This window comes from Amycolatopsis sp. cmx-4-54, from assembly GCF_046548895.1.
GTDB lineage: Bacteria > Actinomycetota > Actinomycetes > Mycobacteriales > Pseudonocardiaceae > Amycolatopsis.
In genome coordinates, this window is the sequence record NZ_JAEBEJ010000008.1 from 287,321 (window position 1) to 398,781 (window position 111,461).

Below are 111,461 nucleotides of genomic sequence, written 5' to 3' on the forward strand. Positions count from 1 at the left end.
TCGGAACTGCGCGCGCTCGTCCACGACAACCTGGCGTTGCTGCGGACCGAGCTGTCCTCGTTCAGCAGGCGGGTGTCCGGGTACGGACTGGAGCACCTGTTGCCGGAGAACGGTTTCGACGTCGCCAAGGCGCTGGTCGGCAGTGAGGGCACCTGCGTCACCGTGCTGGAGGCGACGGTGTCCCTCGCCGAGGTGCCGCGACGCAAGGTGCTCGCGGTGCTCGGCTTCGAGTCCGACATCGCCGCGGCCGACGCCGTCCCGGAGATCCTGCCGTGGTCGCCGCTGACCGTCGAGGGCGTCGACGCGGACCTCGTCGCGCTGCTGGAGCCGGGCCGAGCCGACGGGCTCCCGCCGGGCGGCGCGTGGCTGTTCGTCGAGATGGCCGATCCGGACAAGGCGCGCGGGCTGATCGACGGGTTGCGCGGCGCGTTGACCGGATCCGCGCTGCTGGACGACGTGGTCGCGCAGAAGCGGCTGTGGCGGATCCGGGAGGAGGGCGCCGGCCTCGCGACGCGGTTGGCCGGGGGTGAGGAAGCCTGGCCCGGCTGGGAGGACGCGGCCGTCCCGCCCGCGCGTTTGGGCGCCTACCTGCGGGAATTCAAGCAGCTCATGCGCGAGCACGGCCGCAAGAGCGTCGTCTACGGTCACTACGGCGAGGGCTGCCTGCACCTGAGGCTGGACTTCGATCTCCTTTCAGCGCAAGGGATCGCCGGGTTCCGGTCGTTCCTCGAAGAAGCGGCGGACCTGGTCGCCGCGCACGGCGGGTCGCTGTCCGGGGAACACGGCGACGGGCAGGCCCGCTCGGAACTGCTGACCCGGATGTACAGCCCCGAAATCCTCGCGCTTTTCGCGCGGTTCAAGGGAATCTTCGATCCGGCGGGCATGATGAACCCGGGCATCCTGGTGAATCCCAGGCCGGTCGACGCCGATCTCCGCGTCCGGCGCGCGCCGCTGGAACTCGAAGACGTCACCGCGCTCGCGTACCCGGAAGACAGGGGGAGCTTCGGGCAGGCGATGCGGCGCTGCGTCGGCGTCGGGAAATGCCGCAACACCACCGGCGCGGGGGTGATGTGCCCGAGCTACCGCGCCACGCGCGAGGAGAAGCACTCGACGCGGGGACGCGCGCATCTGCTTGCCGAAATGGTGAACGGTGAACTGATCACCGACGGCTGGCGCTCGGAAGAAGTCGCCGAGGCGCTGGATCTCTGTCTGTCGTGCAAGGGATGCCTGTCCGATTGCCCGGTCGACGTCGACATGGCGACGTACAAGGCGGAATTCCTGCACCAGCACCACAAGGGACGGCTGCGCCCGGCGTCGCACTACTCGATGGGCTGGCTGCCGCTGTGGTTGCGCGCGGCGTCGCTGGCGCCCCGGCTCGCGAACACGATGTCGCGGCGGTTCTCCGGGCTGCTGAAGAAGTTCGGCGGGATCGCGCCCGAGCGGGACCTGCCGACGTTCGCCGCGGCGCCGTTCACGCGACGTCGCGCCGACCTGAAGCGCTGGGCGACTGGCTCCCGGCCCGTGGTGCTGTGGCCCGACTCCTTCAACAACTACCTCACGCCGGACGTCCTCGACGCCGCGGCCGAGGTGCTCACCGCCGCCGGCTACGACGTCGTGCTGCCCGATCGCGGCGTCTGCTGTGGCCTGACGTGGGTGTCCACCGGACAGCTGGATGTGGCGAAGAACGTGTTGCGCCGCACGCTTTCCGTGCTCGAGCCGTACCTGCGTGCGGGATATCGGGTGGCCGGGCTGGAGCCGAGCTGCACCGCTCTGTTCCGCAGTGATCTCCCGGAGCTCCTACCCGGCGACCCGGTGGCGGAACTGCTCGCCGAACGGACCAGGACCTTCGCTGAACTCGTCGAGGACTCGCCGCTCGAATTCCGGTCGCTGGATGTCGAAGCGCTCAGCCAGGTGCACTGTCACCAGCACGCCGTGCTCGGCTTCGACGCCGACGAGGCCGCGATGCGCGCCGCCGGTGTCCACAATTCCACAATGGACTCCGGCTGCTGTGGACTGGCGGGCAACTTCGGCTTCGAACGCGGACACTACGACGTTTCCGTCGCCTGCGCCGAAGACCGCATGCTGCCCGCGATCCGTGCCGCGGCCGAGGGCACCGAAGTGGTCGCGGACGGCTTCAGCTGCCGGACGCAGATCGAGCAGCTGGACGGACGGCGGGCGCTGCATCTGGCCGAGCTGTTGAGGCGCGCGCTGCCTTGAGCGCCGCGGTGTTCGCGCTGCCTGTGGCGGACGGCGTGGGAGGTGTTGCGAAAGCCACTTTCGCAACCTTCAACGTTGTGAAAGTGGCTTTCGCAACGTCGGTCTGGAAGAGCGGTCGGCTTTCTTGCCGCTCACGAGATGTGACCGGGGTGTGCGCTGCCTTGAGTGTCGCGGTGTTCGCCTGTCTCGTGGCGGGTGGCGTGGGAGGTGTTGCGAAAGCCACTTTCGCAACCTTCAACGTTGTGAAAGTGGCTTTCGCAACACCCTCCGGAAGAGCGATCGGCCTCCTTGCCGCTCACCGGACGTAACCGAGGCGCGCGTCCCGTTCGGCGTACTTCTTCAACGTCAGCAGCTGTTTCCGCATCATGACCAGGTCGCCCCAGCCGAGCACGAACTCCTTGAGGCGACCGCGGAACCCCTTCGACGTGACGACGATGCGGCACAGCATGCGGCACGACTGCTCGTCGATCGGCTCGACCGAGTACGTGGCGGCCACCGGCCCGAACAGCTTCTCGGACTTGGCGAAGGTCCGTCCGGTGAGGCTGTGCCCGCGGTCGACCTCGGACAGCTCGAACACGATCAGCGTGTCGCCGGGAGCGAGTTCGTCGGCGCCGGGGGTGAGGCTGTCCGGGCTGCGGCGTCCCAGGTTGTCGAGCAGGTCGTAGCTGTAGGGCGCGACCGAGAGCTGGCAAAGCCAGCGGTAGGCGAGCGCGGCGGGCGCGCGCACGGTGACCGCGCGGTCGAAGCGGGCGACCGGGCCGTCGAGCAGAGTGTCCGCCGGCTGCGCGCGGCGGCGTTCTTCCGGGGTCGCGCCCCAGTTCGCGGGTGATCCGAAGGGCATGGCCGCCTCCGTACGGTGCCGTATGTTTTTCCATACGGTAGCGTACGGGGCGTGAAACGGAAGCTCGCGCGGGAAGATTGGGCCGACGCCGCGCTCGAAGCGTTGTGCGACGGCGGGGTCGCCGCGATCGCCGTCGAGCCCCTCGCGGCGAAGCTCGGGACCACGAAAGGCAGCTTCTACTGGCATTTCGCGAATCGCGGCGCGCTGGTCGAAGCCGCCGTGCGCCGATGGGCGGAGCAGGACACCGAGGCGTTGATCACGCTGCTGGACGGGATCTCGGATCCCGAACGAAGGCTGGGCGAACTCTTCACCCTCGTCTTCGGGGGCAAGGACGACGAGCGGGCCGAGCTGGCGCTGCTCGCCCACGCCGGCGACCCGGTGATCGGCCCGCTGCTCGCCGACGTCACCGCGCGGCGCGTCGATTTCATCGTCCGGTGCTTCCGGGAAATGGGCCGCCCGGAGACCGAAGCCCGGCATCGGGGCTTGCTGGCGTACACGGCCTTCATCGGTTTGATCCAGGCGCAGCAGGCGAGCGGCGGAACACTCCTGCCCGCGACGGAACGGCAGGGCTACCTCGAGTTCCTGCGCGGCATTATCACCCCGTGATAAGGATCTTCGGCTCTTCGGGCGGGTGACCGGCCGGATCCTTCCGGCCGCGACGGCCGCCGCCCATCATCATGCTCCATGACAGCCACGTATCCCGCGGCGAAGGACGACCCCGCGACCCCGATGGGCGCGATCTACGCCGACCATCCGCCGATGTCCAGGGTCGTCTTCCCCAGCGGTTGCGAAGGCTGGCTGGTGACCCGGTACGAAGACGTCCGCCTGATCTTCTCGGACACGCGGTTCTCCCGGAACCTGCTCGCGCCGGGCGCGCCGTGCCTCGTCGAACCCGGCGACTTCTCCACCGGCGAGCACAGCATCCTGAACATGGACCCGCCGGACCACACACGGCTGCGGAAGCTGACGGCGCAGGCCTTCACCGTCCGCCGGATCGCCGGGCTGCGGCCGCGGATCCAGGAGATCGCGGACACGCTGCTGTGGGCGATGGCCGAACACGGTCCGCCGGTGGATCTGGTGGAGCTGTTCGCCTTCCCGCTGCCCACCGCGGTCATGTGCGAGATCCTCGGCGTCCCTTTCGAAGGCAGGGAACGATTTCGCCAGTGGTCACGCGTGATCGTCACCCCCATGGCGTACGGCCCCGCGGAAGTGGCGCAGGCCCGGCGTGACGGAGCGGACGACATGGCGGCACTCGTCGCCGTCAAGCGGACGACGCCGGGGGAGGACCTGCTGAGCGTCCTCGTGCACGCTCGCGACGAGGACGGCGATCGGCTCACCGAGGCCGAGCTGATCGATCTGGCCACCCAGCTCCTGCTCGCCGGGCACGAGACCACGGTCAGCCTCATCGCGACCGGGATCGTGCTGCTGGCGGGACACCCCGATCAGCTCGCCGCGCTGCGCTCGGATCCGAGTCTGACCGAGGGGGCCGTCGAAGAGATCATGCGGTTCGACGGGCCCGCCGACGCGTCGCTGCTCCGGGTCGCGCTGGAGGACGTCGAGCTGAGCACCGGGGTCGTCCGGCGCGGTGAGGCGGTACTGGCGCACACCGGCGCGGCGAATCGCGACGAGGCCGCCTTTCCCGGCGCGTCGCGGTTCGACATCCGGCGCCGGAACGCGCCGCAGCTCGGTTTCGGGCACGGCCTCCACTTCTGCCTCGGCGCGGCACTCGCCCGGCTCGAAGGGGCGATCGCGTTCCGGACACTGCTCGACGGCCTGCCGGGGCTGGATCTCGCGGTTCCCGCTTCGGCCATCGCCTGGCGTCCGCCGCTTTCGATCCGCGGCCCGGAAGCCGTGCCGGTGACGTGGGCTACCACCAAGCGCGGCTGAGGCTCTCCAGTGTCGGTTCCTCCGGTGCCGGAAGAACCCTGAAGTACCAGGTGAAATTGCTGTAGACGTGCAAAAGGGCGTAGGCCAGGCAACGCCGGGAGAATTCCTCGTCCGGCTCGGCGCCGTATCCGGCCAGCAGCCGCCGCAGGAAGTCCTTGTCCCCGCCCGAAACGAACAGGCCGACCGCGACGAAGTCGTACTCGGCCGCGCCTCGCATCGCCGGTTCGAAATCGAAGAGCCCGGTCAGCCGCGGGCGTCCGCCGTCGTGGGCGACCATGAGGTGGTCGCGCATGAATTCGGTGTGCAGCGGGACGATCGGCGGGCTGCCCAGGTCGACGGAGTCGAGGAACGCAGGGATCTGCGCGATCCAGCTTTCGTCGAGCCCGGTCCGGCGATGGTGCTCGACGACCTTTTCGCGCTGCCCGGCGACGAACGCGGCCCAATCCGGCGGGCCGAGGACGTCGAGCCGCGGGTCGTGCAGCGAATGCAGGGCGGCCAGCGTCTCGCCGAGTTCGGGGGCGAGGCGGTGTTTGTCCTCTGTGGACAGTTTCGGCCAGGCGTCCTTCAGCGTTTCGCCGCGCAGGCGCTCCATGAGCACGTAGCCCCAGCCGTCCCGTTCGCCGGCGTCGTGCACGGCCGGGGTCGGGATCGGCAGCTTCCCGTGCAGGACCTCGAGCATCGTCCGCTCGATCGGGAGTTCGTCGCGATGCACCGGCGGGAACAGCTTGAGCACCAGATCTTCGCCGACGGCGTACACCGGCAGCGACCCTTCGGTGAACGGGACGGCTTCGCCAAAGCCAAGCGACGTCACCGCCGGAAAAAGGTCTTGCCTGGTCAGGGCGTCGAACTCGGCTTCGGTGCCGGCGGGCGGAAAGGGGGTCACGGCACGACCGTAGAGCAGCGCGCCGCGGACGGCGACGGAATTACCCGCTGCGCTCCAGCAACGTCCGCGCGGCGCCGAGCACCAGACGGCAGACGTCGTCGGGATCCGCGCTGGCCAGCGGTTCCTTGCCGGTGATGTCGCGGACCAGGCCGATCCCGAGCAGCCAGGCGAGGATCAGGTCGGCCCGCAGGTCCGCGTCTTCGGCGTCGGTCAGCGTGGCGAGCACCTTGGCGTACTCCTCGCCGAGCTGCCGCCGGACCGCGGCGGCGGCACTGTCGTGCCCCGTCGAGCGCAGGTAGGCGTCGAGGGTGCGGTCGCGGCCGGTGTCGGCCTCCAGCATGCTGCGCAACGCCGTCCCGAGCAGTTCGTCCGGTGAGGTGGTGGCGATCTGCTCGCGTCCGCCGCGCGCCAGGACCTCCTCGAACAGCGCGTCCTTCGAACCGAAGTAGCGGAACAGCAGGGCCTGATTGACCCCGGCGTGTTTCGCGATGTCGCGCACGGTCGTCCGGTCGAAACCGCGTTCGGCGAAGAGAGCCGCCGCCGCGTCGAGCAGGGCCGCCCTGGTCGCGGCCGCGTCCCGCTTGCGGACCTGCGGTTCTTCCGTCATCGCCAAAGGCTAGCCGGGCGTCGCACGGTAGGCGCATTGACGCTCACCGTGATCATGGCTAGCGTTGTAAGCAGTTGCTTACAAACCGCCGAGCGGGGGGTTTCCGGATATATGACCACCACAGACACCGAATTCGTCGCCTATCCCTTCAACGAAGACGCCGGACTGGAACTCAACGAGGCGTACGCGGCGGCCCGCGCGACCAAGGGCATGCTCCGGGTCCGTCTTCCGCATGGCGAGCCGGCGTGGCTCGCCACCCGGTACGCCGACGCTCGCTTCGTGCTGGGCGACCGGCGCTTCTCCCGCGCGATGGCGGAGGAGAAGGACGAGCCGCGGATGGCGCCGGGCAGGCGGCCCGGCGGGATCCTGAGCATGGACCCGCCGGATCACACCCGGCTGCGCACGCTGGTCGCGAAGGCGTTCACCATGCGCCGCGTCGAACTGCTGCGGCCGCGCGTCGCCGAGCTGGCGGCGGGCCTGATCCAGGACATGAAGGCCAAGGGACAGCCCGCCGACCTGGTCGAGGACTACGCGCTGCCGATCCCGGTCGCGGTGATCTGCGAGCTGCTCGGTGTTCCGGTCGAGGACCGGCCGAAGTTCCGCGTGTGGAGCGACGCCGCGCTGTCGACCAGCCCGCTGACCACCGAAGAGATGATGGCCAACCAGGACGAGCTGCGGGCGTACATGCACGTGCTCGTCGAGCAGCATCGCGCCGAGCCCCAGGACGACCTGATGACCGCGCTGATCGAGGCGCGCGACGTCCGCGACCGGCTGAGCGAGCTGGAACTGGTCGACATGTGCATCGGCATCCTGATCGCCGGGCACGAGACCACCGCCAGCCAGATCCCCAACTTCGTCTACGCCCTGCTCGACCAGCCGGACCAGCTCGCCCGCCTCCGCGCGGACCCGGACCTGATCCCGGCCGCGGTCGAGGAACTGCTGCGGTTCATCCCGCTGGGTGCCGGAGCCGGGTTCGCCCGCTACGCCACTGAAGACATCCAGGTGGGTGACGTGCTCGTGAAGGAAGGCGAGCCGGTGATGGTCGCGATCGGCGCCGCCAACCGGGACGGGCTCCAGTTCACGTCGGCGGAAACCCTCGAATTCGGCCGGGAGTCCAACCCTCACCTCGGTTTCGGGCACGGCGTGCACCATTGTCTCGGCGCCCCGCTGGCCAGGCTGGAACTGCAGGAGGCCTTGCGGGCGCTGCTGCGGGATCTCCCCGGGTTGCACCTCGACGGCGATATCGTGTGGAAGACGCAAATGCTGGTGCGGGGGCCCCGCTCCATGCCGATCGGATGGTGAGCATGAGCTGGAAAGTCGACGTCGATGGCGATACGTGCATCGGCTCGGGGATGTGCGCCGCGCTGAAACCGGAGGTCTTCGTCCTCGACGGTGCCACGGCGACGGTGGTCACGGGAGAGGTCGAACCGGACGAGACGGTGCTGGACGCCGCGGATTCGTGCCCCGCGATGGCCATCGAGGTGCTGGAAAAGGGTGCGGTGATCGGGCCGCGGCCCTGATGACCGCTCTTTAATGCGTGGCGGTCGTCGGTGAGGAGGCGTAGGACGACAAGGTGAGCGATGACGGCTTGACCCTCCGCACTCTGACCACCGACGACCTGCCCGCGTTCGCGGAACTGCTCGCGAGCGCCTTCCTGAGCGACCCGACGGAAGGCCTGAAACACCGCGAAGGGCTGGTGTTCGAGCCGGACCGCACGCACGGTGTCTTCGACGGCGACGATCTCATCGGGACCGGGGAGCTGCTCACCCGCGCGATCACCGTTCCCGGGGCCGGGCAGACGCCGCTCGCCGCGGTGACGTCGGTCGCCGTCGCGCCGGGGCATCGCAGGCGGGGTGCGCTCACGCGGGTCATGCGGGCGCAATTGCACGGCTTGCACGAAGACGGCGGCGAACCGATCGCCGCGCTGTGGGCGTCCGAAGCGGTCATCTATCCCCGTTTCGGTTATGGCCTCGCGGCGCAGTTCCACCGCGCGAAGGTGCGTGCCAAGTCCGGGTTCCGGCCCGGCGTCGAGCTCGAAGCCGAACGAGTACGCGAAATCGGGCGGAAACAGGCGATTCCGCTGATCAAGGCGATCTACGAAAAGGAAGCGCCGCGACGGGCCGGCGCACTCGACAGGCCCGATTCGACCTGGGAATTCATTCTCGACGACCCGGAGTACCGCCGTCACGGCGCGACCGCCCTGAAGTTCGCCGTCCTCCCGGACGGCTACGTGATCTACCGGCTGAAGAACGACTGGAACGAAGAAGGCCCGCGCGGAATTCTGACCGTGCAGGAACTGGTCGCGACCACGCCGGAGGCGTACGCGACGCTGTATCGCTTCCTGCTCGACTACGACCTGGTCTTCACGGTGGAGGGGTTCACCGCCCTCGACGAGCCGCTCGTCCATCTGCTCGCCAATCCCCGAGCCATGACCCGGTCCGCCGGCGACTCCTTGTGGCTCCGGCTCGTCGACGTCGACCGTGGCCTCGTCACCCGGCGCTATGGCGCTCCGGTGGATCTGGTTTTCGGCGTCCGTGACGCCTTCTGCCCGTGGAACACCGGGAACTGGCGGCTCGTCACCGATGACGGCGGGAACGCCGAGGTGACGCGCGTGGAGGACGCGCCGGATCTCGAACTGGACGTGGACGACCTCGGCGCGATCTTCCTCGGCGGCACCAGGCCCAGCACGCTGGCCGCCGCGGGCCGGATCAAGGAGCGGACCGCCGGCGCGGTTTCCCGGGCGACGGCCGCGTTCGCCACCGACCGCGAGCCGTCCTGTCTCGAATCCTTCTAGGCCGCGGCCTGTGAGTCTGTTCGATGGAGCTTCGTGATCCAGGTGGTTCCTGGCGGTGCGGGCGGATCGGCCTCGTACCGGGTTGTACTCGGCTGAGCCGCCCGTGCCGTCAGGGACCGCCTGGGCGCGAAGACCGCGAACAAGACTTGCAGGACACGGCCTAACCCGGCATTACCTGCCGGGTAATCGACTTCGCGTGGTCGCTCTTGCGAGGGTGACCTGGTGCGAGAGAGCAAGAGATTCCTTGATGCGGCGGTGGCTGAGACGGCTGTGGGCTGCTCGATGCCGAAGCATCTCGGAGACCTGGTCGAAGGCGTGGTATCCCCGTCCGCCTGCGCCTTCATCACCAAACAGACCGAATTCGGGGCGATGCGCTCGGACACCCCCGAAACGCGGGAAGCCCGCGTTCGCTTGTACGGCACCATTTTCGCCGCGGACGGGACCCTCGCGGAATCGGGCAGCTCCGCGCCGATCGGAGGCAGGGCGAATATCGAGAACAACCTGTGCACCCTGCTGGGCGCGTTCCCGACGTTCCGGTTCACGCCGGTGAAGATCGTCGTGAACGGCGACGTGGTCTTCTACGAGGCGGCCAACGAAGCGGTGATCCACGGCCGCATGGTGCGGTATCCGGCCGTCTACCGGGTGGTGCTCGAGAACGGCGAGGTCACCCAAGGCCGTCGCTACCACGATCGTACGGAATGGTTCCGGCCACTGGAAAACGTCGGCCTTCGCGAGCTTTTCGCCGGTATCGGCGACGACTGCCCTCGACCGGGCCCGGCCTTCACTGGCCCGGGGCTGACCGCGCCCGTGACCGATCCGATGGGTCATCTCGCCTACCTCGGCCGGCTTTCGGGCGCGATGACCGAGGTCCGGCTGGCACCCGATCAGGCGGCGGGGAAGTTCCAGGAGTATCGCGGGACCGTGCGGGCGAAAGGGCGGACGATCGACTTCGGCATGGTCGTGGGCACCGGACCGGGCGTTCTCCGCTACTACTTCGACACGCTCCCGCTGAGTTACGACGACGCGGAAACGGCCGCGCTGTTCACCAAGCTGATCACGGGCGCAGCACCCCCTGCTCGGTGACGACCGCGGTGACCAGCTCGAACGGCGTCACGTCGAAGGCCGGGTTGAACACCTCCGCGCCTTCGGGCGCGACGTTCGTGCCACCGAAACTGAGGACCTCGCCGGGATCGCGTTCCTCGATCACGATCCCGGTGCCGTCCGGCATCGCGGTGTCCACAGTGGACGAAGGAGCGACGACCACGAACGGGACTCCGTGGTGCTTCGCCGCGATCGCCAGGCCGTAGGTGCCGATCTTGTTGGCGACGTCGCCGTTGGCGGCGATCCGGTCCGCGCCGACGAGCACGCAGTCGACCAGGCCGCGGCTCATCGCGGCGGCGGCCGCGCCGTCGGGCTGGATCCGGTACGGGACACCGGCTTCGGCCAGTTCCCACGCGGTCAGGCGAGCGCCCTGCAGCAGCGGACGGGTCTCGTCGACCAGCACGGACTCGACCAGGCCACGGGCCTGAAGATGCCAGACGACACCGAGCGCGCTGCCCCAGGCGACCGTGGCGAGGTGGCCGGCGTTGCAGTGACTGAGCAGCCGCAACGGCCGCCGCGCACAGTGTTCGAGGACCACTGCGGCCGCCAGCCGGGAGGCTTCGTGGTTGATCCGCTCGTCCTCGTCGAGGATCGCGAGCGCTTCGGCGAGGACGGCTTCCGGCCCCTCCGGGAGCTTCGCGAGGGCGCGGGAGACACCCCAGCTCAGGTTGACCGCCGTCGGCCGGGCCTTGGCGACGCGGTGCGCCTCGGCCTCGACGTCACCACCCGCCCGGGCCGCGAGCACGACACCGAGCGCCCCCGCCGCGCCGAGCGCCGGCGCCCCGCGGACCGCCAGCCGCTGGACGGCGTCGACGAGTTCGCCGACCGTGCGTAGTTCGAGCACGCGATACTCGGCGGGAAGGACGGTCTGGTCGATGATCGTGACCGCGTCACCGGTCCAGTCGATCGTCCTGCGCATGGCTCTCCCGTGAAATCCGGTTGTCCCGTCGCGACCGCCTCGGTGAGGATGCGGCCCGTGACCATTCAACGCCACCATCCGCCCGGTCTGCACCCCACGCCCACCTACCACCACGTGACCATCGTCGAAGGACGGCGGGACGTCCACCTCGCCGGCCAGTGCCCGCTCGCCGAAGACGGCAAGGTCGTCGAGGGCGACGTGCTCGCCCAGGTCGACCAGGTCGTCGCGAACACCGCCGCCGCGCTCGCCTTCGCCAAGGCGACCCCGGCCGACGTGGTGCGCACGGTGATCTACGTGGTCACGCCGGACGCCGATGTGCTCTCGGCGGTGTGGGACCGATTCGTCGAGTCGGAGATCGGAAAGGCCTTCACCACCGCGAGCACCCTGCTCGGCGTCGCGCAGCTCGGGTATCCGGGGCAGCTCGTGGAACTCGACGTCACCGCCGCCACGGCCTGACCCCATTCCGTGAAGGCCTCCTTGAGGGACCCAGAGTCCCTCAAGGAGGCCTTCACGGACCGCCGCGACGCCCGCGCTCGGTCAGGCGACGATCGTGACGACCGGCTCCCCGGCCTTCGCGGCCCCGGCGAAGAAGGTCACCAGCGCCTCGTAGTAGCCACGCACGTAAGCCAGCGCGTCGGGATCGTCCCAGATCGACGGGTAGACCCCCTCGGCCTCAAGATCCGACAGCGCGACGCCGCGCGAGAGCCGATCGAACCCGGTCCGCTCCATCTCCGCCGAGATCGTCCGCACCTCGTCCGCGGTGAAATGCCGCGGCGGCGCGTCACTGTCGGCTTCCCCCAGCAGTGTCCCGCCCAGCACGAAGTCGACCTCGAACCCGGCGCGCCCCGCGAGGAACCACAGCGCGTTCCACGCCTTGTCGATGTCCACCGCCCGCTCGGTTCCGACGGCCTTTTCCGCATACGCCCAGTACCGCTCGGGCTCCTCGGTCAGCTCACGTAACTCGTCCGGCGTGACCCGCAGATACGCCCCGCATACGCCCATCGATCAGAGACCGGCCATGAGGTCGGTCTCGGTGATGCCCGGCCCCTGCCCGGCACGGATGAACCACTCGACACCGAAAGCCTGCGCGAAGCCCTCGTCGGGCATCGCGAGGAAGAACGAGTCCTCACTGATCTGGCTGGCGTGCGCGCGCATCGCGGCCCGCTTGGCCGGCAGGTACGCGGTGACGTCGACCCTCGCCGTCAGGACCGCTTCCGGCTTGCCGAACTCGGAACCGTCTTCGAAATCGGGGAGATCCTCCGCCTTCAGCTGCCCTGTCCGTACGGCTTCCTCCATACCGCGGCGCATCTCGTCACTGTTGCTCGTCGCCTCGTAGACCCGCGGCGTGCCCGCCAGCTCGGCCGCGCGCATCCCGACGCGATGCACCTGGATGTGATCCGGATGCCCGTAGCCGCCGTTGTCGTCGTAGACGGTCAGGACGTCGGCCTGCTCCTCGCGCAGGATCGCGGCGAGGCGCTGCGCGGCCTCCTCGACGTCGGCCTGCCAGAACGTGCCGGGCTCGTCGTTGCGCGGCTCGCCCATCATGCCGGAATCGGTGTACCCCAGGAACTCCACCCGCTTGGCCCCCAGGACCTCGGCGGAAGCGTGCGTCTCCTGCACGCGGCGCTGCCACAGCTCCTCTCCGTCGTCGAGGAAACCGTCCGGCACCTCGCCGACCTCCCCCCTGGTCGCGACGACGAGCACGACACGGTGACCTTCTTCGAAGGCCTTGCGCATGACGCCACCCGCGACGATGCACTCGTCGTCGGGGTGGGCGTGAAAACTCACCAATGTGGCCATGCTGGGGAAACTACCGGGAGGCACCGACATATTCCGGCGGACGCCGAAAGACCGCCGGCCATCTGTGTCGCGGATTTCCCTGTCTGGCGCGACTCATGACCTACGAACGACAGGAGAGAAGGGCGGTCGGCGGTGGCGGGGTCGGCTCAGAGGTGGACGATCCAGGCGAGCGGGCAACGGTCCGCGCGCAGGTTGAGCAACCCCAGGAACCTTCCCCGCGCCACCTCCGCTTCACGCCGGAAAGGTCCGCCCGAGGAACTCCAGCGTCAGCGCCCAAGCCGCCGCGGCGGGCTCCGGCTGGTGGAACATCGGCGCCACATGATTGTGGAACGCGTGCCCCGCGCCCTCGTGGATGTGGATCTCCGCCCCGTCGTGAGCGGCGACCGCGTCGGCCAGCTTCCGCACGCCCTCGACGGGGATGTAGGGATCCGCGCCCCCGAACTGGAACTGGATCGGGCAGGTGATCTTGTCCAGCAACGGAAGTTGCTCCGGAACGCGCGAGCCGTAGTACGAAACCGCGACATCGGGGTCGCCTTCGGCCGCGGCCGCGTAGGCCATCGAGCCGCCGAGGCAGAAACCGAAGACACCCGCGCGGCCATGGGTTTCGGGCAGCTCTCGCAACGTCGCGAGAGTCGCGAGCACGTCGGTGACGGCGCGTGCCGGATCGAGCCGGCCGGCGACGGCCATCGAGGCCGAGACCCCGGCCTCGTCGTGGGTGGCCGACCAGCCGGGGGAGATCCGCCAGAACAGTTCGGGCACGGCGACGACGTAACCGAGGGCCGCCAGGTCGGCGGCGACCGACTTGAGGTAGTCGTCGAGACCGAAGATTTCCTGGATCAGCACCAGACCCGGGCCGGAGCCGGATTCGGGCAGCCAGAGCGGGGCATCGAACGAGCCGTCGGTGACGGTCACCTTGGTCATCGGGTTCCTTCCAGCGCGCGCACGAGACAGTCCGCCACCAGGGCGGCCTGCGTGCCGTCGGGATCGAGGTCGGGATCGAAGATGGTGAGCTCCAGCCCGGCGGCGCCGGGGATGGCGAGCAGGCCGCGGAGCAGTTCGACGAGCTTGTCCGGGCTGAGCCCGCCGGGATCGGGACTGTCCACAGCGGACACGAATTCCGGGTCGAGCGTGTCGATGTCGATGTGGATCCAGAAACCGTCCAGCGGCGCGAAGATCTCGCGGGCGGCGGCGAGCGCGCCGCCGGTGCCGGCCGCCATGATCTCCTGGCTGGTCACGACGCGAAGCCCGGCTTCCCGCGCCTCGGTGGATTCCTCCGCGCGCACGCCGAGCACGAGGACGTCCTCGTCGCGGACGTAGGGATTCAGGCCGTCCACATCGGCCAGTTCCGGCCGGCCGCGGCCGGTGACGATGGCGAGGGCCTCGCCGCCCGCGTTGGCGACCCAATCCGAATTGCCGAGGTGCCGGAAGTCGTCGTGCCCGTCGAAGTAGACGATGCCGAAGCGGCCTTCGCGGCGAAGAGTGAGCATGGCGGCGAGCGCGATCGAGCAGTCACCGCCGAGTACCACCGGGAAGCCGCCGTCCGCGCGGATCTTCGCCAGCCGTCCGGCGAGGGCCGCGGTGTAGCTCGTGATCCCGGCGGCGTTGCGCACATCGCCGCCGGGCGACCAAGTCGGCAGATACCGCGGCGGGGTGACGACGCCGCCGTCGGTCGCCCCCAAACGAGTGAGCAGGCCGTGGTCACGCAGCGCGCCCGGCGCCTTGTAGCAGCCGGGGACCACACCTTCGGCGGGCGGGCGCAGTCCGAGATTGGAAGGCGCGTCGAGCAGTACGAAATTCCCCATGCCCCCACCGTAGTCGTGACGCCTGGTGTCACACCGTCCATCCCTTTAGGTTGAAGGGGACGGACAGAGGAGGCTCAATGGCGGAGCGGACGAAGTAGGTTCTCGACGAAGCGGGTTGCGCGTACCTGGCGGGCGACATCTCCGACCACGCGCTGTCCGACGAGGTCCTCGAGAAGTCCCTCGCCGGCCTTCCCTGACCGCGTTTCGTCCTCTGGATGCGGTACTTGCACACGCAAGGACCGCATTCAGAGGACGAAACGCGAGGGGTCAGCCGGTCACCTGGTAGCCCGACGTCCGGTTCCGCCCGGTGTTCTTCGCCTCGTAGAGCGCCCGGTCCGCGACGGCGATCACCGCGTCCAGATCGGCGACGCCCGGCCGGTCGGCGAGGCCGATCGACACGGTGACGTGCTCGGGCAGGTCACCGGCGCGCGAAGCCACGCTCGATCGGATCCGTTCCGCGATCGCGTGGGCGTGGACGGCGGGCGTGCCGGGCAGCAGGACGACGAACTCCTCGCCGCCGAACCGCCCGACGAGATCCGTGCCGCGCACCTCCGTGCGCAGCGTTTCCGCGATCGCCGCCAGATACCGGTCGCCGACCAGATGCCCGTGCCGGTCGTTGATCAGCTTGAACCGGTCGACGTCGACCATCAGCAGGCTGGTGTGCCGCCCCGCGCGCCGCGCGCGGTCGAGTTCGTCGGCCGCCGCTTCGCGCCACGCCTTGGCGTTGAGCAGCCCGGTCTTGGCGTCGCTGCGCGCCTGCCGTTTCAGTTGCCGCAGCAGGACGCCGCGGTGCAGCACCAGCGTGATCCCGACGACCAGCAGCAGGACCACCGGCCAGTCCCGCAACGCCCACGCGACGATGACGCCGAGCGCGATCGTGGCCGCTTCGAGCGCGTACTCGAACGGTTTCGCCAGCGCGTCGCGCAGCCGCTCGTGCGGCGTGCCGTAGTACACCGCGATGGTCATGAGCACGGTGTTGACCAGCAGGAAGACCCCGCCCGCCGCGACGATCGACCCGAACGCGGAGGTGTCGCGGGGGAGTACGTCGAACGGGGCCGCGTACCGGGCGAGGAAGGCGGCGGCCGCGAAACCCGAGAGCACGGTCGCCGAGGTGGAGAACACCCGCCGGAACAGCGGGTTCGGCTGCCCGCGGAACCAGCGGTAGAAGAACGACACGGCGATGACCAGCGCGGCGAGCCCCGGGTGCACCAGCAGCACGGCGGCGAAGGTCCACACGCTGTCGAGCGAGATGTGCGGCGTGCCCGCGAACCGTTCCCGCACCCGTTCGACCGGACGAGACAACTCCGTGTACGCCACGGCGCTGACGATCAGGATCGCGAAGGGGAGGGCGTCGCCCGGAGTGAACGGTATCCGGAGAAGTGACCAGGCGGATCCGGCGATCGCCGCGACGTCCACCAGGAGGACGAAGCCGATCAAACCGCGGTGGGGTAGCCGCCACAGCGCCCAATTCGTTAGCGCCACGGAGACGAACGTAACCGGTTGGATACTAGGTGTCACTACGCTGTATGGGTAGGCGTGGGTGCACCACGCGTGACCGGATCGGGGAAGTGGAGGGGGTGAGCTCCATGCGCGGGCAGAACTGGTGAATACCCGGTTCCGGTCAAAGGGGGTGAAGCGGGGCCACGTGGCGCCAAGCCCGGGTGGCCGGAACAGCCACTACGAGACCGGCGAGTGCGATGACCGAGACCGTCGTCGCGGGTGAACCGAGCACGCCGACGAGCAGGCCGCCGGCGATCAGCCCGATTCCCTGCACGGCGATGAGTCCCGACCCGGCGAGGCCGAAGGCCTGGCCTCGTTCGGTGTCGGGGACCAGCCGCATGAACGTGGTGCTCGCGGTGACCTGGTAGGCCGCGCACATCCCGGACAGCAGGAGCAGTCCGGCGGCGTAGGGGAGCGAGGGCCGGAACCAGAACGCCGCGAGCGGCACGATCGCGCCGAGCGCCAGCCCGCCGACCATGCGCAACCGGACTTCGGGCCGCACCAGACGGCCCAGTACGAACACCCCGAGCACGATCCCGGCGGGATGTGCCGCGAGCAGCAGTCCCGCCGTCACCGCGCCGCCGCCGATCTCGGCGGCGTAGGGCACGGCGAGCCCTTCCGGCACGATCACGAAACCCGCCAGCCACGCCAGCCCGACCAGCGCGCGCAGCCGTCGATCGTGCCAGATCGTGCGGGCGCCCGCACGAAGCCGCCGCAGGGTCGACGTCGCCGGTCCGCTCGCTCCCGAAGCGGCCCGGGCACGGACACCCAGCCGCAGGACGATCGCCGAGACGGCGAACGTCACCGCGTCGATCGCCAGCCCGGGCCCCGTCCCGATCGCGGCGATCACCGCGCCGCCCAGGGCGAAGCCGGCGAGCTGGCCGATCTGGTTGGTGATCTTCATGAGGGACTGGCCGAGGACGTAGGAATCCCCGCTGAGCACGGACGGCAGGACCGCGGCCTGCGCGGCGGTGAACGGCGCGTTGGCGAGTTGCACCACCACCAGGACGGCGGCGAGCACGGGCAACGGGATGCCGGGCACGGCGAGCACCGCGACCAGGAGCGCGCGGACGACGTCGGAGCAGACCATCACCGCGCGGCGCGGGAACCGGTCGGCCAGTCCGCCGAGCAGCGGCCCGCCGATCAGGTCGGGCAGGTAGGTGAGCGCGTAGGTCAGCGCGGGCCACGTCGCCGAACCGGTCCGCTCGAACACCAGCACCGACAGGGCGACCCTGGCCACCTGGTCACCGAGGATCGACTGGAGTTCCGCGAACCAGATCGCCCGCAGTTCGCCGACCGCGAGGATCTGCCGGAAGGTCGCCTTGGAGTCCACGAGCCGACCACCCCCGCCGCCCGGTCGAGTGAGTCACTCAGCGTACCGCTCCGGGCGCACGTGGTGAACCCTTGAAGCGCGTGAAGGCCCCCTTCCCTCGGCTCAGCCGAGGGAAGGGGGCCTTCACGCGCTAGGGACTATTCCGTGCCGCAGGTGATCTTCGGCTGCGGGTTGTAGTGCACGTTCCTGGTGTGACGCCGGATCTCGCGGCCGGTCGCGGAATCCTTGATGACCCGGGTGTCCGACGTGGTGAAGCCGGGCGCGCCGTTGCTGGGCTTGCAGTTCTCGGCGGGTCCGGGCTTCGTCGGTGGCTCCGACGGGTTGGTGCGGCCGCCGGGGATCGACTCGACGGTGTACTTCTTGGTGCCCCACAGCCGGATCGTGATGTCCGACGGTGACCAGATGGTCTGGATCGCGACGCCGGTGTCCGTGTCGTTGGTGAACTTCAGGTCGATCACGCTGCCGCCGTTGTGGTTCTGGAACACGGTCGCCTCGCGCGCGGCGGGGTAGCGGCTGATGTAGTAGCTGTGTTCCTTGTGCTCGGTGTCCTTCATGCCGGCGAAGTACGAGGCGTTGTACAGCGTGGTCGCGAACTGCGAGATCCCGCCGCCGACCTCGCGGCCGGGCGCGCCGTCCTTGATGACACCGGCCTCGACGTAACCCTGCGCCGCGCCGCGCGGCCCGGTGAACCCGTTGAGGCTGAACGTCTCGCCCGGCTTCACGATGGCGCCGTTGACCTTCTGCGCCACGACGCGGATGTTCGTCCCCGAGTCCGGCGCGAACCCGCCGGTCTTGAACTCGCTGACGACCTCCTTGATACCGAGCTGGTTCGCCTGCTCGGTGGTCACCTTGGCCGGGGTCTTCTTGTAGGTCACGGGCAGCTCGCGGGGCGCGGCGCGCTTGAGCACGTCGAGCACCGGCTTGAGGCTCGGCTCCCAGTCGACGACGTTGGCGTCCTCGGAGGGCTGCACGGTCGGCTTGCCGCCTTCGAAGACGATCTGCGCGTCCTTGCCCTCCTTCTCGGTGGACTTCAGCTGCGGACCGGCGGCCTCGATGATCTTGTTGTTGTCCACCTTCGGGTTCAGCACGCCACCGTCGGCGGCTTCGAAGGTCAGCGCGGCCGCGATCTGCTCGGGTTTGACGACCGCGTCCTTGCCTTCGCCCTTGACGACCATCGGCGACGCCACGGCGGGCTTCGCGATCTGTTCGAGAGCGGCGTGGACGGCCTCCGCCGAGACCTTGACCGGGGTCTGGGTGACCGCGAGCGTCAGCGGCTCGCCGCTGGCCCAGCGCTCCAGGATGGTCTTCTTGGCGGCATCGAGGTCGAGCTTCTGCCCGGTCTTCGGCTCGACGGCGACCGGCTTGGCCTCCTCGAAGCGCACGGTGCCCTCGATGGGGTCGCGGTCGACCTTGTCGCGCAGGTTCTCCAGCGCGGCGGTGAGCTTGGTGTCGTCGGTCTGCGTGACGACGCCGACCTCGGTGGTCGAGAAGAACGACGCGATCCGCGTGAACGGGTTCAGCGGCTGGTCACCCGCCTGGTCGAGGGTGGCGGGCCAGTCGAGGCGCAGCCCCGCGTTGTTCGGCGCCAGGGACTCCTCGGCGTCGCCCGCGGCGACCTTCACCGGCCGGGTCAGCCTCGGCTCTATGCCACCCCGGAGCTCCTTCTCGGCCGCCGCGCGGTCCATCCCGCCGACGTCGACCCCGGCGACGGTGACGCCGCGGGGGACGCTGCCCTGGGAGACCAGCACGTCGAGGGCGTACGCGACGACCAGCAGGCCGAACACGCCGCCGCCGATGAAGGCGGCCTTGCGGTAGCTGCGACGGCGTTTCGGTGGCGCGGGCTCCTCCGGCGTGGCAGACTCCGCGAACCCGGGCGTGACGACCGGGAGAATGTCCGTCTGCTCAGCGTGGGACTCGGGCCAGCGCGGTTCCTGCGGCAACTCTCCACCCTCCACGGTCCGGCGAGGCCGGACGTCGTGATCGAACATCCGGGCCTTCCACAACGTTCCGGACGTAGGTTCAAGATACGGGGCGCGTTTTGTGGTCGTGCAACTCGCCCGGTTGGGTGAGCGGGTCACTCCGTCGGGTGGTCACTGGGCGTCAGGTTCGGGATTTTCACCCTCTCTGGCGAGAAAATCGAAGGCAAAGCCCTCGTCGGCTTGCGTGATGTGTTCGGCGTACAACGCGCCGTAACCTCTTTCGTGTCGCGGCGCGGGCGGATTCCACCGTGCCCGGCGACGTTGCAATTCCGCATCATCGACGTCGAGGCTCAGCCGTCGCGAAGGGACGTCCAAAGTGATCGGATCGCCGCCGCGGACCAGCGCGAGCGGCCCGCCCACCGGGGATTCCGGCGCGACGTGCAGCACGCACGCGCCGTAACCGGTGCCGCTCATCCTGGCGTCGGACACGCGGACCCTGTCCCGGACGCCCTTGGCCGGCAGGTGATCCGGCAGCGGCGGCATCCCGTACTCGGGCATGCCGGGGCCGCCGAGCGGGCCGGACTTGCGCAGGACGAGGACCGAATCCTCGGTGATGCCGAGCGAGGGATCGTTGATGCGGTTCTTCAAATCCTTGTGGTCGTCGAAGACCACCGCGGGTCCGGTGTGGGATGACGTCTTCGTCGTGCACCCGAGCCGAAGCCAGGTTTTCGCCGAGAGTCCGGCCGGTGACGGTGATCCGAGCCCACGCTCCAATTCGGACAGTTCCTCGTCGCCGACCAGCCCGGCCCGCTTGTCGTCCCAGTACTTCCACCTGTCGGTGCCGCTGCCCAGCACTTCGTTCCGCCAGTGCCCGCGCAACATCGGGCTGGCGGGGACGAAGATCCCGCGCTCGTCGCGCCCATCAGCAACGCCGGTGTCGTCTTGTCGCAGCCATCCATGAGGACCGCTCCGTCGACGGGGCAGGACCGCAGGATCTCTACGGTCTCCAGGGAAAGCAGGTTGCGGTGTCGGCTTCTGGAAGGTCTCCGACAGGGTCACGACCGGGAAATCCAGCGGGAAATCAACCAGCGGGGCTCTTCATGAAGCGAGTATGGCATCTCATATATGATCGGCCCATGCCTTCGACCTTCAGCCTGCCCGCTTCACGGACCGAAGTGGTGCTCGAAGAGATCCGCCGCGGCATCCTCACCAGGGAGCTGAAGCCCGGCCAGCCGCTGGTCGAAGCCGAACTCGCGGCCCGGCTCGGGGTGTCGAAGACGCCGGTCCGCGAGGCGCTCAAGGTGCTGTCGAACACGGGACTGGTGACGTTCAGCCCGTACAGGGGCGCCTCGGTGTGCGTGGTCGACGCGGAGCTGGCGAAGTCCGTTTACGACGTTCGCATGGTGCTGGAGCCCGAGGCCGTGCGCCGGTCGGTCGAACGCCGCTCGCCGGACCTGCTCGAAGACGCCGCGGAGGCGTTGAAGGAGGCATCGGCGGCGATCTCGGACAAGGACCAGGCGGCGCTCAGCCTGCTCAACCGCCGGTTCCACCGCGCGCTCTACAGCGGCTGCGGCAACCCGCTGATGGTCTCGATGCTGGACGACCTCAAGGACCGCGCGGCGCTGATCAGCGTGGTCGGCTGGGCGGCGAATCCCAGCTGGCGCAGGGAATGGGCCGAGCACAAGGCGGTGCTGGCGGCGGCGAAGAAGGGGGACGCCGACGGTGCGGCCGGGCTGCTGCGCGCCCATATCGGCGACTTCCTGGACCGGATCCTCGAGACCATCGGAGACGCATGATGCGGCTGCTGCTCATCGCCGACACGCATCTGCCGCAGCGCGCGAAGCGACTGCCCGATCAAGTCTGGCGCGAGGTCGAGACGGCGGACGTCGTCATCCACGCCGGTGACTGGGTCGAGGTCGCCCTGCTCGACGAACTCGAGGCCAGGAGCAAGCGGCTCATCGGGGTCTACGGCAACAACGACGGCGCGGACCTGCGGGCGCGGCTCCCCGAGATCGCGCGGGCGGACCTCGGCGGCGTCCGACTGGCGGTCATCCACGAAACCGGCGGCAAGCAGGGGCGCGAGCCCGCTGCGACGACCAGTTCCCGGACACCGACGTCCTCGTGTTCGGGCACAGCCACATCCCCTGGGACACGGTCACGCCGAAGGGGCTGCGGCTGCTGAACCCCGGTTCGCCGACCGACCGGCGGCGCCAGCCGTTCTGCACGTATCAGACCGCCGAGATCCGCGACGGCGAGCTGCGCGACGTAGCTCTTCATGAGCTGCCACTTCGCCGCTGACCGGGTAGACAGGTAGCCATGGAACCGGCGCAGGCGTTGAGGGAGATCGCGTTCCGGCTGGAGCGTGCGGGCGAGCCGACCTACCGGGTGCGGGCGTTCCGGCAGGCGGCTTCGGTGATCGCCAAGGTCAAACCCGACGACCTGCGCAAACGCGCCAAGGCGGGCACGCTGACCGCGTTGCCGAATATCGGCAAGGCGACCGCGGCCGTCGTCGAAGACGTCCTCGCCGGCCGCCGTCCCGCGTACTTCGAGAAGCTCGGCGAGCCGAAGCTGCCCGACGGCGGCCCGATGCGGGCGGCGTTGCGCGGCGACTGCCACACCCATTCGGACTGGTCCGACGGCGGGAGCCCGATCGAGGAGATGGCCGAGGCCGCCCGCGCGCTCGGCCACGAATGGATGGTGCTGACGGACCACTCGCCGCGGCTCACCGTCGCCAACGGCCTTTCCCCCGAACGGCTGAGGCGGCAGATGGACGTCGTCGCGGAACTGAACGAGACGATGGCGCCGTTCCGGATCCTGCACGGCATCGAGGTCGACATCCATCTCGACGGCACGCTGGACCAGGAGGAAGAACTGCTGGAGCAGCTGGACTTCGTCGTCGCGAGCGTGCACTCGAAACTGCGGATGCCCGCGAAGGAGATGACGCCGAGGATGCTCGCCGCGGTGCAGCATCCGCGGGTCCGCGTGCTCGGCCACTGCACCGGGCGGCTGGTGATGGGAGGGCGCGGGAAACGGCCGGAGTCGGAGTTCGACGCGGAGGCGGTGTTCACCGCGTGCCGGGAAAACGGGGTCGCCGTCGAGATCAACTCGCGTCCCGAGCGCCGAGACCCGCCGACGCGCTTGCTGAACCTGGCCGTGGACCTGGGTTGCGACTTCGCGATCGACAGCGACGCGCACGCGCCCGGCCAGCTGGACTGGCTGGTCTACGGCTGCGCGCGGGCCACCGAGCTGGGGATCGAGCCGGACCGGGTGATCAACACGAAAACCGCGGAGGACCTGCTGGCCTCGTGAGTGGTGCGGACGAGTGTCTTGGGCCTTCAGGTACTGGCTCGGGAGCGGCCGCCGGTCATCGCCTGTCGCCGGTGTAGACGACGGCGGCGCTCACCGCGTCCACCCCCGAGATCAGTTCGGCGAGCGCCTTCGGGAGTTCCCGGTGCGTGGACCCGGCCCAGGTCCGCAGGCCGGCGCGGTCGAGTTCCGGTTCGCAGAAATCGTCGAGACCGATGGTCCAGGCCAGCAGGGCCAGGCAGACCGAATGCGGATCCGGCTGTTCGGTGCCGAGGACGGCCGTCCTCACCTTGCTGCGCGCGGCCGTCGACATCAGCAGATCCCGTGGCGGATAGCGGTGATTCTTCCGCATGAGCATCCGGTCGGGTTCGCGGTCGATCACTCCCGCGGCGAGCAGGTTGTCCGCGACCGTTCCGTCGAGATCGTGGCGGAGATGGCCGACCCATTCCCGGACGGTGTGCCGCTCGGGTTCGCGAAGGATTTCCGAAAACACCCGATCCAGCGGGGGATGGGCGAGGCCGCGGCGCGACAACGGCCGGATTCGTTTGTGTTCCACGGTGATCCGCTCGGCGAGGAGGAGATCGCAGAGCGCGGAACCGGCCATTCCGATGCCGAGTCCCGTGCGGCGCAGCGCGGGTTTTCCGGTGAACTCGTCGTGGGCGAGGAAGAACAGGGAATCGACCAAGGTCAGCCGACGCATGAATGGCACGCCCCCCGGCGTTGAAGTGCGGACGGCCAAAGTAGCGGTAGCGCGCGGATCACTGCGACCCGAGGTCCGTTTTTAGCCTGAACGGACGTACCTCGCCGGGGTGGCCGGCCCTAGGGTGGGATGGCTCTCGCAAGATCAAGAACTTCAGCGCCAGACCGACGTCCGGGGGGACGGGTTCATGGGTACGCAAAGACCGCGGCGCGGTCTCGGCCATCGACGGCTCGGAGCCGCGCAGATCGTGTTCTTCGTGGTGGCCGCGGCGGGTCCGCTCTTCGCCATCGGAGGCGGGGTCCCGACCAACTACGCGGTCACCGGCAGCATCGGGGTGCCGCTGTCGTTCCTTCTGCTGGCCCCGATCCTGGGGCTGTTCGCGGTCGGATACGCCGCGATGAGCCGCTACATCACCAACGCGGGCGCGTTCTATCCTTACGTCGCCAACGGGATCGGCAAATCCACCGGCGCCGGGATCGCGTTCGTCACGCTGGTCTCCTACAACGCCATCCAGATCAGCATCTACGGTCTGTTCGGCTGGTCGGTGTCCACCTGGCTGGGCACGCTCACCGGATCCCCGCCGCCGTGGTGGCTGTGCGCGCTGGTGATGGTGCTGATCATCGGCGCGCTCGGCGTCCTGCGGGTCGATCTCAACGCCAAGGTGCTCGGGGTGGCGCTGTGCCTCGAAGTCGCCGTCGTCGCGATCGTCGACATCGCGTTGTTCGCGAATCCCGCCGGTGGCAGCGTTTCCTGGGTCCCGTTGGAGCCGTCGAGCCTGTTCACCACCGGTGTGGGCGCGGTGTTCGCGTTCTCCGCCGCCGCGTTCATCGGTTTTGAGGGTGCCGCGACCTACGGCGAGGAGACCCGCGAACCCAGCCGCACGGTCGGGCGCGCGACGTACGCGGCGATCGGGCTCACCGCGGTGCTCTACGTCGTCTCGTCGCTCGCGCTGGCCGTCGGGACCGGGCCGGACGTCATCGTCACCACCGCGGCCGCGCAGGGCCCGGACCTGCTGTTCAACCTGGCGGGCGAACACCTCGGCGAGACGTTCTCCGATGTCGCGTACACGCTGTTCGTGACCGGCCAGTGCGCGGCGCTGCTGAGTTTCCACAACGCCGTCGCGCGGTACTTCTTCGCGCTGGGCAGGGAAGGGCTGCTGCCTCGCTCGCTGGCCAAGACCAGCAAACGCACCGGGGCGCCGGTGGCCGGTTCGCTCACGCAGACCGCGCTGGCGCTGGTGGTCGTGGCGTTGTTCGCGATCGCGGGCCGCGATCCGGTGACCGAACTGTTCACCTGGCTCGGCACGACGGCGTCCACCGGGGTCGTGGTGATCATGATCGCCGTCTCCCTTTCGGTGATCGGCTTTTTCAAACGGCGCCGCGACGCCGAAAACGCCTGGCGCCGCTGGATCGCGCCGGGCGCGGCGATGTTCGCGCTTTCGGCCGTCCTCGCGCTGATCCTGCTCAACTTCGATCTGCTGCTCGGCCCGGCCGGGACGTTCCTGTTGCGCTGGGGGCTGCCCGGGCTCGTGCTCGTCGCCGCGCTTGCCGGTTTCCTGCGCGCGGAAGTGTTGCGGACGAAGGAGCCCGAGACCTACGCCGCCATCGGCGGCCCGCTCGAAGACGACGAACCCGTCGCGCCGAGGGTGGGACGATGATCATTCGCGCCGCTGAACAGTCCGAAATGGACATTGTGGTCGATGTACTGTCCGAGGCCTTCCATGAAGACCCGGTGAGTATGTGGGTCTTTCCCGATGACGAGCGCCGCGCGGTGGCGCTGCCGATCTTCCATCGGGCGGTCGTGCTGGGGATGCTCGCCGCGGGCGGCCACGTCGACGTCACCGACGACCTGTCCGCCGTCGCGGTTTGGGCGCCCGGTGGCGACGAGGACATCGACGATGAAGCGTTCGCCGGGCTCACCGGGGAAGAAATCGGCAGGCTCGCGGCGTTGTTCGAGTTGATCACGGAGCACGCCCCCGGCGGCGAGTACCACCACGCGCAGTTCATCGGCGTGCGCAAGAAGGCGCAACGGCAAGGGATCGGCGCACGGCTGCTGAAGCACGGGCTCGACCGGTACGGCGCGGTGCCCGCGTACCTGGAGGCCAGCAGCGCGGAGAGCGCAAAACTGTATCAGCGGCTGGGTTTCCGCGATCACGGACCGGCTTTCGCGGTCGAGGGCGGGCCGCCGATGCGGCCCATGTGGCGCGAGCCGTGACAGACCTCTCGTCGATATGTCTATAAAGGACTGGTAAAGTCGGGGGCAGATGACGACGAACCGTGCCCCCGCGACACGGCACCGTTCCGTCTTCTTCCTCCTGATCTTGCTCGTCTTCGCCTTCGTCACGCCGACCGTTCCCCATGGGCACGGGCGGACGGCGGAGGAAGACCCCGTCGCCGTCTTCGCGACCCATCCGCTGCCCGCCTTCCATGGCGGGCAAGCCGTTCCCCTCGCCGACGCTCCCGCCGAAGCGGAGACCGTCGACCTCCCCGACACCGGCCACGCCCCCGAGCAGGGCGAACCCGTCGTCATCACCCGAGCGGTGCCCCAGGCGCCCGCACGGGCACCTCCGCGCTGACCCGGTCCCAAGCCGCATCAGCCATCCATCGGAGGTCTCCATGAGTTCCGGTCATGCCCTGCTGGCCGTCGGCGGGGCGTTCCTCGCCGCCGGCGTCATCGCCAGAGCGGGCGCCCGTATCGGGCTGCCGACCATCCCCCTGTTCATGCTGGCCGGTTTCGTCTTCGGCCCCAACACCCCCGGACTGTCCCTTGTGGACGATCCGGCCGAACTCGGCGTGCTCGCCGGGCTCGGCCTCGTCTTCCTCCTGTTCTACCTCGGCCTCGAATTCTCTCTCGACGACCTGGCCAAGGGCGGGCGCAAACTCGTCTGGTCCGGGCTGATCTACCTGATCCTCAACATCGGCGGCGGCGTCGCGTTCGGCTTCCTGCTGGGCTGGGGCACCAGGGAAGCGCTGGTCATCGCCGGCGCCATCGGGATCTCGTCGTCCGCGATCGTCACCAAACTCCTGCTCGAATCCCGCCGGATGAACAACCCCGAATCCCGGCTGATCATGGGCATCATCGTGATCGAGGACCTGTTCCTCGCGCTGTACCTGGCGTTGCTGCAGCCGGTGCTGTCCGGCGCCGGGAGTTTCGGTTCGGCGCTCGCCGACTTCGGCAAGGCCTTCGCGTTCCTGATCGTGATGGCCGCGCTCGCCCGGTGGGGTGGCCGGGTGGTGTCGAAACTGTTCGGTTCGGCCGACGACGAGCTGCTCACCGTCTGCTTCGTCGGTGTGGCGGTGATGGGTGCCGCCGTCGCCGAAGAGGTCGGGGTGTCCGACGCGATCGGCGCGTTCATGGTCGGCATGATGCTCGGCGGTTCGAAGGTCGCGCCGCGTATCCACAAGCTGGTGCTGCCGCTGCGGGACGCGTTCGGCGCGTTGTTCTTCTTCATCTTCGGGCTCAGCATCGATCCGAACGCGGTCGGGTCCGTGGTCGTGCCGGTGCTGATCGCGGTGGCGCTGACGATCGTGCTGAACCTCGGCGCGGGCGCGCTGGCCGCGCGAGTGAACGGCTTCGGTCGCCAGGCCGGGGTGAACGTCGGGCTCACCGTGCTCACCCGCGGCGAGTTCTCGCTCGTGCTCGCGGCGATGGCGACCGCGGCCGGGCTGGACTCGCGGGTCGCGCCGTTCGTCGCGGGCTACGTCCTGCTGCTGGCCGTGATCGGTCCAGTCGCGGTCATCCGCTCGGAGAAACTCACCTGGTTGCTACCGGCGGGTATCGTCCGAGGCTCGACCCGCCGCGACGAGCCGGCCAGGGCGACGTGACGAGGAGGCCTGGGTGACCGAACGGTTCGGCGGCTACCAGAACGAGATCTACCTGCAGGGGCTCGGCGGGATCTTCCCGCCGTGCTCCACCGACGCCACGAAGCTGGAGGAGTCCGCGCGGGAGATCCTCGAGCCCGGGCCGTTCTGGTACGTCGCGGGCTCGGCCGGATCGGGCGCCACCGCGCGGGCCAACCGGGAGGCGTTCGACCGCTGGCGGCTCGTGCCCCGGATGCTCACCGGCGCCACCGAACGCGATCTGTCGACGACCGTGCTGGGGACTCCGGTGCCGGCCCCGGTGCTGCTGGCACCGGTCGGCGTCCAGTCGATCGTGCACGAGGGCGCCGAACCGGCGGCCGCGCGGGCCGCGGCGTCGGTCGGCCTGCCGTATGTCATGTCGACGGCGTCGTCCACGAGCATCGAGGACGTCGCCGAGGCCAGTGGCGAGGGGCCGCGCTGGTTCCAGCTGTACTGGCCGACCGACAACGAGGTCTGCGCGAGCATCCTGGCGCGGGCGAAGGCCGCGGGTTTCACCACGCTCGTGGTCACGCTCGACACCTGGACCCTCGCGTGGCGCCCGAACGACCTCGACCACGCGTACCTGCCGTTCATCAAGGGCGTCGGGCTCGGTGTCCCGCTGAGCGACCCGGTGTTCCGCGGTCTGCTGGAGAAGACGCCGGAAGAGGACCCGCCCACCGCGATCCTGCGCTGGATCTCGATGATCACCGGCACCGACAGCACCTGGGACCGGCTGCCGTTCCTGCGCGAGCACTGGGACGGGCCGATCGTGCTCAAGGGCATCCAGCACCCCGACGACGCGCGCCGCGCCGTCGAGGCCGGGATGGACGGGATCGTGGTGTCCAACCACGGCGGCCGTCAGGTCGACGGCGCGGTCGCCTCGCTCGACGTGCTCCCGGAGATCGTGGCCGCGGTCGGCGACCGGCTGGAGATCCTGTTCGACTCCGGTATTCGCACCGGCGCCGACATCGCGAAGGCGCTCGCGCTCGGGGCGAAGGCCGTGCTGGTGGGGCGGCCGTGGGTGTACGGCCTGGCGCACGCGGGGGAGGACGGCGTCCGGCACGTGCTGCGGAGCCTGCTCGCCGACCTCGACCTGACCATGGGCCTGTCCGGGCACCGGACCCCGGCCGACCTCACCCCCGCCTCCCTGCGGCACTCCTGACCCCCGCGTTTCGTCCTCTGAATGCGGTAGTTGGCATCGCGAACTACCGCATCCAGAGGACGAAACGCGTGGGGTGGTGGTGACGTGGGGGATATTCGGAGGCCCGGATCGTCACGCATGGCTATCCTGGTGCCGGTCATGGCTTCTCAACCTTCCCCGCTCGGCGCCCTGCGCGCTCGCTTGCCCGAACTGATGTCGCGCGACGAGCACCGCCTCCGGCGCCGGCTCGACGGTGCCCGGAAAGCGCGGAACGCCGAGTCGGTCGCCGCCCAGCTCGAGGCCGACATCGAGGCCGCCGAACGGCGGGTCACCCGCAGGCGCGACGCCGTCCCGAAGATCTCGTTCCCCGAAGAGCTGCCCGTCAGCCAGCGGAAGGACGAGATCGCCGCGGCCATCCGAGACCACCAGGTGGTGATCGTCGCGGGCGAGACCGGGTCCGGGAAGACGACCCAGCTGCCGAAGATCTGTCTCGAACTCGGCCGCGGCATCCGGGGCCAGATCGGGCACACGCAGCCGAGGCGGCTGGCCGCCCGCACGGTCGCCGACCGTATCGCCTCCGAGCTGAACACCGAACTCGGCGAGGCCGTCGGCTACAAGGTCCGGTTCACCGACCACTCCGGCCAGGACACGCTGGTCAAGCTGATGACCGACGGCATCCTGCTCGCCGAGATCCAGACCGACCGGATGCTGCGCCAGTACGACACGCTGATCATCGACGAGGCGCACGAGCGCAGCCTCAACATCGACTTCATCCTCGGCTACGTCAAACAGCTCCTGCCGCGCCGCCCCGATCTCAAGGTGATCATCACCTCGGCGACGATCGACCCGGAGCGGTTCTCCAAGCATTTCGACGACGCGCCGATCGTGGAGGTCTCCGGCCGGACGTATCCGGTGGAGGTCCGCTACCGGCCGATCATCGACCCCGACGACCCGGACGCCGATCAGGACCGCGACCAGACGCAGGCCATCTGCGACGCCGTCGACGAACTCCAGCACGAGGGACCGGGCGACATCCTGGTGTTCCTCTCCGGCGAGCGGGAGATCCGCGACGCGGCGGACGCGCTGTCCAAACAGGACCTGAGGAACACCGAGATCCTCCCGCTGTACGCCCGGCTTTCGTCGTCGGACCAGCATCGGGTGTTCCAGCGCCACACCGGACGCCGCGTCGTGCTCGCGACGAACGTCGCCGAGACCTCGCTGACCGTGCCCGGCATCAAGTACGTCGTCGACCCCGGTACCGCGCGGATCTCGCGCTACAGCCACCGCACCAAGGTGCAGCGGCTGCCGATCGAGCCGGTGTCGCAGGCGTCGGCGAACCAGCGCAAGGGCCGTTGCGGCCGGACCTCCGACGGTATCTGCGTCCGGCTGTACTCCGAGGACGACTTCGACGCGCGGCCCGAGTTCACCGATCCGGAGATCCTGCGGACCAACCTCGCGTCGGTCATCCTGCAGATGACCTCGCTCGGCCTCGGCGACATCGCGGCGTTCCCGTTCGTGGAGCCGCCGGACCGCCGTCAGGTGACCGACGGTGTCCAGCTGCTGCAGGAACTCGGCGCGTTCGAGATGTCCGACGGCAAGAAGCTCACCGAGACCGGCCGCAAGCTCGCGCAGCTCCCGGTCGATCCGCGGATGGCGCGGATGGTGCTGGAGGCCTCCCGCAACGGCTGCGTCCGCGAGGTGATGATCATCGCCGCCGCACTGTCCATTCAGGACCCGCGCGAGCGGCCGGCGGAGAAGCAGCAGGCGGCGGACGAGCAGCACGCTCGGTTCGCGGACAAGACCTCCGATTTCCTGGCGTACCTGAACCTGTGGGAGTACGTCACCGAGCAGCAGAAAGCGTTGTCCACCAACCAGTTCCGCCGGATGTGCCGCAACGAGTACCTGAACTACCTGCGCATCCGCGAATGGCAGGACATCTTCAGTCAGCTGCGTCAGCTGGCCAAACCGCTCGGCATCACCCTCGACACCTCCGGCCCGGTCGATCCGCAACGTGTGCACACGTCGCTGATCGCCGGGCTGTTGTCGCACGTGGGCCTCAAGGATCCGGCCAAGGGCGATTATCTCGGCGCGCGCGGCGCACGGTTCTCGGTGTTCCCGGGTTCGGCGCTGTTCAAGAAGCAGCCGCGGTTCGTCATGTCGGCCGAACTCGTCGAGACCTCACGCCTGTGGGGCCGGGTCAACGCGCGGATCGAGCCGGAATGGGTCGAACCGCTCGCCGGGCACGTGGTCAAGCGGAACTACTCCGAGCCGCACTGGGAGCGCAAGCAGGGCGCGGTGATGGCCCTGGAAAAGGTGACCCTGTACGGCGTCCCGCTCGTCGCCGACCGCCGCGTCAACTACGGCCGGATCGACCCGGAGACGAGCCGCGAGCTGTTCATCCGGCACGCGCTGGTCGAGGGCGACTGGGAGACCAGGCACCACTTCTTCCGCGAGAACCGCGCGCTGCTCGACGAGGTCGAGGACCTGGAGAACCGGGCCCGCCGCCGCGACATCCTGGTCGACGACGAGACGCTGTTCGAGTTCTACGACCAGCGTGTCCCGCCCGACGTCGTCTCCGCGCGGCATTTCGACAGCTGGTGGAAGAAGGCGCGGCACACCGAGCCCGATCTGCTGAGCTTCGAGAAGACGATGCTCATCAACGAGACCGCGGGCGGCGTGCGCGAGGCCGACTACCCCGACTTCTGGACCCAGGGCAGCCAGACCTTCAAGCTCACGTACCAATTCGAGCCGGGCGCGGACGCCGACGGTGTCACCGTGCACATCCCGCTGCCGGTGCTGAACCAGGTCACCCCGGACGGCTTCGACTGGCAGGTCCCCGGCCTGCGCGAAGAGCTGGTGACGCAGCTGATCAAGTCGCTGCCCAAGGCGATCCGGCGCAACTTCGTGCCGGCACCCGACCACGCGAAGCTGGTGCTCTCGCGGGTCGGCCCGGCCGACGGGCCGCTGCTGCACGCCGTCGCCGACGAGCTGGAAGCGCTGCGCGGCGTGGTGATCCCCGACGACGCCTGGCAACTGTCGGCGGTCCCCGAACATCTGAAGATGACCTTTCGCGTGGTCGACGTCCGCGGCAAGAAGGTGTCCGAGGGCAAGGACATCGAAGGGCTCAAACGGGATCTGAGCGGCCAGGTGCGCGCGACGATCTCCAAGGCCGCCGACAGCATCGAACGTGAGGGCCTGACGACGCCCGCGTTCGGCGAGCTGCCCAAGGTGTTCGCGAGCAAGCAACGCGGGCACGACGTCAAGGCGTATCCGGCGCTGGTCGACGAAGGCGGTTCAGTGGCGGTGCGGCTGCTGGACACGCCTGGCCAGCAGGAACAGTCGATGTGGGCGGGTACGCGGCGGATGCTGCGGCTGAATCTGCCGTCGCCGATGAAGTTCATCAGCCGCAACCTCGGCAACTCGTCGAAACTCGTGCTGAACCGGAATCCGCACGGCTCCGTGGCGGCGTTGCTCGAGGACTGCGTGGATTGCGCGGTCGACAAACTCGTGGCCGACAACGGCGGCCCGCGGTGGGACGAGGCCGGATTCGTCGTCCTGCTGGAAAAGGTGTGGGCCGGGCTGAACGCCGGAGTGCTCGACGTGCTGGCCAACGTCGAGAAGATCCTGCGCGCGGCCAACGACGTCGAAACCCGGCTCGCCGACACGCGTGGCCCGAAGGATTCGCTCGCGGATATCCGCGCGCAGCTGGACGGCTTGGTGCACAAGGGTTTCGTCACCGAAACCGGGCAGGACAGGTTGAAGCACGTCGTCCGGTACCTGCGGGGGATCGAACGGCGGCTGGAGAAACTCCCGACCGAGCCGACGCGCGACATCCAGCGCACCGGCGACATCGCGTGGCTCCGCAACGAGTACCAGGCGGCGCTGGACGCCCTGCCGCCCGGCACGTCCTCGCCCGCGCTGCGGGAGATCCGGTGGATGATCGAGGAACTTCGGGTGAGCTTCTTCGCCCAGACGCTCGGTACCGCCCACCCCGTCTCGCTGAAGCGCGTCATCAAGGCCCTGGACGACGCCGCCTCCTCCTGATCCCGCGAGTCACGCCCCCAATCACGCGAGTTCGCCGCCTGATCACGCGTGTCGTCCGTTCAATCACGCGTGTCGTCCCTCTGATCACGCGAGCTCGCCATCTGGTCACAGGTGATCCGTGGCTTGGAAACGGGACTTGCGTGATTGGGGGCGGAGCTCGCGTGATCCGATGGACGACACGCGTGATCCGATGGACGACACGCGTGATTGAACGGCGAACTCGCGTGATTGGGGGCGGAACTCACTTCGCGTCGGCGTAGGTGTCCACGGCGGCGATGTGCAGCGGGAACCGGACCGGGCAGGCGGGACCGAAGAGCATCCGCGCCGCCTCGGTCATACTGTCCACAATGGACTGCGAGACCTCGTCGGCGAACTCGGCCGGGGTGTGCACCAGGACCTCATCGTGCTGGAAGAACACCAGGTGCGCGGGGGCGGGGAGCCTGCTCCGCAGGGTCGCCAGCAGGACCGCGGTCATGTCCGCCGCGCTCGCCTGCACGACGAAGTTCCGGGTGAAGCGCCCCCAGTTGCGGGACGCCTGGCGCGCCTTCAGCTCGCCGGCCTCGTCTTCCGCGACGCCGCCGGTCAGCGCGCGCCAGGCTTCCGACGGCGCCGGCGACGTCCGGCCGAGCCGCGAGCGGACGCGCTCACCGCGTTCCCCGGCCTGCGCGGCACGCTCCACATAGGACACCGCGTCGGGGAACCTGGTACGCAGCAACGCCAGCAGCGGCCCCGCCTCGCCGGACGTGCCCCCGTACATCGCCGACAGCATCGCGATCTTCGCGCGGTCCCGGTCGTTCCGGTCGTCCCAGGCCGGCACCGGCACGCGACGTAGTCCGGAGAACATCGCCTCCGCGAGGCTCGCGTACAGATCCGTGGCCGCGGCGACCTCGGCGAGTTTCCGGTCTCCGGACAACGCCGTCAGCACCCGCGGTTCGAGCTGGGCGGCGTCGGCGACCACCAGCTTCCAGCCCGGATCGGCCCGGACGCAGGTCCGCAGGATCTTCGGGATCTGCAGCGCGCCGCCGCCCCGGCTCGCCCAGCGGCCGGAAACGACCCCGCCGACGACGTAGTGCGGGCGGAACCGGCCGTCGTGCACCCACTCGTCGAGCCACGTCCAGCCGTTGGCCGAATGCAGCCGCGCGAGCTCCTTGTACTCCAGCAGCGGCGGGACGGCGGGGTGGTCGATGTCACGCAGCAGGTACTTCCTGGCCGACGAGACCTCGATGCCCTCCCGGCCGAGCGCCCGGACGACGCTGGCCGGGGCATCCGGATTGACCGGGCGCCCGCCGAACGCGTCGCTGATCTTCGCCGCCAGCTCGACCAGCCGCTTCGGCCGGTGCCCGGCGGGGACACGGGGCCCGAGCTGGTCGGCGAGCAACGCCGAATGCAGATCCGCCCGCCACGGCAGCCCGTCGGCCGACATCTCGGCGGCCGCCAGCGCGCTCGCCGACTCCGCCGCGAAGAGCAGCCGTAACCGCTCCGGGTGATCGGTGACGGCGACCCGCTTCTCCTGCTCGGCCAGCACCCGGCGCGCCGCGTCGATCACCGTGACACCGGCGGGCAGCCGCGGCCCTCGCGTCTCGAACAGCGTCGGCTGGTCGTCCTCGGCCCAGAGCGGCGGCTCGTCGGCGGGCGCCTCCTGGCCGTTCGCCCTGGCCAGCGCGGCACGCAGGCTCCGCGACTCCTGCGGACGGCCTTCGTGGGCCAGGAGCAGTCCCTCGGTCAGCGCCAGGTCATGACAGCGCCGTACCCGGACGCCCGCCTTGATCAGCGCCGGATACGTCCCTTCGACCGACGGGAACACCCATCGGGGTGAGTGCTCGGCCTCCGCTCGCCGTACTTCGCCGACGAACTCCGGGAGCTTCATCCCCTGCCGTGGCGGCTGCCCGGAAAAAGCGATCGCGAAGTCGCCATCCTCCTCTTGACCTGCGATCGCCTGCACACTCACATTGTGGTGGTTCCCTCCGACATTTCTGTCACCAGACGGCTAGTGCGCCTGCGCTATCGGTCGGCTACTGTCGAGTAGCAACCCCATACCGCCGGTACGCGAACCGCCGGGGCATGGTGTCTCGCCGCAGCAGCAACGGAGGTGCCCGGATGAGAAACCCCACCGGCCTCGCCACCCTGGTGGCGGGCAAGGTGACCGAGACCGTGCGCAGCATCGACGTGATGCGCCAAGCGGGCCTGCTCCCCATCCCGCGGGTCGACGAGGGCCTGCGTTCGCTGGTCATGGTGCGCAAATGGGGTCCGTTCGCCGGCGCGAACATGATCGCCGCCCGCCGGGACCCGACCGCGACCGGCATCATCGACGAGCTCGGCCCGCTGACCTTCAAACAGCTCGATACCCAGTCGAACGCGCTGGCCAGGTCGTGGTCGGAACGCGGCCTCGGCCCGGGTTCGGTGATCGCCGCGCTGTGCCGCGACCACCGCGGTCTCGTACTGACGATGCTCGCCTCGGGCAAGCTCGGCGCCAAGCTGCTGCTGATGAACACCGGGTTCGCCAAACCACAGCTCGCGGACGTCGCGAAGCGCGAAGGTGTCACCGCGCTCGTGTACGACCAGGAGTTCACCGATCTGCTGGACGCGGTCGAGGGCGACGTCGAGCACTACCTCGCGTGGGTCGATGCGGACACCGCCCGCCCGGCCGACGTCCCCGTCGTCACCGAACTGGTCGCCAGCACCGACGACCGCCCCTGGCCCGCGCCCGCCAAACCGGGCGGATTCATCCTGCTGACCAGCGGCACCACCGGGACGCCGAAGGGCGCGCCGCGGCCGCACACCTCCGCGCTGGCCTCCGCGCAGTTCCTCGACCGTATCCCGCTGCGGACCGGCGAGGCGACCTACATGGGCGCGCCGCTGTTCCACGGCACCGGGTTGTCGCAGTTCATCCTGTCCTTCGCGCTCGGTTCGAAGGTCGTCATGCGGCGCAAGTTCGTGCCGGAGGAGACGTTGCGCGGCGTCGCGGAGAACCGCTGCACCACGCTGGTCCTCGTGCCGACGATGCTGCAGCGGATCGTCGACCTGCCCGAGGAGGTCCGCGCCAAGTACGACACCTCGTCGCTGCGGATCATCTTCGTCGCGGGCTCCGCGCTGTCACCGGATCTGGGGAACCGTGCGACCGCCGCGTTCGGCGACGTCGTGCACAACCTCTACGGCTCCACCGAGGTCGCGGTCGCCACCGTCGCGACCCCCGAGGACTGGCGCAAGGCGCCGGGCACGGTCGGCCGAGCGCCGGTGGGCTGCAAGGTCGCGCTGTACGACGAAAAGGGCGGCAGGATCACCGAGCCGCATGTCACCGGCCGGGTGTTCGTCGGCAGCGGGCTGAGCTTCCAGGGCTACACCGACGGACGTAACAAGGAGATCATCGACGGGCTGCTCTCCAGCGGCGACGTCGGCCATTTCGACGAGGACGGTCTGCTGTTCATCGACGGCCGCGACGACGAGATGATCGTCTCCGGCGGTGAGAACGTCTTCCCGATCGAGGTCGAGAACCTCTTGGTCGAACGCGAGGACGTGATCGAAGCGGCGGTCGTCGGCGTCGACGATCCCGAGTTCGGGCAGCGGCTGAAGGCTTTCGTGGTGCGGGCCGAGAAGTCGGAGCTGGACGTCGACGGCGTGCGCGAGTACGTCAAGGCCAACCTCGCCCGGTACAAGGTGCCGCGCGAGGTGGAATTCCTCGACGAGCTACCGCGCAACGCGACCGGGAAGGTGCTGCGCAACAAGCTGCACTGAGACCGGTGACCCTCGCCCTCTCACCGCATCAGTACTCCCAGTCGATGCCGAACACGCCGGGCCCGAAGTCGAGCGCGACGGCGTGGACGCCGTTGTTCTGGTCCGGTTTCAGTTCCTTCCGGTCCCTGGGCCCAGCCGAGGCACCATGGGCGCTGTACTGCCAGCACTTCTGTGGCACGGTGCCGGGGTCGAACCGGACCTCCAGCAGGTACTCGCGTACGGGGCGCCGGAACTCGCGGTAATGCGTGTTCCGGCATTCCGGGTACGGCGGCCCGGGATTGGACAGCGAGTACTCGATCAGGTGCGTCTCGCCGCGGTCGATGGGCCGGTCGAAGAGCAGTTCGGCCACCGTGAGCCCGTGCTCGTCGTCGACCTCGGCGCGGCCGACGTGACAGTTGCGCAGCGTGTTCAACACCGGCGGCCCGGCCTCCGGATCGCCCTGGGCGTAGACCAGCAGCCAGCGGTCCTGTCCGTCCGCGCCCGCCTGGAACACCGCCCGCGCGGTCACCGCGCGTTGCCCGCCGTCCTCGGCGATCTCGCACAGGTCGTGCAGGCCGACGAGTTTCAGCTGATGGTGTTGTTCGAGCGCGTTGGGCGCGCCGACCTTCTCCAGCAACGCCTGGAGCGCTTCGAGCGGGAAGGTCAGCGGCTGCTCGGTGGTCGCGCGGCTGCGGCGTGACGACGCCCCGCGCGGCCGTGGTGGCGGCAGCAGGCTGAGCAGCGAACCGGCGGGAATCGCCAGTACCTCCTCGAGGACCCGGACCGCGGACAGCGAACTCTGCCGTTCCGGCTGACGTTTGCCCGATTGCCAGTAACTCAGCGCGGTCACGCTCACCGACGCGCCGCGCGCGAGCAGCCGCGCTTGGATACGGTCGAGACTCAGGCCGCTGGTGGCGATGGCCGATCTCAACGCGGTGGCGAACGCGGTACGCGGCTGTTCTTCATCGTCCGTGCTCACTCGGTCCGCCGCGCTCCCCGCCACCATATGCTGCCCGACCGCCCCCGTCTGCCGTTCCCTGACACCGCCCGGCTGATAACAACACGAATAACTTTAACAGTCTGAGGTAACGCTTCAGAGGCGCCTTCCGCCAGGCGAAAACGACTTTACGGACGAGCGTCGTTACGCCGGATGGCCTAGTACTGGTAACTGTGAATCATTGCCCGCCACCAGGGCACCGGCTTGCATGGCTCTCAACAACGATCATCCTCCCGGGTGATCCGCACGGCGCGGCAGGAAGGGAACCAGTGAGCAAGTCCCGGAAGAACCTGAAGTCCCGAAAGACCCGTAGCGGCCTCGTGGCGGGAGTCGCCCTCGCCGGTGTGACCGCGGCGGTCGCCACGTTCGGCGCGGGTGCGGCCAACGCCGAGCAGCAGGGTGAGATCCGCGGCGCGGGTGCGGCCAACGCGGTCGGCGGCAGCTACATCGTCGTGCTCAAGCCCACCGCGGTCGGCCAGGGCGTGGCCGCGTCGAGCGAAATCACCGCGAACGTCGCCTCGAAGGCGCAGGGCCTCACTGGCCAGTACGGCACCACGCTGTCCCGCACGTTCGGCTCGGCGCTGAACGGCTTCTCGATCAAGGCCGACGAGGCCGCCGCGAAGCGGCTCGCCGCCGATCCGCAGGTCGCGTACGTCGTCCAGAACAAGACGTTCAAGATCAGCGAGACCCAGGACAACCCGCCCTCGTGGGGTCTGGACCGCGTCGACCAGGCCGACCTGCCGCTCGACACCAAGTACACGTACCCGACGAAGGCCGACAACGTCACCGCCTACGTCATCGACACCGGTGTCCGTGGCTCGCACAAGGACTTCGGTGACCGCGCCGCCGGCGGCAAGGACTTCGTCGACAACGACGACACCCCCAACGACGAGCACGGCCACGGCACCCACGTCGCCGGCACCATCGGCGGCACGGACCACGGCCTGGCCAAGGGCGTCAAGATCGTCGGCGTCCGCGTGCTGGACGCCAACGGCAGCGGCACCACCGAGGGTGTCGTCGCCGGTGTCGACTGGGTCGCGGCGAACGCCAAGGGCCCGTCGGTCGCCAACATGAGTCTCGGCGGCGGCGCGGACGACGCCCTGGACGCGGCGGTCAAGGGCGCCATCGACAAGGGCGTGACCTTCGCGCTCGCGGCGGGCAACGAGTCCTCCGACGCCGGCACCACTTCGCCCGCCCGGGTGAAGGAGGCCATCACGGTGGCCGCCAGCGACAAGACCGACAAGCAGGCCAGCTTCTCCAACTACGGCTCGGTCGTGGACCTGTACGCGCCGGGCGTCGACATCACCTCGTCATGGGCGACCGGTGACGACGCCACCAACACCATCAGCGGTACCTCGATGGCCGCGCCGCACGTCGCCGGTGCCGCCGCGCTGTACCTCTCGGCGAACCCTGACGCCACCCCGGCCCAGGTCGCCGAAGGCCTGGTCGGCGCCGCCGCGGACGGCAAGATCAGCAACCCGACCGGCGGAACGGCGAACAAGCTGCTCCAGGTCAAGTAAGACCCTTGTGGACAGGCTGCCCCCGGCGAACTCCAGGCGCCGGGGGCAGCCCGTGTCCGAGGGGCTCCCAGACTTGTTACCAACGGGTAAGCTCCACTCCATGGTCCTGCGGAAGAACATCCTGATCACCGGGGCGAGCTCCGGACTCGGCGAGGGAATGGCCAGGCAGTACGCCGCCAGAGGCCGCAACCTGGCGCTGGCCGCCCGCCGTGTCGACCGGCTGGAAGCGCTTGCGGCGGAACTCAAGACGGCTTACCCAGGCATCACCGTGGTCACCCGGAAGCTGGACGTCAACGACCACGATCAGGTCTTCGCCGTCTTCGAGGAGTTCCGCGAGGAACTCGGCTCACTCGACCGCGTGATCGTGAACGCGGGGCTCGGCAAGGGGCAGCCCATCGGCTCCGGCCGGTTCGACGCCAACCGTCAGACCCTCCAGACCAACTTCCTCGCCGCGGCCGCCCAGATCGAAGCCGCCGTGGGCATTTTCCGGAAACAGAAGGAAGGCCACCTCGTGGTCGTCTCCTCGTTCTCCGCGCTTCGCGCCTTCCCCGGCAATCTCACCGCGTACGCCGCTTCGAAGGCGGGCGTCTCGGCGCTGGCCGAGGGCACGCGGATCGAGCTGATGAAGACGCCGATCAAGGTCACGACGCTGCTCCCCGGGTTCATCGAATCGGAGATGAACGAGGACATCACGAAGGTCCCGCTCGGCACGAGGGCCGAGGCGGGCGCGCAGGCACTGGTCAAGGCGATCGAGTCCGAAGCCGCGAAGGCGTACGTGCCCTCGTGGCCGTGGGCTGTGCTCGCCAAGGTGTTCCCGTTCGTCCCGGCGTCGGTGCTGAAGAAGTTCGCATGACCCTGGCCGCGGACAAGACCGTCGAGGTACGCGGAGAGGACTCGTTCGACCCGGCCGCGGTGCACGCCTGGCTGTCCGGACGGGTGCCCGGACTGGGTGACTCGCCGCCCGAGGTCCGCCAGTTCCCCGGCGGCGCCTCGAATCTCACGTACCTGCTGACCTATCCGGATCGCGAGCTGATCCTGCGGCGACCGCCGCTCGGGCACAAGGCCGCCTCCGCGCACGACATGCGCCGCGAGTTCCGGGTCCAGCAGGGCTTGCGGCCCGTTTTCCCGTACGTGCCCGAGATGCTCGCCTTCTGCGACGACGAAACCGTGCTCGGCGGCGACTTCTACGTGATGGAACGGCTCGAAGGCCTGATCCTGCGCGGAGATCTGCCCGCCGGTCTCGAACTGCCGCCGGAGGGCGCGCGCGAGCTGTGCGGCAAGGTCGTCGACCGGCTGGTCGAGTTGCACGCCGTCGACGTCGAGGCCGCCGGGCTGGCCGATCTCGGCAAGGGCGCCGGTTACGTCGAGCGCCAGGTGCGCGGCTGGTCCGAGCGGTTCCTCAAGGCGCGCACGGAGAACGTCCCGGATTGCGCCGAGGTGATGGCGTGGCTGAAGGAGAATCAGCCGTCCGAGGTCAAGATCTGCCTGATCCACAACGACTACCGGCTCGACAACCTGGTGCTCGACGACGATCTGGACATCGTCGGAGTGCTCGACTGGGAGATGGCCACCCTCGGCGATCCGCTGATGGAACTGGGCAGCACGCTGGCGTACTGGGTGCAGGACGACGATGACGACGTCATGAAGCTCAGCCGCCGTCAGCCGACGCACGTGCCCGGGATGTACACGCGCGAGGAGTTCGTGCGACGGTACGCGGAGCGGTCCGGCCTCGGGATCGGTGACTGGACGTTTTACGAGGTGTACGGCCTCTTCCGGCTCGCGGTGGTGATCCAGCAGATCTACTACCGGTTCCACGAAGGACAGACGACCAACCCGGCGCTGAAGGACCTTTGGCAGTTCGTCGGCTATCTCGACGGGCGCTGCCGCCGGATCATCCGAGGAGGGCAGGCGTAGATGGGCGCGATCTACCTGGTCCGGCACGGGCAGGCGTCGTTCGGCGCGGAGAACTACGACCAGCTCTCGCCACGTGGCTTCGAACAGTCCACCGTGGTCGGTGAGGAGCTGGTGCGCCGAGGTGTCGAATTCACCCAGGCGCGAGCGGGTTCCCTTGCCCGCCAACGGGATACGGCCGCGACGGCGTTGAAGGCGCTCGGCTCCGGGATCGCCGTCGTCGAGGACGAGCGCTGGAACGAGTACGACCACGTCGACATCGCGAAGTACCACGCCGCCGGGGTCCAGCAGACCGATTCACGGGCGTATCAGGCCGCTTTGGACGGTGCGCTGAACGCCTGGGTCTCGGCGGGGGATTCCAGTCCGTGCGCCGAAACCTGGCCTCGGTTCCTGGAGCGGGTCAAGGGCGCGCTGGCCGACGTCGTGGCGTCGCTGGGCAAGGGTGAGCACGCCGTGGTCTTCAGCTCCGGCGGCGTGATCGCGACGGTCTGCGGCGCGCTCATGGGCACACCGGAAGCGGGGCTGCTGAAGCTGAACCGGGTCACCGTGAACGCGGGCATCACCAAACTGGTGTCCGGCCGCGGCGGGGTGACCTTGTTGTCGTTCAACGAACATCCGCATTTCGAGGCGGAAGCCGCGGACCTGCTCACTTATCGCTAGGAGAAACCCGATGACGTTCGGCGAGGTCACGGTCATCCCGGTCAACGGGCACGGTCCCGAGGACGTCGTGGTCGACGACCAGGGGCGGATCTACACCGGCGTCGACGACGGGCGGATCCTGCGCGTCACGCCGGACGGGAAGCGGATCGACGTCCTCGGCGACACCGGCGGCCGTCCGCTGGGGCTGGAGTTCTACGGCGAAGACCTCCTGATCTGCGACGCCAAGGCCGGTCTGCTCACCATGCCGCTCGCGGGCGGCCCCGTCACCACCTTGGCGACGTCGGCGGTGGGGCTCGACTTCGTGTTCTGCAACAACGCCGCCGTCGCCTCCGACGGCACGGTCTACTTGACCGACTCGTCGCGCCGCTTCGGCATCGAGAAATGGCGAGACGACCTGATCGAGCAGACCGGCGGCGGACGGCTCCTGCGGCGCACGCCGGACGGGAAGATCGAGCAGCTCGCCGACGGTTTCCAGTTCGCCAACGGGGTCGCGCTGCCGCCCGACGAGTCCTATGTGGCCGTCGCCGAGACCGGCGCCTGCCGGGTCGCGCGCGTGTGGCTCACCGGCGACAAGGCGGGCACGCGGGACCACCTCGTCGACGACCTGTGGGGATATCCGGACAACATCTCGACCGGCAGCGACGGGCTGATCTGGATCACCGTGGCGAGTCCGAAGGTGCCCGCGCTTTCCTTGGTGCAGAAGCTCCCCGCGCCGCTGCGGGCCGGAGTCCGGGCGCTGCCGACAGCCTTGCAGCCCGCACCCGCGAGGGAATGCGGGGTGCGCGGCGTGACCCCGGACGGGAAGCAGGTCCACGAACTGCGCGGGGAGATCGACGGGTTCCATGTGCTCGTCGGCGTCCGCGAGCGGGCCGGGACCCTCTACTTCGGCTCGCTGGAGGACAACGCGATCGCCGTCACCTCAGTCTAGGCAGAATTCGTTGCCCTCCGGGTCGTTCATCACGATGAAGCCGAGGCTCAGCGGCTCCTCGGGCTCGAAGCGCTGAATCCGCTTCGCCCCCAACGCGACGAGCCTGTCGCACTCGGCTTCGAGCGCCGCCATGCGCTCGTCGCCCACGAGCCCGGGCGCGGCGCGGAGGTCGAGGTGGACGCGGTTCTTCGCGGTCTTGTCCTCCGGGACCTGCTGGAAGAAGATCCGCGGCCCTTCGCCGTCCGGATCTTCGAGGGCCGACCTGGTGTTGCGCTGATCCTCGGGAACGCCGACCCGTTCGAGGAACTCGGCCCACGCGTCCAGCGGGTCGGTGCCTTCGGGCACCTCCACGCCAGGCGGGCCGGGGTGGACGTAGCCCAGGGCGTCACGCCAGAAGATCGAGAGGGCTTTCGGGTCGAGGGCGTCGAAGCTGACCTGGAATTCGCGGCTCTTGCGGTTCATGGGACCACTCTGACACGCCTAGCGGACAGGATCGGTCCGCTATGTCTGGCACAGTGTCCGACATGGGTGACGTGGAGGACGAGCGCGGGACGACTGAGCGGGTGCTGACCCTGCTCGGCCTGCTGCAGCAGCGCGCGCTGTGGACCGGCCCGGAACTCGGGGAACGCCTCGGCGTCACGCCGCGCACGATCCGGCGCGACGTCGAACGCCTGCGCGCGCTCGGATATCCGGTGCAGGCGAGCAACGGCGTCGGCGGTGGTTACCAGCTCGGACCCGGCCACGACATGCCGCCGCTGCTGCTGGACGACGAGGAGGCGATCGCCACCGCGGTCTCGCTGCTCGCCGGCGCGGGCAGCGGTGAGGCCACGCTGCGGGCGCTGACGAAACTCGACCGGGTGCTGCCGACCAGGTTGCGCCACGAGGTGAGCGCGCTGTCCGGCTCGGTCGTCGCCTTCGACGGAAGCCGTGCGCCGATCGACCCAGAGGTACTCATGACCCTGGCCCGCGCTTGCCGCGACGAGGTCGAGGCGGGCTTCGCGTACCCGTCCTCCTCGGGCTCCACGGTGCGGCGGGTCGAGCCGTATCGGCTGGTGGCTTCCGGGCGGCGCTGGTATCTGCTCGCCTACGACCTCGACCGCGACGACTGGCGCACCTTCCGTGTCGACCGGATGACCGAGGTTTCCGCGCGATCATGGCGTTTTCGCCCGCGCCCGGCACCCGACGCGGCGGCCTACGTGCAGGAGAACATCGCCAGCCGGGTCTATCGGCACCAGGCGCGATTCCTGGTCCACGCGCCCGCTTCCGTTGTGCGGGCGCAAATCCCGGCTGCGGCGGCGGTGGTGCGGGAACGGGGCCGTTCGCGGTGCGAGGTCTTGAGCGGGGCCGGGGATCTCGACTTCCTGCTGATGCACGTGGTGCTGCTGGGGCACGCGTTCGAGGTGATCGATCCGGCGGAGCTGGGGGAGCGGTGCCGGGTGCTGGCCGAACGCTTACTGGGCGCTGCTGGTGCTTCGTCCACGCATTTAGCCGACTAATTGCGGGGTTCTCTAGGTACCTGAAGGACCCCTTCCTGTACCTAGGCGCAAGGAAGGGGTCCTTCATGTACTTGCATGACCGGTCCGTTCACGCACGACCGTGTGGATTTCGGGTCATCTGACGTCCCAAAATCCACACGGTCGCGTATCACCGGTCCGATCAAGACCGGGGAAGTCCGCAATCAGCCGACTAATTGCGGAGGGGGAAAGAGTTCACCGACCGGTCCACTGGGGCGAACGCCCAGCCGTCCAGGCCGCATAGAACTCCCCATGGTCCTTCGCCGTCATCAGCAAGGCCTGCGTGATCGCCTCCAGCTCGATCGAACTCCCCAGGTCCATGTCGAGTTCGCGCGTCAGCAGGACCTTCGTCGTGCTGTACGCCAACGCCGGCCCATCGGCCAAACGCCGCGCCAGAGCGGAAGCCTCGGAAGCAAGCTCAGCGTCGGGAACGACCTGTGAAGCCAGGCCGATCGCTTCCGCACGGGTGGCGTCGATCTTGTCGCCCAACATCAGCAACTCGGTCGCCCGGCCAAGGCCCACGAGCCGCGGCAGCAGGTACGCCGAGCCCATGTCCGCGCCGGCGAGGCCGACCTTCGTGAACAGGAAGGCGAACTTCGCCGAGGACGCCAGCAGCCGGAAGTCGCTCGCCAGTGCGATCACCGAACCCGCGCCCGCCGCGATGCCGTTCACCGCGGCGATCACCGGGATGGGGCACTCCCGCAGCGCCTTCACCACCGCGCCGGTCATACGCGTGAACTCCAGCAGTTCCGCGGACTCCATTTTCTGCAACTCGCCGATGATCTCTTCGACGTCGCCGCCGGAGCAGAAACCACGTCCCTGGCCGGTGATGACCAGCACCCGGACGTCGCCGCGGTGCGGCAACTCGGCCAGCAGATCGCGCAGGTCGGCGTAGCTGTCGAAAGTGAGCGCGTTCAGTTTGCCGGGGCGGTTCAAGGTGACCGTGGCGACGCCGTCGTCCACGGTGAACTCGAAGTGCTCCCAGTCCGTCGTGATCGGCGGCGTGGCGCGGAACGGGCTCATGACTGGATCCCACCTCCATCGAGGACGAGTGTCTGTCCGTTGATCGCGGCCGCTTCGGGCGCCGCGAAGAAGGTCACCGCGTGGGCGACCTCGTCGGGTTCGAGCAGGCGGCCGAGCGGCGACGCGGCGGCGAGCGCTGCTTCCGCGTCGGCCTCGTCGCGGCCGGTCCGTTCCTGGATCCGGGCGACCGAGGCGGCCGTCATGTCCGTGCGCACGAAGGCCGGGCAGACGGCGTTCGCGGTGACGCCGGTGCCCGCCAGTTCGGCGGCGGTGGCCCGCATCAGGCCGACGGCGGCGTGCTTCGACGCGGTGTACCCGGCCGTGTAGCGGTAGCCGACATGCGACGCCGTCGAGGCGACGGTGACGATCCGGCCGGTGTCGCGCGACCGCATACCGGGCAGAACCGCCCGTGTGCACAGGAAAGCACCGGTCGCGTTGACCTCGATCTGCGTGCGCCACTGCTCCAGCGACGTCTTCGCCAGCGGCGCGCTCGCCGAGATCCCGGCGTTGTTCACCAGCACGTCCACCGGCCCGAGACCGTCGAAGTACCGCGCGACGGCGTCTTCGTCGGTGACGTCGCAGTCGGCCCGGCCGGGCGCGTGCACCTTGTCACCGGCGGCCCGGAACCGGGCGGCGATGGCCGCGCCGATCCCGCGGGTCCCGCCGGTGACGACGACGATCCTGCTCACTCTGCCTCCACCCGGCGCAACGCGCGCCGATCGAGTTTTCCGTTGGCGGTGCGGGGGAGTTCGGTCACGAACACCACCTCGCGCGGGTATTTGTGCTTCGCCAGGTGGGCGCGCGCGTGGTCTTTCAGCTCTTCGGGTGTGGCGGAAGCGCCCTCCGCCAGCACGACGCACGCTCGCGGGACGACCAGGCCGTCGACCGTCACACCCAGCACCGCGCAGTCGACGACCGCGGGATGCCCGATGAGACAGTCTTCGATCTCGCTCGGCGCGACGAACACACCCGACACCTTCAGCAGATCGTCGGCGCGGCCGTGGTGGTGGAAGTACCCGTCGGTGTCGCGGCTGAACAGGTCGCCCGTGCGCAGGGTGTCGCCATGGAACGTCCGCGCGGTCTTCTCCGCGTCGCCGTAGTACTCGCGCGCGATGGTCGGGCCGGTCACCGCCAAGGTGCCGATCTCCCCATCCGGCAACGGATCGCCGCGTTCGTCCAGGACGCGAGCGGTGTAGCCGGGTACCTCGCGGCCGAGGCTGCCTACTCGCTGCGCGCCGGGCACGTTGGACAGATAGATGTGGTACGCCTCCGAGGAACCGATCCCGTCGATCACCGGGACACCGAACAGGCTGTCCCACTTGCGATGCAGCTCCGACGGCAGCGCCTCGCCCGCCGACGTCGCGAGCCGCAGCGAACTCATGTCCACGCCTGCCGCCGCGGGGTGGGCGATCATCGCGCTCATCATGGTCGGCACGTTGACCAGGATCGTCGGCCGGTAGCGTTCGATCAGGGAGAACAGCAGGTCGGCGGTGCTGCGCTGCGGGAACACGATTCCGGACGCGCCGACGCCGAACGGGAACAACGCGGTCAGATCGCGCGCGTAGCCGAAGAACAGTTTCGGCACGGCCAGCACGCGGTCGTCCTCGCGGAGGCCGAGGACACCGAGCGCGTACCGGTCGAAGCTTTCCAGCGCGCTGCGCGCCGGGTGCACGCACGCCTTGGGGGAACCGGTGCTCCCGGTGGTGAACTTCCAGATCGCGACGTCGTCCGACGTGGTCGGAGCGGCCTCCAGTTCGGCAGGCGCCGATGCGGCCAGCGTGTCGAACGAGTGCTCGCCGGGCTCCAGCGCGACATCGCCGACGACCAGCAGGTTCCGCGCCCCGGCTGCCCGCAGCGCGGGCAACGTCGAGCCGTCCGCGATGACGACGACGGCCTCGGTGTAGTCCAGGTAGTACGCGTAATCCTTGGGCTGCAGGAAGGAGTACACCTCGGCGGTGACCGCGCCGATCTTCTGCGCCGCGTACCAGACGGCCACGAACTCCACGCCGTCGTTCAGCGCCAGCAGGACCCGGTGTCCACTTCGGACACCCAGCTCCCGCAGCACGTTGCCGGCACGGTTCACCCGAGCCGCCAGCTCCGCGTAGGTGACTTCCTCGTCGCCGCACAGCAACGCCGTCCGTTCGCCGGGGAGGCGGTCGACGAAATGGGTCGCCAGGTTGAAGGTCATACCAGTTCTCGGATCGCTTCGACCAGGATGTCGGTGAGCACCGAGAACGTCTTCTCGCCTTCCTCGGCGCTCGCCTCGGCGGGAGTTCCGCAATAGGCCTCGGTCATCCCGGCCGAGCCGAAGTCCGTGATGGTGGTGCGCGCCAGGTCGACGTGGACCGGCGGAAGGTCGCGCTGAACGGCGGCGTCGACGAGGTCCGGCCGGTCGGCGAGCACCAGTGACGTCTCGTACTGCCCGGCATGACATTCGCCGGAACGGAACTCGGCGGTGAGCCGTTCGGCGTACCGGCGGCGGACCAGGTCGACGAAGCCGACGCCCGCCGTCTCGGCCACGCGCCGCAGCACCGCCAGATGCGCCGGTTCGAAATGGTTGTTGACCAGCAGGATCCGGGTGAGTTTCTGCGCGGTGAGCGCGCCACAGATCTCGGTCAGCAGCGCGTACAGGGTCTCCTCGCCGATGGAGATGCCACCCGCGAACCCGGCGGCGAGCCGCGTCACCCCGTACGGCACCTCGGGCAGGATCAGCACCCGGACACCGGGATCACCCGCCAGCCGCGCGGCGGCGCGCTCGCACATCCCGCGTGAGATCAGGGGATCGGTGCCCAGCGGCGCGTGCGGTCCGTGCGGCTCGACGGCGCCCACCGGCAACAGCAGCACGGGAACGCGCTCGTCGGACGCGAGCGCGGCGACCTGAGGTGAGCTCAACTCCGCGAAGTACGTCACCCGATTCAAGCTACACCGCAGCGGCCTGAGGTGTATAGAGTTGCTCGTATGCCCGAATCGGCCGCGCCCCACGGCGACCCAGGTCCCCAGGAACTGGTGATGACGCTGCTCGGCACCTACGTGTCGCCGCGCGAGAGCCGTCGCGTCTGGTCCGGTGGCCTGGTCGGCGTGCTCGCCGGGCTCGGCTTCTCCGACGGCGCCGCGCGGATCGCGCTGGCCAGGCTCGCCCGCCGAGACCTGCTCGCGAGACACAAGGCGGGCAGGCTCGTCCACTACTCGCTGACCCGCCGCACGATCGCGCTGCTGGAGGACGGCGACCGCCGGATCTTCTCGCTCGGCAGGCGCGAACGCGAGGTCGGGGAGTGGACCGTGCTGTGGCAGAGCATCCCGGAGAGCCGCCGCCAGGCCAGGGAGCGGCTGGTGCGGCGCCTGCGTTTCCTCGGTTTCGGGCCGGTCCAGGACGGCACCTGGATCGCCCCGCACGACCGTGAGGCCGAGGTGCTCGCCCTGCTGGAGGAGCTGGACGTCTCCGAACACGCCGGGCTGATGCTCGGGAAACCGTCGCCCGCGCTCGACGTCCGGCGCTTCGCCGCGAGGGCGTGGAATCTCGACGGCCTCGCCGCGCGGTACGACGCGTTCGTCCGGGATTTCGGCGGATGTTCAGGCGACCTGCCTGACGCCGAGGCGTTCCGGGTCCGAACCTGGCTGACGCATACGTTCCGCGCCTTCCCGTCGCTCGATCCGGAGCTCCCGGTCGGGCTGGTACCCGCTCCGTCGAGCCGGGCGGCCGCGGTCGAGGTGTTCCACGATCTCTATCACGCGCTCGCCCCGGCGGCGCAACGTCATTTCGACGAGGTGACAGAAAAATGAACGGTGACCGGTTCTTGGTCTTTTCAGGGTCGCGCCGGCGGCGCGATCGAGGTCAGCGCGATAACGATGGAGCGACAGAAAATGAATGACACCCAGGCCGCATTGGGTTACACATCCTACCTTTCGCTGGACGAATTGCTGGACGCACAGCATCCGCGGTCCGACGAGCACGATGAATTGCTCTTCATCGTGATCCACCAAGTGTATGAACTTTGGTTCAAACAAGTTCTCCACGAGGCGCTTTACCTGCAGGAGCAACTCGAAGCGGGTAACACCGCTCACGCCGTCCGCACATTGAGGCGAATCCTGACTATCTTCAAGGTGGTGGTCGCGCAGATCGATGTGCTCGAGACGATGACTCCGAGCCAGTTCACCAGTTTCCGTGCGCGACTCGACGCTTCGAGCGGGTTCCAATCGGCTCAGTTCCGCGTTCTGGAGGCCGTCCTCGGCCGCCGGGACCAGCGGGTGTTCGCACACTACCCCGAAGGCGGTGAACAGCGTGCCCAGATTTCGGACGCGATGTCACGGCCGTCGCTCTTCGACTCCTTCGTCACCTACCTCGCGGTGAAGGGGTACGACGTCCCGACCGGGCGCGATGTCACCAAGCCACTCGAACCCTCTCCGGCGCTCCAAGAAATTCTGTTGCGGGTCTACCGCGACGACACCGGGCCGTCCGTCGTGGCGGAGCACCTGGTCGATCTGGACGAAGGGATGCAGGAGTGGCGGTATCGGCACGTGAAGATGGTCGAGCGGACCATTGGAGACAAGACCGGGACGGGAGGTTCGTCGGGAGCGCACTACCTGCGTACGACGCTTTTCTCCCCGATGTTCCCGGATCTCTGGGCTGTGCGGAGCAGGCTTTGACGAACCTCGACGAACTTCGCCGCGATCCCAACGCGCTCGCGGCGCACTACACGGAATTCGGTGTGGCGGACCGGATCCTGTTGACCGGGCACTCGCACCAGGCTTGGCCGGACGTCGCGCGCGAAGGCCTTCTCGAAGCCTTCGCCGACGCCGCCGAAGAGGTCGACACCAAATGGGCACGGGCCTTCGCCAAGGCGGACGAGCTGCGGGCCGGGTTCCGGGCACTGCTCGGTGACCCGCACGGCGACATCGCGCTCGGCGCCAGCACACACGACCTGGTGATCCGGTTCCTCTCGGCGATGGACCTGCCGCGCCGTCCGCGGCTGGTCACCACCGACGGCGAGTTCCACTCGCTCCGCCGTCAGCTGGGCAGGCTGGCCGAGGAAGGGGTCGAGGTGGTCCGCGTCCCCGCGGCGCCGGTCGCCACGCTGGCCGAACGCGTCGCGGCCGAGGTCACCGAAGACACCGCCGCCGTGCTCGTCTCGGCGGTGCTGTTCGAGACCGCCCGCCTCGTACCCGGCCTCGCGCATCTGGCCGACGTCTGTCTTTCGAAGTCGGTGAACCTCGTCGTCGACGCCTACCACGCGCTCGGCGTCGTCCCGTTCTCGCTGCACGACCTCGGGCTCACCAACGCCTGGGTCCTCGGCGGCGGCTACAAGTACCTCCAGCTCGGCGAGGGCAACTGCTTCCTGCGGATGCCCGCGCACGCGCAGGAACTGCGGCCGGTCGTCACCGGCTGGTACGCCGAGTTCGGCGCGCTCGCGGACGAGCGCCGACCCGATCAGATCGTCTACGCGTCCGGATCGGACCGATTCGCCGGAGCGACTTACGACCCGACGAGCCACTACCGGGGCGCCCGCGTCTTCCGGTTCTTCGCCGAGCACGGGCTCACCCCCGAGTTCCTCCGGGAGGTGTCGCGGCACCAGGTGGGCTACCTCGCCGAGGGCTTCGACAAGCTGGGGCTGCCCGAGGACGTCGTCACCCGTGACCGGGAGACGCCGCTGGACCGTATCGGCGGGTTCTTTTCGCTCAAGTGCGCCGACGCCGGCGCGCTGCAGGCCGCCCTCGACGCACGCGGCGTCCGGACCGACAGCCGCGGCGCGTACCTGAGGTTCGGACCGGCGCCATATCTGTCCGACCGGCAGCTCGACTCCGCGCTCCGCGCCCTTCAAGAGATCGTCGAAGGCTGAGACCCGCCCCCCGGCTTGGCGAACGGACCGGGGCGATCTAGGTTTGCGACGTGGCACCGTCGCCGCCGGACGACCTTCGTCGGGGACTGTGCCTTGTTGCAGGAACTTCGCACGTGAGCCACAAGCAGCGTGCACTCCAGGACAAGGAGTCACCACAGTGACCGAAGTGTTCGGCCAGGGAACGGGCCATGAACAGGTCGTCTTCTGCCAAGACCAGGCCACCGGTCTGAAGGCCATCATCGGGATCTACTCGACGGCGCTCGGGCCGTCGCTGGGCGGGACCCGCTTCTACCCCTACGAATCCGAAGACGCCGCCCTCGCGGACGTCCTCGCGCTGTCGAAGGGGATGGCCTACAAGAACGCGCTCGCCGGGCTCGACCTCGGCGGCGGCAAGGCCGTCATCATCGGCGACCCCCAGAAGCACAAGACCGAAGCGCTGCTTCGCGCCTTCGGCCGGTTCGTCCAGTCGCTGGGCGGCCGCTACATCACCGCCTGCGACGTGGGCACCTACGTGCAGGACATGGACATCGTCGCCCGCGAATCGGAGTTCGTCACGGGCCGCTCGCCGGAGAACGGCGGCGCCGGCGACTCCTCGGTGCTCACCGCTTTCGGTACCTACCAGGGCATGCGCGCCTCCGCGGACGCCGTCTGGGGCATTCCGGACCTCGCGGGCCGCAAGGTCGGCGTCGCCGGGGTCGGCAAGGTCGGGCACATCCTCGTCGGGCACCTGATCGAGGCAGGCGCGCAGGTGGTCATCACCGACGTCTCGCCCGCCGCGATCGAACGCACCCGCGCGGCGTACCCCGGCGTCGAGGTCGTCGAAGACCTCGACACGCTGATCCGCACCGAACTCGACGTCTTCGCGCCGTGCGCGCTGGGCGGGGTGCTGACCGACGAGACCGTCGGGCTGCTCCGGTCCAAGATCGTCTGCGGCGCGGCCAACAACCAGCTCGCGCACCCGGGCGTCGGCAAGCAGCTCGACGACCGCGGCATCCTCTTCGCGCCGGACTACCTGGTCAACGCCGGTGGCGTGATCCAGGTCGACGACGAGCGGCACGGGTTCGACTTCGCGCGCGCCAAGCGCAAGACGACGGCCATCTTCGACACCACCAAGGCGGTGTTCGCGCTGGCCAAGGCCGACGGGGTGCCGCCGGCGACGGCGGCCGACCGGCTGGCCGAGCGCCGGATGGCCGAGGTCGGCGGATTGCGGTCGATCCTGACGGTGTAGCTCTCGACTCCCTGAACGCCATGAAAGGACCTTTCATGGCACGTGCGGCGGAGTGGTGCCGTCCCGTGGAGCGGTGGCGCGGTCAGTGGTGCCGGCCAGTGGTGCCGCTCCGTTGGGGTGGCGTCGGCCTGCGGTCCGGTGGGGCGGTGTCGGTCCGGTGGGCGGTGTCGGCCAGTGGCGTCGGCCGTGGAGCGGCGTCGGCCAGTGGTGTCGGCCGTGGAGCAGTGTCGGCCAGTGGTGTCGCCTGTGGAGCGACGTCGGCCCCCGGAGCGGCGTCGGCCCAGGTCCCAGGCGTTGCGAAAGCCACTTTCGCAACCTTCAACGTTGCGAAAGTGGCTTTCGCAACGTCCGCAACCCCCCGCTCCCGCAACCCCACCCGGGCTCGCGTGCGGCGACGGCCCTCTCGAAAGTGGCTCTCGCCTCGTCAGGCAGGCGGATGCAATGAAGGGGCCTTTCATCGCAAAATTTGCGATGAAAGGCCCCTTCATTGCATCCGCGGGCATCCGCGGGCGCCGCGGACTCAGCCGCTCTTGCGACGGAAGGTGCGCTTGTTCGCCGCCGGGCCGTGCGCGTGCAGGTTCTTCCCGCCGCCGTTCTCGTGCGCCGAGCCCGAGCGGGCCTGGGCCTGCTTGCGCTCCAGCGCCTCGCGGAACTTGCGCTTGGTGTCGTCCTCTTCGCCATCCGCTGGGGACGGTGCCGGTTCAGTCATTGCTACCTCCGAGGTGACGACATGTGACGTTCTCACCCTGTCAGGAACCGACCGGCTTGGCGAGTCGATTTACGTCACCTGGGCGGCGTGGGCAGCTGGACCGGGCCACCGAACCGGACCCGATTCCGCAGCAGTGGCCGCCAGCAGTGGTCGCACAGCAGGATCGGCCTCAGCCGGTGGCCGCAGTCCACGTGGTCGAGCGTGATGTCCGGCTCCTGACCGGGGACCTCGAAACCCCGCGACCACTCGGCGATGAAGGCCAGCGCCGGGAAGAACGCGAGTCCTTTCGCGGTCAGCCGGTAGTCGTGCGCGTCGGTGCGGGTCTTCGCGGTCCCGGTCCGCAGCACGCCGACGTCCACGAGCTTCGACAGCCGTCCCGAGAGCACGCTCGGCCCGATGCCGAGTTCGCGTTCGAACTCCGAGAAGTGCCGTGCCCCCAGCAGCGCGCTCACCACGAGCCCGGTCGACCACCGGTCGCCGAGGAGTTCCATGGTGTCCGGGAAGAACATCAGCGGGTCGCCCGCGAGGGAATCGGCGTCCTTGCGGCGGAAGCGTTTCGACGCCGTCGCCTCGGCGACGCCGGTGTCGTCGAGCCGTCGCGCGCGGATGTCGCGGGCGTCGACCCGCCGTTCGCAGGAGGCGCAGCCGAGCGGTGCCGAGGTGGCCAGTTCGCAGTCGAGGTGGACCAGCGTCGGCAGCACGGTGCGCCGCCCCTCGACCCATTCCCGCTCCCAGGCCCAGATCGAGATGAGCAGCGGCCACAGTTCGACGCCGCGTTCGGTGAGCCGGTACTCCTGCCGCGTGCGGCGCGCGTCCCGGTACGGCGTGCGGACGAGCACGCCCGCCTCGACCATCGCGCGCAGCCGCCCGGACAACGCGGTGGGGGAGATGCCGAGCCGCAGCCGGAGTTCCTCGTAGCGGCGGAAGCGCAGGAAAAGGCTCTGCAGGATCAGCAGGGTCCACTGATCGCCGAGCAGTTCGAGTGCGTGGCGCAGGGGATCGCCCGCCGGCCGGACGCGCCGCGCCGTCGCCTCTGTCACGTGGTTCCTTCCGAGGGTGGTGTCGCGGTCAGCGTACTACTGACTACAGCAGTAGAAGTCTATTGACACCTGACTACAGCAATCGTAGTGTCTCGGCCATGGCCAGTACCTCCGAACAGCCGGTGCTGGTGGCAGCCGCCGCCGGCGAACCCGAGGTCAACCCGTATCTGATGGGCGTCTACGCCCCGATCGGGGAAGAGATCGACGCGGGCGATCTCGAAGTCGTCGGCGAGCTCCCCGCGGACCTCAACGGCGTGTACCTGCGCAACGGGCCCAACCCCCGGTTCGAGCCGGAAGGGCGTTACCACTGGTTCGACGGCGACGGCATGATCCACGCCGTCCACCTGGAGAACGGCAAGGCCCGCTACCGCAACCGCTGGGTGCGTACCAAGGCCTTCGAGGCCGAATCCGCGGCGGGCAAGGCGCTCTGGAAGGGCGTCATGGAATCGCCGAAGGGTAACCCGTTCGGCAACACGCACGGCCTGAACGTCAAGGACAGCGCCAACACAGACCTGGTCTTCCATCGCGGCAAGGTGCTCTCCACCTGGTACCTGTGCGGCACGCCGTACGCGGTCGACCCGCTGTCGCTGGAGACGCTGGGCGCGGAAAACTTCCTCGGCACACTGGTCGGCGACATGATGGCCCATCCGAAGGTCGACGAGCGCACCGGCGAGATGTTCTGGTTCGACTACGGGCCGCGGCCGCCGTACCTGCGTTACGGCGTGATCAGCGCGGACGGCAAGGTCGCGAGCACGACCGAGATCGAACTTCCCGGCCCGCGCCTGCCGCACGACATGGCGATCACCGAGAACTACGCCGTACTGATGGACTTACCGCTGGTCCAGGACATGGAGGCGGCGCGCAACGGGCGGCACAAGCTGCTCTTCGACCGCTCACTGCCGAGCCGGTTCGGGGTACTTCCTCGCTACGGTAACGGTAGCCAGATCCGCTGGTTCGAAGCCAGCCCCTGCTACATCTACCACGTCGTCAACTCCTGGGAGCAGGGCGAGGAAGTCGTCCTCGACGTCTGCCGCGTGCAGCGGCCTGAACCGCGTGCCGACGCGCACACCCCGCTCGCCAAGATGCTGTCGTACCTGCGGCTGGACGCTTCGCTGCACCGCTACCGGTTCAACCTGCGGACCGGGCAGTGCCTGGAGAACCAGCTCGACGACGACAACACCGAATTTCCGTCCGTCGACTCGAGGGTGGTCGGCGGCCGGAATCGCTTCTCCTACGCGGTGCACATCTCGCCGGATTCGACGCTCAAGTTCGACGGCCTGGTGTGCTACGACAATCGTGCCGGCACCAAGACCGAACATCGGTTCGGTCCGGGCCGGTGGGGCAGTGAGGCGCCGTTCGCACCCCGCGACGGCGCGGCCGCCGGTTCCGACGACGGCTATCTGGTGACCTTCGTCCAGGACGAGCGAGAGGGTCGCTCGGAGCTGGACGTCTTCGACGCCGCCGATCTCGCTGCCGGACCCGTGGCCAGAGTCCTGTTGCCCCAGCGTGTCCCGCTCGGTTTTCACGCGACCTGGGTCCGGGCGGACCAGCTGGAACCTTCCCGTAGCCCATGATCCCCTTCGTGCCCGCCCACCGGAGGGGTGTGGGCAGGCGCAGGGCCGGAAAGCCGCGTCCGAGTCGCCCCTTCCAGGGGGTGGGGCGACTCGGACGCGGCGGCTTCCCTGGATCGCCGGACCGCTCCGGCGAGCGAGCCGATCGCGGTCGCGGCGGCGAACACGACGGCGGCCACGCCGGTCTCGGCGGTGAACTCGAGCGCGCCCAGCGCTCCGACGGTGAATCCCGAATGGACACCCCAGGCGATCACCGCCGTCCCGGCGGTCGCGGACGCGCGCGTCACGACGCCGGTGACGAGTACGACCAAACCCAAGGCCAGCAAGGAAAAAACGTGATGTCGCGCCGAACCGAGCAGCCCGGCCGCCGACGCCGCGGCGACGACGGCGACACAACCGAACGGGAAGCCGAAACACTCGGTTTTCCTCATCCGTCCAGGGAACACCACGTCTTCGCGAAGGCCGTCGGCGTGAACGGCTTTCCTACGCCTCCGCTGGGATTCTTGACGCGATACTGACCATCAGGCCTTCCGCGCGTGCGCGATGATCGCGTCGGCGATCGCGGGCCACAACTGCCGTGGCAGTTCGTGCCCCATCCCGGGGAACAGCAGCAATTCGGCGTCCGGGATCGCTTCCGCGGTCGCCTTCCCGCCGCTGACGTTGATCAGCGGGTCGCTCTCGCCGTGGATGACGAGCGTCGGGACCCGGACCTCGCGCAGTTTCGCCGTGCGGTCACCCGAAGCGATGATGGCGGCGGCCTGCCGCAACGAGCCCGCGGGGTGATTCGCCCGGTCGTAGTTCCGGGTGGCCTTCATGCGCAGGAACTCGTCGTCGGACGGGTGACCGGGGGAACCGACGAGCTTGAACCACTCGACACCGTCTTCGATCGCCTGCTCCCGGGTGGCGGCCGGCGGCCGCGTCAGCCCGGCGAGCGCGGCGGGCTCGGGATGCCCGACCGAAGGATCGCCGGTGGTCGACATGATCGACGTGAGGCTGAACAACCGCCCCGGCGAGTCGATCGCGAGCTGCTGCACGATCATCCCGCCCATCGACGCGCCGACGACGTGCGCGCGGCCGAACCCGAGCGCGTCGAACAGCCCGGTGACGTCGGCGGCGAGATCCGACAGCAGGTACGGCGCGGAGGTCCGGTCTCCCGCGGCGAGCGCGGCCAGATCCGGCGCGGGGAGATCGTCCAGATAGGACGAAAGGCCGACGTCGCGGTTGTCGAACCGGACGACGTGGAACCCGCCGGCGGCGAGCAGCTCGCAGAAGCCGACCTCCCACGTCACCATCTGGGCGCCGAGGCCCATCACCAGTACCAGCGGCGGATCCGCGGGGGAGCCGAAGGAGTCGTACTCGAGTTCGAGGCCGTTCACACGCGCGCGGGGCATGGCACGATCCTGCCGGAAGCCCCCGCCGGACGACCAGCCGAAGACGGATACGGTAGCCCGCATGCCGACTCTCCCCGAAGACGCGGGTTCCCGTCCCAGGTCCCGCGCGGCTTCCGGACGGCCGGCCGTCACCAGGGACCGGATCGTCGGCGCCGCGCTGGAGCTGTCGGCGGAGTCGGGCCTGGAGAACTGGACGCTGCGGCAGCTCGCGGCCGCCGTCGACGCCTACCCCGCGGTCGTCTACCACCACGTGGGCGACCGGGACACCGTCGTCGTCGCGGTGCTGGACCGGGTGGTCGGCGAACTGACCCTGCCCGACGAAACCCTGCCGTGGCGGGAGTGGTTCGACGAGTTCCTGCCGACCGTGCGGAGAGTGCTGCGCCGCTATCCCGGCTCGGCGCGGCGGCTGGCCCTGTTCGGGCCGTCGGTCGCCGCCGCGGTGCCGACCATGAACACCGGTATCGGCCGCCTGCTCGCGGCGGGTTTCGGCACCGAGTCGCCGTTCGCCTACAACCTGCTGCTCGCCACCGCTTGCCAGTTCGTCGCGATGGAGGACGACCGCGAGAGCGCGATGGCGCTCCAGCTCGACCGCAGCGAGGGCTACGCGTCGTACCGCACGCGCGAGGACCTGCCGGGGATGGCGGCGCTGGGCGAGTCGATCTCGGCACTGGTCGCGGACCCCGACCTCGCGGCCGGTTACTACGAGCGTCTTTACGATTACGCCGTGCAGCGCTGCCTCGACGGACTGGAGCTCAGGCTCACCCAGTTGAACCCTCTCGGAAGTTTGACAGAGCCGTGACACCGAATCGGCGTAGTGTGGAGGGATACCGGTGCTCGTCACCGGTCATGAAGCCCCTGGCACCCACCTCCCCCTCAAGGTGCCGGGGGCTTCTCTTATGCAGGTTGCAGGTCCGTGAAGGCCTCCTTGAGGGACCCAGAGTCCCTCAAGGAGGCCTTCACGGACTACACGATCGACGCGATCGCCATCCGAAGCCGGCGCCTCAGCCGCGCTGGATCTCGGGGAAGACCTCGCCGACCAGTGTGACCAGTGACTTGCTGAGCAACGTGTGCACCTGCGCGCGATCGAGCGAGCCGCGGACGAGCCATTCGCGGCCCGCCGCCTTGACCATCCCGCCGAACGCGCGGACCAGCGCGTTCAGTTCCTGCCCGTGTTCGCTCTCGCGGGAGAGCCCGACCGCTTCGAGGACCCGGTCCGCCGATTCGCGATCGGCCTCCTCCAGGATTCGTTCGACCTCGAGGTCGCGGCCGATGCCCTCCGGCGCGATCGCGGCCAGCCACATCTTCTCCTGGCTGGTGACCATGTCCAGGAACCACTCGATGGCGACGTCGGCCCGCAGTTCGAGCGGCCCGTCCGGCAGGATCTCGACCGCGAGCCGCGGCACGGTCAGCGCGCGCCGGATGATCTCCAGGTAGAGCTCGCGTTTGGTGCCGAAGTAGTGGTTGATCAGACCCCTGGCGACGCCTGCCTCCGCCGCGATGTCCGAAGTGGACACTTCCGAGTACGGGCGGTCGGAGAAAAGGCGGGCCGCGCAGGCGAAGATCTGCTCCTTGCGTTCGTCCGGTTCCAGTCTCCGCCATCTCGGCGCCGGCTCGGTGGTCATGCGGTCAATCTTCCCACGATCGATTCAGCGGGGCCGGGCAGCGGCCGAATCCGTGTGACATTCAAAAGCAAAGTGTCAGTTAATCCGGCGTGTACCGTCTGTTGGCCCGCTGGTCTTTACCGTCTTCATTCAGGTGGCATGCCGTGCGCGCTGTCGGGGCGCGTTTGCCTCCTACCGGCCCGGCCTGGCGAGTAACCCCCCCTAGCTCGCCAGGCCCGGGCCTTCTTCTCGCGGTGAGGGACGTTCGGCGGGCAGAAGCAGCGTGAACGTCGTCGGCGCCGGGCTGGTCAGCCGCAGCCGCCCGCCCTCCGCCTCGGCCAGGCTCCGCGCCAGCCGCAGCCCGATCCCGTTGCCTTCGTGTTCCTCGGTCCGGTCGGCGGTCGTGAACGGATCGCGACCGTCCGGGATGGCGCCCTCATCGCTCACGTCGATGGCCAGCGCGTCCCCGGCGTCGCGCGCGAGGACGGAGACCGTGCCGCGTCCGTGGGTCGCCGCGTTGTCCAGCAGGACGGCGAGCACCTGCCGCACCGCCGCGTCCGCCGCCCTTGCCGGGAGGGCCTCGCGGCCGCTGATCCGTAGTGCGCGGCCACGTCCGGCGAGCAGCCCGTGCCAGGTCTGCCGGACCTCTTCGAAGAGTTTCCCCAGGTCGAGCAGCGCACGCGGGGCCCTGGTCTGCTTGGCCAGCGCCAGGAGGTCGTCGATGGTGCGCTCCAGGCGGTCGGCCGACGCGATACCGTCGCGGATCGTCGCGTAGGGGTCGCGGTCGGGGCTCTCCAGCGCCGCCTCGAGTTGCAGGCGCAGGCCGGTCAGCGGTGTCCGCAGCTGGTGGGAGGCGTCGGAGGAGAAGGTCCGCTCGCGTTCCAGCGTTTCGCCGATCCGCTGGGACGTGACGTCGAGCGCTTCGGCGACCTGATCGATCTCGCGGACGCCCGTCCGGCGGGCGCGGACGGTGAAGTCGCCCTCGCCGAGCCGTTCGGCGGTGGCGGCCAGGTCCTCCAGCGGACGCGCCAGCCGGGTGGCGATCCGGCGCCCGATCAGCCAGCTGGCTCCGATCGCCACCCCGGCCAGCACGATCATCTTGATCCAGGTCAGCCGGATCTGGGCGTCCAGTTCGGCCCGGGGGTGGGCGGCGCGGACCACGCCGACCAGCGACTGCCCGCTGAGCACAGGGACGGCCAGGACGACCTCGTCTTCGCGGGTCCCGGTCGCCATGTCGGTGTAGTGCGCTTCGCGGACGTACCGGTCTTCGCTGGCCGGGCCGTTGCCTGCCAGGAGCCTGCCGGTCGGGGTGTAGACCGCGACCCTGATGCCGCGGATGCGGTCCTTGTCCGGTTTGACCGGCCGGAGTTCCGGGATCCGGCCGTTGGCGAGATCGCCGGTCACGTCGAGCACGACCGTGTCGGCGACCCGTTCCAGGTCGCGGGTCGAGTTGCCCTCGTGGAACCTGGCGACCGCGACGGCCAGCGGCGCCCCGAACAGGGTGATCGCCAGCACCGCGGCCAGCACGGTGAGGGTGACGATCCGGCGGCGCACGGACAGAGTGTGGCCGACGAGCGCGAGGATCACCCACCCGACGCGATATTTTGCCGTCCGTTGACCTGAGATCAAGGCGATGTTGACCCCGTTCGCCTTACCTTGGGGCCATGCGCCGACGTGCCGCCGTCATGGCAGGCCCGGGGCCCGGATCCGTCCCCCTCGTCCGGTTCGCCGTCCCGGGCGAGTGTGTGGCCGTGCTGCCCGCCGGAAGTGGCGACGCGCCCGGCGGTGCTCCCGGTGTCGGTGTGCTGCTCAGACGCGGGAACCTCTTCGGTCACCTCACCGTCGCACGGAACGTCGTGCTGGCGGGACGGCTGGCCGGCCGCCGTTCCCTCCGCGCCGCGGACGACCTGCTCGAACTGGTCGGGCTGGCCGGCCGCGGTGACGACTATCCGGACGCCCTGTCGGCGCTGGAAGGCGCGCGTGCCGGGGTCGCCGTCGCGCTGGCCGGAGCCCCTGAGATGGTCCTGGCCGACGAACCCGCCGGGGAACTCGACGGGCTGGCCGCGCTCGAACTCATGGATCTGCTGTGCGCCGTCGCGGCCCGCGGGACGGCCGTCGTCGTGGCGACCCGCGACCCCGAGATCGCGGCGGCCGCGCACCGGATCGTGAGAGTGGCGTGACGCCACCACTGGTCCGCACCGACGAGCTGGCGCACACCTATGGTTCCGGGCTGACCGCCGTGGTCGCCGTGCACGGCGTCACCTGCGAGATCTGCGCCGGGACCCGCGCGGTGGTGACCGGCAGGGCCGGTGCCGGGAAGACCACGCTGCTGCATCTGCTCGCCGGGATGAAGAAACCGACGGCGGGCACCGTCGACTGGCCCGCCTTCGAGCCGTCGCCGCCGGGCCCCGACCTGATCGGGCTGATGCTGCAGGACGGCGGGCTGCTGCGCGATCTCGACGTCCGGCTCAACGTCGCCCTGCCGCTGGTGCTCGCCGGCCGGACCGGCACGGCGGTCCGCGACGCCGTCGACGGCGCACTGGAACTGGTGGGCTTGGCCGGCGTCGCCAAGAAGGCGCCCCGGGACCTGACCGGTGAGCAGATCCGGCTCGCCGTCCTGGCCAGGGCGCTCGCGCCCGCGCCGAAACTGATCCTCGCCGACGATCCGGCGGGCTGGCTCGACCGGCGCGAGGGGGAGCGGCTCCTCGGCAGGCTCGTGCGGGCCGCGGACCGGCTGGGCGCCGGACTGCTGGTGGCCACGGCCGAAGAGGCCCCGGCAGGGCTGTTCGGGGAGCGCTGGGCGATGGTCGACGGGAAGCTGGTGCGGGACCGGTGATCGCGGCGATGGCGGCGATGGCACTGTGGGTCGGCGGGATCGCGCGGGTGCGCCCCGCCAGGCTCGGTGTCCCCGCGGCCGGGGTCGCGATCGTGACCACGCTGCTCGCGGTGCACGACTGGACGGGGAGCCTGGCACCGCGCTGGGTGCCCGCGTTGGTGCTCGTGGTGCTGCTGAGCACCCCGTCGGCGCGGGTGTTGCGGGCGGATCAGGATCTGCTGCGGGCCCGCGGCGCCACCGGCGGGCAGGTACTCGGCCTGGCCGCCGCCGAAGCCGGTACGGCCGGCCTGGCAGGCGGCGTGGCCGGGGTCGCCCTGTCACTGGCCTGTGGTTTCTCGTCCGGCTCCGGGGTCGCCCTCGTCCGGGAAATCGTTCTCTTGCTGCTCGCCGGGACGCTCGTCGCGGTACTCGCCATCCTGCCGCCGGCGCTGCGTGAGTGGTATTTCGTGCCGGCCGACGGCGGTCCGCCCTGGTGGTCGCCCTACGGCCTCGACTTCATCCTGCTCGCGCTCGCCTTCGTCTGGCCGTTGTTCGGCTGGGCGGGCGGCACGATGCTGCTGTGGCGATTGGTGGAACTGGGGCTGCGGAAGGGAAAGCGGGTCATCGGCGGCCTGCTCCGGCCGCTCGTCTCCGGACTGGCGGGTGTGCTCGCGCTGTCCATTTCGTGGCGGAGCGCGCTTCTGGCGCGGTCCGTGGTCCTGGTCGCGCTCGCGGTGGCGTTCGCCATCTCGACCGCGTTCACCAAGGACGGTTGCGGCGAGGCCAAGGTGGACCTGATCGCGTCGCTGGTCCTCGCGGCCGCCGCGGCGGGGCCCTCGTTCGGGGCGGCGCTCAACGAACGCAGGCGAGACCTGCTGATCGTGAGCACGCTCGGCGGGAAACGCCGCCAGGTGGCGGCGTTCATCGCGGGCGACGCGCTGGTCGTCGGGGGCGGGGGCCTGATCGCCGGGCACCTGCTCGGAATACTGTTCGTCGTCCTCGCGGGCATGGAGCGCGTGCCTTCGCCGCACGGGTACTTCGGGTTGCTGGCGGTGGTGGTGATCGTGTCGTGCGTGGCGGCGTCGGCGCGGATCGCGCAGTTGGCCGCCCGGGACGAGGTCTCCGACCTGCGCGACTACTGAGCCTCGAAGGGCTGTTCGAGGCGGTAGCCGTGCCCGCGCAGCGTCGAAATCCTCGGCGCCTGCTCGGGCGTGGGCGCCGACTCGGTCAGCTTCCGGCGCAGCGCGGCGATGTGGACGTCGAGGGTCTTGGTCGAGCCGTACCAGTGCGCGTCCCACACCTCGGACATCAGCGTGTCCCGGCTGACCGCCACGCCCGGCTGCTCGGCCAACCGGGCGAGCAGGTCGAACTCCTTGGCCCGCAACGAGATCTCCCGGCCGCCGACGCTGACCCGCCGTCCGGCGGTGTCCACCCGCAGATGGCCGATGGCGATCGCGGGCCTGCTCTCCGGCGGAGCCGTCCCGCGCCGCAGATGCGCCCGGACCCTGGCGAGCAGCTCGCCGAGCCGGATGGGTTTGGTGAGGTAGTCGTCGGCGCCGGCCTCCAAGCCCACGACGACGTCCATCTCCTCCTGCCGCGCGGTCAGGATGACCAGGACGGCGCCGGGCAGCTCCGCCCGCAGCCGTCGGCAGACCTCGACCCCGTCCAGATCCGGCAGGCCGAGATCGAGCAGGACGAAGTCGATGTCGCCGTCCGCCGCGGCCGCCAGCGCGGTACGGCCGTCGCGCTGCCACGAAACCTCGTAACCGTGCAGGCGGAGGGTCGATTCGAGGACACCGCCGATCGCGTCGTCGTCTTCCACCACCAGCAGTTTCGGCATGCGGGGGAGCTTAACCGTTGAACACTGTTCTTTTCGGGTATGACGTTAGCAACACCACCTCTTCCGTAACGGGGCGCTAACGTTTCCTTCGATATGTCCATAAAGGACAGAGCGCGGCGGCGGCGAGGCACAGCCAGGCGAACACGTCACCGACACGGCTGTACACGGTCTGTGTTCTCGGCTGCACCGGCAGATCCGCTACGAGCGTCTGCTGATCCGTGCGGTGGTAGTCGGCGTGCCCGAGAACGCGGCCCTGGCTGTCCACAGCTGTGGAATTCCCGTGGGTGGAGTGCCGGAAGAGGGAGTAACCGTTTTCCACTGCGCGGAAGCCCGCCTTTTCCGCGTGCAGCGAGCCGAACCCCGGCCAGTCGTTGGCGGGGACGAGCATCAGCGAGGTCCCCTTGTCCGCGGCTTGGCGCATCAGGCCGGGGAAATCCGCGTCGTAACAGATCACCGCCGCCAGCCGTCCGTACGGCGAATCCGCGGTGGGGACGTTTCCCGGGCCGGGGTCATCGGCTCCATCGGCGTCGGATGCGTCTTGTCGTAGATCCACAGCACCTCACCGGACGGTCCGACGAGCACGACCACGTTGCGAATGTAGGGGGCCTGCGACGTGTAAAGCGCGTAGGCGACTCCGACGTGGACACGGGCTCGTTCCGCCTCGTCGCCGACCCGGCGCAGGAGAGCCGCCTGGTCGCGTTCCAGCACGTTGGCGTGCGTTTCCGGCCAGAGCACGATCTTCGCCCCGGCCGAAGCCTGCTGCCGGGTCCTGGCCACGAGCTCCTCGGTGACCGGTGCGAACGCCGCGCCGATCGCGACCGGGTCGGCGGCGGCGACTTCTTGGGCACGCCAGTACTTCACGCCGATCCGCTTCAGCTCGGCGGAACTCGCCTTGTCCGCGTCGTGCGAGGGGCTGATCCCCGCGACCCGCACGGTCTCCGTCGTGGGAGCGTCGAACAGCAACCGCGCGCCACCGGCGGCGAACACCACCCCGAGCAGGCAAACGTGGACGATGACCGTGCGCTTGACCGGCCGCCGGCCTTCCGCCCACACGGTGTTCGCCACCGACGCGAACCACGCCAGGACGAAGGTGAGGCCGTACACGCCGGTCACGGACGCCGTCTGGAGCAGCGGCAGGTTCGTGGCCTGGGTGCTGCCGAGCGCGCCGAAGTCCCCGAACCCGGTGATCACCGTGAAGAGGTACTCGCCCGCGACGAGCGTCACCGGGAACACCAGCGTCCTTATCGGCCCCGCCCGGCCGGCGAGCAGCCGATCGGCCAGGAACGCCGTCGTCTGCAGTACCGCGAGCAAGGTGAACGCGAACAGCGCGGAGAGCACGAACAACAAACTGGTGACCCCGAGCCAGAACAGCTGCCCGATCAGCAGGGACAGGCCCACCATCGGGATCGCCCGACGGAGCGGGACCAGGTGGGCGTAGCGGAGCAGGAAGACCGGGAACACCCAGGCCGCGAGCGGAACGTTCCAGTCGGTGTGGACGGCGAGCAGGAGCAACGCTGTGCCCAGCCACCAGAGCAGCCGTGGTTTCATACCGCGAACGGTAGGAAACCACGGCCGCCCGGACAGCCGACCTTGGGCAGCGAGGGACCCTTACTTTCGTCAGGAAACGTGGTCCCGGTAGGCCTGGACGGTCTCCGCGAGCACCTCGCCACCGGGGCGGCGCCAAAGGTCGGCGTCGAACACCTCGACCTCGATGGGCCCGGTGTAGCCGGCGGCCTCGACACACGCCTTCAGGTGCCGGTGGTCGATCGGGCCGTCACCGGGCAGCGCCCGGCCGAGCAGGGTGTCGGTCAGGGGCACCTTCTGATCGCAGACGTGGAATCCGGCGATCCGGCCCGCCGCCGCGGCGATCGACTCCTCGATCCGCGGATCCCACCACACGTGGAACTCGTCGACGATCACGCCGACCTGCTCGGCCGGATGTTCGCGCGCGATCGCCAGTGCCTGGTCCACTGTGGACAGAACGGACCGTTCGGCGCATTGCATGGGGTGCAGCGGTTCGAGACCGAGGCGGACCCCGCGCTCACCGGCGTACGGCGCCAGTTCGCCGACCGCGTCCGCGACCCGCTGCCGCGACGACTTGAGATCGCCGTGCACGCCGCCGACGACCAGGACGAGGACGTCGGCGCCCAGCGCGGCGGCTTCGTCGATCGCCTCCCTGGTCTGCGCGACACCGTCCACAGGGGACCCTTCCGGGGTGATCCCGGTGAAGAAACCGCCACGGCACAACGATGACACGCCGACGTCGTACTCCTTGAGCAGCCGGGCGGTCTCCTCGACACCGGTCTCGGCGACCTTGTCCCGCCACAGGCCGATCCAGCGGACGCCCGCCTCGGCGCAGCCCGCGACGGCCTCCGGCAGCGACCACGCCTTGGTGGTGATCTGGTTCAGGCTCAACCGGTCCATCAGGCCACCCCCGCCGCGGCCAGCAGCGGCCGCATCCGCGCGACGGCGAGGTCCGGGTCGGTGAGCGCGCCCGCGGCGTCCGCCAGGCGCAGCAGTTCTGCCAGATGCGTGATGGAGCGGGCCGACTCGCGGCCGGCGACCATGCGGAAGTGGTCCTGGTGCCCGTTGAGATAGGCGAGGAAGACGACGCCGGTCTTGTAGTTCCTGGTGGGAGCCCGGAAAATCGCCCGGCTCAGTGCCACCGTCGGGTCCAGCAGGCCGTGGAAGCCGTCCTTGTCGCCTTCGTCGAGCCGGGCGAGCGCGGCGCCGGCGACCTGCGCGACGGCGTCGAAGATGCCCAGAAGCGCTTCGCTGTGGCCCTGGTCGTCCCCGGCGATGAGCTCCGGGTAGTTGAAGTCGTCGCCGGTGTAGCACCTGACGCCTTCGGGCAGCGCGCGGCGGAATTCGGTCTCGATCGACGCGTCGAGCACCGAAACCTTGACCCCGGCGATCACGTCGGCGTGCTCGGTACAGAGCCTGCCCAGTTCCTTGGCCGCCTCGCGGACGTCGCCGTGGCCCCAGTAGCCCGCCAAGGCCGGGTCGAACTGCTCGCCCAGCCAGTGCAGCAGGACCGGGCGGTCCGCGCCGGAAAGCAGTTTCCCGTACGCGGCATGATAATCCGCGGGACCGGAAGCCGAGGCGGCCAGCGCCCGGCTGGCCATCACGACCGGGATCGCGCCCGCCTCGCCGACCAGGTCCAGCTGCTCCCGCCAGGCGTCCACAATGGACTCGGCGGTCGCCTCGCCATGGGGAAGCTGATCGGTGCCGACACCGGCCACCCACGGCCGTCCGGCGGCGAGTGCCCCGGTGCGCCGGATGAGGTCCTTGGTGGTGGCCCAGTCGAGGCCCATCCCGCGCTGCGCGGTGTCCATCGCTTCGGCGACGCCGAGACCGCAGGACCACAGGTGCTCGCGGAAGGCGAGTGTGGTGTCCCAGTCCAGCACCGCGCCTTCTTCGGGATCGGCGGGGGCGAGCGGGTCGGCGACCACGTGCGCGGCCGCGTAGGCGATCCGGGAGGTCGGCGGTGAGGCCGGTTTCGCGGGCGTTTCCGCCCCTCGGGGCGTCCACTCCGCCAGTCCGCCGTCGGCGGTGGGCAGGGCGATCAAGGTCATCGGGTCTCCGTGGCGCGGGGTGTGAGAAAGCGCTTTCTCACGCCACGGTAAGTCACCTCATGGGCCGTACACAAGGGTTTCAGCGTCTATTGGTGAACCCGCGTCCGCGATCGACGTCGGCAGGGCGCTGTCTGGTGGTCCACGTCACGGATGTGGACAAGGCGCCCTGCCACCACGATAGCGGGGCCTACGGCCGGGGCGGGTTCACGCTCGGTCGCCTTCGCAGGTCTGTCTTCAGCTCCGCCAGCAGGCTCAGCGAGTGGGAGCGGCGGTGCTGCGGCGCAGGACGACCTCGCCGGACATCCGCACCATCCGCGGCCGGGTGCCGGGGGAGGCCTTGAGTGCCAGGTCCATGGCCCGTTCGCCCAGCTTCTCCAGCGGCAGCGCGACCGTGCTCAGCGCGGGCGTGAGATCGCGCACTACCGGGATGTCGTCGAAACCGGCGATCGACATCTCTTCGGGCATGGAGACGCCGGCGTCGCGCAGCGCCGACATCGCGCCGATGGCCATCACGTCGGTCACCGCGAACACGCAGGTGGGCCACTGCTTCCGCGGCCGGGCGAGGACCTTCTCCATCGCCTCGTAGCCGCCGTCGCGGGTGAACGCCGCCTCGAAGACGTCGTCCTCGGCCAATTCGACGCCTTGCTCCAGCAGTTCCGCGGCGAAGCCGTCGAGGCGGTCCACGACGGTGGTCAGGCTCTTGGGCCCGGCGAGTACGGCGAACCGCCGGTGCCCGAGGCCGAGCAGGGCCTTCGCCAATTCGGCGCCGCCACCGCGGTTGTCGGGCTGGACGGTGTCCACTTTGAGCCCGCGATGCCTGCTGACCGCGGCGACGTGCCCGCCGCCGCGCCGGTACGGTTCGAGTTCGGCGGCCATCGCCTTTTCCCACGCCTTGTCCTCGAACGCGGAACCGATCAGCAGAATGGCCGACGCGCGCTGGGCGCGCAGCGTCGAAACGTAGGCGACCTCCTTGGCCGGATCGCGGAAAGTGCTCGCGAGCATCACCAGAAGATCGTTTTCACTCGCCACCCGCATGACCCCGCTGGCGATCGCGGCGAAATACGGATCGCCGACGTCATGGCAGATCACCCCAACGGTGGGCTGTGAGCCACCGGCCAATGCCTGAGCGTGAGCATTGGGGGTATAGGACAGCTCGGAGGCCGCGGCGATCACTCGTTCGCGGAGATCTCCCCGGACGGTGGCGGTGCCGTTGAGTACGCGGGACGCGGTCGCGAGCGACACGTCCGCGGTGCGCGCCACGTCCTCCAGCGTCACGTGGGGGCGAGCCTTCATCGATCCTCCAAGCGGGCGTTTGGGGCATAGTGGCGGACATGCTCGGCCTTTACCCGGAAATCGAACCTTACGTCCAAGGGATGTTGCCCGTCGGTGACGGCAACGAGATCTATTGGGAGGAATGCGGCGATCCCGAGGGCAAGCCGGTGATCTTCCTCCACGGCGGCCCCGGAGGCGGTTCGAGTCCGAGACATCGCAGACTGTTCGACCCCGAGCGGTACCGGATCGTCCTTTTCGATCAACGCGGTTGCGGGCGCAGCACGCCGAACTGCGCCACCCCGGAGGCCGATCTCTCGGTCAACACGACGTGGCATCTGGTCGCCGACATCGAGCGCTTGCGCGAGCATCTGGACATCGAACACTGGATGGTCTTCGGCGGCTCGTGGGGGAGTGTGCTCGGCCTGACCTACGCGGAAACCCACCCCGGACGGGTCACGGAACTCGTCCTTCGCGGCGTCGCGACCTTGCGGGTGAAGGAACTCCAATGGCTCTATGGCGGGGGAGCGGCGTACCTCTTCCCGGAGGCGTGGTCGCGTTTCCTGGCCCCGGTGCCGTTTTCGCGCCGGCAGGAGAACCTGATCGAGGTCTATCACGAACTGCTGAGCCATCCGGATCCCGCCGTGCACGGCCCCGCCGCGATCGCGTGGAGCCGCTGGGAAGGGGAGACGGTCAAACTGCGGCCGCAGGACGAAGTGATCGACGCGTTCAGCGATCCTTCGTTCGCCCTCGCGATCGCGCGGATCGAAAACCACTACTTCCGGCACGGCGGCTGGCTGGCCGAAGATCAGCTGCTGCGCGACGCCGGGAAGCTACGGGACATCCCGTGCGTTCTGGTCCAGGGACGCTACGACGTGGTCACCCCGGCCATCACCGCGTGGGAGCTCAGCCAGGTGCTGGCGGGCGCGGAACTGAAGATCGCGGGCGACTCGGGTCACGCGTTCGACGAACCCGGCATCCTGCACGAGTTGATCAGCGCGACCGACCGATTCGCGTCAGACTGGCAGGGCGCCGGTACACCCCAGGACGAGGAGAGGAACGCAGACATGCTTTTCGGTGACGAGCACGTCCGTCGCTACGAAGAGACCGACGGCGAGGTGGGCCACGACTGGGAGAAGGGCGCGCCCTGCCTCGTCCTCACGACGAAGGGCCGCAAGACCGGTGAGGACCGCAAGTTCGCGCTGATCTACCAGTTCGACGACGAGGGCAACCCGGTGATCGTGGCGTCCAAGGGCGGCGCGCCGGAGGACCCGGGCTGGTACAAGAACCTGCAGGCCAACCCCGAGGTCAAGGCCCAGGTCAAGGCGGACAAGTTCACCGCACGGGCCCGGACCCTCGAAGGCGAGGAGCGCGCGAAGCTGTGGGAGAAGCTCGCCGCGGTCTGGCCGGACTACAACGAGTACGCGAAGAAGACCGACCGTGAGATCCCCGTGGTGGTGCTCGAGCGCGTGTGATCCGCGCCGCGTTCGTGCGTGGTTTCAGCCGAACCCGGGCGGGTTCGGCTACGAATTACGTCCATGGTGCTGAGACCCCGCGAACGCTGGACCGCGCTGAGCCCCGCTTCGGGTGACCTGCTGACGTTCCGCCAGATGATCGCCTTCGGCCGGCGCTTCGCCCGCGCCGGCCGGGGCGCCTGGTTCGCCATCGCGATCAACGTCGTGTGGCCGTTCCTGGTGCTGTTCACCCGGTTCCGGGTGCGCGGCGGGGAGCACCTGCCCTCGTCGGGCGGCTTCCTGGTCGCGTCGAACCACCTCTCGTTCGCCGATCCGACGACGGTGACCGCGTACTGCCTCGCGCACGGCCGGGTGCCGCGCTACCTGGCGAAGGCGAGCCTGTGGGACGCGCCCGTCGTCGGTTCGGTGATGCGCTCCGGCAAGCACATCCCCGTCTATCGCGGCGCGGCCACGGCGTCCGACGCGTACCGCGACGCCGTCAGCGCCGTCCGCGAGGGTGAATGCGTCGTCATCTTCCCGGAGGCGACCTTCACCGATCACCCGGACGGGTGGCCCATGCGCGGCAAGACCGGCATCGCGCGGATCGCGCTGGAGACCGGTGTCCCGGTGATCCCGCTGGCGAACTGGGGCACGCACCACCTGCTGCCGTCCGACGCCGTGCTTCCGCGCGCCTTCCCGCGCAAGACCGTGAACCTGGTCGCCGGTCCGCCGGTGGACCTCTCGGACCTCGTGACGCCCTCGCCGTCCCGTGAGGTGCTGGAGGAGGCCACGAAACGGATCATGACCGCGGTGACCGAACTGCTGATCGAGATCCGCGGCGCGCGCCCCGAGTAGGCAGTCTCACCCTTCGGACCGTCCCGGTGAAGGGTAGGTTTCGGGGTATGAGTGCACACTATGACGTCGTTGTCCTGGGGGCCGGAGTCGGCGGTTACGTGGCGGCGATCCGGGCGTCGCAACTGGGGCTGAGCGCGGCGGTCGTGGAGGAGAAATACTGGGGCGGTGTCTGCCTCAACGTCGGCTGCATCCCGTCGAAGGCGCTGCTGCGCAACGCCGAGCTCGCGCACATCGTGACCAAAGAGGCGAAGTCGTTCGGGATCCAGGTGGAGGGGAAGGTCAGCTTCGACTACCAGGCCGCCTTCGACCGCAGCCGCAAGGTCGCGGACGGGCGCGTCAAGGGCGTGCACTTCCTGATGAAGAAGAACAAGATCACCGAATGCGACGGGCACGGCACCTTCCTCGACGCCAACACCATCGAGGTCAACGGTGAACGGGTCACCTTCGACCACTGCGTGATCGCCACCGGCGCCACCGCGCGCCTGCTGCCGGGCACCACGCGCAGCGACCGCGTGGTCACCTACGAACAGCAGATCATGGAAAACGAGCTGCCGGCGAGCATCATCATCGCCGGCGCGGGCGCGATCGGCGTCGAATTCGCCTACGTGCTGCACAACTACGGCGTGAAGGTGACCATCGTCGAGTACCTCGACCGGATGGTCCCGCTCGAGGACGCCGAGGTCTCCGCGGAACTCGCGCGCCGCTACCGGAAGCTCGGCATCGAGGTGCTGACCTCCACCAAGGTCGAGTCGATCGACGACACCGGCGAGCAGGTCCTCGTGACCGTGTCGAAGAACGGCGAGCAGCAGGTCCTCGAGGCGGACAAGGTGTTGCAGGCCATCGGTTTCCAGCCGCGGGTGGAAGGTTATGGGCTGGACAAGACCGGCGTGGAACTGACCGAACGCGGCGCCATCGCCATCGACTCGCGCGGCCGCACCAACGTCCCGCACATCTTCGCGATCGGTGACGTCACCGCGAAACTGATGCTCGCGCACGCGTCCGAATCCATGGGCGTCGTCGCCGCCGAAACCATCGCGGGCGCCGAGACCATGGAACTCGACTTCGTGATGATCCCGCGCGCGACCTACTGCCAGCCGCAGATCGCCAGCTTCGGCTGGACCGAAGAACAGGCCCGCAAAAAGGGCTTCGACGTCCAGGTGGCGAAGTTCCCCTTCACCGCCAACGGAAAGGCGCACGGCCTCGGCGAGGCTGTCGGCTTCGTGAAGATCCTGAGCGATGCTACGCACGGCGAGCTTCTGGGTGCGCACCTGATCGGCCCCGAGGTGACCGAACTGCTGCCGGAGCTGACTTTGGCGCAGCAGTGGGACCTCACGGTGCACGAAATCGCGCGGAACGTGCACGCTCACCCGACCCTTGGGGAAGCGGTCAAGGAAGCCGTGCACGGCCTCGCGGGCCACATGATCAACATGTAAGCGTGAACCTGCCCTGACCTGCTGGTTTGCGGGTCAGGGCAGGTGTCAGGCCGTGGCCAGGCCGTCATGCAGCCTGGTCGCCGAGCGCGTCATCGAAGAAGTCGTCGACGGCCTTCCGTGTCCGGGCGTGGCTACTCGGCAGGAGATGCGTGTACACCCGGAGCGTGAAGCCGGGGTCGGTGTGACCGAGGTACTGAGACAGCGCCTTGATCGACTCGCCAGCGTCGAGCAGGACCGAGGCGTAGAGGTGCCGCAGCGCGTGCACGCCGTCCGCCCTGGTCGGCTTCTCCACTCCGGCATCCTTGAGCGCGGGCAGCCAGAAGTTCACCCGGAACCACTCCGCCCGGAAGACCCGCCCGTACCCGTTGACCATGAGCAGACGGACCGTGGTGGGTTCGCCGCCCGGATGCGACCAGGGGAGCGTGACTTCGGTCGCCGGGAACTCCTCGGCGTACTCGTCGAGGAGGCCGAGCAGCTTCCGCCCGATCGGCACCTCACGTGACTTACCGCCCTTGGGCGGAGCGAACACCGGTTTCCCGGCTACCACGCGCACCTGTCGGGTGATGTACGCCAGGTCCTTGCTCCGGTCGACGTCATCGAGCGAGAACCCGAACAGCTCACCCTTCCGCAGGCCCAGACCGGCAGGGACGTCGACAGCGGGCTTGTACCGCCTCGGAAGGTTGTCTCGCACCGCCCGAGCCCGTTCGCGGGACCAGGGGACGACCTGATTCCGGCTCGCCCTCGGGCGCGAGATCACCTTGGACAGCGCCGGATTCTCCGAGATCTTCTTGTCCGCCATCGCGAAGTTCAGGATCGACACCAGGTGCCCGAAGTAGAGCGCCCGCGAGGTCTCCGAGGCTTCGTCGTCCTGGAGCTTCCGTAGCCACGTCTGAATGTGACTCGGCCGGATCGACCCGACCGCCTTCTTGCCGAAGTACGGAAGCAAGTGGACGTTGACGCGCGTCGCGAAGCGCTCCCGGCTGGTGTAGTCGACCGTCTGCGAGTCCAGCCAGCTCTGTGCGACGACCTCAAAGAGCACCTGACCCGCGCGCGGGTCGATGTACTTGCCCTCGCGCTTGTCCGACTCCATCTCGATCAGGAAGTCTTCGGCACGCTTCTTTTGCTTGTCCGGAAAGGACTTTGACCGTTCGCAACCCTCTGGGTCGAGGTAGCGGACCTTGTACCGCATACCGATGCCGTACAGCTCGGTCTTCTCCAGAACGGGCTTTCCGCGAGCGTTGAGCCGCAGGTTTCCCTTGGCGTCCTTGGCGGGTTTGTACCAGCGGTCTTGGATGTGTCCCATCAGGCGGCCTCCTCAGCAACCCAGGCCCGGACCTTCGTCGGGTCGTAGCGGAGGTGACGGCCGATCTTGCGTACCGGCGGCCCCTCGCCGAGCCATTTCCATTGGTAGAGCGTCTTCACTGGCACGCGGAGATAGTCCGCGACGTCTTCGACTGACCACAGTGGATCGATGCTGTCCATGCCTTCCCCCTTAAGCCGCGAGCGGAGTTGCCGAAAGATTTGGAGGACTCTGCGCGGCGAGTAGTGCTTTGTCGTACTCGGCTTTCCAGGTGATGCGTTCGGAGATGGCGTGCATGACCAGGTGGTCCCGAGGTGGCACGGACGGATCGCCGGAGTCGACCTTGCGCCAGACCAACCGTGCCGGATCGGGGGCAGGCTTCTCGATCCCGACCGCCGCCAGCGCCTCCAGGACGAAGGCTTTCCGGTCGGCCTTGTGGTCGACGAGCGCCTTGCCGGACCACTTCCGCGACACCAGCACGCGCCGCCCCGGCAGGCCGAGCGTTGTTCGCCGGTGCGCCCGTCCCTTGCAGTGCCCTGGTGTGGTCTTTCCGTTGGCGCCCTTGGGATTGATGCCGTAGAGCAGCCACACGGCGCACTGGGGCGAGCAGGGCGTCACCGACAGCTCTGCGTGCAACCGGTCGTGGTGATCACGCTGCCTCGCCGTGTCGGCTTCCACGACCTCACCCGTGGACTTGGTGAGGTACTTCGTGAGATAGCCGATATGCCGCCCGGCCTCTTCCGAGCCGCCGAGGATGCCCTTGGAGTGCACCTGCCGCCCGAAGGTGACCACATGCGCCGGGTCTTCCACGGCTTCGACGGCGTCGTCCCAGTCGGTCAGTGGTGCACGGGTGTCCGGGTCGACGAACACTCTGCGGTCGCCGTCCCACAGCGGCATCCGGTCGACGTAGACCACTTCGTCGTGCGCAGGCCACCAGACCTGGTGGTAGGTGGCTTCGGTGACTTGGCGGATGACGTCGTGCGGCACCGATCCCCGGATCGCCGCGTGCAGGTGTGGGGCGGCCCGTCGTTGGGGTTCGACGGTGGCGAAGTACTGCGCGTCCCAGCCGACTACTCGCCGGAGGTTCTGCCACCACCTGTCGACGAGCGCCGAGAAGTGGACTGCGTCCCGAGCGGCCCGCCGGTAGTCATAGGTTGACGGGTTGACCGGGGCGCCGTCGGAGCGGACCGGGCCGTAGGTGTCGCAGGTGAGCGTGACGAACATCGAGGGCCGGAACCTGCCCGCGTACTCACGGCCGAGCGTGGTCTTCGCGACCTTGCGACGAGGCAGGTTCGGCGCGTCCTGCCGCCGCTTGGTGGACCGCTTCACCGCCTTCTTCGTGGGCATGTCGATTGAAGGGAGGCGGCCCCTCATCCCGAGTTGCCGAAGTTCCTCATCGACTCCCTGGATCTCCTCCCTCAGCTCATCCGCTTCGGCCTGGTCTGTCTCTTGCCGGTAAGCGGCGACGAGGTCAGCCCGGAACGCCAGTAGCTCCGTCTGTGTCTCGGACGGTGGCTGTGCGGTGACGTCGGGTTCTGCGGTCATGTGCCAGCCCTCGCGGCACTGAACCTGTCGCAGCGCTTTGGCCTTGCGCGCACAGGGCAGGCACACCGATTCGACCGTCGAGCCGCAGGGAACGGGGACGTACCGGAGTTCGCCGGTGTCGGTGTCGCCAACTTCCATCGTGAACGGCCGGACGCACACGCCGTGCTTCTCAGCGGTCGCCTTGACCACGTCCGACGCCAGCGGTTCCCGCATACGAATGGCCCGGGTTTTGGCCGGCGGGGTCACCGCGGCTGCCTTCGTGCTCATCAGGCGGCCACCTCCCCAGGGCGGTTCCACTGCCGCAGCACGAACACCGGCATCTCCTGCCGCATCCCCGCAGGCAGATCCGGGAAGGTCGCTTCGTCGAACCAGACACCGCCGTAGACCACCACCGGGATGCCACAGGGAGTCCGGCCACTCAGTTCCAGGTGCACCGACCCGCCACGCTCCGGACGCCACAGCGAAGCCGTCACGTCGTCGAGCGAGGCAGCCCAGGTGAGCAGCCCACGGGCAACCTCCTCCAGGCGGTCAGAGTCGAGCTGCACCGTGATCGGATCAGGACCCGCCCCAACCCGGACTGAGGCGGCCGGAGGCAGCGCGAACGAGTCCAGGTGGTCGCGGATCGCGTCGAGGAAGACCATCAGCCTGTTCACGCCGCCACCCCCTCAGGACCGCGACGGGTGGCCAAGTCGACGACATGAGCACCGCCGTTGGTCACGTAGGTCTCCAGCGCCTTGACCGTCTCGTCCGGCACCCAGCCAGCCCGGACCCGCAGTGGTTCGCGGATGCCCTCGCCCCAGATGTAGCCGACGCCCGCAGCCGACTCCTCGATCCGGTTCGCCCACGCGCCCCGCTCATAGGCACCGTCGCCGAGGACCATCCCGACGTGTGTCTTCGAGGTGACGCGCAGGCACACCCGCCGGGGGAACAGCTCTCGAACCGGAACGGTGTCCTTGGTCGGTTCCTGGACATAGCCGCGCACCGTGTAGCCCAGCGCCCGACCTTGAGTCGTCAGAATGGCGACCCGTTCGACGATGGCTTCGCGGGTCTTGCGGTCGGTGTACTTGGTGAGTGCGCCGATCTCGTCGAACTCCAGAACCTCCAACGGGTACTCGGTGGAGATCGGCACCTCACGGGTGCGCCCGGCGAACTCACGCTTACGGGACTCAAGACCATCGAGGAGGTCGTCCAGGACCCCGATGGCTTCCTTACCAGCAACCCCGTAGCGGGCGAAGATTCCGCGCCCGTAGGCGAGTTCCATCCCCTTGGGGTCGATCCCCGAGACGCGCACCGTTCCGGCCCGGATCGCCGAGGCCGCCGACACCAGCGGGGACCACATCACCGAGTTCTTCCCGGCCCCTGTCGCCCCGGCGACGAGCATGTGCGCGCCCGGACCGGTCAGCGGCAGCCGCCAGTCCTTCCCGTACTCGGTCCGTCCGGCGAACACCCGCCGCAGATCCACGCCGTCGACGGCCGCCAGCTCGGGCAGCGCCGCACAGTCCACCGGGGCTTTGAGAAGGTCACGGCGCTGGAAGTCGAGGGAGACGACGTTGGGTGCCAGCTCGCGCACCTGGCACCGCGTGACCTTGCGAGCCACGGCCAGGGCGCGGGCGGCGTCGTCGAAGTCCTCCGGCTTCTGCCCTGGCACGAGCCGGACGCGGACCTCATCCCAGGACGGTCCCGACTTCACACCCAGTACCTTCGGGACCTGAACCGCAGCACCACCGCCCGCAGCACGAGAGACAGCCTTCCGGCGACGGCCGACCAGGTTCACGGTGACTTCGACGGGCACGGTGCCGTCAGAGATGGACAGGCCGCAGGCGTGCAGCCAGCCCGGCAGTTTCCGGGCGTAGGTGAACCAGCGCAGCCACCACGCCCGCAGGAACCGGCCACAGCCCCGGTCGAACGACACCACGTCGAGCAGCCGCCACGCCATCAGCGCCAGGCTGACCGAACCCGCTGTGATGACCAGCGAGAGCCAGCCGAGCCACTGCCACCAGGCCACCACGGCTAGGACACCGACGCTGGTCCGCCAGTGCGTGAAGACCTGCTTTCCCAGCCACACCAACAGTTTCACGGCCGACCACAGGGCGATGAAGACCACCGCAGCAGCGGCGAGAACTTCCGCGATCGTGGCGAGCGCGCGGCCGAGCTTGTGCAGTAGCCACACCACCACGCCGAGCACCCCGCCGCCGACGAGAAGGAAACCGATCCCGTTCATCGGCGACCACCGCCGGTCAGATCCAGCGGAAGCATCCCCCGGCAGGGAGCACATTCGGTCTCGCCGGGCAGGAGCTTCGCGAACCGCTTGCAGACTGTGCAGCGCGTTCGGGTGACCCCGTCTAGTGGCCGGTTGTTGTCATCGTTTAGCGTTGTCATTGTTCACTTCCAGAGGTTGTGGACAGCGCAGGACCGGCGAGGTTTCCTAGGCCAGGTACCGGTTCTGCGCCTTACGAGACACGGGAAGCGCGTGAGGACGTGTTTGTACGCCGCACGTCCCCACGCACGTTTTCCCTACTGCTGTTCAGTTCTCAGCTAGCTTCCGACTTGTTCTTCTGGATCTGCGCGGCCACCTCCTCCGCCTTGCGCTCCTCATAGCCCACCCAGTAACGGAGTTCGTGGTGGTGCGCGCGATCCACATCGGACACTTCGCGATACATGCGCGCGTTGGCCTGATGGAACTTCAGCCACGTCGTCAGGTTCGACCCCGGCTTCGGGCGACGAGCGGAGGCGACGAGGTGCGCGTCCTTCAACGTTTGTGGCTCATTCCGGCCGGGCGTCGTCATCGCGCACCGTCGCGTGTTTGCCGAGGAACACGGCCAGTTCGTCCGCGCTGTCGCGGATTTGGCGAAGGAGCCGGATGAACTCCGGCCACTCGGCCGGGTCGGACGGCGGCAGGATCGCCAGACTGTCCGGGTCGAGATAGATCACCAGAGCTGGGTTCGCCGAACCATTGCCCTGCATTCCCGCGACCGCCTGCTGTCCCGGCTTCCACATCGCGTTGAACGCCACGGCCTTGCCCTTCCTCGCTGTAGGCGCGCATCTCCCACGACCGCGCGTTCTCCTCGAACCCCTCAGCAGCCGCCGACACCGCAGCCAGCACCCACCACGGCAACTGGCCCTGAGCCGCCAGGTCTCGCCATGCCGACGCCACCGCCAAGGAAGCGACGGCCACGTCATGCGCCGCCAGGGCGTCCCCGCCCTGCGCAGTCCGCTGCGTCATCGCGCTGTAGTGGCGGTAAGCGGCTTCCCAGGTCTGGACCAGGTGCGGGGATGCCGCCCCCGGCGCCCCGCCCACCATCACGCCGCCTTGGGCGTTGACTCGGCAGCGGCGGAGGCCCGGCCCGACTTCGACCCGCCACCAGCGGCCGCAGCCTTGAAGCCGGTCGCGCGGAACACGTAGGACTGGTACTTGAACTCGCCTTGACCAGCCACCTTCGGCTCAGCCGTCAGCCCCTCCAGTTCGATCGGCCTCATACCCGGCAGCACCTCCGACGTCGTTGGCACCGGCTGCACATCGGCCAGCAACGTGATCTCGAACGATGCGCGCTTGGCCTTCGTCTCGTCCGGGTCGGTCACGGTGACCTTCCACTGACGCTTGCCTGTCACTTCGTCGACCCGCTGACGCGCCGGGCGACCCGCAGCACGGTCTTCCCGCGACTGGTACTCGTTGTCCGGCGAGACCTCGCCGACCATCACGAGGCCCTGCGCGAACGCTTCGTCGAAGTCGATGGTGAAGCGGTGTCCTTTGTAGATAGCCATGTTGTTAGTTCCCTTGCTTGTCTGTCGGCACTTCGTCGCCGTCTTTGCCCCTTGCGGCAGCCGCGTTCAGTGCGGCCTGTACCTCTGCGAGTTCTCTCCCCAGCACCGCTATCGCGTCGGAATCGACGAGCAGGACCACGGGGAACGCCTTGCCGAAACGGATCTCCGCCCGGTTGGCGTAAGTGAGCGCGCGGACGCGGATCGGCAGGTCTGCCGTGACGTGGATCTGGACCGTGTCGCGCATCGGGCGCTCAGATCGCGAACCGGCGAGCTGTCCACGTTCCCGAGCCGCGCGCGGACGCTGCCCGACCGGCGGTTGGAGTCGTCATGCCTGCCTCCCTCTTGGTGTCGAGGTGCTGGGGCGAGTCCCCGGCAACCTGGCACCTAATCTCGGCCAAAACGCGGGACGTGATCACCATCTGGCGGGACATCTAGGGACGTCCCTGGTACGGTCGAAGACGTCCCTAAAAGTCCCTAGGAGGGCGGATGCCGAACGAACGCCTGCGGGACGCCCTGCTGCGCAACGGCCTCACGCTGGAACAAGTCGCCGACGCCACCGGGGTCGATCAGAAGACCGTGGAACGGTGGATCACCAAGGGGCGGACGCCGTACCCGAAGCACCGCCACAAGATCGCCGCGATGGCGCGCGAGTCCGAGACCTACCTCTGGCCGGACTCGGTGGCCCCGGAGCGCAAGGCCGAGACGGCTGCCGCCGAGGTCGTGCGCGTGTTCCCGCACCGCAACGCCATCCCCGTCGAACTGTGGGACCGGCTGATCAAGGAAGCGACGGACACCGTCGAAGTCCTGGTCCACGCCGCACTGTTCTTGGTGGAGCGCCCGCGGTTCATCAAGGACCTGACAGCAAAAGCCCAGGCCGGGGCCAAGATTCGGCTGATTTTTGGAGATCCCGAAGGGGAGAGCGTCGCTCTGCGCGGCGACGAGGAGCAGCTAGGCGACGGGACACTTGCCGCGCGCATCCGCAACGCGCTGGCGTTCTACCGGCCGCTGATCGGGGTAGACGGGGTGGAGATGCGCTTCCACAACACCACGCTCTACAACTCGATTTTCCGCTTCGACGACGAAATGATCATCAACACGCACGTCTACGGCTTCCAGGGAGCCCACGCCCCATCCCTGCACCTCCGCCGGCTATCCGCCGGAGACCTCTTCGAGACCTACTCGGAGAGCTTCGAAGCCGTCTGGAACCTCGCCAAGCCCGCCACCTTCTAGGAGGCCACACATGGCACGCGTCGACTACTACAACGACCCGAACGCCCCCAAGGCCAACAGCATCGTGGTCGCCGTGTCCGCGTTCATCCAGGACGACGAAGGCCGCATCCTCATGATCCGGCGCACCGACAACGACCTGTACTCGATCCCCGGTGGACAGCTCGAACTTGGGGAGACCTTGGCGCAGGCCGCCGTGCGGGAGGTTCGCGAGGAGACCGGCATTGAGTGCGAGGTGACCGGGGTTATCGGACTGTACTCGAATCCCAACCACGTCATCGCGTACGACGATGGCGAGGTGCGGCAAGAGTTCTCCATCTGCTTCCGCGCAGACGCGATAGGCGGTAAGCCGTCAACAAGTAGCGAAAGCAAGGAAGTTCTCTGGGTAGAAGCTGCTCAAATCTCTAAGCTGAGCGTACACGAATCGATTCGTCGTCGTATTGACGATGCACTGAAGAAGCAAGCGTCAGCTTTTTACAGTTAGTGCTACTTGATTAAATGAGTTCAGGGCAGAAATTTTCGTAGATTTGACGCTATCCTTCCGGTTTCAGCAAGGCTTAGTTCGGCGACCTCACCCCAGTCGGTCCCCCCATCCGGTAGTGTGCCAGCGATATGGAAGTGAACGTGTGGAATCGTCTGATCTGCGGATACTCCATTGTTTTGCCATATGGCTATTCCGCTGCTTTCGGTAAACTCCGCCACGGCTCGCGATACGCGAATCATATGTGACATCAGTGCCGTTCCCTCGGCTTCATTGAGGTCTAGGACGGTCTCGCGGTGATTTACCGGAATCACGAGGACGTGACCTAGTCCACGTTGTTCGCGTGTAATCAGGGCGGCTGAGAGTTCTCGCCGTTCAAGGATTGTGAAAGGTCGGCGACCTGCCAGGTAGTCGCAGAACGCGCACCCTGGCGTATGGGGAATTTGAATGCTGCTGTCGGCGGTGTTCATGTCGAAGAGTTTAGCGAGGTTAGGAAGCGCTGGAAGTCAAGCATGTCGATCCTTTCCGCATCTTCGGGTCGCACAAAAATATCGAGTCTCTCGCAGACCCTCGAATGCCTGGAAGCAAGTAAAAATGAGAGTGCCACAAACCTAATTGAGTCCTGGGCCGGGAGTATTTGCGAGATTCTCGACTGTCCTCCGCCGATTATTGGCATTGCAACGGGGTCCCCGTTCGCTCGATTGCGCACCTCGTCCCATAAGTTGGTCAAGCTTCTCCATAGTCCATCAATGCTTGCTTGGGCCCGATTCTCGCTGTCCATCTCTGAGTATGCGACGCAAAAGTAATGCTGTCTCTTGTTTTGGAGTGTCGCAACTGTTCCTATCGGGTAAACCGCGCGCTTTCCGTGCTTTTCAATCGTTCCAATCGGAGAGAAGCGAGACAATGCGCCTGCAAGCTCGGCGTCAAGAGACTGCACGTCGTGGTGATAAATGCGTGCTAGAAATTGACCTTGTATGCTGGTTTGAGCAATGACATGCGGAACTGAGGTATCAAACGTGCTGGTCATGCCAATTACTAGATTCTCGGGTGAGGAGAAGAGGTCTCCCACTAGCAGTCTTATTTCTGTTTTCGGTGAAGAGTAGGACTGTTCGATGGGCCGAGGCCAGGATCTGACGAGACCATAGATCGCCGCTGCAGCTAGGAGGATAAGTGAGATTGGAAGGTTAATCTTAGATATTGCGTTCGGGTTGATTACATCATAGAGGCCAAGCGTAATCGCCTCGAATCCGACTGCTGCAAAGGTTCTTGTAGAAAACGTTAGCCAGAACCGCTTGGTCTTTAGATCGCTCTTAATCCTTTCGATCACAGTCCAAGGGCCTTGTACTCGTCGGGCGTATAGTAGTAGTTCCCTTTGCGTCCGATGGACGTGTATTTGGGTGCATAATCGTCGAGAGCGTGCATAATTATGCGGGGCTGGAAAGATGTCGTCATAGTGTAATAGTTGGCGTCTAGAAATGGTTGCGGGATAAATCCAGTTTTTACGGTTCGAGTTCCGTCAATGTTCGCGACGACTACTGGTAGGTTCAGTTCAAGGATCACTTTAACCTCGTGGGCGAGGAACGAAGTGCCGTTACTTCCCTTGCGTCGAGCCGTCTCGCTGCCGATCAATACTACTTGCTTGGCTGTATTTGTGAGGCGTTGTCGAAGTCGGGCCTTGATGGTCTCAGGAAGACTATTGTCGCGCGCCTGAAAGAGGTCATGTGAATCAAAGAAAGAGAACTCAATCTTTTGGTTTTCGCGCCAAGCTTCCATCATGCGGTACATGTGAATATCCTCGCTGGCGAAAGCGACATACGTTTTGTTTCTGTAGCCCATCGATTTCTCCTACTCTGGCCGGTATTCCTTTGGTTGAGTGCCTTGCCGAACTTGGCTCTATGGGATCAAGGCGCGCCGCCGTCGGCGGCGCGCTGGTCACCTTGCGTCCGCGTCTCGCCTGCGGGCGCACCTTGCCCGACACGGCGGGCTGCCGCTCCGCTCCGCCCACCGGCCGGGCGGTGCGCCCGCTGCCGCCGTGGACAGGTGTAGCCGCCGCCAGCGGCGCGCAGGTACGCAATGAGCACGTCGGCCTCCTCGCTCAGACGATCGTGCTCAGAGGTCGCGAACGGACGAACCGCTGTTACGCGGAGCCATCGCCCCGATGCCAGATCGTCACAACGGCCGTCACGCCGCGTCAAGGCGGGAAAGCGTGCCTTGACCCGACGAGACGGCCGCGTGGATGGCTTCGTATCGGGGAGATGGGGGAGGAGTGGTCAGGCCGTCTCCAGGCCGTCAGACGTCGGGCAGGGGTGAGAACACGCGAGAAGTGTCCAGCCCTATCCGCGCAGGTCAGCGGCCAAAAGCAGCGATCATCACGAGGTCAGCGAAACCCCGGAGCCATAAGATCAACATGTAGCCCCCCCGGGTCCGGGGGTCGTGAGTGGTAAGTGTCGTTCTAACGACCGGAACCACTCACGACCACCTGAACCCAGGCGGCGGTTTCGCGTGATCCGGCGGACAACACGCGTGACTGGATGGACGACACGCGTGACTGGATGGACGACACGCGTGACTGGATGGACGACACGCGCGCGACGGGGGTTCGCCGCGAGTCGTCCGTCTGGACACGCGTGTCGTCCATCTGATCACGCGAGTCGGCCGTCCAGTCACGCGAGACGGCCGTTTGCGCACGGCGGTGGCGGCGGGCGCTAGCGTCCCGAGACACTCTCGACACACGGACCAGACGTTGCGAAAGCCACTTTCGCAACCTTCAACGTTGCGAAAGTGGCTTTCGCAACGCCCCGGAGCCGCCGGGAGCCACACCGGCCAAGTGGGTCGTGAGTGGTAAGTGACGCTAGAACGACACTTGCCACTCACGACCCACCCGCCCCAACGCCCACCGCAGTCCGCCCACCCAGCGCAAGTAGTCGACTAATTGCGGTAGCGCGCTACAGCGTGTGGGTGGCGATCAGTTGGCCGATGGCGCGGATGTCCGAGCCCCGGAACTCCAGGCGCACGTTCCCCAGGCCGCTGAACCAGAGGTCCAGCTCGGCATCGAGGTCGAAGGTGCCCGCGGTTTCGATCGAGAAGGCCTGGATCCTGTTGTAAGGCAGCGAAGTGAAGTCCTTCTTCTTGCCCGTCATGCCTTGGACGTTCACCGCGATCAGCCGCTTGTTCGTGAACACCACGAAGTCGCGCACCGCCTTGAACGACGAGATGATCTCCTCGCCGGGGATGATGATCGGCTGCACCGTGGGCGCGATGTCCTTCGGCTTGCACGGCGTGAGTTTGAAGACGGTGTCCTTGGAGAAGTCAATCATGTGGTCCAACATACGGACGAACGCGACACCGGGACCCGTCCCCGGCGGCGTCCCTCATAATGCCGGGGACCAGGAGGAGGCACGATGAAGCGGCTCACGACGACGCACGAGAGCCTCGCGCTCGGCGTGCCGCCGTCGGCTCCCGGCGCGGTGTTCGCGCTCACCCTCGCGGGCGGCGTGTCCGTCGACCCCGGGGAGGGCGGCGAGATCACGTTCGGGCGTAATCGGCCGCAGGTCGACGTCTGTGTGGGGGAGAACGACCTGCAGGTCAGCCGCAGGCACGGGCTCCTGAACTTCACTGGCGGCCAATGGTGGGTCAGCAACACCGGCCAGCTGCCCATCCGCTTGCCGAATTCCCGCTGGCTGTCCCGCGGCGAGGAGCCGATCCCCCTGTCGGACGGGTACACGCCGCTGTTCGTCCGCGGTTCGGGCAGGCGGGAGCACCTGCTCGAGTTGTATGTTGCGGGTCCCGAGGGAGGGCAGCCCGTCACCCGGCACGACGACGTCACCGTCCCGCCCCGCCGCTGGCGCCTCAGCGCGGAAGAACGCCTGGTCCTGGTCGTTTTCGGGCAGCGGTATCTGCTGCACGACCTCAATCCGCAGCCGCTGTCCCGTCAGCAGACGGCCGAGGTGCTCACCGAGCTCCGGCCCGGTGAGACGTGGACCGCGCGCCGCGTCGAGCACGTCGTCATCGACGTCCGGGCGCGGCTGTCCGCCGGCGGCGTTTTCGGTCTGCGGCGCGAAGAAGTCGGCGAGCCGGTCGGCAACGCGTTGAACGACAACCTGTTGCGAGAGCTCGTGCTGTCCACGACCCTCGTCCCGCCGGATCTCGCCCTGCTCGAGGCGCTCGACTGAGCGTGTCCACAGAGGACGGTCAGCTCACGCCTTCCATCGCCGTCTTGGCGACGTCGCTCCCTCTTTCCGCCTCGCCCGCGACCTTCACCAGTGCCGCCGTCGCCTGGTCCCGGCTCTCTTCCGCCTTCACGCGCCCCGCCGAGGCCGCGTTCACGCCGAAGAAGGCGCCCACCACGGTGCCGATCACCGTTCCCGCCGCGGTGATCACCGCCGTGACGTCGGAGGTGTTCGGGTACCGCCAGACCGCCGCGACCGCGATCACCGCGAGCGCGCTCAGCCCCGCCAGCACCGTCATGAATCCGTAGTTCTTGCTCATGGCCCGCTCCCTTCAGGCTCTACGCGCCATGCTTCGCCCGAACGCCGCCCTTCGTTACGGCAAAAGGCCGGACCGTTATCCGTCGAGCTCGAAACGGATGTCGTGCGCTGCACCCGGCACTACGAATTCCAGGAGCCGTGCGCCCTCCTCGGCGATCGAATCCTGATCCCGCAACGGGTTCCGCGATTCGATCGTCAATGTCGCCCCTTTGATCGCCCAGATGGCCAGGAATTCACCATCGACGAGCAAAGTGCCCCGGCGGCCGCCGTTTCCCGGCGGCAACGGAACACGGCGGCCGTCGGGGATCACCCGAACGCGGTCGGCGTGGGAGAGCAGGACGTTGTCGTACTCGGGCAGGAACCGGGGCGGCGCCGGGGTTTCCGGGTCGGGGCGCGGTGCGCCGGGGAGGTCGAACAGCTCCTTCCCTTCGACGTCGGTGAAGGTGACCAGCTTGGGCCGCAGTCGCTCGAAGACCTCTTTCAACCGAGTCAGCCCCGACCAGACCTGCGCGTCGCGGACGGTCGCCGGGCCGAACGCCGCGAGATAGCGCAACACCAGGTCGTCGAGGGAGATGCCGTCCGTGATCGGTGCGCCGGCCCAGTCTTCGAGCAGGGCGAACGCGGCCGGGCCGGTTTGGCCCCACAGGCCACGCGGAGTCACGTGCGCGAGCGGGAGCAGGCTGTTGACCGCGTACGCGAGGGTCTGCGGGTCGGCGTCCGGCCATCGAGGCGCCAGCGCGGTCCGGATCTCGGCGCGCGTGCGAGGCCGTTCGGCCAGCAGGGCCTTCCCCGCTTCGGCGATCGCGGCGAGGTCGAGTCCGGCGACCTCCCGCGAGTAATGGCCGAGGAAACCGCGCTCGACCACCGCTTTGACGGTCGGCCACAGGGCGAGGCCGTCGGCGGCCGTGACCAGGTGGACCGTCCCGCGCATCAGCGTCGACCGGACGACCTCGCGGGCGGCCAGCGGTTTCGCCAGCTCGTCCACCTGGAAGTCCCGAAGCCGCGACCACAGCCCGACATAGGACGAGTCGGGGGCCTGAGCCTGGAGACCGGCCAGCCGCTCGATCGCGGTGACGGCGGGAAGATCGGCGCGTTCGAGCAGGAGCTGCCTGGCCAGAGTCGCGCGGTTGAGGGCCCGGGGGCTCAGCCGCTCCATCGTCAGACGCACTTTCGCAGGAAGGAACGGAGATCTTCGTCGAACAGACCGGGGACTTCCATCGCCGGGAAGTGGCCGCCGGTGTCGTACTCGGACCAGCGTTCCACCGGGCCGTCCTGCAGGCTCCGGATCGTGGAGTCCCCGGCGAAGACGGCGATCGCCCGCGGCGGCCCGGCAGGCGCTTCGTCCCAGCCGCCTTGCGACATCTGCCGGTACACCTCCATGCCTTCGTACACGGCGTGCGCGGAGGAGGCGCCCGCGCCGGTGAACCAGTACAGGCTGACCGCGGTCAGCAGGTGGTCGCGATCGACGGCGTCGTCCGGCAGCGCCTTCGCCGGATCGGTCCATTCGGCGAACTTCTCGACGATCCACGCGAGCTGGCCGGTGGGGGAGTCGTTCAGCGAATAGGCCAGCGTTTGCGGCCGGGTCGCCTGAAGGTGCAGGTAGCCGAGGCCGTCGGACTGGAACCGGTTGAAGCGTTCGCCGCGCTCGCGGTCCTTGCCGTCGAGGCCGTCCAGCTCGACGGCCGGCCCGAACGGCATCCCCGCGCTAGTCCCGGTGAGGTGCGCGCCGACCACACGGTGCGGGGCGATCATCGACAGGATGCCCGCGACACCGGCGCCCGCATCCGTGCCGTGGACGCCGAAGCGCTCGTAGCCGAGGCGGTCCATCAGCGTGGCCCACGCCTGGGCGACGCGGAACAGGTTGCCCCAGCCGGTGCCGCTCACCGGGTTCGAGAATCCGTAACCGGGCAGGGACGGGATGATCAGGTGGAACTCGGCGGACAGTTCGTCGACGACCTGCCGGAATTCGAACGGTGAGCTGGGCCAGCCGTGCGTGAGGAGCACCGGCAGCGCGTCCGGGGCGGTCGAGCGGATGTGCAGGAAGTGGATGATCTGGCCGTCGATCTCGGTGGTGAACTGCGGGAACTCGTTCAGTTCCGCTTCCTGCGCACGCCAGTCGAAGCCGTCGGCCCAGTACTCGGCCAACCCCTTGAGATAGGCGACCGGGACACCTCGGCGCCAGTCGCCGGTGACCTCGCGGGGCCAACGGGTGCGGTTCAGGCGGTCCTTGAGGTCGTCGAGTTCGGCCTGGTCGACGGCGATGCGGAAGGGCTTGATCTCAGTCATGGGGCTAGATTAGGAACGATTGCGGAAAGGTTCGTTCCGCGATTGCGGACAGGGTGGGATTCATGGCGGAAACTTCGGCGAGACTGTTGCGACTCCTGTCGTTGCTGCAGGCCAGGCGCACCTGGACGGGCCCGGAACTGGCGGACCGGCTCGACGTGACCACCAGGACCATCCGGAACGACGTCGAGCGCCTTCGTGGCCTGGGCTATCCGGTCGACGCCACGCCCGGCGTCTCCGGTGGTTACAGCCTGGGCGCCGGTGCGGCGATGCCCCCGCTGCTGCTCGACGACGAAGAGGCCGTCGCGGTCGCGATGGGCCTGCGGACGGCCGCGGGCGGCACGATCGCCGGGATCGAGGAGACGTCGGTGCGCGCGCTGGCGAAACTGGAGCAGGTGCTGCCGTCGCGGCTACGGCACCGAGTCGCGGCGCTGAATTCCGCGACGCTCGCGGTGCAAGGCGGCGGGCCGACGGTCGACGCCGAGGTGCTCGCGGCCATCGCCGCCGCCTGCCGCGACCGCGAGACCCTGCGCTTCGATTACGTGGGGCACAACGGATCCGAGACGCGGAGGCAGGTGGAGCCGCATCGCGTCGTGCATATGAGCCGCCGGTGGTACCTCGTCGGCTGGGACGCCGACAAACAGGACTGGCGCACGTTCCGCGCCGATCGGGTGCGGCCGCGCACTCCCAACGGACGGCGTTTCGAGGAGCGCGAACCACCCGAAGGTGGCGTGATCGCTTACCTCCAACGTGGCGTCGGTGCCGCGTTGTGGCGGCACCACGCCACGATCCGGCTGCACGCCCCGGCCGCCGAAGCCGCGGTGAAGGTGCCGCCCGCCGTCGTCGTCGAAGCCGTCGACGAGCGGACCTGCCTGCTCAAAGCCGGTGCGGACACGCTGGAGTACCTGGCGCTCTACCTTGGCCTGCTCGACGCCGACTTCGAGGTCGTCGACTCACCGGAATTCGCCGGGCACCTGCGCAAACTGATCGGCCGGTTCAGTCGTGCGGTGGACGCTTGACGTCGAAGACCAGCTCCGGGCGCTCCCAGGTGATCTTCGGCGGGCTGGGCGGCACGACGCCGACGCGGCGGGCGCCCATCCGCTCGTAGAAGCCGGCGGCCGGCGGATGGGAGACGACACGGATCTCGGTCATGCCCAGATCCGCGGCCTGCCCGAGCATGTGCTCCACCAGCCACGCACCGATCCCCGTGCCCTGGGTCGAATCGGCGACGAACAGCAGGTCCAGCTCGGCCGGGTACTCGATCAGGCTGTAGAAACCGACCACTTCCCGCTGCGCGTGCGCGACGAACGCGGGATGAGTGGCGAGATAGTCCTCCGTGACCTGGTAGTTCTCGAGGATCGACGCGTACTCCCCTTGGTAGGCGGCCGATTCGTGCATCAGCGCCGTCAGCCTGGCGGCGTCGGAAGCGCTTGCCCTGGAGATGCGGTAGCTCGTCACGAGCGCAGCTTAGAACGTCACACCGACAGTTCTTGACCTCCAGCTATCTGGAGGTATGAGGCTGGGTTCCGCAGCAGGCGAACTGGAGGAAAAGATGATGAAAGCGGCCGCGTTCACGGAAGCCGGTGGCCCGGAAGTGCTCCGGGTGCTGGAGCTGGAGGAGCCGCACGCCGGGGCGGGGGAGGTCCGGGTGCGGGTGAAGGCGGCGGGGGTGCAGCCGTACGACGCGGCCGTTCGGGCGGGCTGGGAACCCGCGGGCCTCGAGCTGCGTTGGCCGCGTGTCCCGGGGAACGAGTTCGCCGGGGTCGTCGACGAGGTCGGTTCCGGGGTTACCGGCCTCGTCGCGGGGGCCGAGGTGCTCGGGTTCACCGCCGTGCAGGCGTACGCCGAGTACATCGTGGTGCCCGCGGAGAACGTCACGCCGAAGCCGGCGGAGATGCCGTGGGAGGTCGCGGGCGGGTTCACGGCGGGGACCCAGACGGCGTACCTGGCGCTGGACGCGCTGCGGGTCGCCCGCGGCGAGACGCTGCTGATCCACGGGGCGGCCGGTTCGGTGGGCACGGCCGCGGTCCAGCTCGCCGCGCTGCGCGGTGCGAGGGTGATCGGGACGGCGAGCGAGGCGAACCAGGAGTATGTCCGTTCGCTCGGCGCCGAACCGGTGGTCTACGGGGACGGCCTCGCCGAGCGGGTGCGCGCCCTCGCGCCGTCCGGCATCGACGCGGCGCTGGACGGCGCGGGCGGGGTCGCCTTCGATCTTTCGCTGGAACTGGTCGGGGATCCGGACCGCGTGCTCACGCTGGTCGAGCACGGCCGCGCGCCCGAAACGGGCGCGCGGCTGGTCACCGGGACGCGGACGGCCGAGCGGCTGGGGATGCTGGCGTCGTTGTACGCCAAGGGGGAATTGCGTTTCCTGGTGCGGCGGACGTATCCGTTCAGCGAGGCCGCGGCGGCGCACCGGGAGATCGAGACCGGGCACGGACGGGGGAAGGTCGTACTGACCTTCCCCTAGGCACCCCGCAGCTTCCGGATCACCCCGCGTACCACCAGCGGCGTCACGATCGCCAGGAACAACACCAGCGCCGCCCAGCCCCCGAAACCGCCGAACCCGCCCTCGTCGTAGGACGCCGGTGCGGCGTCCCGCCAGTTCTTCGAGCCGCCGCCCGCCGATTCCTCGTCGGGGTTCGCCGTCGCGGTCGCGGTCTTGTCGCCGGTGGCCGGGCCGTTCGCGGGCCCGGCCGACTTGCTCGGCCCGGCGGCACCCGGCCCGGCCGCGGGTTTGCCGTTCGGATTGAGGATCCCGGCGGTCACCAGCGGGTCGGGCGGGCTGGTGGCACCCGCGCCGAGGCTGCCGCGGAAGGTGGGGTTGGCGCAGTTGCCCGCGTTGAGCTGTTTCGGCGGTTGCCCGGTGAGCCGCGCGTTGGAGTTCATGATCTCTTGCGACAGGTTCGGCGGCAGCGGCGAGTAGCCGATCCGGGCCATGTTGATCTGGCCGTCGCACGCGACGTGTTCGAGGAACGCGGTCATCGTGTCGGTCTTGCCCTGGTCGCCGTAGCCGCCGCGGCAGGTGTCCCGGCCGCTCGTACAGGGCATCATGATGTAGGAGTACGCCGAAATGGGGTACGTCTTCGGGTCCGCGTTCGAGTAGACCTTGTCGAGTTTCTGGCTGAGGTCCGGGCGGAGTTCCGCGAACTTCAGCGCGGAGGCGATGTTCTCCGCGTAGGGCTGCGTGTATTGACCAGCACCGTTCTGCACCCATGCCGACGGGACGTTGTGACGCTGCGCGTAGGCGAATTCGTCGTAGGCGATGGAGAACGGGATGGTCGCTTTGCCGATGGCCTGCGCGATCTGGTCCGAGTCCGCGAGCAGCCGGTACCAGTCGGCGTCCGGTCCTCGTTCGGGCAGCTGGATCGGGCGCACCCCGGCGGGCAGGCTGCCCATCCCGTTGCCGACGTTGCGGGCGACGAAGCGCTGGTAGGCGTCCGGTGCCGCATGCGCGATGAAGTCGTAGAACAAGGCCGTCGTCCCGGACTGCCCGGTCCGCCCGACCAGCGTGATGGGCTGATCCGGCAGCGACTTCCCGCCGTTGGTCGCGGTGATCGCCGGATCGCTCCAGCGGGTGATGTCCCGGCTGAAGATGCGGCCGATCGCCTCGCGGGTGAGGTGCAGGTAATCGACCCGCTTCCCGGCCTGGTCGGTGACGTTGTACATGACGGCGACCGCGCCGGCCACGTCCGGAACGTACTGGTAGCCGCGGGTCTGCGCGGTCACGCCGCCACCGCCGGCCGCGAGGAGCGAGGAGACCTCGGCTTCGGTCCCGCCGAAGTCGACCGTCCGGTCGCCGTACTGGTTGACCCCGGCGGGCGAGTTGGTGGCCGAGTAGTTGACCGGGATACCCCGCGACGTCGCACCGTTCTGCCAGTCGGTCATCGCCACGCCGACGTAGCTGGACCCCGAGCCGGTGACCCTGCTGAGCGCCGCCGCGCCGGGCGCGCCCGCCACGGAGATCGAGAGCAACAGCGCCGAGATCCCACCCAAAGCGCCCACTCTGCGCAAGGTCGTCATCCGAACCGCCCGTTCACGTAGTCGAAGGTGCGTTCGTCCGACGGCGCGTTGAAGATCGTGTCCGTCGGACCGTGCTCGATCACCCGGCCGGGTTCGTTCTCGGCCGCGAGGAAGAACGCGCAGTGATCCGAAACCCGTTGGGCCTGCTGCATGTTGTGCGTGACGATCACGACGGTCACCTCGTGCCCGATCTCGGCGATCGTCTGCTCGATCCGCCGGGTGGACGTCGGGTCGAGGGCGGAGCAGGGCTCGTCCATCAGGAGCACGTTCGGCTGCACCGCGAGCGAACGGGCGATGCAGAGCCGCTGCTGCTGCCCACCGGAGAGGGCGCCGCCGGGGGAGCTCAGCCGGTCGCGGACCTCACGCCACAGCCCGGCGCGTTCGAGACTCTGTTCCACGAGCGCGTTCTTGTCGTCGCATTTGACGCCGGCGAGTTTCAGCCCGGCGAGCACGTTGTCCCGGATGGACATCGCCGGGAACGGGTTCGGCTTCTGGAACACCATGCCGATGCGCAGCCGGACCTGCTGCGGGCGGGTTCCGTCGGCGTAGATGTCCTGGCCGTCCAACAGGACCTCACCGGTCAGCGACGCCGACGGGACGAGCTCGTGCATCCGGTTGAGGATGCGCAGGAAGGTCGACTTGCCGCAGCCCGACGGGCCGATCAGCGCGGTCACCTCTTTGGCGGGCATCCGCAACGACACGCCTTCGAGGACCAGCCGGTCGCCGAACCAGGCGCCGATCTCCCGCGACTCGAGTTCGGCCGCGCCGGGCGGCGGGCCGCCGGTCAAGGTGACCTGAGGCCTGCCGTCGGCGTCGCGGGGAGTGAGATAGCCGGTGGAGTACGGGTTTTCCCCGCTATCGTCCACAGTGGACAATTCGGTGGTGTCGGTCACCGGTTCTCCTTCGTTCTTTTCGCCTTGCGCTTCGACCGGTCACGCCCGACGATCCTGGCGATCGCGAACAGGCCGAAGATGAGCAGGATCAGCACGAGCGCGCCGACGTAACCGCGCTGCTGGACGTTTTCCAGCGGCTGCTTGATGAAGCGGAAGATGAACAGCGGGATGCTCTCCTGTGGCGCGGAGAACGGGTTGGCGTTCATCGCGAGCGAGCCGAACGAGGTGAACAGCAGCGGTGCCGTTTCGCCCGCCACCCTGGCGATGCCGAGGATCACGGCGGTGGTGACGCCGGTGCGCGCGGTGGGCAGGACCACCGACCACACCGTCCTCGCCCGGCTCGCGCCGAGTGCCAGTGACGCCTCGCGCAGGCCGTCCGGTACCAGCCGGAGCACCACGTCCACGGTCCGCGTCACCGTCGGCAGCATGACCATCGTCAGTGCCAGGGTGGCCATCAAACCGTTGTAGCTGAACAGTCCCACGCCCGCCTGGATACCCGGGATGATCAGCGCCGCGTAGATGAACAGGCCCGCCACGATCGACGGGAGACCGCTCATCGCGTCGACCATGATCCGCACCGGGCGGCGGAACCGCGACCGGGTCTCGTTCAGGAAGATCGCGGTGAGCACGCCCAGCGGCACGACGAACACCAGGGTCAAGGCGGTCTGCTGAAGGGTGCCGACGACCGCGTGCAGACCGCCGGTCGCGGTGACCGGATCCGTCGGCGCGACAGCGGACATGTCGTGGGTGAAGAAGCCGAGACGCAGGTACGGCGCGCCCTCGATCACGATGTAGGTCAGCAGGAACAGCAACGGGACGAGCAGGGTGAGCGCCCCGGAGACCACGATCGTCGAGACGAGCCGGTCCGACGCGGCGAGCCTGCCCAAGCGGTCGCGGGTGACCAGGTAGAGCATCGCCAGGTACAGCACGTAGGCGACGATCAGATCCGCCAGCCAGCCGGGGGACTCCAGCAGCAGATGCATGACGAACCAGGTGAGCAGGGTGGCCGACACCGCGCAGCCGAGCGCCGCCAGCCGGTCCTGCCTGGTGGTCTCCGACGGACGGCGTTTGACGAGTTTGCGCGGGCCGGATGAGACGGGGGGAGTGACTGTCGTGGTCATCAGGCGTCCACTCCCGCACCGGACCGGCTCTTGGAGATGATCACCGACGCGGTGAAGTTCGTGGCCAAGGTGAAGATGAAGAGCACCAGGCCCGCCGCCATCAGCCCGGACAGGAAGAGCCCTGACGCGCCGGAGTTGTTGGCGATGAACCCGGAGATGGTCGCGCCGCCGAACTGGAGGATGTGCTGCGTGATCTCCGGAACCTGGGGCAACAGCAGGGAAACGGCGATCGTCTCGCCGAGCGCGCGGCCGAGCCCGAGCATCGAACCGCCGATGATGCCGCCCTTGCCGAAGGGCAGCATGACCGTTTTGACCATCCCCCACCGGGTACTGCCCAGCGCGAGCGCCGCTTCCTTTTCCCCGGGCGGAGTCTGCGCGAAGACCTCACGGATCACCGAGGTCGTGATCGGGAGGACCATCAGGGACACCACCAGCCCGGCGATGAACATGGACTGGATGAAGAGCGTGTTCTCCTTGGACGCGAACAGCGGGAACCAGCCGAGGTTCTCGGTCAGCCACGTCGAAACCGGGACGATCTGCGGGCCGAGGAAGCTGAAGCCCCACAGGCCGTACAACAGGCTGGGGATGGCGGCGAGCAGGTCGACGAGGCCGGTGAGGAAACCGCGCACCCGGCCGCTGGAGTACTCGGTGATGAACAGCGCGGCCAGGATGCTCAGCGGCACGGCGACGAGGACCGCGATGAGCGCGACCACGATCGTCCCGTAGAGCAGGCCCAGAACGCCGAGTACCCCGGAGGCCGGGTCGAACCGGATGGTGGTGAAGAACCCGAAACCGCTGTTGTCGAAGGCGGGCCCGGACCGGTAGACCAGGAAGAAGCCGATGACCAGAAGGATTCCCAGCATGGCCAGCCCGGCGCCGGTGGTGACCCGGCGGAACGCCCGGTCGGCCCGGGAAAGGACTTCGGTGATCACCCGCCGCACCGGGATTCCCGGTGGGGGCGGGTCGGGCCGGGGTGGCGCGACGGTCACGAGCGGCCTTCCTTCGTATCGGGTGAGTGAACGAGTTCAGGGCACACCACGTCGCCCCTCGATGCGGCCAGTATGTGGTGCCCGAAACCGCGAAAGGTGTCCAAGCGGAGAACGCCCGACGGGGCGCGTGTGAATCTGTGCCGGGGCGGGTCCGGGGGCGGTTGACCCCGAACGGGTGACTCGGGGACGTTGGTCTCGGCGCGGCTCGTGATCGAGTCCCGCTCTCCGTCGTATGCCCGCGCACCTTGGGAGTCGTCCGTGTTCTTCGTCCGCGCAAGACAAGTCGGGATCTTGCTGATCTGCGGGGTGCTGATGGTCACGGGGGTGTCCGTCCCCGCGGCGCAGGCGCAAGCGCCGGCGAACCCGCCGTACACCCTCAAAACCGAGCCCGCCGATCTGTCGGCGGCGCGGAACGGCGACCCGGTGCGGATCACGGTGTCGGGATTGGCGAGCGGTGCGCAGGCTTCGCTGAGAGTCTGTCCCAAGACCTTGCCGGACAATCTGATCAAGGTCGCCGGAAAACCGCCTTGGGCGCGGGACAACAGCGTCAGCGCGCGCGTCCGTGCCTACTGCGGAGAGCTGAAGGACGAGTTCATCGCGAACGCGGCGCATATGGACAGTGCCACCGGCCGCCGGAGCAGCAGGACCGGTGACATCGTCATCGACACCCAAATCCCGCTCGGCGCCTCCACGCCGAAACCGATCATCTGGGACCCGCTCTACACCACCTTCAACAAGAACGCCGAAGGCCAGGCGGACAAGCCGCCCACCGTTTCCTGGGCGGAGAATCCCGACGTCGTCGATCCGGTGACCGGTGCGAAGACCCGCAACAAGTACTCGTTCCGGTGCGACGAGAACAATCCGTGTTCGGTCGCGGTCACGATCACCGCGAAGAACGCGGACGGCGCGTTCGTGACCTGGATCGACAGCTCGATCGCGTTCACTCCGACGCAGCAGGCGATCGGCGTCGAAGGCTGTAAGGGCGCCGGTCAGAACACCATCAGCGCCAGCATGCCGGAGCGGCTGGGCCGCTCCGCGGTCGCTTGGAACCAGGCGCTCTGCGCGCCCACCCAGGCCGAACAGCCGGCGAACATCGTGAGCGAGACGGAGAACGCCGGTCTGACCGCGTTCGACAAGGGCACCTCGGATCTCGTGATCACCGGCAGCGGGAACGCGCTCGCCACCCAGACCGTCCGGGACCGGCAGTACATCCCGGTCGGGATCAACGCGGCGGTCGTGGCCGCGGTCGGCTGGTCGCCGACCGACACCGACGACAACGGGAGTTCGCTCAACGCGAAGTTCACCGGCACGCTCCGGTTCACGCATGACGAGGTGGCGAACATGGTCACCAAGGGGGGACAGCAACCCGATCTGGACGGCAGGGGCGGCATTTTCCGGAATGGAACCGCGCTGGTCGGCCGCAATCCGGGGCTCGCCGCCGTCACGAGGGAGAACGCGGCGAACGCGGCCAGCGCCAGGGCCGGCGCCGAGAGCCTGGATTTCTTCGGGGTGACCGGCGAATCCGGGCCGGGCACCGTTCCGCTCGCACTGAGCAAGGTCCTCGCCGGGGCGGCACCGTCGGCCTGGCTGTTCCCGAAGAAGGGCATCGAATACTTCGGTGAGCTTGACGGGAAATCGCCGGGGGTGATCTCCGATCTCAACGCGCTCGATCCCGGCGCCCGCTCGCTGCACAACGTCGACGCGAAAACCGGTCAGCTCGCGGTGCGCAAGACGGTGCAGAACGGTGTCGTGGGAACGGGATTCGTCTGCACCGGCGGCTGCATGAGCTGGGTCGTCACCGATCTCGCGACGGCGAGGGCCTACGGCTGGGCGCCGGTCGCGCTTCCGGACGGCAAGGGGAACTTCGTCGCGCCGACCAGGGAAAGCCTGCAGCTGGCAGCCGATTCGATGCAGGTCGGCGCGGACGGCACCGTGCAGCCGGGCACCGTGACCAAGGACGGCGCGTACCCGCTGACCTTCGTGGAATACCTGGCGGCGCCGGTCAATCCGTTGATCGACGCGACCTGCAAGCCGATGACCGAGAAGCAGGCGCAGCTGAAGGCGGTCGCCGAACTGGCGAGCGGCTATGGCCAGTCGCTGCTCCCGCCGGGGATGACCCCGTTGAGCCCTGGCCTGGCGGCCACCGTTTCCGCGCGAGTGGCCAAAATCGGCACCGGGACGGTCCAGGAAGCCTGTCAGGAAAGGGAAGAAGCGAAGAATCCACCTCCCGCGGGCGGGAACGGTGCCACGACGGCCGCCAATTCCTCGCTGGCCGGCCCGACCGGGGGAACGGGTTCGCCAGCCGGGACATCGGCGACGGCGGCCGCCACCGGGCCGGCCCCCGCGGCCGCGCCGACCCCGGAAAGCGTGCTGGCGGCCAAGAACCTCGCCGAGTCGATCGACATCCCGAAGTTCCCGGGGGCCGGCGTGCTGGGTGCGCTCATTCCCTTGGTGGCCTTGGTGATCCTGGCGACGCTGCCGTCCGCGACGGCGTATCTCGCCGCCGGGCGCCCGGTGCCGAGGTGGCTGGTCGTCGCCCTGGCCGAGATCGCCGCCGCGTTCGCGATGCTCTTCGGTCTCCTGCGGCGTAAGACGGCCGGAGGCGCGGCGTGAGCACCACCGTCGAAGGCAGGCATGCGGCACCCGAACCCGAGGCACGCTACCTGAGTTTCGGTCCGGGATGGATCGGCGCCGTCCTCGCCGCCTGGCTGGTCACCACCTTGGTGGCGCTGGCCCTGGTCGTCTACGCGCTGGGGCCGATGCTCCAGGCGGGCGACCAGCGGAAGGCACTGGGCGAGATCCGCGGCGAGATCGGTCTGGCGCTGGGTGCCAGTCAGAGCCTGTTCGGCGCCCCTCCGCCCACCGAACCGGTCGAGTTCGGGAAGCCGGTCGCCGTGCTGGAGATTCCCGCGCTGAAGCTGCAGCAGGTCGTCGTCGAAGGCGCATCGAGCGGGGAAACGGCGTCCGGACCTGGTCACGTGCCGGGGACCGCCGGTCCGGGGCAGCCGGGCAACGCCGCGATCGTGGCGCGCAACGCGGGTTACGGCGGTCCGTTCGGCTCGCTGGGGGCGCTGGAGCCCGGTGACGAAATCGTCGTCGCGACGACTCAGGGCAAATCCGTCTACCGCGTGACCGAAAAGGCCACTCGCCCGCTCGACGAGGGTGCCGACTACGGCAAGACGCAGAACGATCGGCTGACCTTGGTGACCTCCGCGTCCTGGTGGCCGCTGGCGTCGGCGGAAGCGACCGTGGTGACCGCGGTCCTGGAGGGCAGGCCGTTCCGGCCCACCCCGCAGAACGGCAAGGCGGACGCGCAGGACGGCCGGACCGGCGAGAGCGGCGCGTGGGCCGGTCTCGTACTGGCCTTCGGCGGATTCGTGGCGGCGGCGGCCGGGGCGACCTTCCTCTACCGCCGGTGGCGGCCGGTTTCCACCTACGTCATCACCGGTCCGGTGCTGCTCACTTTGGCGTCGCTGGCGGCTTTGGCGCTTTGGCGGCTTTTCCCCGCGTGGGCTTAGGCCGAGTCCTGGGAGCGATTTCGGTCTTTTCGGACCGAAATCACTCCCACGATGTGGATCTTCCCCGATACCGACTTTGGTCGGTGGACTCCTCACTGATTGCTCTTTAGATTCTCCCCATTACACCCGGTCAGGGGTAATTCATTCGGGCAGCCGAAGGAATTTCTGCCACGGGCTGTGTCGGTCAAAACCAGGGAGAGAGTTCGATGAGCAGATTCAGCCGGGTGGTCACATGCTCGGTTCCGGTCGCGGTCGGTGCTTTGCTGCTGTCGACCGCGGTTTCCGGCGCCCAGCCGTCGGAAGAGGTGCGCACCCAGACCGGGATCAGCGCACTGCAGAGCATCAAGAAGAGCCTCACCCCGGCCGAGCGCAAGCAGTCGAGCCAGCTCGTCGTCGAGAAGCGCCTCCGCGCCGACAAGGGCCTGGCGGGCAAGCTGCCCGAGTACCGGACCGGGCTGGGCGTCAGCGACGCCGGCACGGTCGCGGTGGACATCAAGGGCGCCGGACAGTCCCTGGTGGACGCCGTCAAGGCGGCGGGCGGCACGGTCCGCTACGCCTCACCCGCCGGCTCGATCCGTGCCGACCTCCCCCTGAACGCCGTCGACGCGATCGCCGGGCGCGGTGACGTCGCCGAGGTCAAGGCCGCCTCCCAGGCCATGACCTGGAACGAGTCCGCGCCGCAGGACGGGCGGCGGGCCGCGGTCAAGAAGACCGCCGCCGCGCTGCAGGTCGCCGAGGGCGACAAGGCGCACGGCAACGACACCGCCCGCACCAAGTACGGCGTCACCGGCGCGGGCCAGAAGGTTTGCGTGCTCTCGGACGGCATCAAGTCGCTCCAGGCCTCGCAGACCGCCGGCGAACTCCCCGCCGTCGACGTCCTCCCCGGCCAGGCAGGCAGCGGTGACGAGGGCACCGCGATGCTGGAGATCATCCACGACATGGCGCCCGGCGCCGCGCTCGGTTTCGCGACCGCCTTCACCAGCGAGCAGAGCTTCGCCGACAACATCCGCGCCCTGCGCACCACCGGCAAATGCACGATCATCGTCGATGACGTCTCCTACTTCGACGAGTCGCCGTTCCAGGACGGCCCGGTCGCGCAGGCCGTCAACGACGTGACCGCGGACGGCGCGCTCTACTTCTCCTCCGCCGGGAACTCGGGCAACCTGACCGACGGCACCAGCGGCTACTACGAAGGCGACTTCCGCGGCTCCAGCAGCAAGATCTCCGGTATCACCGGGACGCCGCACGACTTCGACCCGAGCGCCACGACCCAGCTGTACAACGCGCTTTCGCCGAACTCGGTCGGCCGCTACGTCACCCTGTTCTGGTCGGACCCGTGGGGCAAGGCCACCAGCGACTACGACCTGTTCGTCCTGAACTCCTCCGGCGCGGTCGTCGCCTCCAGCGAGGGCGCGCAGAACGGCACCCAGAACCCGTACGAGATCGCCCAGGTCCCGGCCAGCGGCTCGGGCTTCAAGGTCGCCGCGGTCAAGTACAGCGGCGTCGATCGGTTCATCGCGCTCAACGTGATCCGCGGCCGTTTCGTCCCCTCGGGTGATCTGAAAGCCTTCAGCACCAACGGTGTCACCTCCGGCCACTCGGCGGCCGTCAACGCCTTCAGCGTCGCTGCCGCTCCTGCCGCCGGTGCCTTCGGCCGCGCGCTCGAAGCCGGTGACCCGGCGAACCCGGCCGGTCCGTACCCGGGGCTGTTCACCAGCGCCAGCAAGTGGGAACGGTTCACTTCGGACGGTCGCCGTCACCAGTTCTACCACCCGGACGGTTCGGTGATCACCCCCGGCAACGTGTCTTCGACCGGTGGTGCGACGCGGAACAAGCCGGACATCACCGCGGCCGACGGCGTCGCGACCTCGGTGAGCGGCTTCCAGCCGTTCTTCGGGACCTCGGCCGCCGCGCCGAGCGCCGCCGCCATCGCCGCGCTGCTGAAGCAGGGCAAGCCGGCCGCGACCCAGGCGGAGATCCGGAACGCGCTCGTGTCGACCGCGATCGACCTCGGCGCCCCGGGCTTCGACCCGGTCACCGGCGCGGGCGTGATCATGACCGGCCCGGCGCTCGCCGCGCTGGGCGTCGCCCCGAAGTAGCAACACCTTCAGGACAAGGAAACGGCCCGGCGCGCGAGCGCGCCGGGCCGTTTCTTGCTGTGCCGGGTCAGGACTTGACGCAGGACAGGCCGTTCGGGCCCGACACGGTCAGGAAGCCGTACCGCTTGATGGTGGTGGCGAGCTGGCCACCGCACAGCGGGCTGGCGGTCGCGGCCGTGTCACCGGCGGCGAAGCCGACGGCGCGCTGGGCCTGGTCGTAGCTCGGGGTCCGGGTGTCGAGCACGTGGTAGACGCTGCGCGAGCCGAGGAACGCCGTGGTGAAGGCCGGGGTGTAGTTACCGGCCGAACCGGCGACCGGCGAGCCGTTGAAGCCGGCACCGGTCAGCGGGTTCACGGTGAAGCCCGCGCGCTTGTCCGCGGTCACCGCGTTGCCCTGGGCGATCCACTGCGCGATGGAGAACGGGGCGATCGCGTTGGCGCGGTCGCCGGCGGGGATGGAGTTGCCGTCGTGCTCCTGGAACCGCTTGATGGTGACCGGCTTCGTGGTGGGGTCGAAGCCGAGGACGGTGGTGGTGAAGAAGCTCAGCGTGCCGGAGCCGGTCTGGGGCAGGTAGACGACGATGGCGGCGTTGGCGCCACCGACCTGGTTCCAGTTGGTGATGGAGCCGTCGTAGATGCCGCGCAGCTGCGCCAGCGTGAGGGTCAGGCCCGCGCCCGAACCGGTCGCCGAGGAGGACCAGGTGACACCGTCGGTGGCGAAGGAGTAGTACTCGAACGACGCGGGGTCGGACGAGCCGCGGGGCGAGGACGACCGCGCGATGTCGATCTTGCCGTCGCCCGCGTCACCGGAGGCCTTGAGCGCGGCCTTGCCCTGGGACGAGCCGTTCGGCGGCAGGGTGGTCGTGGTGTTGTAGACGACCTCGTCGGCGTACAGGTCACCGGGAACGGTGAAGGTACCGCCCGAAGCGAGCAGCGGCGGGATGTTGACGTGGTTGTCGGGGTCGCTGTTCCAGGCGGCGCCGTTGGCGTTGGCCAGGATCGCGCCGGTGATGTCGACGGTGGTGTCCGAGCCCGCCGCGGCCAGGACGTCTTCGAGGCCGTTGGCCGGGGCGACCGCCGAGGCGGTGCCGGTCAGGGTGAGGCAGGCACACGCGGCGATGGCGGTGGCGCCGAGAAAGCGAGTGGTACGAGCACGCATCTTGTTTGCACTCTTTCTCTAGTCCCCAAGTCGTCACGGGATTCCGTGACTTGCCGCAATCCTCGCTCCGCAACACTGTCCGGCGGCGGTGCTTCGAGTTCCCGCCCGACGTCATGGTGGTTAATCTCCGGGGAACGCACTTTCCGTGAGCGGCCGTCACGGAGAACGATTCGGTGAAATGCCGCCGGAATCACGCCGGTATTTCCGGCGCCAATCGGCTATCGTCTCGATCCCTTCGCCGATCGGCGCCTCGGTGGTGGCCGAGCGGAATCGGTCGAGGCCGCGCTGCGCCTCGATACGCCGCCCGTAGGCATGGCTGGCGATCGCGACGACCCGGTCTTCCCGGTGCAGGCGCCAGCGCCAGCGTCCGCCGCTGAGATGACTGAAATCGCTGGTCAGCTCGGAGACATGCGAGCTGAGCCAGGCGATCGCGGCGAGGCATTCCTCGGCCCGTGGATAGTCGTCGGGCGCCGAGCCCAGCGACACGTTGTTGCCGCCGAGCAGCCGCCATCGAATGGTCTGCTCGCCGGTCTGGACGAGCTGAAAGCGTGGATTCTTCTTCACCGTTCACCGTCCTGAAGGTGAGGTGAACGGTGTGAATTCCCCCTGATCACATCCGGTGAATCGCCTCGATGCGGTGAAGGGGTTACCGGTTTTCGTGAAGGCGCGACGGCCGCCGGGTGAACGTTTTCCTCCGGCGGCGGCGCGCTAGCCTGAACGGACGCGGGTAATCGGAAAACAATCACCGAGCCGGATCGGTCCGGCACGGTCTGCGAGGAGGTTCGATGGGCAACGGCAGGACCGCGGTCGTCACCGGGGCGGGTTCCGGGCTCGGCAGGGAGATCTCCCGCGCGTTACTCCGCGCCGGCTACCGGGTCGCCCTCGCCGGCCGCCGCGCGGACGCCCTGGCCGAGACCGCCGGCGGCGACACGAACGCTCTTCCCGTGGCCACCGACGTCGCCGACCCGGATTCCGTCGCCGCGTTGTTCGAGACGGTCCGTGCGGAATGGGGGCGGCTGGATCTCCTGGTGAACAACGCGGGTGTGGCGGTGGGCGGGACGGTCGACGAACTGTCCTTCGCGGACTGGAAACGTGCCGTCGACACCAACCTGACCGGGATGTTCCTCTGCGCGCAGCAGGCCGTGCGGCTGATGAAGGCGCAGGACCCGCGCGGCGGCCGGATCGTCAACAACGGTTCGATCTCCGCGCACGCCCCGCGCCCCGCCTCCGTCGCCTACACGGCGACGAAACACGCGGTCACCGGGCTCACGAAGTCGATCTCCCTCGACGGGCGGGCCTGGAACGTCGCTTGTGGACAGATCGACATCGGCAACGCCGCCACCGAGATGACCCTGCGCATGGCCGACGGGATCCCGCAGGCCGACGGCAGCGTCAAGGCCGAGCCGACCTTCGACGCCCGGCACGTCGCGGACGCCGTGCTGTACATGGCCGGGCTGCCGCTGGAGGCGAACGTCCAGTTCCTGACCGTCACGGCGACCGCGATGCCGTACATCGGGCGGGGTTAGGAGGCTTCATCTCACGCGATGGTGGGCGCTTTCGCCGCCTCGCATGCGGGGAAAGTCCTCTTCGCCCCGGCCTCTCCTGGTCCGCGCTCGCCGGGTGTTGCGAAAGCCACTTTCGCAACCTTCAACGTTGCGAAAGTGGCTTTCGCAACTCTCTCGCTGGGCTCACGACCACTCCGGAGGCAACCGCGGCCTACGGGATCACCTTCGCCTTCCGGAACTCGTCGAACAGCCGGAAGAACATCGCCGACGTCTCCGCGTATTCGTGGAAACCGGCCCGCCGGGCCTTCGAGCCGTCCGCGAACATGTCGTAGTCCCAGCCGAACACGAAGTCCGCGAATCCCCACGACGACGAAACGGCGCTGTACGGCACGTCGAGGCCGTACTTCGCGGCGATCGACGTCCAGAGTTCTTCCTTGTCCGCCATGACGACGTCCAGCGACATCGGCAGCGGCGGCGCCACCTCCAGGTCGAAGTACCGCGCGATCCGCGGCCAGAGGTCGCTCCACCGGAACAGGTCTCCGTTCGCGATGTTGTACGCCTCGTTCTCCGAGCCGGTGGCCCACACGGTGGCCTTCGCCAACAACCCGGCGTCGGTCATCTCCAGGAGGCTGTCGTACGCGCCGGGCTTGCCGGGGAACCGCAGCGGCAGGCCGAGTTCCTTCGAGATCGACGCGTAGACCGCGATGGCCAGCGCGAGGTTCATCGGGTTGCCCAGCGCGGTGCCGCCGACCACCGACGGCCGGATCGCCGACCACGTCCAGGTTTTCCCGGCCTGACGCCGTTCCAGGAACTCCTGCTGGTCCACATTGAACTCTGTCGATGCGCGCTCGGCGGGAAAGAGTACCTCGCACGGTGGCGGCATATGCCCGGCGTCGTCTTCGCGTGCCGGGGTCTTGAACGGGCCGAGATGGGCGCCGTAGACCTTGTAGCCCTGCATGAGGCTGATGTGGCGCAGGCCAGGCGCGGCCGGTTCGATCGCGTCGACGAGGTTCGTCAGCATCGCCAGATTCGGCGCGACCAGTTCGGCCCAGGTCGGCTTGTCGACATAAGCCGCGTAGAACACGTGCGTGACGTCGTCCAGGCCGCCGAGTTTCGCGCGGGTGTCGTCCGCGTCGAGCAGGTCGACTGCGATCCGACCCGGGCCGCCGCGCCGCGACAGGCCGATGACGCGCCAGCCCGGCAGGGTCTCCAGGTGTTCGATCAGGTTCTTGCCGATGACCCCGTTGGCCCCGGCGACCAGGGCGACCTTGCGTTCTTCGTTCATGTCCTCAAGCCTGAACCCATCACGCAGATAAGTCCAAGGCATAGATATCACCACTCCGATAAACTCTCTTCATGACAAGTTTGCGGCAACTCGAGTACCTGGTGACCGTCGTCGACACCGGCTCGTTCACCAAGGCCGCCGAGCTGCTGCACGTGACGCAGCCCGCGCTGTCGCATCAGGTGCGCGCGCTGGAGAAGGGCGTCGGCGGCCCGTTGCTCGAACGGCTGCCGCGCAGCGTCCGGCTCACCCCGATGGGCCGCGCCATGTTGCCGCACGCCCGCGCCACCCTCGCCGATGCCGAACGCGCGCGGTGCGCGGCCCGGCAGGCGTCCGGGCTGGAGGCCGGGGAACTCCAGATCGCGACGGTCTACTCGGTCGGGATCGGGGTCCTGCCCGCGGCTTTGCGGGTCTGGCGCCGGGAACGGCCCGACGTCGACGTCCGGCTCGTGGAGTTCCGGCACGCGGACGAACTGGGGGAGGCCATGGCGGCGGGGGAGGCCGACGTCGCGGTCGGCCCGGTCCCGCCGGGCTGGGACGGGCCGGTCCGCGAAATCGGCGCCGAGGAGTTCGTCGTGGTCCTGCCGATCGACGGGCCGCGCGAGGACGACGGCACCGGCGTCGTTGATCTGGCGACCCTCGCCGACTGCGCGTGGGTGCACTACGCGCCGGGCAACGGCCTCGCCGACCTCGTCGACCAGGCGTGCGCCGCGGCGGGGTTCCAGCCGAGGGCCGCGGTCCGGACCGAACAGAGCGCGGCGGCCCCGGTACTCGCGGCGGCGGGACTCGGCCCCGCGCTGGTCCCGGCCAACGTCCTGCCCGAAGGTTTCCACGGCCGCGTCCTGCGGCCCGAACCGGCGATCCGGCGCACGCTCGCCGCCTACTGCCGCAGCACACCCGACCCGCTGACCTCGGCCTTCATCGACGTCGTCGAGGGCGAGTGCACGCTCGGGTCACCGCACGGAGGCGCCTGACAGGTCCACCCCGCCGAACGGCGTCGCCTTGACGTCGCCCACCCGGTCCGCCCAGACGGCGTGCCCGTGCCCGGACCACAGCGGCACGACCGGCAGATCCCGGAGCAACTGGTTCTCCGCCAGGCGGTAGACCTCGCCGCTCTCGCCTGCTTCGGTCTCCTCCGCCGATTTCAGCAGGTCGGCGAATCCGTCGCTCTGATATCCGGTCGCCTTCGCGATCTCGGCCAGCACCTCTTGCGGGCTCGGCGTCAGCAGGCCGACGTCGATCGCGAACGGTCCCTGCCCGGGCTCCGGGGCGAGCGGGACGCCGACGGCCGCGCCGACCTGCTCCGCGAGCGGCCGCAGCCAGCTCGCCTGCGACTGTCCGAAGTGGACGGGTGTGGCCGGGAACTCCGCCTGGGACAGCAGGGATTTCCCGGCTCCGGCGTCGAACGTGCAGGGGCGGCAGGTGCTGCTGCGCTCACCCGGCGCGACGGCGGGCGGAAGCAGCGACTTCGCCGGATCCACCTGCTTGCCGAGGACACCGGCCTCCAGTGCCGCGCGGTCGATCCCGAGCGCGAAGCCGTGCCGGACGGTCGCGTCGGAGAAGTGCTGTGCGGTCAGGGGAAACCCGAGGTAGGAGACGGTGGGCAGGGCCCACATCACGTGCCGCTGCGCGAAATCGGCGTGCATGGCCTCGTGGCGATCGCCGGGGACGAACGTGGAGAGATCGAGTTTCCCGGCCTTGACCTCGTCGTACTGCGCCGCCGCGTCGCCGGTCTTGAGTTCGATCACCCGCGCCTTGCCCGGCGCGTCCGCCACGCGGATCAGGCTGCCGCCCGACGGCTGCCACGTACCGTCCAGCCGGAACGGCCCGTTGCCGACGGGCCGCTGCGCGAAACCGGCCCAATCACGCGAGGCCAGTGCCGACGCGGGCAAGGGGACCAGCGCGGGCGACGAGAGCAGGGCGGGGACCTGGCCGGACGGCCGGTCGAGCACGAGCCGGATGGTCAGCGGATCCGGCGCGGTGATCTCCTTGGCCCGCAAGAGATCCTTGACCACCCGCGACGCCTGCCAGTGTTCCGTGCCGATCGTCTTCCAGGTGTCCACATAGGACTGGGCGGTCACCGGGGTGCCGTCGTGGAACTTCCCGCCGTCCTTGAGCTTCACCGTCCACGTGACCCGATCGGCGCTGGTGACCGATTCGGCCGCTCGCGGCGTCGCCCTGCCCGTCGCCGGGTCGTAGTCGGCCAGCGGTGTCCACAGCGCCCCGGCGAGCATCCGCCCGGACTGATCGCGGACGTCGGCGGGCAGCAGGGTCGCCGGGGCGGCCAGTCCCACGCGAAGAATGTCCGGTGCGGGCGGTTCGCCGGATTCCGTACAGCCCGCCGCGACCAGGGTGGCGGCCAGGAGCGGGACCAGAAGACGCAAGCGCATGGTCATGTCATAGCAGTCCCACAGACCAATGGCGGTTGTGCGGGCAAAGTGGCGATCATAAGGTGCAGGAACCAGCCTGGGAGGTTTCTGTGCGAGGAAACTGGTTGCTCCGTTCGTGCCTGGCGCTCGCCACGGTCACCGCGACCCTGATCGCCACCGGTCTGCCCGCCGCGGCCTGCGGCGAAGAGGACAAACCGGCCAGTGAGCAGGTCCGGGTCGCGGGTGCCCCCGGCGCGGTGAAGAACGTCAAGGCGGTCGGCAACGTGCCCGACGCGCAAGGCGCCATCGCGATGGGGTTCCTGCAGTACGGCAAGCGTGACGTCATGGCGGTGTCCGGCGAGTTCGGCCTGAAGGTCTACGACCTCACGAAGAATCCCACCGCGCCGAAGCTGATCGGCGAGGTCAGCCTTCCCGGTCTGTGGGAGACCGAGGACACCGAGGTCGACGTCAAGCGCAAGCTCGTCTTCCTCGCGCGTGACCCCCGGGCCTACGGCGGCACCACGCAGACCGGCGAGTCCGGCATCTACATCATCGACCTGAAGAACCCGGACAAACCGGCCATCCTCAGCTACACCAAGGTGCCCGCCGGTCACACGACCAGCTGCGTCGACGACTGCCGGTACCTGTGGACCGGCGGCCCCGCGAAGGCCGCGAACCAGCCCGCGGAGTGGGGTGGCCGCCCGATCTGGGTGACCGACATCCGCGACCCGCGCAACCCCAAGACGTTCCCGAACCCGATCGAACTCGCGCGCAACGACGGCAAGACCGACTACGTGCACGACGTCCAGGTCGACGCCGAGGGCGTGGCGTGGGTGTCCGGCCGAGGCGGCGTCCGCGGCTACTGGACCAACGGCTACCACCGCGACCCCGTGCAGGGGAAGGTCCGCCGCGCGACGGCGTTCGACCCGGTGCCCTACGCGGGCGGCGGGATCGAGGAGACGGCGGCGCCGTCGAAGTTCATGCACAACAGCTTCCACCCGGCGGGACACCGCTCGGCGGACGGCGCGAACTCGAACCGCTGGCACGGCCGGGACCTCATCTACGCCACCGAAGAGAGCTTCCTCGACGGCTGCGCCGGTGACGGCGTGCTGACGATCTCGTCGCTGCAGAACTCCTACCACGGCGAAGGCTGGCGCTCGACGCCGGAGAAGCCGTTCCGGCTCAAGTCCGTCGGCACCTGGAGCGTCGCCGGGCAGGAAGGCAGCGATCCGGCCTCGGGTGACTGCTCCGCGCACTACTTCGACATCCGCGGCAAGGTCCTCGTGCAGTCGTTCTACGCGCAGGGCACGCGGTTCCTCGACGTCAGCGATCCGACCGACCCGAAGCAGATCGCCTACTTCCGCCCGGCGGACGCCAGCGCGTGGGCGCCGTACTGGCACAAGGGTTACGTCTATGTCGCCGACAACACTCGCGGAATCGACATCTTGAAGCTCACCGCCTGAGGCAAGATCTTCCCATGCGCACCATGGGGAAGTTCTTGGGGAGCACGGCCGCGATCGTCCTGATCGCGGCCTGTGCCCCGGCACCGCCGGAGGAAATGGCCGTCCGTACCGATCCGGCGCCGGTCGCTGAGGACTTCCCCGACGTCGGCGAGATCGTCGAAGCGTCCTGGGTCGAGGAGAGGATGGGCGCAGCCGAAGGCCGGATCGAGGCGCCCGGGCCGTCCGACCTGCGGCTGTCCGCCGTGGTGAAGCTGCGTCGCGAAGCCGTCGCAAAAGTGATCGGCGATCTCAAGTGCCATCCCGAGGCTCCGGAGGCGCCGAAACAGCTGAAGGCGCTTCTCCCGCCTGGCGTGGCGTGGCTTTCCTGCGAGCTGCCCACGACCACCAAGGCGCGGACCGCTTTCGTGGTCGACGGTTCCGAACAGGCCTTCTTGATTTCGACAACCATGTAACGACACTGTGACGGGACTGTCGCGCGACCATCACGGCAGCAAGATGATCCGTTCCTAGCTTGGCGTCATGACCACCTTGCTCGAGCGGGCCCCGGTCCCCGTCGCCGGGAGAACTTCGCGGCGAAGCGCCACGGCACTGTTCGCGATCGCAGTCCTCGTCGCCGGATACACCGGGTTCCGGTTGCCAGGGGAATGGGCGGCGACCCTGCAGGCCGTCTCCCTGACGGACGGCTTCCACCGCCGTTTCCTCGTCGGCACGCTCCTGAAGCCGTTCGGGCACGACTACGCCGTCTTCGCGGTCGCGAGTTTCGCCGTCCTCCTCGCGGTACTGGCGGTCGTGACTCTCGCCTTCTTCCGCAGTCGCACCGAAAGCCGTCGATGGTTGATCGTCGTCTGGCTCCTGCTGCCGACCGGCGGCTACCTGTTCCACGAGGTCGGCTACCTCGACCAGGTGCTGTATCTCCTGCTGTCCGGCGCGCTGTGGGCGGTGCACCGGAACCGGCCGGTGCTCGCGAGCGCGGTGATGGCGCTTTCGGTGACGGTGCACGAGATCGCGTTGCTCACCGTGCTGCCGATCTTCGGTTTCGCCTTGCTGCGGAAGGTTCCGTTCCGACGCGTGTGCGCGTTGCTCACTCCTTCCGCGATAATCGGCCTGGGAATCCTCGCGCTGCCGCCGGCCGCTCCCGGTACCGTCGACGGTCTCCGGCGTTCACTGTCCACAGCGGACTTCCGCTTCCGCGCCGACGCGCTGCACCTGTTCGGGCGCACCCAGTCCGAAAGCTGGGGGATGTACTCGATCTCCGGTGTCCTGCTTTACCTGCTACCGATCGCGGCCGTGGTGCTCGGGGGTTTCCTGTACCTGCACCGTCCGACGCTCGCGGCCGTGGTGCCCGCCGCCGCGATCGGGGCGCCGGTGCTGCTCGCGTTCGGCGGCTGGGACGACGCCCGGTGGGGCTTCCTGCTGGTCACCAACTTCTTCGTGGTGGTGTGGCTCTGGCTCGGCCACCGCGAGCTGCAACTGTCCCAGGCCGGTGTGCTGACCGCGCTCCTGCTGGTCCTCACCCACGTCCCGATGCCGTACTTCGACGGCTACGCGCCGCGCGGGCTCACGCTGGTGACCCCCGTGGAAGCCGCACGGTGACCCCGCCAAGTCCGTGAAGGCCCCCTTCACGGACTTGGCTGGAGTCATCGAGGGGGTGGGGTTGCGAAAGCCACTTTCGCAACCTTCAACGTTGCGAAAGCCACTTTCGCAACCTTCAACGTTGCGAAAGTGGCTTTCGCAACGCCTCGGGGAGGACGGGCCGAGCGCCCCACAACCGCACCCGGCCCATCGCCGACCCCGCTCAGGAAGCCAGCAACTCCTGCAGCTCCCGCACCGCGTCGGCCAGTTCGGTCGCGAACAGCTCCATCTCGTGCGCCACGTGCTTCGGCGTGCACAGGTACAGATTCAGCGACTCCGGCAGCAGCACGTACGCGACACCGATGCACTGCGGGCTGGTCGACCCGAAGCCGAAGTACCGGATGTTCACCGACGGCGCCGAGCTGGTGCTCAGGTAGTCGTCGCGCATCTTCAGCCAGCCGGGGGACGAGTACAGCGCCGGAGAATCCTCGACGCCGCGCCGCTTCTGGATCAGCTGCAGCTCCCACAGATGCTGCTCCGGCGCGTCACCCGCCTGACACTCCTTCGCCCGCGTGACGTGCTTCGCGGCCGCCGCGCGGAAGGCCGCCTGGCGCGTCTGCCGGTCGGCCTGCGGGTCTTCCATCACCCGGACGAACCACTGCACTTCGGGCGTCACCACCCGCATCGCTTCGGTGCGCCCGTTCTGGTACTGCCGCGTCGCGATCGACTCGTACGTCGCGCCGGTGATCCCCTTCGCCCGCTTGTGCGCGAGCTGGTACGCCATCTGCGCGAAGGCGTCCGGGGACATCCCCAGCTCCTTCGCCCGCTTCGCACCGAAGTCGGTGAAGGACACCGTTTTCGTAGCGGTCGCGTCGGCGTACTCGGCGAAGGACGTGGCAGCCGCGCGGGCGTCCTCGCGCAGCGCCTCACCCAGGACGAACTCGATGACCTCCGACGCCGGGACGCCGTCGGCCGGCGGCCGCTCCAGCCGCGTTCCGCTCAGCAGCGCGTCGGTGAACCCGAGGATCGTGGTCCCGTCCAGTTCACAGTGCTCGACGTTGATCCCCGCCGTGCCGTCCTCGAACACGATCAGCGAAACGGCCTTGTCGAACCAGCGGTTGCCGCTGTCGCCGTGCAGCAGGTTGTCGCACGCCTCCTGCGTGTTCGACGGCGTGAAATCCTCCAGGCACAGGCAGAACAACGCCGTCTCGATGTCGTCGAGCGCGGCCGCGTTCCCCGCCGCCAGCAACGCTTCCCGCGTCGCCGCCCACTCGGCCCTCGCCTTGGTGGTGAAATGCCCGGCGGCGGTCCGCGGGTCCTCGATGAAGTTGCCCGACTTGACGATCGTCTGCAGCCCCGCGACCAGCTGATCGGGGGAATACGGGCGGCCGTCCGGCGCGATGACGTCCATCCGGAACGGGGTGTCGCGGTGGAAGACCACGACGTGCCGCGCCCTCGACGGTCCCGGCCAGTCTTCGCGGTACGGCGTGCGCGCGGTGTCCTGCACGGCGCCGGGGATCCGCGTCGCCGAGAACAGGTACTTGTGCTGCACCATCGACTGCGGCTGCCCGCGCAGCACGATCGGCGGCACCAGTTCCTCGTCGAGCTTCAGCTTGTAGTCCACCGCCGACGCGGCCAGTTCGGCCGCGCGTTCGAGCTGACCCAGCGGGGATTCGGTGAACAGGAAGAAGAAGTTCGCGTTGAGCGCGATCCGATCGCGGCGGCCGAGATAGCGGTACGGCCAGAAGGTGTCGAGCCAGCTGCGGACGTCTTCCCGCTTGTCGAAGGCTTCGAGCGCGCTCTGCAGTTCGTGCGCCGGGCTTCCTGCGGCGAGGAACTCGGTGACGGCGCCTTCGGTCTCCGCCAGCTCGCCGGGGGTGAGCAGCGGCGAACACCACTCGAGAAACCGGCGGCAGGTGTCCTCCAGGCTGGGGACGGGGACCCGCGGCAGGATGTCCTCGTTGCCGAACGTGCGGGTGGACGGTTCCGGACTGCTCACGATCATCCTTGATCTCGAAGGGGAAGGGCGTTCAGCGCGGAGGCGAGCCCGCCCGCCGCGCCGTTCGGCCGGGAGACGTACAGCCGCGCGTACAGCCGGCCGTCGGCTTCCAGCCCACGCGGGTCCACGCCCGCGACGGACAGATTGTCCAGGATCTGCGACTTTTCCTCATCCGAGGCGAATCTCCGCTGCCGGAAGACACCGTCGACCCCGGTCGTGTCGTACCCCAGCTCGGCGAGACTCTCGGCGACCGGCCCGTAGGAGAACATCCGCAGCACGAAATGCGCCATCCACGGCCGGTTTTCCCGCGCTATCCGGACGAGGGTCTTCTCCGTGACGTAGCCGACGCAGCCGGTCGAGATCACGATGTCGACGTCGGCCAGCAGCGCGCGCTGCTCCTCTGTCGGGTCTTCGCTCTCCAGATCCGCGTGGATCGCGTCGTCGATGAAGCCCGCGGCGAGCGCGTAGTCCAGTGCGGGCGCGGAGGCGTCGAGGCCGATGAAGCGGACGCCGTCGCCGACGGCGAGCTTCTCGACCAACCGGCGATCGCGCGCGATCAGTTCGTCCCGGCTCAGCGACTCGCCGTCCCGGTAATGGTCGTACAGCCGCTCCATCGAGGTGTCACAGCGGTGCAGCGCCGCGTTGACGCCGTAGGAACAGCCGAGGTCGAGCACCGTCGGGACCTTGCCGCCGGCCTCCGCGCGGTACTCGTCGATCAGTTTCGCGAAGTACGCCTTGGCCTGCTGGGGGATGTCGTAGTCCAGCCTGCGCAAGGTACCGAAGAACGCACGAGGATCGGGCTCGGTGTAGATGTGGTCGAAAGAGATCTTGCCGGTCGAATCCAAAGGCACGGCCAAGCTCCTGACTGAGTGTCT

Annotated in this window: 105 protein-coding genes and 3 pseudogenes (1 of these 108 cut by a window edge); 49 read left to right on the top strand and 59 right to left on the bottom strand. The window is 68.7% G+C overall.

The annotated features are described in order from the left end of the window. Positions 1–2,217 carry the 3' portion of an FAD-binding and (Fe-S)-binding domain-containing protein gene (locus tag ACLJQ7_RS26590; RefSeq protein WP_410650882.1) on the top strand. Its footprint begins 549 nt before the window's first position, so only the last 2,217 of its 2,766 coding nucleotides appear in the window; its start codon lies off the left edge, out of view; it ends in the stop codon at positions 2,215–2,217. A gap of 295 nt (positions 2,218–2,512) precedes the next feature. On the opposite strand, the gene ACLJQ7_RS26595 is transcribed toward ACLJQ7_RS26590, so the two are convergent. Further along, a complete protein-coding gene (locus tag ACLJQ7_RS26595; RefSeq protein WP_410650883.1) occupies positions 2,513–3,058 on the bottom strand; it encodes a hypothetical protein in 546 nt (181 codons plus the stop codon). Positions 3,059–3,109: 51 nt separating this feature from the next. Here ACLJQ7_RS26595 and ACLJQ7_RS26600 point away from each other — a divergent pair, with 51 nt between their 5' ends. Next, the gene (locus ACLJQ7_RS26600) at positions 3,110–3,664 is read left to right on the top strand and encodes a TetR/AcrR family transcriptional regulator (protein ID WP_410650884.1); all 555 of its coding nucleotides are present in this window, start codon (positions 3,110–3,112) and stop codon (positions 3,662–3,664) included. A gap of 78 nt (positions 3,665–3,742) precedes the next feature. Next, the gene (locus tag ACLJQ7_RS26605) at positions 3,743–4,945 is read left to right on the top strand and encodes a cytochrome P450 (RefSeq protein WP_410650885.1); all 1,203 of its coding nucleotides are present in this window, start codon (positions 3,743–3,745) and stop codon (positions 4,943–4,945) included. Here the strand turns inward: ACLJQ7_RS26605 and ACLJQ7_RS26610 are convergent. Both ACLJQ7_RS26610 and ACLJQ7_RS26615 read right to left on the bottom strand, forming a co-directional pair. Beyond that, a complete protein-coding gene (locus ACLJQ7_RS26610) occupies positions 4,926–5,828 on the bottom strand; it encodes a phosphotransferase family protein (RefSeq protein ID WP_410650886.1) in 903 nt (300 codons plus the stop codon). The genes ACLJQ7_RS26605 and ACLJQ7_RS26610 overlap by 20 nt on opposite strands. Before the next feature lie 40 nt (positions 5,829–5,868). After that, on the bottom strand, positions 5,869–6,435 hold the full coding sequence (locus ACLJQ7_RS26615) for a TetR family transcriptional regulator (protein WP_410650887.1): 567 nt from the start codon (positions 6,433–6,435) through the stop codon (positions 5,869–5,871). Between the two features lie 111 nt (positions 6,436–6,546). Here ACLJQ7_RS26615 and ACLJQ7_RS26620 point away from each other — a divergent pair, with 111 nt between their 5' ends. The 4 genes from ACLJQ7_RS26620 to ACLJQ7_RS26635 all read left to right on the top strand — a co-directional run bounded on the left by ACLJQ7_RS26620 (position 6,547) and on the right by ACLJQ7_RS26635 (position 10,312). Continuing rightward, entirely contained in the window at positions 6,547–7,737 is a 1,191-nt protein-coding gene (locus tag ACLJQ7_RS26620) for a cytochrome P450 (RefSeq protein WP_410650888.1), read from the top strand. Between the two features lie 2 nt (positions 7,738–7,739). Further along, positions 7,740–7,955 (top strand): ferredoxin, encoded by a 216-nt coding sequence (locus ACLJQ7_RS26625; protein WP_410650889.1) that lies wholly within the window; start codon positions 7,740–7,742, stop codon positions 7,953–7,955. 68 nt (positions 7,956–8,023) lie between these two features. Further along, a complete protein-coding gene (locus ACLJQ7_RS26630; protein WP_410650890.1) occupies positions 8,024–9,229 on the top strand; it encodes a GNAT family N-acetyltransferase in 1,206 nt (401 codons plus the stop codon). A gap of 255 nt (positions 9,230–9,484) precedes the next feature. After that, positions 9,485–10,312 (top strand): nuclear transport factor 2 family protein, encoded by an 828-nt coding sequence (locus tag ACLJQ7_RS26635; RefSeq protein ID WP_410650891.1) that lies wholly within the window; start codon positions 9,485–9,487, stop codon positions 10,310–10,312. Here ACLJQ7_RS26635 and mtnA read toward each other — a convergent pair. Continuing rightward, positions 10,284–11,249 carry an S-methyl-5-thioribose-1-phosphate isomerase gene (gene mtnA, locus ACLJQ7_RS26640; RefSeq protein ID WP_410650892.1) on the bottom strand — a complete coding sequence of 322 codons (966 nt, stop codon included), beginning with the start codon at positions 11,247–11,249 and terminating at the stop codon, positions 10,284–10,286. The two genes, ACLJQ7_RS26635 and mtnA, sit on opposite strands and share 29 nt — an antisense overlap. Before the next feature lie 48 nt (positions 11,250–11,297). Here mtnA and ACLJQ7_RS26645 point away from each other — a divergent pair, with 48 nt between their 5' ends. Next, positions 11,298–11,705, top strand: coding sequence for a RidA family protein (locus tag ACLJQ7_RS26645; protein ID WP_410650893.1), 408 nt, complete (start codon positions 11,298–11,300; stop codon positions 11,703–11,705). Positions 11,706–11,786: 81 nt separating this feature from the next. Here ACLJQ7_RS26645 and ACLJQ7_RS26650 read toward each other — a convergent pair whose 3' ends face one another. From ACLJQ7_RS26650 to ACLJQ7_RS26690, 9 genes and pseudogenes are all read right to left on the bottom strand, one after another. Next, positions 11,787–12,251 (bottom strand): YfbM family protein, encoded by a 465-nt coding sequence (locus tag ACLJQ7_RS26650; protein ID WP_410650894.1) that lies wholly within the window; start codon positions 12,249–12,251, stop codon positions 11,787–11,789. 3 nt (positions 12,252–12,254) lie between these two features. Beyond that, positions 12,255–13,049 carry a PIG-L family deacetylase gene (locus tag ACLJQ7_RS26655; protein WP_410650895.1) on the bottom strand — a complete coding sequence of 265 codons (795 nt, stop codon included), beginning with the start codon at positions 13,047–13,049 and terminating at the stop codon, positions 12,255–12,257. 231 nt (positions 13,050–13,280) lie between these two features. Further along, the gene (locus ACLJQ7_RS26660; RefSeq protein WP_410650896.1) at positions 13,281–13,970 is read right to left on the bottom strand and encodes a dienelactone hydrolase family protein; all 690 of its coding nucleotides are present in this window, start codon (positions 13,968–13,970) and stop codon (positions 13,281–13,283) included. Beyond that, positions 13,967–14,851: an arginase family protein gene (locus ACLJQ7_RS26665; protein WP_410650897.1), complete on the bottom strand. Its 885-nt coding sequence runs from the start codon at positions 14,849–14,851 to the stop codon at positions 13,967–13,969. Before ACLJQ7_RS26665 ends, ACLJQ7_RS26660 begins: the two co-directional genes overlap by 4 nt. A gap of 267 nt (positions 14,852–15,118) precedes the next feature. Beyond that, positions 15,119–16,333 carry a GGDEF domain-containing protein gene (locus ACLJQ7_RS26670; RefSeq protein WP_410650898.1) on the bottom strand — a complete coding sequence of 405 codons (1,215 nt, stop codon included), beginning with the start codon at positions 16,331–16,333 and terminating at the stop codon, positions 15,119–15,121. A 139-nt stretch (positions 16,334–16,472) separates the two neighbouring features. Continuing rightward, positions 16,473–17,684, bottom strand: a complete 1,212-nt coding sequence (locus tag ACLJQ7_RS26675; protein ID WP_410650899.1) for an MFS transporter — start codon at positions 17,682–17,684, stop codon at positions 16,473–16,475. Between the two features lie 137 nt (positions 17,685–17,821). Further along, on the bottom strand, positions 17,822–19,624 hold the full coding sequence (locus tag ACLJQ7_RS26680) for a VanW family protein (RefSeq protein WP_410650900.1): 1,803 nt from the start codon (positions 19,622–19,624) through the stop codon (positions 17,822–17,824). A gap of 150 nt (positions 19,625–19,774) precedes the next feature. Continuing rightward, positions 19,775–20,485 carry a dihydroxy-acid dehydratase gene (locus ACLJQ7_RS26685; protein ID WP_410650901.1) on the bottom strand — a complete coding sequence of 237 codons (711 nt, stop codon included), beginning with the start codon at positions 20,483–20,485 and terminating at the stop codon, positions 19,775–19,777. A gap of 80 nt (positions 20,486–20,565) precedes the next feature. Next, positions 20,566–20,622 (bottom strand): annotated as a pseudogene (locus ACLJQ7_RS26690) (hypothetical protein); the annotation flags it as partial. A 117-nt stretch (positions 20,623–20,739) separates the two neighbouring features. On the opposite strand from ACLJQ7_RS26690, the gene ACLJQ7_RS26695 reads away from it, so the two are divergent. The 3 genes and pseudogenes from ACLJQ7_RS26695 (at position 20,740) to ACLJQ7_RS26705 (ending at position 22,912) form a co-directional block, all read left to right on the top strand. After that, a complete protein-coding gene (locus ACLJQ7_RS26695) occupies positions 20,740–21,399 on the top strand; it encodes a GntR family transcriptional regulator (RefSeq protein WP_410650902.1) in 660 nt (219 codons plus the stop codon). Then, positions 21,399–21,901, top strand: a pseudogene (locus ACLJQ7_RS26700) (metallophosphoesterase family protein). The gene ACLJQ7_RS26695 and the pseudogene ACLJQ7_RS26700 overlap by 1 nt, the downstream one beginning before the upstream one ends. Positions 21,902–21,919: 18 nt before the next feature. Further along, complete coding sequence (locus tag ACLJQ7_RS26705) at positions 21,920–22,912, top strand: PHP domain-containing protein (RefSeq protein ID WP_410650903.1); 993 nt, start codon at positions 21,920–21,922, stop codon at positions 22,910–22,912. Between the two features lie 55 nt (positions 22,913–22,967). On the opposite strand, the gene ACLJQ7_RS26710 is transcribed toward ACLJQ7_RS26705, so the two are convergent. Further along, positions 22,968–23,609, bottom strand: coding sequence for a GOLPH3/VPS74 family protein (locus ACLJQ7_RS26710; RefSeq protein ID WP_410650904.1), 642 nt, complete (start codon positions 23,607–23,609; stop codon positions 22,968–22,970). A 187-nt stretch (positions 23,610–23,796) separates the two neighbouring features. Between ACLJQ7_RS26710 and ACLJQ7_RS26715 the strand changes: the two genes are divergently transcribed. The 6 genes from ACLJQ7_RS26715 (at position 23,797) to hrpA (ending at position 32,633) form a co-directional block, all read left to right on the top strand. Further along, on the top strand, positions 23,797–25,266 hold the full coding sequence (locus tag ACLJQ7_RS26715) for an APC family permease (RefSeq protein ID WP_410650905.1): 1,470 nt from the start codon (positions 23,797–23,799) through the stop codon (positions 25,264–25,266). After that, positions 25,263–25,823, top strand: a complete 561-nt coding sequence (locus ACLJQ7_RS26720) for a GNAT family N-acetyltransferase (RefSeq protein WP_410650906.1) — start codon at positions 25,263–25,265, stop codon at positions 25,821–25,823. The genes ACLJQ7_RS26715 and ACLJQ7_RS26720 overlap by 4 nt, the downstream gene beginning before the upstream one ends. A 49-nt stretch (positions 25,824–25,872) precedes the next feature. Beyond that, entirely contained in the window at positions 25,873–26,184 is a 312-nt protein-coding gene (locus ACLJQ7_RS26725) for a hypothetical protein (protein WP_410650907.1), read from the top strand. Between the two features lie 40 nt (positions 26,185–26,224). Beyond that, positions 26,225–27,433: a cation:proton antiporter gene (locus ACLJQ7_RS26730; protein ID WP_410650908.1), complete on the top strand. Its 1,209-nt coding sequence runs from the start codon at positions 26,225–26,227 to the stop codon at positions 27,431–27,433. 13 nt (positions 27,434–27,446) lie between these two features. Next, complete coding sequence (locus tag ACLJQ7_RS26735; protein ID WP_410650909.1) at positions 27,447–28,610, top strand: lactate 2-monooxygenase; 1,164 nt, start codon at positions 27,447–27,449, stop codon at positions 28,608–28,610. Between the two features lie 192 nt (positions 28,611–28,802). Continuing rightward, positions 28,803–32,633, top strand: a complete 3,831-nt coding sequence (gene hrpA / locus ACLJQ7_RS26740) for an ATP-dependent RNA helicase HrpA (RefSeq protein ID WP_410650990.1) — start codon at positions 28,803–28,805, stop codon at positions 32,631–32,633. Between the two features lie 241 nt (positions 32,634–32,874). Here the strand turns inward: hrpA and ACLJQ7_RS26745 are convergent, their stop codons facing one another. After that, the gene (locus tag ACLJQ7_RS26745; protein ID WP_410650910.1) at positions 32,875–34,581 is read right to left on the bottom strand and encodes a bifunctional 3'-5' exonuclease/DNA polymerase; all 1,707 of its coding nucleotides are present in this window, start codon (positions 34,579–34,581) and stop codon (positions 32,875–32,877) included. 149 nt (positions 34,582–34,730) lie between these two features. Between ACLJQ7_RS26745 and ACLJQ7_RS26750 the strand changes: the two genes are divergently transcribed. Beyond that, positions 34,731–36,365 (top strand): acyl-CoA synthetase, encoded by a 1,635-nt coding sequence (locus tag ACLJQ7_RS26750; RefSeq protein WP_410650911.1) that lies wholly within the window; start codon positions 34,731–34,733, stop codon positions 36,363–36,365. 28 nt (positions 36,366–36,393) lie between these two features. On the opposite strand, the gene ACLJQ7_RS26755 is transcribed toward ACLJQ7_RS26750, so the two are convergent. Then, positions 36,394–37,350, bottom strand: a complete 957-nt coding sequence (locus tag ACLJQ7_RS26755; protein WP_410650912.1) for a hypothetical protein — start codon at positions 37,348–37,350, stop codon at positions 36,394–36,396. A 260-nt stretch (positions 37,351–37,610) separates the two neighbouring features. Here ACLJQ7_RS26755 and ACLJQ7_RS26760 point away from each other — a divergent pair, with 260 nt between their 5' ends. From ACLJQ7_RS26760 to ACLJQ7_RS26780, 5 genes are all read left to right on the top strand, one after another. Then, a complete protein-coding gene (locus tag ACLJQ7_RS26760) occupies positions 37,611–38,861 on the top strand; it encodes a S8 family peptidase (protein WP_410650913.1) in 1,251 nt (416 codons plus the stop codon). Between the two features lie 100 nt (positions 38,862–38,961). After that, on the top strand, positions 38,962–39,714 hold the full coding sequence (locus tag ACLJQ7_RS26765; protein WP_410650914.1) for an SDR family oxidoreductase: 753 nt from the start codon (positions 38,962–38,964) through the stop codon (positions 39,712–39,714). Next, positions 39,711–40,775 carry a phosphotransferase family protein gene (locus ACLJQ7_RS26770; RefSeq protein WP_410650915.1) on the top strand — a complete coding sequence of 355 codons (1,065 nt, stop codon included), beginning with the start codon at positions 39,711–39,713 and terminating at the stop codon, positions 40,773–40,775. Before ACLJQ7_RS26765 ends, ACLJQ7_RS26770 begins: the two co-directional genes overlap by 4 nt. Continuing rightward, positions 40,776–41,432 carry a histidine phosphatase family protein gene (locus ACLJQ7_RS26775; RefSeq protein WP_410650916.1) on the top strand — a complete coding sequence of 219 codons (657 nt, stop codon included), beginning with the start codon at positions 40,776–40,778 and terminating at the stop codon, positions 41,430–41,432. A gap of 10 nt (positions 41,433–41,442) precedes the next feature. Continuing rightward, entirely contained in the window at positions 41,443–42,360 is a 918-nt protein-coding gene (locus ACLJQ7_RS26780; RefSeq protein ID WP_410650917.1) for an SMP-30/gluconolactonase/LRE family protein, read from the top strand. On the opposite strand, the gene ACLJQ7_RS26785 is transcribed toward ACLJQ7_RS26780, so the two are convergent. Next, positions 42,352–42,822, bottom strand: a complete 471-nt coding sequence (locus tag ACLJQ7_RS26785) for a VOC family protein (protein ID WP_410650918.1) — start codon at positions 42,820–42,822, stop codon at positions 42,352–42,354. The genes ACLJQ7_RS26780 and ACLJQ7_RS26785 overlap by 9 nt on opposite strands. Positions 42,823–42,884: 62 nt before the next feature. On the opposite strand from ACLJQ7_RS26785, the gene ACLJQ7_RS26790 reads away from it, so the two are divergent. Then, a complete protein-coding gene (locus ACLJQ7_RS26790; protein ID WP_410650919.1) occupies positions 42,885–43,856 on the top strand; it encodes a helix-turn-helix transcriptional regulator in 972 nt (323 codons plus the stop codon). Positions 43,857–44,069: 213 nt separating this feature from the next. On the opposite strand, the gene ACLJQ7_RS26795 is transcribed toward ACLJQ7_RS26790, so the two are convergent. From ACLJQ7_RS26795 to ACLJQ7_RS26810, 4 genes are read right to left on the bottom strand one after another with little or no spacing between them, the layout of a single operon-like run. Next, positions 44,070–44,897, bottom strand: coding sequence for an enoyl-CoA hydratase family protein (locus tag ACLJQ7_RS26795; protein ID WP_410650920.1), 828 nt, complete (start codon positions 44,895–44,897; stop codon positions 44,070–44,072). Then, on the bottom strand, positions 44,894–45,586 hold the full coding sequence (locus tag ACLJQ7_RS26800; protein ID WP_410650921.1) for an SDR family NAD(P)-dependent oxidoreductase: 693 nt from the start codon (positions 45,584–45,586) through the stop codon (positions 44,894–44,896). The genes ACLJQ7_RS26795 and ACLJQ7_RS26800 overlap by 4 nt, the downstream gene beginning before the upstream one ends. Next, complete coding sequence (locus ACLJQ7_RS26805; protein ID WP_410650922.1) at positions 45,583–47,085, bottom strand: benzoate-CoA ligase family protein; 1,503 nt, start codon at positions 47,083–47,085, stop codon at positions 45,583–45,585. The genes ACLJQ7_RS26800 and ACLJQ7_RS26805 overlap by 4 nt, the downstream gene beginning before the upstream one ends. Beyond that, positions 47,082–47,807 carry a creatininase family protein gene (locus ACLJQ7_RS26810; RefSeq protein ID WP_410650923.1) on the bottom strand — a complete coding sequence of 242 codons (726 nt, stop codon included), beginning with the start codon at positions 47,805–47,807 and terminating at the stop codon, positions 47,082–47,084. Before ACLJQ7_RS26810 ends, ACLJQ7_RS26805 begins: the two co-directional genes overlap by 4 nt. 48 nt (positions 47,808–47,855) lie before the next feature. Between ACLJQ7_RS26810 and ACLJQ7_RS26815 the strand changes: the two genes are divergently transcribed. From ACLJQ7_RS26815 to ACLJQ7_RS26830, 4 genes are all read left to right on the top strand, one after another. Continuing rightward, complete coding sequence (locus ACLJQ7_RS26815; protein ID WP_410650924.1) at positions 47,856–48,677, top strand: PaaX family transcriptional regulator C-terminal domain-containing protein; 822 nt, start codon at positions 47,856–47,858, stop codon at positions 48,675–48,677. A gap of 81 nt (positions 48,678–48,758) precedes the next feature. Further along, positions 48,759–49,541 (top strand): tryptophan 2,3-dioxygenase, encoded by a 783-nt coding sequence (locus ACLJQ7_RS26820; RefSeq protein WP_410650991.1) that lies wholly within the window; start codon positions 48,759–48,761, stop codon positions 49,539–49,541. Continuing rightward, the gene (locus ACLJQ7_RS26825; protein ID WP_410650925.1) at positions 49,538–50,731 is read left to right on the top strand and encodes a kynureninase; all 1,194 of its coding nucleotides are present in this window, start codon (positions 49,538–49,540) and stop codon (positions 50,729–50,731) included. The genes ACLJQ7_RS26820 and ACLJQ7_RS26825 overlap by 4 nt, the downstream gene beginning before the upstream one ends. Positions 50,732–50,888: 157 nt before the next feature. After that, a complete protein-coding gene (locus ACLJQ7_RS26830; protein WP_410650926.1) occupies positions 50,889–51,959 on the top strand; it encodes a Glu/Leu/Phe/Val family dehydrogenase in 1,071 nt (356 codons plus the stop codon). Positions 51,960–52,479: 520 nt separating this feature from the next. Here ACLJQ7_RS26830 and ACLJQ7_RS26835 read toward each other — a convergent pair. Together ACLJQ7_RS26835 and ACLJQ7_RS26840 are read right to left on the bottom strand one after the other, a co-directional pair. Beyond that, positions 52,480–52,668, bottom strand: coding sequence for a DUF5302 domain-containing protein (locus ACLJQ7_RS26835; protein ID WP_005162443.1), 189 nt, complete (start codon positions 52,666–52,668; stop codon positions 52,480–52,482). 74 nt (positions 52,669–52,742) lie between these two features. After that, positions 52,743–53,708 carry a winged helix-turn-helix transcriptional regulator gene (locus tag ACLJQ7_RS26840; RefSeq protein WP_410650927.1) on the bottom strand — a complete coding sequence of 322 codons (966 nt, stop codon included), beginning with the start codon at positions 53,706–53,708 and terminating at the stop codon, positions 52,743–52,745. A gap of 98 nt (positions 53,709–53,806) precedes the next feature. On the opposite strand from ACLJQ7_RS26840, the gene ACLJQ7_RS26845 reads away from it, so the two are divergent. Further along, positions 53,807–55,282, top strand: coding sequence for a carotenoid oxygenase family protein (locus tag ACLJQ7_RS26845; protein ID WP_410650928.1), 1,476 nt, complete (start codon positions 53,807–53,809; stop codon positions 55,280–55,282). Here ACLJQ7_RS26845 and ACLJQ7_RS26850 read toward each other — a convergent pair. Together ACLJQ7_RS26850 and ACLJQ7_RS26855 are read right to left on the bottom strand one after the other, a co-directional pair. Continuing rightward, positions 55,231–55,710: a hypothetical protein gene (locus ACLJQ7_RS26850; protein WP_410650929.1), complete on the bottom strand. Its 480-nt coding sequence runs from the start codon at positions 55,708–55,710 to the stop codon at positions 55,231–55,233. The two genes, ACLJQ7_RS26845 and ACLJQ7_RS26850, sit on opposite strands and share 52 nt — an antisense overlap. Positions 55,711–55,800: 90 nt before the next feature. Next, a complete protein-coding gene (locus tag ACLJQ7_RS26855) occupies positions 55,801–56,670 on the bottom strand; it encodes an alpha/beta fold hydrolase (RefSeq protein ID WP_410650930.1) in 870 nt (289 codons plus the stop codon). Positions 56,671–56,731: 61 nt separating this feature from the next. Here ACLJQ7_RS26855 and ACLJQ7_RS26860 point away from each other — a divergent pair, with 61 nt between their 5' ends. Then, the gene (locus ACLJQ7_RS26860) at positions 56,732–57,469 is read left to right on the top strand and encodes a TetR/AcrR family transcriptional regulator (protein WP_410650931.1); all 738 of its coding nucleotides are present in this window, start codon (positions 56,732–56,734) and stop codon (positions 57,467–57,469) included. Between the two features lie 202 nt (positions 57,470–57,671). Here the strand turns inward: ACLJQ7_RS26860 and ACLJQ7_RS26865 are convergent, their stop codons facing one another. Together ACLJQ7_RS26865 and ACLJQ7_RS26870 are read right to left on the bottom strand one after the other, a co-directional pair. Continuing rightward, the gene (locus tag ACLJQ7_RS26865; protein ID WP_410650932.1) at positions 57,672–58,292 is read right to left on the bottom strand and encodes a TetR/AcrR family transcriptional regulator; all 621 of its coding nucleotides are present in this window, start codon (positions 58,290–58,292) and stop codon (positions 57,672–57,674) included. A 201-nt stretch (positions 58,293–58,493) separates the two neighbouring features. Beyond that, a complete protein-coding gene (locus ACLJQ7_RS26870) occupies positions 58,494–59,858 on the bottom strand; it encodes a sensor histidine kinase (RefSeq protein WP_410650933.1) in 1,365 nt (454 codons plus the stop codon). 77 nt (positions 59,859–59,935) lie between these two features. Here ACLJQ7_RS26870 and ACLJQ7_RS26875 point away from each other — a divergent pair, with 77 nt between their 5' ends. From ACLJQ7_RS26875 to ACLJQ7_RS26885, 3 genes are read left to right on the top strand one after another with little or no spacing between them, the layout of a single operon-like run. Continuing rightward, positions 59,936–60,451 carry a lipoprotein ABC transporter ATP-binding protein gene (locus ACLJQ7_RS26875; protein WP_410650934.1) on the top strand — a complete coding sequence of 172 codons (516 nt, stop codon included), beginning with the start codon at positions 59,936–59,938 and terminating at the stop codon, positions 60,449–60,451. Further along, a complete protein-coding gene (locus ACLJQ7_RS26880; RefSeq protein ID WP_410650935.1) occupies positions 60,448–61,107 on the top strand; it encodes an ATP-binding cassette domain-containing protein in 660 nt (219 codons plus the stop codon). Before ACLJQ7_RS26875 ends, ACLJQ7_RS26880 begins: the two co-directional genes overlap by 4 nt. Next, the gene (locus ACLJQ7_RS26885; RefSeq protein WP_410650936.1) at positions 61,104–62,228 is read left to right on the top strand and encodes an ABC transporter permease; all 1,125 of its coding nucleotides are present in this window, start codon (positions 61,104–61,106) and stop codon (positions 62,226–62,228) included. The genes ACLJQ7_RS26880 and ACLJQ7_RS26885 overlap by 4 nt, the downstream gene beginning before the upstream one ends. On the opposite strand, the gene ACLJQ7_RS26890 is transcribed toward ACLJQ7_RS26885, so the two are convergent. The 5 genes and pseudogenes from ACLJQ7_RS26890 to ACLJQ7_RS26910 all read right to left on the bottom strand — a co-directional run bounded on the left by ACLJQ7_RS26890 (position 62,222) and on the right by ACLJQ7_RS26910 (position 67,794). Next, positions 62,222–62,926 (bottom strand): response regulator transcription factor, encoded by a 705-nt coding sequence (locus ACLJQ7_RS26890; RefSeq protein ID WP_410650937.1) that lies wholly within the window; start codon positions 62,924–62,926, stop codon positions 62,222–62,224. The two genes, ACLJQ7_RS26885 and ACLJQ7_RS26890, sit on opposite strands and share 7 nt — an antisense overlap. Before the next feature lie 76 nt (positions 62,927–63,002). Next, positions 63,003–64,474, bottom strand: a pseudogene (locus ACLJQ7_RS26895) (apolipoprotein N-acyltransferase). Positions 64,475–64,543: 69 nt separating this feature from the next. Beyond that, the gene (locus ACLJQ7_RS26900; RefSeq protein ID WP_410650938.1) at positions 64,544–65,350 is read right to left on the bottom strand and encodes a sugar phosphate isomerase/epimerase family protein; all 807 of its coding nucleotides are present in this window, start codon (positions 65,348–65,350) and stop codon (positions 64,544–64,546) included. Further along, on the bottom strand, positions 65,350–66,501 hold the full coding sequence (locus ACLJQ7_RS26905; RefSeq protein WP_410650940.1) for a dihydrodipicolinate synthase family protein: 1,152 nt from the start codon (positions 66,499–66,501) through the stop codon (positions 65,350–65,352). Before ACLJQ7_RS26905 ends, ACLJQ7_RS26900 begins: the two co-directional genes overlap by 1 nt. 252 nt (positions 66,502–66,753) lie before the next feature. Continuing rightward, entirely contained in the window at positions 66,754–67,794 is a 1,041-nt protein-coding gene (locus ACLJQ7_RS26910; RefSeq protein ID WP_410650941.1) for a LacI family DNA-binding transcriptional regulator, read from the bottom strand. 38 nt (positions 67,795–67,832) lie between these two features. Here ACLJQ7_RS26910 and pip point away from each other — a divergent pair, with 38 nt between their 5' ends. The 3 genes from pip to lpdA all read left to right on the top strand — a co-directional run bounded on the left by pip (position 67,833) and on the right by lpdA (position 71,512). Next, on the top strand, positions 67,833–69,245 hold the full coding sequence (pip, locus tag ACLJQ7_RS26915) for a prolyl aminopeptidase (protein ID WP_410650942.1): 1,413 nt from the start codon (positions 67,833–67,835) through the stop codon (positions 69,243–69,245). 63 nt (positions 69,246–69,308) lie between these two features. Continuing rightward, a complete protein-coding gene (locus tag ACLJQ7_RS26920; protein ID WP_410650943.1) occupies positions 69,309–70,079 on the top strand; it encodes a lysophospholipid acyltransferase family protein in 771 nt (256 codons plus the stop codon). A gap of 47 nt (positions 70,080–70,126) precedes the next feature. Continuing rightward, positions 70,127–71,512 carry a dihydrolipoyl dehydrogenase gene (gene lpdA / locus ACLJQ7_RS26925; RefSeq protein ID WP_410650944.1) on the top strand — a complete coding sequence of 462 codons (1,386 nt, stop codon included), beginning with the start codon at positions 70,127–70,129 and terminating at the stop codon, positions 71,510–71,512. Between the two features lie 64 nt (positions 71,513–71,576). Here lpdA and ACLJQ7_RS26930 read toward each other — a convergent pair whose 3' ends face one another. From ACLJQ7_RS26930 to ACLJQ7_RS26970, 9 genes are all read right to left on the bottom strand, one after another. Then, positions 71,577–72,815, bottom strand: a complete 1,239-nt coding sequence (locus ACLJQ7_RS26930; RefSeq protein ID WP_410650945.1) for a tyrosine-type recombinase/integrase — start codon at positions 72,813–72,815, stop codon at positions 71,577–71,579. Further along, entirely contained in the window at positions 72,815–72,994 is a 180-nt protein-coding gene (locus ACLJQ7_RS26935; protein ID WP_007033922.1) for a helix-turn-helix domain-containing protein, read from the bottom strand. The genes ACLJQ7_RS26930 and ACLJQ7_RS26935 overlap by 1 nt, the downstream gene beginning before the upstream one ends. Before the next feature lie 10 nt (positions 72,995–73,004). After that, complete coding sequence (locus tag ACLJQ7_RS26940; protein ID WP_410650946.1) at positions 73,005–74,624, bottom strand: replication initiator; 1,620 nt, start codon at positions 74,622–74,624, stop codon at positions 73,005–73,007. After that, complete coding sequence (locus ACLJQ7_RS26945) at positions 74,624–75,010, bottom strand: hypothetical protein (RefSeq protein ID WP_410650947.1); 387 nt, start codon at positions 75,008–75,010, stop codon at positions 74,624–74,626. Before ACLJQ7_RS26945 ends, ACLJQ7_RS26940 begins: the two co-directional genes overlap by 1 nt. Beyond that, a complete protein-coding gene (locus ACLJQ7_RS26950) occupies positions 75,007–76,578 on the bottom strand; it encodes an FtsK/SpoIIIE domain-containing protein (protein ID WP_410650948.1) in 1,572 nt (523 codons plus the stop codon). Before ACLJQ7_RS26950 ends, ACLJQ7_RS26945 begins: the two co-directional genes overlap by 4 nt. A 310-nt stretch (positions 76,579–76,888) precedes the next feature. Next, a complete protein-coding gene (locus ACLJQ7_RS26955) occupies positions 76,889–77,143 on the bottom strand; it encodes an AMED_5909 family protein (RefSeq protein WP_340686487.1) in 255 nt (84 codons plus the stop codon). After that, positions 77,121–77,369 (bottom strand): hypothetical protein, encoded by a 249-nt coding sequence (locus tag ACLJQ7_RS26960; protein ID WP_410576348.1) that lies wholly within the window; start codon positions 77,367–77,369, stop codon positions 77,121–77,123. The genes ACLJQ7_RS26955 and ACLJQ7_RS26960 overlap by 23 nt, the downstream gene beginning before the upstream one ends. Before the next feature lie 288 nt (positions 77,370–77,657). Next, positions 77,658–78,119, bottom strand: coding sequence for a hypothetical protein (locus ACLJQ7_RS26965; protein WP_410650949.1), 462 nt, complete (start codon positions 78,117–78,119; stop codon positions 77,658–77,660). A gap of 4 nt (positions 78,120–78,123) precedes the next feature. Further along, positions 78,124–78,363: a hypothetical protein gene (locus tag ACLJQ7_RS26970; RefSeq protein ID WP_410650950.1), complete on the bottom strand. Its 240-nt coding sequence runs from the start codon at positions 78,361–78,363 to the stop codon at positions 78,124–78,126. Between the two features lie 242 nt (positions 78,364–78,605). Between ACLJQ7_RS26970 and ACLJQ7_RS26975 the strand changes: the two genes are divergently transcribed. Together ACLJQ7_RS26975 and ACLJQ7_RS26980 are read left to right on the top strand one after the other, a co-directional pair. Continuing rightward, entirely contained in the window at positions 78,606–79,349 is a 744-nt protein-coding gene (locus ACLJQ7_RS26975; RefSeq protein ID WP_378367166.1) for a DUF5919 domain-containing protein, read from the top strand. Between the two features lie 10 nt (positions 79,350–79,359). Then, positions 79,360–79,830, top strand: coding sequence for an NUDIX hydrolase (locus tag ACLJQ7_RS26980; RefSeq protein WP_410650951.1), 471 nt, complete (start codon positions 79,360–79,362; stop codon positions 79,828–79,830). A 20-nt stretch (positions 79,831–79,850) separates the two neighbouring features. Here ACLJQ7_RS26980 and ACLJQ7_RS26985 read toward each other — a convergent pair whose 3' ends face one another. The 4 genes from ACLJQ7_RS26985 to ACLJQ7_RS27000 all read right to left on the bottom strand — a co-directional run bounded on the left by ACLJQ7_RS26985 (position 79,851) and on the right by ACLJQ7_RS27000 (position 83,144). Next, a complete protein-coding gene (locus tag ACLJQ7_RS26985) occupies positions 79,851–80,297 on the bottom strand; it encodes an HIT family protein (RefSeq protein WP_410650952.1) in 447 nt (148 codons plus the stop codon). Then, positions 80,294–81,154, bottom strand: coding sequence for a macro domain-containing protein (locus ACLJQ7_RS26990; RefSeq protein WP_410650953.1), 861 nt, complete (start codon positions 81,152–81,154; stop codon positions 80,294–80,296). Before ACLJQ7_RS26990 ends, ACLJQ7_RS26985 begins: the two co-directional genes overlap by 4 nt. Next, positions 81,151–81,663, bottom strand: a complete 513-nt coding sequence (locus ACLJQ7_RS26995) for a TIR domain-containing protein (protein ID WP_410650954.1) — start codon at positions 81,661–81,663, stop codon at positions 81,151–81,153. Before ACLJQ7_RS26995 ends, ACLJQ7_RS26990 begins: the two co-directional genes overlap by 4 nt. 1,109 nt (positions 81,664–82,772) lie before the next feature. Next, positions 82,773–83,144 (bottom strand): PH domain-containing protein, encoded by a 372-nt coding sequence (locus tag ACLJQ7_RS27000; RefSeq protein ID WP_026467493.1) that lies wholly within the window; start codon positions 83,142–83,144, stop codon positions 82,773–82,775. 84 nt (positions 83,145–83,228) lie between these two features. Between ACLJQ7_RS27000 and ACLJQ7_RS27005 the strand changes: the two genes are divergently transcribed. After that, positions 83,229–83,999 (top strand): FHA domain-containing protein, encoded by a 771-nt coding sequence (locus ACLJQ7_RS27005; protein WP_410650955.1) that lies wholly within the window; start codon positions 83,229–83,231, stop codon positions 83,997–83,999. A gap of 19 nt (positions 84,000–84,018) precedes the next feature. Here ACLJQ7_RS27005 and ACLJQ7_RS27010 read toward each other — a convergent pair whose 3' ends face one another. The 3 genes from ACLJQ7_RS27010 to ACLJQ7_RS27020 form a co-directional block, all read right to left on the bottom strand. Beyond that, a complete protein-coding gene (locus tag ACLJQ7_RS27010) occupies positions 84,019–84,315 on the bottom strand; it encodes a hypothetical protein (RefSeq protein WP_034312745.1) in 297 nt (98 codons plus the stop codon). A 75-nt stretch (positions 84,316–84,390) separates the two neighbouring features. Next, positions 84,391–85,470 carry a winged helix DNA-binding domain-containing protein gene (locus ACLJQ7_RS27015; protein ID WP_410650956.1) on the bottom strand — a complete coding sequence of 360 codons (1,080 nt, stop codon included), beginning with the start codon at positions 85,468–85,470 and terminating at the stop codon, positions 84,391–84,393. 2 nt (positions 85,471–85,472) lie between these two features. Then, a complete protein-coding gene (locus tag ACLJQ7_RS27020; RefSeq protein WP_410650957.1) occupies positions 85,473–86,600 on the bottom strand; it encodes an epoxide hydrolase family protein in 1,128 nt (375 codons plus the stop codon). 62 nt (positions 86,601–86,662) lie between these two features. Here ACLJQ7_RS27020 and ACLJQ7_RS27025 point away from each other — a divergent pair, with 62 nt between their 5' ends. Continuing rightward, complete coding sequence (locus ACLJQ7_RS27025; protein WP_410650958.1) at positions 86,663–87,616, top strand: helix-turn-helix transcriptional regulator; 954 nt, start codon at positions 86,663–86,665, stop codon at positions 87,614–87,616. Here ACLJQ7_RS27025 and ACLJQ7_RS27030 read toward each other — a convergent pair. Next, complete coding sequence (locus ACLJQ7_RS27030; RefSeq protein WP_410650959.1) at positions 87,594–88,055, bottom strand: GNAT family N-acetyltransferase; 462 nt, start codon at positions 88,053–88,055, stop codon at positions 87,594–87,596. The two genes, ACLJQ7_RS27025 and ACLJQ7_RS27030, sit on opposite strands and share 23 nt — an antisense overlap. A gap of 97 nt (positions 88,056–88,152) precedes the next feature. On the opposite strand from ACLJQ7_RS27030, the gene ACLJQ7_RS27035 reads away from it, so the two are divergent. Continuing rightward, the gene (locus tag ACLJQ7_RS27035) at positions 88,153–89,064 is read left to right on the top strand and encodes an NADP-dependent oxidoreductase (protein ID WP_410650992.1); all 912 of its coding nucleotides are present in this window, start codon (positions 88,153–88,155) and stop codon (positions 89,062–89,064) included. Here the strand turns inward: ACLJQ7_RS27035 and ACLJQ7_RS27040 are convergent. The 4 genes from ACLJQ7_RS27040 to pstC all read right to left on the bottom strand — a co-directional run bounded on the left by ACLJQ7_RS27040 (position 89,061) and on the right by pstC (position 93,620). Then, positions 89,061–90,617 carry a substrate-binding domain-containing protein gene (locus tag ACLJQ7_RS27040; RefSeq protein ID WP_410650960.1) on the bottom strand — a complete coding sequence of 519 codons (1,557 nt, stop codon included), beginning with the start codon at positions 90,615–90,617 and terminating at the stop codon, positions 89,061–89,063. The two genes, ACLJQ7_RS27035 and ACLJQ7_RS27040, sit on opposite strands and share 4 nt — an antisense overlap. Then, positions 90,614–91,405: a phosphate ABC transporter ATP-binding protein gene (locus ACLJQ7_RS27045; RefSeq protein ID WP_034312994.1), complete on the bottom strand. Its 792-nt coding sequence runs from the start codon at positions 91,403–91,405 to the stop codon at positions 90,614–90,616. The genes ACLJQ7_RS27040 and ACLJQ7_RS27045 overlap by 4 nt, the downstream gene beginning before the upstream one ends. A gap of 101 nt (positions 91,406–91,506) precedes the next feature. Beyond that, complete coding sequence (pstA, locus tag ACLJQ7_RS27050) at positions 91,507–92,631, bottom strand: phosphate ABC transporter permease PstA (RefSeq protein ID WP_410650961.1); 1,125 nt, start codon at positions 92,629–92,631, stop codon at positions 91,507–91,509. Beyond that, positions 92,631–93,620: a phosphate ABC transporter permease subunit PstC gene (pstC, locus tag ACLJQ7_RS27055; RefSeq protein WP_410650962.1), complete on the bottom strand. Its 990-nt coding sequence runs from the start codon at positions 93,618–93,620 to the stop codon at positions 92,631–92,633. The genes pstA and pstC overlap by 1 nt, the downstream gene beginning before the upstream one ends. A 258-nt stretch (positions 93,621–93,878) precedes the next feature. Between pstC and ACLJQ7_RS27060 the strand changes: the two genes are divergently transcribed. From ACLJQ7_RS27060 to ACLJQ7_RS27070, 3 genes are all read left to right on the top strand, one after another. After that, positions 93,879–96,233 carry a hypothetical protein gene (locus tag ACLJQ7_RS27060; protein ID WP_410650963.1) on the top strand — a complete coding sequence of 785 codons (2,355 nt, stop codon included), beginning with the start codon at positions 93,879–93,881 and terminating at the stop codon, positions 96,231–96,233. Next, on the top strand, positions 96,230–97,138 hold the full coding sequence (locus ACLJQ7_RS27065) for a sortase (protein WP_410650964.1): 909 nt from the start codon (positions 96,230–96,232) through the stop codon (positions 97,136–97,138). The genes ACLJQ7_RS27060 and ACLJQ7_RS27065 overlap by 4 nt, the downstream gene beginning before the upstream one ends. 206 nt (positions 97,139–97,344) lie before the next feature. After that, positions 97,345–99,237: a S8 family peptidase gene (locus tag ACLJQ7_RS27070; RefSeq protein WP_410650965.1), complete on the top strand. Its 1,893-nt coding sequence runs from the start codon at positions 97,345–97,347 to the stop codon at positions 99,235–99,237. A gap of 67 nt (positions 99,238–99,304) precedes the next feature. Here the strand turns inward: ACLJQ7_RS27070 and ACLJQ7_RS27075 are convergent, their stop codons facing one another. Together ACLJQ7_RS27075 and ACLJQ7_RS27080 are read right to left on the bottom strand one after the other, a co-directional pair. Beyond that, a complete protein-coding gene (locus ACLJQ7_RS27075; protein ID WP_410650966.1) occupies positions 99,305–100,396 on the bottom strand; it encodes a substrate-binding domain-containing protein in 1,092 nt (363 codons plus the stop codon). Positions 100,397–100,552: 156 nt separating this feature from the next. Next, positions 100,553–100,960 (bottom strand): DUF1508 domain-containing protein, encoded by a 408-nt coding sequence (locus ACLJQ7_RS27080; protein ID WP_410650967.1) that lies wholly within the window; start codon positions 100,958–100,960, stop codon positions 100,553–100,555. 221 nt (positions 100,961–101,181) lie between these two features. Here ACLJQ7_RS27080 and ACLJQ7_RS27085 point away from each other — a divergent pair, with 221 nt between their 5' ends. Continuing rightward, the gene (locus ACLJQ7_RS27085) at positions 101,182–101,922 is read left to right on the top strand and encodes an SDR family oxidoreductase (protein WP_410650968.1); all 741 of its coding nucleotides are present in this window, start codon (positions 101,182–101,184) and stop codon (positions 101,920–101,922) included. A 190-nt stretch (positions 101,923–102,112) separates the two neighbouring features. Here ACLJQ7_RS27085 and ACLJQ7_RS27090 read toward each other — a convergent pair whose 3' ends face one another. After that, the gene (locus tag ACLJQ7_RS27090) at positions 102,113–103,186 is read right to left on the bottom strand and encodes an SDR family oxidoreductase (RefSeq protein WP_410650969.1); all 1,074 of its coding nucleotides are present in this window, start codon (positions 103,184–103,186) and stop codon (positions 102,113–102,115) included. A 71-nt stretch (positions 103,187–103,257) separates the two neighbouring features. Between ACLJQ7_RS27090 and ACLJQ7_RS27095 the strand changes: the two genes are divergently transcribed. Beyond that, positions 103,258–104,157: a LysR family transcriptional regulator gene (locus tag ACLJQ7_RS27095; protein ID WP_410650970.1), complete on the top strand. Its 900-nt coding sequence runs from the start codon at positions 103,258–103,260 to the stop codon at positions 104,155–104,157. Here ACLJQ7_RS27095 and ACLJQ7_RS27100 read toward each other — a convergent pair. Next, positions 104,137–105,579: an ABC transporter substrate-binding protein gene (locus tag ACLJQ7_RS27100; RefSeq protein WP_410650971.1), complete on the bottom strand. Its 1,443-nt coding sequence runs from the start codon at positions 105,577–105,579 to the stop codon at positions 104,137–104,139. The two genes, ACLJQ7_RS27095 and ACLJQ7_RS27100, sit on opposite strands and share 21 nt — an antisense overlap. Positions 105,580–105,677: 98 nt before the next feature. Between ACLJQ7_RS27100 and ACLJQ7_RS27105 the strand changes: the two genes are divergently transcribed. The 3 genes from ACLJQ7_RS27105 to ACLJQ7_RS27115 all read left to right on the top strand — a co-directional run bounded on the left by ACLJQ7_RS27105 (position 105,678) and on the right by ACLJQ7_RS27115 (position 108,608). Continuing rightward, positions 105,678–107,015, top strand: a complete 1,338-nt coding sequence (locus ACLJQ7_RS27105; protein WP_410650993.1) for an LVIVD repeat-containing protein — start codon at positions 105,678–105,680, stop codon at positions 107,013–107,015. A gap of 14 nt (positions 107,016–107,029) precedes the next feature. Continuing rightward, the gene (locus ACLJQ7_RS27110) at positions 107,030–107,467 is read left to right on the top strand and encodes a hypothetical protein (RefSeq protein WP_410650972.1); all 438 of its coding nucleotides are present in this window, start codon (positions 107,030–107,032) and stop codon (positions 107,465–107,467) included. 67 nt (positions 107,468–107,534) lie between these two features. Then, the gene (locus ACLJQ7_RS27115; protein WP_410650973.1) at positions 107,535–108,608 is read left to right on the top strand and encodes a hypothetical protein; all 1,074 of its coding nucleotides are present in this window, start codon (positions 107,535–107,537) and stop codon (positions 108,606–108,608) included. Positions 108,609–108,810: 202 nt separating this feature from the next. On the opposite strand, the gene ACLJQ7_RS27120 is transcribed toward ACLJQ7_RS27115, so the two are convergent. After that, on the bottom strand, positions 108,811–110,592 hold the full coding sequence (locus tag ACLJQ7_RS27120; RefSeq protein WP_410650974.1) for a choline/carnitine O-acyltransferase: 1,782 nt from the start codon (positions 110,590–110,592) through the stop codon (positions 108,811–108,813). Then, positions 110,589–111,431, bottom strand: a complete 843-nt coding sequence (locus ACLJQ7_RS27125; RefSeq protein ID WP_410650994.1) for a class I SAM-dependent methyltransferase — start codon at positions 111,429–111,431, stop codon at positions 110,589–110,591. Before ACLJQ7_RS27125 ends, ACLJQ7_RS27120 begins: the two co-directional genes overlap by 4 nt. Between the last annotated feature and the right edge of the window lie 30 nt (positions 111,432–111,461).

Excerpts from the sequence above, each read along its gene's own strand:
- ACLJQ7_RS26595 (WP_410650883.1), bottom strand. The coding sequence starts at position 3,058 with ATGCCCTTCGGATCACCCGCGAACTGGGGCGCGACCCCGGAAGAACGC.
- ACLJQ7_RS26605 (WP_410650885.1), top strand. The coding sequence starts at position 3,743 with ATGACAGCCACGTATCCCGCGGCGAAGGACGACCCCGCGACCCCGATG.
- ACLJQ7_RS26615 (WP_410650887.1), bottom strand. The coding sequence starts at position 6,435 with ATGACGGAAGAACCGCAGGTCCGCAAGCGGGACGCGGCCGCGACCAGG.
- ACLJQ7_RS26620 (WP_410650888.1), top strand. The coding sequence starts at position 6,547 with ATGACCACCACAGACACCGAATTCGTCGCCTATCCCTTCAACGAAGAC.
- ACLJQ7_RS26625 (WP_410650889.1), top strand. The coding sequence starts at position 7,740 with ATGAGCTGGAAAGTCGACGTCGATGGCGATACGTGCATCGGCTCGGGG.
- mtnA (WP_410650892.1), bottom strand. The coding sequence starts at position 11,249 with ATGCGCAGGACGATCGACTGGACCGGTGACGCGGTCACGATCATCGAC.
- ACLJQ7_RS26645 (WP_410650893.1), top strand. The coding sequence starts at position 11,298 with ATGCGGCCCGTGACCATTCAACGCCACCATCCGCCCGGTCTGCACCCC.
- ACLJQ7_RS26650 (WP_410650894.1), bottom strand. The coding sequence starts at position 12,251 with ATGGGCGTATGCGGGGCGTATCTGCGGGTCACGCCGGACGAGTTACGT.
- ACLJQ7_RS26655 (WP_410650895.1), bottom strand. The coding sequence starts at position 13,049 with ATGGCCACATTGGTGAGTTTTCACGCCCACCCCGACGACGAGTGCATC.
- ACLJQ7_RS26660 (WP_410650896.1), bottom strand. The coding sequence starts at position 13,970 with ATGACCAAGGTGACCGTCACCGACGGCTCGTTCGATGCCCCGCTCTGG.
- ACLJQ7_RS26665 (WP_410650897.1), bottom strand. The coding sequence starts at position 14,851 with ATGGGGAATTTCGTACTGCTCGACGCGCCTTCCAATCTCGGACTGCGC.
- ACLJQ7_RS26685 (WP_410650901.1), bottom strand. The coding sequence starts at position 20,485 with ATGTTGCGCGGGCACTGGCGGAACGAAGTGCTGGGCAGCGGCACCGAC.
- ACLJQ7_RS26695 (WP_410650902.1), top strand. The coding sequence starts at position 20,740 with ATGCCTTCGACCTTCAGCCTGCCCGCTTCACGGACCGAAGTGGTGCTC.
- ACLJQ7_RS26705 (WP_410650903.1), top strand. The coding sequence starts at position 21,920 with ATGGAACCGGCGCAGGCGTTGAGGGAGATCGCGTTCCGGCTGGAGCGT.
- ACLJQ7_RS26710 (WP_410650904.1), bottom strand. The coding sequence starts at position 23,609 with ATGCGTCGGCTGACCTTGGTCGATTCCCTGTTCTTCCTCGCCCACGAC.
- ACLJQ7_RS26715 (WP_410650905.1), top strand. The coding sequence starts at position 23,797 with ATGGGTACGCAAAGACCGCGGCGCGGTCTCGGCCATCGACGGCTCGGA.
- ACLJQ7_RS26720 (WP_410650906.1), top strand. The coding sequence starts at position 25,263 with ATGATCATTCGCGCCGCTGAACAGTCCGAAATGGACATTGTGGTCGAT.
- ACLJQ7_RS26725 (WP_410650907.1), top strand. The coding sequence starts at position 25,873 with ATGACGACGAACCGTGCCCCCGCGACACGGCACCGTTCCGTCTTCTTC.
- ACLJQ7_RS26730 (WP_410650908.1), top strand. The coding sequence starts at position 26,225 with ATGAGTTCCGGTCATGCCCTGCTGGCCGTCGGCGGGGCGTTCCTCGCC.
- hrpA (WP_410650990.1), top strand. The coding sequence starts at position 28,803 with ATGTCGCGCGACGAGCACCGCCTCCGGCGCCGGCTCGACGGTGCCCGG.
- ACLJQ7_RS26750 (WP_410650911.1), top strand. The coding sequence starts at position 34,731 with ATGAGAAACCCCACCGGCCTCGCCACCCTGGTGGCGGGCAAGGTGACC.
- ACLJQ7_RS26755 (WP_410650912.1), bottom strand. The coding sequence starts at position 37,350 with ATGGTGGCGGGGAGCGCGGCGGACCGAGTGAGCACGGACGATGAAGAA.
- ACLJQ7_RS26765 (WP_410650914.1), top strand. The coding sequence starts at position 38,962 with ATGGTCCTGCGGAAGAACATCCTGATCACCGGGGCGAGCTCCGGACTC.
- ACLJQ7_RS26770 (WP_410650915.1), top strand. The coding sequence starts at position 39,711 with ATGACCCTGGCCGCGGACAAGACCGTCGAGGTACGCGGAGAGGACTCG.
- ACLJQ7_RS26775 (WP_410650916.1), top strand. The coding sequence starts at position 40,776 with ATGGGCGCGATCTACCTGGTCCGGCACGGGCAGGCGTCGTTCGGCGCG.
- ACLJQ7_RS26780 (WP_410650917.1), top strand. The coding sequence starts at position 41,443 with ATGACGTTCGGCGAGGTCACGGTCATCCCGGTCAACGGGCACGGTCCC.
- ACLJQ7_RS26785 (WP_410650918.1), bottom strand. The coding sequence starts at position 42,822 with ATGAACCGCAAGAGCCGCGAATTCCAGGTCAGCTTCGACGCCCTCGAC.
- ACLJQ7_RS26790 (WP_410650919.1), top strand. The coding sequence starts at position 42,885 with ATGGGTGACGTGGAGGACGAGCGCGGGACGACTGAGCGGGTGCTGACC.
- ACLJQ7_RS26795 (WP_410650920.1), bottom strand. The coding sequence starts at position 44,897 with ATGAGCCCGTTCCGCGCCACGCCGCCGATCACGACGGACTGGGAGCAC.
- ACLJQ7_RS26805 (WP_410650922.1), bottom strand. The coding sequence starts at position 47,085 with ATGACCTTCAACCTGGCGACCCATTTCGTCGACCGCCTCCCCGGCGAA.
- ACLJQ7_RS26815 (WP_410650924.1), top strand. The coding sequence starts at position 47,856 with ATGCCCGAATCGGCCGCGCCCCACGGCGACCCAGGTCCCCAGGAACTG.
- ACLJQ7_RS26820 (WP_410650991.1), top strand. The coding sequence starts at position 48,759 with ATGAATGACACCCAGGCCGCATTGGGTTACACATCCTACCTTTCGCTG.
- ACLJQ7_RS26835 (WP_005162443.1), bottom strand. The coding sequence starts at position 52,668 with ATGACTGAACCGGCACCGTCCCCAGCGGATGGCGAAGAGGACGACACC.
- ACLJQ7_RS26845 (WP_410650928.1), top strand. The coding sequence starts at position 53,807 with ATGGCCAGTACCTCCGAACAGCCGGTGCTGGTGGCAGCCGCCGCCGGC.
- ACLJQ7_RS26850 (WP_410650929.1), bottom strand. The coding sequence starts at position 55,710 with ATGAGGAAAACCGAGTGTTTCGGCTTCCCGTTCGGTTGTGTCGCCGTC.
- ACLJQ7_RS26855 (WP_410650930.1), bottom strand. The coding sequence starts at position 56,670 with ATGCCCCGCGCGCGTGTGAACGGCCTCGAACTCGAGTACGACTCCTTC.
- ACLJQ7_RS26860 (WP_410650931.1), top strand. The coding sequence starts at position 56,732 with ATGCCGACTCTCCCCGAAGACGCGGGTTCCCGTCCCAGGTCCCGCGCG.
- ACLJQ7_RS26865 (WP_410650932.1), bottom strand. The coding sequence starts at position 58,292 with ATGACCACCGAGCCGGCGCCGAGATGGCGGAGACTGGAACCGGACGAA.
- ACLJQ7_RS26875 (WP_410650934.1), top strand. The coding sequence starts at position 59,936 with ATGCGCCGACGTGCCGCCGTCATGGCAGGCCCGGGGCCCGGATCCGTC.
- ACLJQ7_RS26890 (WP_410650937.1), bottom strand. The coding sequence starts at position 62,926 with ATGCCGAAACTGCTGGTGGTGGAAGACGACGACGCGATCGGCGGTGTC.
- ACLJQ7_RS26900 (WP_410650938.1), bottom strand. The coding sequence starts at position 65,350 with ATGGACCGGTTGAGCCTGAACCAGATCACCACCAAGGCGTGGTCGCTG.
- ACLJQ7_RS26905 (WP_410650940.1), bottom strand. The coding sequence starts at position 66,501 with ATGACCTTGATCGCCCTGCCCACCGCCGACGGCGGACTGGCGGAGTGG.
- ACLJQ7_RS26910 (WP_410650941.1), bottom strand. The coding sequence starts at position 67,794 with ATGAAGGCTCGCCCCCACGTGACGCTGGAGGACGTGGCGCGCACCGCG.
- pip (WP_410650942.1), top strand. The coding sequence starts at position 67,833 with ATGCTCGGCCTTTACCCGGAAATCGAACCTTACGTCCAAGGGATGTTG.
- ACLJQ7_RS26920 (WP_410650943.1), top strand. The coding sequence starts at position 69,309 with ATGGTGCTGAGACCCCGCGAACGCTGGACCGCGCTGAGCCCCGCTTCG.
- lpdA (WP_410650944.1), top strand. The coding sequence starts at position 70,127 with ATGAGTGCACACTATGACGTCGTTGTCCTGGGGGCCGGAGTCGGCGGT.
- ACLJQ7_RS26930 (WP_410650945.1), bottom strand. The coding sequence starts at position 72,815 with ATGGGACACATCCAAGACCGCTGGTACAAACCCGCCAAGGACGCCAAG.
- ACLJQ7_RS26935 (WP_007033922.1), bottom strand. The coding sequence starts at position 72,994 with ATGGACAGCATCGATCCACTGTGGTCAGTCGAAGACGTCGCGGACTAT.
- ACLJQ7_RS26940 (WP_410650946.1), bottom strand. The coding sequence starts at position 74,624 with ATGAGCACGAAGGCAGCCGCGGTGACCCCGCCGGCCAAAACCCGGGCC.
- ACLJQ7_RS26950 (WP_410650948.1), bottom strand. The coding sequence starts at position 76,578 with ATGAACGGGATCGGTTTCCTTCTCGTCGGCGGCGGGGTGCTCGGCGTG.
- ACLJQ7_RS26955 (WP_340686487.1), bottom strand. The coding sequence starts at position 77,143 with ATGACGACGCCCGGCCGGAATGAGCCACAAACGTTGAAGGACGCGCAC.
- ACLJQ7_RS26965 (WP_410650949.1), bottom strand. The coding sequence starts at position 78,119 with ATGGCTATCTACAAAGGACACCGCTTCACCATCGACTTCGACGAAGCG.
- ACLJQ7_RS26970 (WP_410650950.1), bottom strand. The coding sequence starts at position 78,363 with ATGCGCGACACGGTCCAGATCCACGTCACGGCAGACCTGCCGATCCGC.
- ACLJQ7_RS26975 (WP_378367166.1), top strand. The coding sequence starts at position 78,606 with ATGCCGAACGAACGCCTGCGGGACGCCCTGCTGCGCAACGGCCTCACG.
- ACLJQ7_RS26980 (WP_410650951.1), top strand. The coding sequence starts at position 79,360 with ATGGCACGCGTCGACTACTACAACGACCCGAACGCCCCCAAGGCCAAC.
- ACLJQ7_RS26985 (WP_410650952.1), bottom strand. The coding sequence starts at position 80,297 with ATGAACACCGCCGACAGCAGCATTCAAATTCCCCATACGCCAGGGTGC.
- ACLJQ7_RS26995 (WP_410650954.1), bottom strand. The coding sequence starts at position 81,663 with ATGGGCTACAGAAACAAAACGTATGTCGCTTTCGCCAGCGAGGATATT.
- ACLJQ7_RS27000 (WP_026467493.1), bottom strand. The coding sequence starts at position 83,144 with ATGATTGACTTCTCCAAGGACACCGTCTTCAAACTCACGCCGTGCAAG.
- ACLJQ7_RS27005 (WP_410650955.1), top strand. The coding sequence starts at position 83,229 with ATGAAGCGGCTCACGACGACGCACGAGAGCCTCGCGCTCGGCGTGCCG.
- ACLJQ7_RS27010 (WP_034312745.1), bottom strand. The coding sequence starts at position 84,315 with ATGAGCAAGAACTACGGATTCATGACGGTGCTGGCGGGGCTGAGCGCG.
- ACLJQ7_RS27015 (WP_410650956.1), bottom strand. The coding sequence starts at position 85,470 with ATGGAGCGGCTGAGCCCCCGGGCCCTCAACCGCGCGACTCTGGCCAGG.
- ACLJQ7_RS27020 (WP_410650957.1), bottom strand. The coding sequence starts at position 86,600 with ATGACTGAGATCAAGCCCTTCCGCATCGCCGTCGACCAGGCCGAACTC.
- ACLJQ7_RS27025 (WP_410650958.1), top strand. The coding sequence starts at position 86,663 with ATGGCGGAAACTTCGGCGAGACTGTTGCGACTCCTGTCGTTGCTGCAG.
- ACLJQ7_RS27035 (WP_410650992.1), top strand. The coding sequence starts at position 88,153 with ATGAAAGCGGCCGCGTTCACGGAAGCCGGTGGCCCGGAAGTGCTCCGG.
- ACLJQ7_RS27040 (WP_410650960.1), bottom strand. The coding sequence starts at position 90,617 with ATGACGACCTTGCGCAGAGTGGGCGCTTTGGGTGGGATCTCGGCGCTG.
- pstA (WP_410650961.1), bottom strand. The coding sequence starts at position 92,631 with ATGACCACGACAGTCACTCCCCCCGTCTCATCCGGCCCGCGCAAACTC.
- ACLJQ7_RS27070 (WP_410650965.1), top strand. The coding sequence starts at position 97,345 with ATGAGCAGATTCAGCCGGGTGGTCACATGCTCGGTTCCGGTCGCGGTC.
- ACLJQ7_RS27075 (WP_410650966.1), bottom strand. The coding sequence starts at position 100,396 with ATGCGTGCTCGTACCACTCGCTTTCTCGGCGCCACCGCCATCGCCGCG.
- ACLJQ7_RS27085 (WP_410650968.1), top strand. The coding sequence starts at position 101,182 with ATGGGCAACGGCAGGACCGCGGTCGTCACCGGGGCGGGTTCCGGGCTC.
- ACLJQ7_RS27090 (WP_410650969.1), bottom strand. The coding sequence starts at position 103,186 with ATGAACGAAGAACGCAAGGTCGCCCTGGTCGCCGGGGCCAACGGGGTC.
- ACLJQ7_RS27095 (WP_410650970.1), top strand. The coding sequence starts at position 103,258 with ATGACAAGTTTGCGGCAACTCGAGTACCTGGTGACCGTCGTCGACACC.
- ACLJQ7_RS27100 (WP_410650971.1), bottom strand. The coding sequence starts at position 105,579 with ATGACCATGCGCTTGCGTCTTCTGGTCCCGCTCCTGGCCGCCACCCTG.
- ACLJQ7_RS27110 (WP_410650972.1), top strand. The coding sequence starts at position 107,030 with ATGCGCACCATGGGGAAGTTCTTGGGGAGCACGGCCGCGATCGTCCTG.
- ACLJQ7_RS27115 (WP_410650973.1), top strand. The coding sequence starts at position 107,535 with ATGACCACCTTGCTCGAGCGGGCCCCGGTCCCCGTCGCCGGGAGAACT.
- ACLJQ7_RS27120 (WP_410650974.1), bottom strand. The coding sequence starts at position 110,592 with ATGATCGTGAGCAGTCCGGAACCGTCCACCCGCACGTTCGGCAACGAG.